The sequence below is a fragment of the Chryseobacterium sp. SIMBA_028 genome (assembly GCF_046535285.1).
Lineage (GTDB): Bacteria > Bacteroidota > Bacteroidia > Flavobacteriales > Weeksellaceae > Chryseobacterium.
Genome location: NZ_JAWRWZ010000001.1, coordinates 288,357 through 403,699, shown reverse-complemented (window position 1 = coordinate 403,699; position 115,343 = coordinate 288,357). Strand labels below are relative to the sequence as shown.

The window sequence follows — 115,343 nt, the reverse complement described above, 5'->3', positions numbered from 1 at the left end:
AATGTTTTAGAAATGTTAATTAAATTTAATTATTTTTTAGTAAATCTTCAAGCCTCCTGTAGTTTTGTTTAGGGTTTTATATTATATTTGATTTTGAAAAGAGTTATTATTAACTGATAAAATGCCAATAGACTATGAAAATCGAAAAGATTCAGGCACTACGTGGTCCTAATATCTGGAGTATCAGAAGAAAGAAGCTGATACAGATGAGGTTAGACCTTGAGGAAATGGAGAATTATCCTACCAATAAAATAGAAGGATTTAGGGAGAGAATTGAAAAATTGCTCCCATCATTGATCACCCATAGGTGTTCAGAAGGAGTGGAGGGTGGTTTTTTCCATAGAGTGGAAACAGGAACCTGGATGGGACATGTCATTGAGCATATCGCCTTAGAAATACAGACCCTTGCGGGAATGGATGTTGGCTTTGGAAGAACCCGGGAAACAAAAACTCCGGGAGTGTATAATGTTGTATTCAATTATCTTGAAGAAAATGTAGGAATTTATGCTGCTGAGGAAGCAGTAAAGATTGCACAATCATTAATTGATGGAACAGATTATGATGTGAATGCCTGTATTCACAAATTAAAGGAAATAAGGGAACGTGTTCGCCTCGGACCCTCTACCGGAAGTATTGTAGAAGAAGCTGTATCCCGAAAAATACCATGGATCAGATTGGGAACAAATTCCCTGGTACAGCTTGGATATGGGGTGAACCAGCAACGCTTTCAGGCTACGATTACCGGAAAAACAAGTTCCATTGCTGTAGATATCGCCTGCAACAAAGAATTAACCAAAAGAATGCTCCATGATGCCGCCATTCCGGTTCCTATCGGGGATCTGGTGGTAGATGAGGATGATTTGACAAATGTTATCAAAAAAATAGGATACCCGATTGTTTTAAAACCTTTGGATGGAAATCATGGAAAAGGTTCCTCCATTAATGTCAACGATTGGGATTCTGCTAAAATAGGATTGGAACATGCTCAAAAATATTCAAGAAAGGTAATTGTTGAAAAATATATTACCGGATATGATTTCAGGGTATTGGTGATTGATAATAAAATGGTTGCTGCGGCAAGAAGAGTTCCTGCTCATATTGTGGGGGATGGAGATCATAATATTCAGAAGCTTATTGAAAAAGAGAATACGGACCCAAGACGTGGTTATGGGCATGAGAATGTTCTTACTGAGATTGAGGTAGATAAAGATACTTTAGAATTGCTTGAAAAACTTCAGTATACTCTTGAGACCATTCCACAAAGAGGAGAAGTGGTTTACTTGAAGTCTACAGCTAATCTCTCCACAGGAGGTACATCAATTGACGTCACCGATATGGTACATCCTGAAAATATTACGATGGCAGAGAGAATTTCCAAGATTATTGGATTGGATGTTTGTGGTATTGATATTATGGCTGAAAACCTGACACAACCTTTAAAGGAAAGTGGTGGGGCTATTATAGAAGTTAATGCAGCACCGGGATTCAGAATGCACCTGGCACCAAGCGAAGGACTTCCGAGAAATGTTGCAGCTCCGGTGGTAGATATGCTTTATCCGCAAGGGAAACCATTCACAATTCCGATCATTGCAGTAACGGGGACGAATGGAAAGACAACAACAACAAGGCTTATTTCACATATTGTAAAGAGTAATGGTTATAGAGTAGGATTTACAACTTCTGACGGCATTTATATCCAGAATACAATGCTGTCAAAGGGAGATACTACCGGACCCATTTCAGCAGAATTCATATTAAAGGATCCTACTGTGGAATTTGCTGTTCTTGAAACCGCAAGAGGAGGAATTCTACGTTCCGGATTAGGGTTTTCACAATGTGATATCGGGGTACTGACCAATATTGAGGAAGATCATTTGGGTATGAATGATATCCATAGCTTGAAAGATCTTGCCAAGGTGAAGAGAGTGGTACTGGACAGTGTAAAGAAAACCGGTTGGAGTGTATTGAATGCAGACAATGTGTATTCCATGAAGATTGTGAATGATCTTGACTGTAACGTTGCTATTTTCAGTATGGATGAAAATAACCCCCATATTGTAAAATTTGCTAAGGAAGGAAGAATAACCTGCGTTTATGAAGAGGGATTTGTAACCATTAAAAAAGGAGACTGGAAGATTAGAATTGGTAAAGCAAAAGATTTCCCAATTACAATGGAAGGAAAAGCCCGATTTATGATCGAAAATGTATTGGCTGCCAGTTTGGCAAGTTATCTTCATGGATTTGGTATTGAAGATATTTCCAATTCACTGAGAACCTTTATTCCAAGTGCACAGCTTACTCCGGGAAGATTAAATGTCTTTAAATTTAAAAACTTTAAAGTTTTGATTGACTTCGCCCATAATCCGTCAGGTTATGAAGCCATTGAAGATTATCTGAAAAACGTTGAATCTACAAAGAAAATAGGTATTATTTCCGGTGTTGGAGACAGACGTGATAGTGATATTAAAGAATGCGGAAAAATTGCCGGCAGAATGTTCGATTATATTATCATCCGAAATGAAAAACACCTTCGTGGAAGAACAGAGGAAGAAATCAACGGATTGATTATCGATGGGATTAATGAAGCTGGTAAAGATGTGAGTTATGAGATTATTCCTAAAGAGATTGAAGCTTTAAAACATGCCATGGGAATGGCAGAGGAGGGAACTTTTATCACAGCTTTAAGTGATGTTATTTCTAATGCGATTGATTTGGTACAGGAATATCAGGCAAGAGAATTGCTGGAAGACAATAAAAATCTTTAAACAACAAAAAGTTTATCATAAAGAAAACGGCTGTACCAGAATGTACGGCCGTTTTTTGTAAGTGAAAATTATTTTAAATCTCTATTTTTTAAATTTTCAACAGAAGTTTAGCCTGCTGTTGCATCTTATCACTCTCCTGTGAAAGCTCCAGAAAATATTGGGTTTGCCATTCCTGTGTTTTTTGAGCCTGTTTACTTTTTACTTCATCCCAGCTCGGGTACACTCTTATGCCTCTTTTTCCCATCTTTTTCTCATCAGATAAAATACCTTTTTCCAACAATATGTTTCTCGGGAAAATAAATATTCCGGAAAAATTATCCTTAAAGGATGCTATGAAGTAAAAATCAATAGCATCACCGGCTTCAAAAGGAGTAGTTTCTCCCTTTTCATTCCGTTTCCAGATGGTTACGAACTGCCCTGTTTTGGTAGGGGTTATTTTTGATATTCGAAATTTTATTTTAAAATGGTTTAGTGTGAAATTAAAACCTGAATACTCTTTACATTCATGGTCTTCTTCAGCATTAGAATACTCCAGTCCAAGCGGCTGAAATACTCTTTCTTCAATGATTTTTATAGACATTGTATTCAAATTATTTTAGAAGGTCCCACTTTTTTCAATTTTAAGCATATCTATTACGTGAAAATATGGAGGAATCACTTCCAGTCTGAATGGTAGTTTATAATCAGTCGAGAAAACAATCATTACCATCATACAGATAATTATTCCTAAAACAGCTTCAATTATTGAGGCTTTTGATGTCCATTGATATTCAACCCAAAGTTCGAACGCAACAAAACCTTTGGAAATGAACCTGCATCGTAAAACAATCCTGAGTAAAGGAAAAATTTATTACCCTTATGGATTAGATTTTTCATCTGGATATTTTTATTTGCAGTAATAATAGGATGCTTTTTTTTGTTATGATCGCTTTATTTTATAGACTTTCTGCAAAAAAAGCATTGGAGCTCCCAATCCAGATAGCATCTTTTTTATTGAAGTCCACATTCACCATCGCTGCTTTTGTCATTCTTCCCAGGTTTTCCAATAGAATAGGGCGTTCATCATTTTCTTTCCATATATACAATAATCGGATTTCTGCTTTTGAAAATTCTCCGTTAATATCTTCAAAAATAGGTTCATAGGTTACTTTTCTCTGCAAAATATAGTTTTCTTTATCCTCAATGGCATCTGTGATTTCTTTGGTGGGATTTAAATTAACCCCGCTTCCTGCAAATGAAAATAATGGTTTCAATACAAAATCTTCAAGATTCTCTGCTTCCGGAAACTCATGCAGAAAATAGCTTTTAGGAACAAATTGATGTTGTAATAAAGGCAAAAGGAACTTTGATATTTTAAAGAACCAGTTTGGATGGGTAATCCATTTTACATCAACCTCTTCACGGAAATCGAATTCAGTGACAAGATTAGGAATTCTGTCCAGTTCATCAAATATTACTCGATTGTATATTCTTTTGATCTCGGTCAGTTGTCCATTGTTTTCATAGTACAGTTTTTTACCCTCTTTTTTTACTTTTGTCAGGCAGACTGTTTTTATCCCTAATAATTTTTCTGTCAAAGCAAAATCAATGGCCGTTTTCTGTCTTTCAGGGAAAATTTCAAGCAGAATTACATGTTCAGGATTTTCGTCACCAACAATTAATTCTTTTAAATGCTGTTGAAAGGTGCTTTGAGACATTGTATTCCGGATGTCTGCGAGAAAAGGATAGACCTCACAGAATGTGTCTTCAAAGGTTTTTTGAAAGGCATATAATGACGGAAAGGCCTGAAGTTCTATCAGCTGAGGTTCTATTTCTCCATTTTCACTTTTGCAGATACCAAAATCAATGGTGAAAAAATGAGGTTGGTTCGTATCATTGGGCACCCTGCAGTTTTCGGGGATTGCTTTTTGAAAGGTTTCAGATGAAATGGCCTTAATTTGGGTAATAATACTTTCACTTGCATTCAGCAATTTATCCTCAAATTCTTTAGTAAGAAAAATTGGACTTTCTGATGTTCTAAAGCCTGGTTCTACACCGCTTTTTTGTTTTAGGATACCCTTGAGGTGGTTGTATTTCTCTCCTGAAAACTCTTGGTTAAACTGTTTTCTATATTTGGGGATCATATTTTTTCTTTTGTGATGTTAAAAAATCGAACAAAAATGCTCGATTTAATATTTTGTAACTATTTAATGTAAACTTGAAATCCAAGATTAAATTTAAATAGAAGTTAACCATAAAAGTCACAAAAACTTAATTGTATTGCTCAAACAGTTTAGTAACTTAAAACGACTAGGGTTTTAAAAAACTTTTTGCAACTTTTATAGTTAATATTAATTCATCTTTTAAGCCAAAGACTCAACTTCTTTCAAAATGTTTTTTTTTGCGAACTGAAGAAATCTTGGAAGAATTTGGTTTCTGGTCAGGATGATTTTATCATCATCATCTATTCTGTCCATGGTTTCAAGATATTTTTCCATTCCGAAATTTTCAATCATGGCTTCTCTGTTTTTGTCATCTTTCAGGTTTTCAATCAATGCCTGTGGGCTTGCTTCCGGATGAAACTGAGTTCCAAATATTTCATCTGAGAAACGGACAGCCATTACCGCTCTTTCCAGATTGATATGAGGACGGAATTTTTCAATAGCCATAACGGTCATTCCCAATTTTTCAAAACGTTCATGATCTGGTTCAATGAATTGATAGGCTCTGGAATCTACTGCATAAAAAGGATCCTGTAGATTTTTAAACAAAAATTCCTCTTTTCCTTCTCTTGTTTTGTGAACAGGCATTACTCCAAATGAATAGGATTTTCTTTTGCAGATGTTTCCCAATTTCCAATGGATGCTTGCCAGTTGGAATGAATGACAAATCAGGAAAAGGTATTTTTTATCTTCGTTGTATTTATTATGTTCAAAAACGGTGTCTAAAAAATGAGCAAATCTTTCCTCCCACTCAAACCCTTCTCGATGTGGAGTTCCCGGTCCGCCTGAAGAAATAAAAATATCAAAGTCTCCAATCTCCGGCATTTCATCTTTAAATCTTACATCAAAGGTTTTGATGATTACATTTTCTTCAGAATTCTGTTGAAATGCTTCGGAAATCTCTTTAATATTTCTAAAACCTTGATTTACATGATTGTTATTCATGTCCAGCAAAGCAATTCGAATATCTTTCATTACATCATATTTTTTGTAAAGTTACCAAAAATATTACGAAGCGGGTTCGCCATGTGTTATCCCATACTCAGTTTCGGAGATCATATAATCTACCACCTTTGTAAGGTCTCCTGTTTCTTTGAAGATCTGGAGCTGCCTGTCTGCACCTGTTCCATTTTCTAGAATTTTCCATGCATATTCTACTTCATGACGACATCCTAGATCATCTACAACATCATCAATAAATTCTAAAAGTTCCTTTAATAAAATAGGGTAAGGAACAGATTCTTCTTTTCCGAAGTCTATCAGGTGGGCTTCAATCCCACTTTTGGAAGCACGCCATTTATTTTCGTTCAACAGCAGTCTTCTGTAGCTTCTGAAACTTAGATTTTGCTGATGCAGCTTATAAATTTTAGCAACCAAACTTTGCATGATAGCAGCAAGACATACGGTTTCATCAATTCTTAATGGCATATCACAAATTCTGAATTCAATGGTAGGGTAGAAAGGATGAACTCTTAAATCCCACCAGATTTTTTTGGCATTGTCTATGGTACCCGTTTTTATCAAAAGATCAACATAGCTGTCAAATTCTCCTAATGAATTGAAGTAGCTTGGAATACCAGTTCTCGGGAATTTTACAAAAATTTCCTGTCTGTAGGATTTAAAGCCTGTATATCTTCCGATCCAAAATGGTGAATTGGTAGAAAGAGCATAGACGTGAGGCAGAAAATAACGCATCACATTTTGAATTCTTACTCCTTCCTCTCGGTTGGGAATTCCAATGTGTACGTGAAGTCCGAAAATAAGGTTTTCTCGGGCTACATCTCCCATATCATCTACAATTTTGATATATCTTTCTCCTTGTGTGATGTTATTGTCAGACCAGTGAGAGAAGGGATGAGTGCCCCCTCCAGAAACACGCAGCCCCTGTTCATGAGCTGTGTTAATCAGGTGTCTTCTTAAATTGGTCAGTTCAGCTCTGGCTTCTTGAATATTCTGACAGATTCCCGTTTCCATTTCAATCATGGATTCGTGCATCTCGTGTTTTAGGTTTTCACTTAATACCGCTTTTCCACCTTCAATGATTTTTGAAACATGGGAAATAAGATCTCTGCTTTCCACATCGATAATCTGATATTCTTCTTCGATTCCAATAGTAAATTGATGCATTTTGTTGTGTTTTTTTTATTCTTTTGAATGTTATTTTATGGAATCTTTCACAAAAGTTCCCCAAGCGATATTGGGTTTTCCCGGAACATATTCCTTGGCTTTTTCAATGGCCAGTTTTGCCGCGTGTTCTACGATCCATGCGAAATTTTCTTCTCCTACAGAGTTTCTGTCTGCATCAGGTGCCGGGTTACAGAAATCGATGGCATAAGGAATGCCGTCTCTTATGGCAAATTCTACCGTATTGAAGTCATATCCCAAGGCTTTATTCATTTTGATGGTATAATCATGAATGGTTTTCAAAAGTTTTTCAAGCGCTTCACCTTGGGTCTGATGTGTTGTTGCATACCTCAGATGATGTGGGTTTCTAGGTTCATATGGCATGATGTGAACATATTTTTGGCCCAAACAATACACTCTGTAATAGTCATCAAAGACAATCTCTTCCTGAACCATCATAACCAGTTGCTCTGTTTCTCCCAGTTTGTTCCAAAGATCATCCGGATTCTCTACTCTGTAAACATTTTTCCAGCCTCCGCCGTCATGAGGTTTCATATAGGCAGGAAATCCAACATAGTCAAAAATATATTCCCAGTCATGCGGGAACTTCAGGTTCCTGAATGAAGTTTCTGAAGTATCTGTTGGTCTTTCATGTGATGGCAGCAATACTGTTTTTGGAAGTGGAATTCCGAGCTTGCTCATCAATGCATTATTGAAAAACTTTTCGTCAGCACTCCACCAGAACGGATTATTGATTACATAAGTACCGTTAAGTGCTGCGTTTTTCAGATAAGCCCTGTAAAAAGGAACATCTTGCGAAATTCTGTCGATGATCACTGCATAACCATAATCTGCCCCTTGTTCCAGTTTATCAATGGTAACAGGTTCAGCTACAATATCTCCGGCACCCAGTTCATTTACCTTATCTATAAATGCCCAGGGAAACGTGTCTTCCATGCCGAATAGAATTCCTACTTTTTTTGTCATAATTTCTGTTTTTAAATGGGTGTATATTTTTTTTCTGTTCTATATTTCCTATAGTGAAGTATCTGAGTGTTTTAGCTTGCTAAATTTAGTTTTTTTCTTTATAACCACCTCGGCAAATTGAAGATTTGCCGCCTTTCTAAATGGAGCGAAATACGATATTTTGGAAAATTGAAAATCATAGATTTTTCAAAAAAACTCAAGTGTATTCTCAAACGGTTCGTTGAAGCTTAAAAACTTTTGTAACTTTTGTGGTTACATGGTATCTAAGAGAAATATGTTCCTATAAATGTTGGAAATACCATTCTCCACAACGGCCAGTCATGACCAATCCATTTTCTTTCATCATACCAAAAATCAATACCTTTTACCCTTAATATTTCAGCCATTTCAACATTTTTATCTTTGCATATGTCCTGATCGGAGGTACTCAATACAATGTGCATGTGCTTGTACTTCCAGGCATCATCATTTCTTACAAATTCCCTTGGGCAGTTGAAATAAACCAGATCATCTGAATAGCCATCCATAAAATTCCTTATACTGAAAGCTCCTGAAAGACAAAACAGGTGGGATACTACATCCGGAAACCTCAACGCAAAGTTGGCGGCATGGTATCCTCCAAAACTGGCTCCGGCCACTGCTACACGATGGGTTTTATGAAGCTTTTGAATATAAGGAACAAACTCATTGATCAGGAATTGTACATACCGTTCATAATTTCTGATTCTCTGTTGTGGCGATATTTTTTCATCATAAAAGCTCCAGCTGTCAATAGTTTGGATATTATAAAGCTTTACTTTTCCCTGTTCTATAAACCAGTTGATACTTCCATTAAGATGAAAATCGTGATTCTGGGTATACTGGCCCTGAGAAGTAGGAAACATAATGATGGGATGCCCGTACTGTCCGGTTACTTCAACCTTAAGGCTCATTCCCAGTATATTTGAATAATACTCTGTATGTTCTATATGAGGCATTGAAATTTCTTTACTTTTAATGGTTATATATTCTAACTTCTCAGTTTGCTGCTTTTGGGAGGTAGGATGTTAAGCATTTCTGCATTGATCATTTCAGCAGCACCATCCAATCTCTGTTCTATTATTGAAGCATCGCTGGATTTGTAAACAATACCGACATGGTAGTCTATGGGAAGAAACCTTACAACTTCTTCACTTTCAAATTTACTATAATCCGGCTCTTTTTCTTTGATTAAAGCAACTATCAATCCTGAATAATATCCTGTAGGAGGTAAGACGCTATAACTTTTGTTTCTTAAAAGTGCATCCTCAATCTTGGCCCATTCTCTCCAGATATTGATATTGCTTGAAGCTTCTACCAAATCGGGAATATGGGCACCACCAACCCTTGAAGAGGTTTCAAGGAAATACCATTTTCCGTCTTCCTTACCTCGGATAAACTCTGTGTGGGTTGCGCCATTGAGAAGTCCAAAGTTGAAAAGTACCCTGGCATTGATTTCTTCCAACGCTTTAAATTCTTCAGAATATCTTCCTAATGTTTTGGATCTGAAAACGCCACCCTCATGAGAAACCTGCATAGGCGGGGCCAGATATTTCGATGCAGAAGTAAATACAATCTCTTTATTGAATGTAAGGCTGTCTACATGATACACATCTCCGGGCTTAAAGCTTTCCAGTAAGAAAAGGTGACGTTCTTCTCCAAGAATTTCCAGAGCTTCATGAAGTTGTTCCTTTGTTGTGATCTTCTTGATTCCTGATGCAGAAGCCTCTGAGCGGGGTTTCAATACCCATGGTGCCGGAACTTTATCAACAAAATCATTAACGATATCGTCATTGAAAATTGCTGTGAATTCCGGAACATTAATTCCTGAATCCTTTGCCTTTTGTCGCATAGCAAGTTTATCCCTGAAGTAGCGGTGGGTAGTTTGCCCCATTCCGGGAATACGGAAAGTCTCCCGGATTAAGGCTGCTTTTTCTACATCGAAGTCATCAAGAGCTACAACGGCGTCTACTTTTCTGGTTTTCATTAGGTGTGAAAACCCCTGAATAAGATGTTCAAGGTTCCATACAGATGGCTTGAGTTCGGGCATATAAAATACCTCGTCAATGGCGTGCCATGGCCAATTTTTTTCTTTAAGATTTTCTGATGTTACTAATATGATTTTATTACCGAGCCTCTTCATTTCATCCATAAAGTCATAGCCCTTGTAATAGCACGAAATACATACTATAATTTTCTCCTCCATATAATGTTTTTTATGTTTTAGTAAATTTTCAAAAATAAAACTATATTTTTATTATTTTATCAATATCAAAAATTGAAATATGGTGCGCTTTTGAAAAACTACTAATCAAGTATACAGAGATTTTTTGTAATAAACTAATTTTTACTGATAATTTTCGATTAAATCCACCAATAATTGAACCCCAAAACCGGTTGCCGCTTTTTCCTTGGCATACCCCACATTTCCAAAGGCTACCCCTGCTATATCCAAATGCGCCCATTTAGGGTGATTCTCAATGAAATGCTCTAAGAACTTTGCGGCAATAATGCAGTCGCCAATAGGTTTCATAGAGAGGTTTTTTAGATCTGCCACATCGGATTGAATATCATCTTTCCAGACGTCCCACAAAGGAAGGTTCCAAAGTCTCTGGTTGGTTTGGTCTCCGGTTTTAATTAGCATATTTTTAAGCTCCTCATCATTGGAAAACAAAGCTCCGCAGGTATCTCCAAACATTCTTACAGAACTTCCTGTTAAGGTAGCAAGATCAATAAGGAAATCTGTTTTGTAATTTTTGGATAGATAAGAAAGGCTGTCGGCAAGAATTAATCTGCCTTCAGCGTCCGTATCAAGGACCTCAATTGTTTTTCCATTGTATGCGGTAATCACATCGCTTGGAAGGAGTGCGTTTTCAGAAATGGCATTATCTGTGACGGGAAGAATAGCGGTGATATTAACCGGAAGTTTCATTTCTGCAGCGTAGATCAATGTTCCAAGAACTGCCGTAGCACCGCCCATATCCGATTTCATGTAATGCAGATTAGCTGAATTTTTTAATGAGATTCCTCCTGTATCAAATAATACACACTTTCCGACCAAACCGAATGTTTTGGCATTTTTAACGGTAGTTTTATATTCTAAAATAGTAAACGCAGCGTCATAGGCGCTTCCCTGATTAACGGCAAGATAAGCTCCCAAGCCAAGTTCTTCACATTTTTTTCTGTTGAAGACGGTGTATTTTAGTTCATGTTTTTTTGCCAGATTCTTAAGATATAAACTGAAGATATCAGGTTTCTTAAAATTGGCAGGCTTGTTTAGCCAATCCTGGCAAGCGATCTGTCCATTACTTAACGATTCAGCTTTTTGACCGATATAATCCAGTTTTTTCTGGCTTAAATTTTCGAAATGAAGCTCGAATTTTGTATTCCAGAAAGGGTGATTCTTTTCAAAAGGATAGTTGTAAGTTCCAATAAGTAGCCCTTTTACAAATTCCTCGAACTGTTTTTCATTAAGGAAATCAGCAAGCATTAAAGTAGGAGCGGACTGTAGTTTTTCTTTTTGGGTTTGCGAAAACTTTAGAGCAACCTTCTGAATCTCAAAATTTTGTAAGGTAGATTTCCCCAGACCAATGAAATAAGTTATTCCCTCTTCATGGGCATTTACAAATATTTCATGTTTTTTTCCTGTGAAGAAAGTGGCAATGTTTTTATTGAAGTTCTTACCCGTTTTTGCCCATTCTTCTTCAGTGAATAAATGGAAAACCTGAGTGTAGTTTTTATTTTTTTTGTTGATTAATTTCATACGTAGATATTATTTTTAGATCAAATGAAATTTCTTCTGTCTGTAAACAAATTTCATTTCTGCGATTGATAAACTTAGTTTTTAATGCTTTGTTGTTGTGGTTTTACCTCCACCGGATTTTCTGTATTGTCATAAAACAGCCACTCAATGGCTCTTGGAAATTCCTGCGACCAGTAAAATTCATTGTGAGTTCCTTCCGGATTGATATTAGTTTTGAATTCGAAGTCAAAAAGATTTTTTTTCTCCCATCTTTTCAGATACTCCTCAAAAATATAGATTCTTTTTACCATTTTGGAACCTTCCTGGGCACCCCCGTATAAATATATTTTGGTTTTAAAAGGAACCCGGAAGTTCATCATTGGAAAGTTATTGTTGGGTTCCACCCAAAGAGAGGGAGAGAATATCAATAATTTTGAATAGACCTCCGGATAAAGAAAACCACTGTAAATACTGATAAGTGCACCTAATGAGCTGCCTCCGATTCCTGTATTGTCACGATCTTTCTTGGTACGATAATTCTCATCTACAAAAGGCTTTAGGGTGTCTGTAATGAACCGGATGTATTTTTTACCCTCAGAACCGTTAGCGATATTATCATTATCGAAAATATATTCCTTGATTCTGTCTTCACTTCCATGTTCTATAGCAATGATGATAACATCTCCTCGTCCATATTCCGCAAGGATAGACAGCTTTTTATCTATTTCCCAGTTTCCGAAGCCACTTCCTTCATTGAACAGGTTCTGGGCATCCTGAAGATATAAGACAGGGTAGTGTTTATCGGACGTATGGTAGTCATACGGAAGTACTGCCCAAATCTTACGATAACGATCAAGCTGTGGGATATAGAATTTTTCAGAAATGACTTCTGCAACAGGAAAGAATTCTTTCTTGAATGGTCCCCAGTTCAATCTCCATTTTTTTACAGTATCGGAGGTCTTTTCTATGGATTTTTTAGCCTTTCTGTTAGGGGTAATGTTTCCGTATTTATCCAGTTCAACGTTTTCCCAGCCTCCTTTGGTGAATTTATACTCAACTTCTTCCGTAAGTGTTTGATTATCAATTTCTATAAAGTAATTGCATGGGTCTGCTTGTGTAAGTTGGTAAGTATAGTCCTTGGGATTCCAATTATTGAAATTTCCCGTAATAAATACTGGTCTGTCGTCTTTTTCATCAGTATAAAGTTCAAACCTCATTATGTGTGTTTAATAATATTAGTTTGCTAAATTTATAAAAAAGATTGTTTTGGAATCATAAAAAAGTGAATTAAAAAATGATATATTTGATAGATAGACGAAAGAAGAAAACTAACTTGATAATTATTTGAAGAATAATTAATCACGGTTGTTAGTATTTTTCGTAGTTTCAGGGAAAATATAAATACAAACTGATCTTGATGAATTCTGTTAAAACCTATACGCTTTTCACTGATCATGATGTGTATCTTTTTAAGGAAGGTAGACACTATAAGCTATATGGTAAATTTGGAGCACATTCTGTAGAAAAGGATGGCGTAAAAGGAGTTTATTTTTCAGTTTGGGCACCTCATGCAAAAAAGGTTTCTGTAATAGGTAATTTCAATAACTGGAATCATAAGGATCATATTTTATTCCCAAGATGGGACGGATCGGGGATTTGGGAAGGGTTCATTGACGGATTAACCTGGGGTACCTTATATAAATATGCTGTTGAAACGGAAAGAGGTGAGATTTTAGAGAAAAGTGACCCTTATGCATTAAGCTGGGAACAAAATATTCAGGCAGCATCATTGGTTTCTACAACCTGGTATGATTGGAATGATAAGGAATGGATGGAAAATCGCCATGAAAGAAATAGTCTGGAAGCTCCAATTTCTGTTTATGAACTGCATTTAGGTTCATGGGTAAGAGAAGAAGATCATCCTGACCGCTTTTTGAATTACCGTGACATAGCAAAAAAACTCGTACCTTATATAACAGAAATGGGTTTCACTCATGTAGAATTTATGCCGATTATGGAGTTTCCATATGATCCAAGTTGGGGATATCAGATTACAGGGTTTTATGCGGCAACTTCGCGTTTTGGATCACCACAGGATCTGATGTTCCTTATTGATGAACTTCATAACAATGATATAGGCGTTATTCTGGATTGGGTACCCGCTCATTTTCCGGGAGATGCCAATGGACTTTATCGTTTTGATGGCTCGTATCTCTATGAACATGAAGACCCTAGAAAAGGCTTTCACCCTGACTGGAAATCACATATTTTCAATTATGGAAGAAATGAAGTCAAATCTTTTCTGATTTCGAATGCAATGTTCTGGTTGGACCGTTATCATGCTGATGGATTGCGTGTAGATGCGGTCACCTCTATGCTTCATCTGGATTATTCAAGGAACGAAGGAGAGTGGGAACCTAATATATATGGTGAAAATGTAAACCTAGAGGCGAAAGCTTTTCTACAAGAATTTAATACAGCTGTTTATAAGGAATTTGGAAATAGTATTATGACTATTGCCGAAGAAAGTTCAGATTTTCCATTGCTTACCAAGCCTGTACATGATGGAGGTGTTGGTTTCGGGATGAAATGGATGATGGGATGGATGCATGATACGTTGGATTATTTTAAGGAAGACTTTACCAACAGGAAGTTTCATCATCATAAGCTTACATTTGCTTCTATGTATATGTATAATGAAAATTATATGATGCCTTTATCACATGATGAAGTGGTACACGGAAAAGCAAGTTTGATCTATAAAATGAAAGGTGATGAATGGCAGAAATTTGCCAATCTTCGTGCCTTGTATGTATATATGTATACCCATCCGGGAGCGAAGCTTCTTTTCATGGGGGATGAGTTTGGACAAACCAGCGAGTGGAACTTTACCCAAAGTTTGGATTGGCATTTATTAAAATATCCTGTTCATAAAGGATTACAGGATCTTGTTAAGGAGCTTAATCATTTATACAGATCAGAATCTGCTCTCTATGAAAATCAGTTTGATAAAACAGGCTTTGAGTGGGTAGAAGCAGATGATCTGGAAAATTCGGTTTATGTATATCTTAGAAAAGGAAAAAAAATAAACGATGTGGTGATGGTAGTTCTGAATTTGTCTCCAAAAGTAATGGATTACAGAATAGGAATTCCTGCAGGCACACATTGGGAGGTTGTTTTAAACTCAGACGATGAACAATATAGTGGAAGCGGAGTTCATCCTGAAATAATGGATGAAAAACATGAAGAAAAGTCCATCATGGTAAGGTTACCTCCATTGGCCGGCATTATCCTTAGGCAGAAGAAAGATAAAAAGTATAAATTACATAGAATTAAACACAAAAGGTAAAAATGGTTGTTTATCACTTAAGTACAGAATGTTATCCTGTAGCAAAAGTCGGTGGTCTGGCGGATGTAGTCGGAGCATTGCCAAAGTATCAGAATAAGATAAAAGGAGTAGACGCTAAGGTGGTGATGCCTTGGTATAACAAAGCCTTTGTCTATGATCATGAATTTGAAAAGGTTTTTGATGGATTTATTCATCAGGGATCCAATATGCTGCAAGTTCAGGTCATGAAAGAAATATCCAATGTTTTGGGGTTCGAGCTCTATATGGTGAAAATTCCAGGATTACTGGATAGAGATAATCCTTATGGTTATCAGGATGAGAGTTTTCAATTTCTCGCTTTTCAGCAGGGAATTCTGCACTGGCTATGTGCTATGGAAATCAGACCGGATGTTTTGCATTGCCATGACTATCACACCGGACTAATCCCTTTTATGGTTGAACATTGTCCTGAATTTGAATTCCTGCAAGGCGTAAAAACCATAGGAACTATTCATAATGGAGAATATCAGGGAATGATGAGCTGGAACATGGCGAACTATATGCCGCCCTTTGATGCTTACAAATGGGGGTTGATGGACTGGAATGGGTTCATGAATCCGCTGGCAAGTATGATTAAATGCTCTCATGCCTTTACGACAGTTTCTGAAGGATATCTGGAAGAACTTTTCATAAGCTTTCGTGGACTTGAAAGCTTGGTTCGCCAGGAATTCGGGAAAGCGTATGGGATTATCAACGGGATTGATACAGAAGTTTGGAATCCCGAAACAGATCCGATGCTGGATTTTAACTTTAATATAAAAAATGCAGTTGCTCAAAAGAAGAAAAATAAAGAAAAACTGTGTAAAGAATATGGCCTGAAGCCCGAACTTCCCTTGTTTGCTTTCATAGGAAGATTTGCTACAGAAAAAGGAGCAGACCTGCTTCCGGATGTGGTATGGCGAAGCATTAAGCAAAACTATGGAGCTTTAAACATGATGATTTTAGGCTCAGGAAATACTTACGTTGAAAATAAATTAAAGGAATACGATTATACCTATACCAATTTTGCTCTGGATTTGGGATATAAAGAGCATCTTTCCCATAAGATCTATGCATCGGCAGACTTCTTACTGATGCCATCAAGGGTAGAGCCATGTGGCCTGAACCAGATGTATTCCATGCGATACGGAACAGTTCCGGTGGTAAGATATACCGGTGGGTTAAAAGATACCGTGGAAGATATTTCAACGGGTGGAGCAGGATTAAACTTTACCTATCCGGGAGTGGACGATATTGTTCATGCAATGAATAGAGCACTTGAAATCTATCATCAAAAAGGAGTAATGAAAGATCTTATTCATGCCAATATGAATTTTGATTTTGCATGGGAGAAATCTGCAGAAAAATATTTAGCTTTATATAATAGCTGATTAGGAACTGATTTCAAAATCAAGCAAAAAATAACACTATTGAAATAAACGATGTAGATTAGGAGCTAAAAGCACTGAATACAAAGTGAAATATGAAAATAATATCTGTTTTTAAAGGAAATGTAGACCCAAAACAGAATAATAAAATTAATAAAAAACGCAAGATAATTATGAATCGAAATGTAATCTCTATTGTATTGGGTGGCGGCAGAGGAACAAGATTATTCCCGTTAACGTTTTCAAGATCCAAACCGGCCGTGCCCATCGCGGGTAAATACAGACTGGTGGATATTCCCATTTCAAACTGTCTGAATTCAGGATTGAATAAAATTTTGGTATTGACCCAGTTTAATTCAGCTTCCCTAAACTCGCATATCAAGAACTCTTACCACTTTGATATCTTCAGTAAGGGTTTTGTTGATATTCTGGCTGCTGAGCAGAATGTAGAAAACGAAAGTTGGTATCAGGGAACAGCAGATGCGGTGCGTCAATCTATGAAGCATCTTGAAAAATATGACTATGACTATATTTTAATTCTGTCAGGAGATCAGTTGTATCAGATGGACTTCAGAGAAATGCTGGATTTTCATATCGAAAACGGAGGAGACCTCACCATTGCAACAATTCCTGTAAATGCTAAAGATGCCACTGGTTTTGGGATCTTAAAATCGGATGATGAAGGAAATATCACCTCTTTTTATGAAAAGCCTGGTTATGATACGCTGGAAGGCTTAAAATCTGAAGTTTCAGATGAAAATAAGCATAAAGGAAAAGAATTTTTAGCGTCTATGGGAATTTATATTTTCACCAAGAATATCCTAAAAAAGATGTTTGAAGAAGGAGCCGGTGATGATTTCGGAAAAGACATTATCCCAAGTTCAATCGGAAAGTATAAAACCTTAAGTTATCAGTACGAAGGATACTGGACAGATATCGGGACGATAGAATCATTCTACGAAGCCAATCTGGATCTTTGTCTGGATCTTCCGCAATTTAACCTGTTTTCTTCCTCACCTATCTATACAAGGGCAAGAATGCTTCCACCATCAAAAATCAATGGATCCTATGTTAGTAAAGCGGTTTTTGGAGATGGATGTATCATCATGGCAGATAAAATTGAAAACTCCGTGATTGGAAACAGAACAAGAATAGATAAAGGAAGTACTATTGTTAATTCCTATGTGATGGGTGCCGATTTCTATCAAAATACAACAGAAATTGTAATGAATGACAGAAGCGGACGCCCGAATATGGGAATAGGGAAATACTGTTATATTGAAAAAGCAATCCTTGATAAAAACTGCTATATTGGTGATAATGTAAAGATCATTGGTGGAAAGCATATTCCGGATGGAGATTATGGAACCCATTCTGTACAGGACGGAATTGTGGTAGTGAAAAAAGGGGCAGTACTTCCTCCGGGAACTCATATAGGTTAATTATTGTTAAACATAAAACAAGAGTGAACAGCATATTGTTCACTTTTTTTATTTGTATTACTTTTGTGCGATGCGTATTTTTAAAATAGTAACTGTAATTCTTCTTCTTTTGGGTGGAGCTTATGCTGCTTCCATGTATTATTTTGTGGATGAAAACAAAAATTTCACCATTGAAAAAGAAATTGATTATCCGGTAGATAAAGTCTTTTCACAGTTTAATAACCTGCAGAGTTTTACGAGGTGGAATAATTTTTTTACCAGTTCACAGTCTATGGATATAGATTATTATATGCCTTATGAAGGGCAGGGAAGTGCCATCAGCTATGTGGATTCTAAAAATGATACCGATGGCGAAATGTTCATCAGATATGAAAATCTCAATAAGACCTTAAAATACCAACTTTTTGAGGATAAAAATGAAAATCCAACGCTGGTTGACGTTAAATTTAAGCCCGTTTCTGCTGAAAAAACGAAAATAACCTGGTACGTACATACTCCAAAGCTATCTGTTTGGAGAAGGGTAGAAAACTTCTGGACTGAGGATCGTTTTGCAGAAAATATCACCAAAAGTATGGTGAATCTTAAAAATGCACTAGGAAATAAGGTTGAAAAGGACAATCAAATGGCTGCCATTAAGTATGACAGTCTGATGGTAGAAAAGGAAGAAGATAAGCTATTGCTGGGAATCAATGTAAGTACTTCCAACAAGAAAGATGCTCTTTACAAAAATATCGTAATGAATTACAACAAGGTCTATAATTTTGTGACAATGGACCTTGGAAAAAGAGACGATGAATTCGGGTATCCAATCCTGATGACCGATGCTGATAATTACAAAGACAAGGAGGTTTCTTACTTCCTGGGAATTCCACTTTCCAAGAAAATTGGGGTGTCTGACAATAACTTCAATTTTAGATCCATAAATCCGTCTCAAAACTACGTGATGTACTACAAAGGAAACTACGAAGGACGAATTAAGGCCATTCAGCAGCTGATTCAGAAAGCCAAAAAAGATGAGATGCGCTTCGGAGATATCCATCAGACCTTTATCGAACGTCCGATGGAAGGGCAGGTGGTGAACATGAAGCTCTCATTATCAGTGTATAAGTAATTTTTTTTCAATAATTTTTTTCTTAATTTTTTTTAACGGTTTCAGACTGTTCTAACTCGGTTTTTTTTATTAAATTTGAAGATTAATTCTACAAATAAATTTTAATAAATAGATAAACTGTAATAATGGACAGATTTTCATTCCTAAACGCAGCTCATTCTCAGTTAATTGAGGATTTATACCAACAGTACTTAAAATTCCCAGATTCTTTAGAACCATCATGGAAAGCTTTCTTTCAAGGCTTCGATTTTGCTTTAGAGAATTATGGAGATGACGATAACATCCAATTTATTCAGGCTCCGGCCAACGCTGCTCCTGCAGTACAACAAATTTCTCAGGCAGTAACAAACGGAGAAGTTCCTGAACATATCAAGAAAGAATTTAAAGTAGTAAACCTTATTGAGGCTTACAGAACAAGAGGGCACTTGTTTACAAAAACAAATCCAGTTAGAGAAAGAAGACACTATACACCTACTTTAGACATTGAGAACTTCGGTCTTTCTAAAGAAGATTTAAATACAAAGTTCAACTGTGCAGTTGAAACAGGAATGAAAGAGCCTGCTACTTTGGCAGACCTTATCAAGCACCTGGAAAATATCTACTGTGATTCTATCGGAGTAGAATATACCTACATCAACAATGTTGAAGAAAAAGATTTCATTAAGAAATGGCTTCAGGTAAACGAAAACCACGCAAGCCTTTCTGCAAATGAAAAAACAGAAATCTTATTGAAATTAAACCAGGCCGTTGCTTTTGAAAACTATCTTCATACAAAATTTGTAGGTCAGAAAAGATTCTCATTAGAAGGAGGAGAATCATTAATTCCAGCTTTAGATCAGTTGATCTCAAGATCTTCTCAATTGGGAGTGGATGAAGTGGTATTAGGAATGGCACACAGAGGAAGATTAAATGTATTATCAAACATCTTCGGAAAATCTTACAAGCAGATCTTCTCAGAATTTGAAGGAAAAGAATTTGAAGAGGATGTATTCTCAGGTGACGTTAAATATCACTTAGGATCGTCTAAAAAGATCAAAACAGCTTCTGGAGAAGAAGTTTGTATTAACCTTACTCCTAACCCGTCTCACCTTGAAACAGTAGCCGCTCTTGTAGAGGGAATCTGCCGTGCAAAAGTAGATGATAAGTACAAAGATTATTCTAAAGTATTACCAATTATCATTCACGGAGATGGAGCTATTGCAGGGCAGGGTATTGCTTACGAAGTAGCGCAGATGATGACTCTTGAAGGATACAAAACAGGAGGTACTGTTCACATCGTTGTCAACAACCAGGTATCTTTCACCACAAACTTCCATGACGCAAGATCTTCAACGTACTGTACAGACATTGCAAAAGTTACAGAATCTCCTGTAATGCACGTAAATGCTGACGATGCTGAAGCTGTAGTTCATGCTATCCATTTTGCTGCTGACTTCAGAGCCAAGTTTGGGAAGGATGTTTACATCGACCTTTTAGGATACAGAAAATATGGACATAACGAAGGAGATGAGCCAAGATTTACACAACCAAATCTATACAAAGCTATTTCCAAGCATCCAAACCCAAGAGAAATCTATAAAGAGAAATTAATCAACGACAGCGTAATTTCTAATGACATCATCAAGAAGATGGAGGTTGACTTCAAGGCTCTTTTAGATAAAGACTTTGATGCTTCCAAGGAGATTGAGAAAAACGTAATGGATTTATTTATGGCTGAAGATTGGGTAAACTATCCAATTGGAAAAAGAGGAGTAGCTCAGTTACCGGTTGATACAAAATATGACTTGGAGAAATTGAAAGAGTTAGCACTTACAATGTCTACCCTTCCTGCAGATAAAAAATTCATCAATAAAATTACAAGACTTTTCGAAAACCGTATCAAGGCTATTAATGGAAATTCATTAGACTGGGCGTTAGGAGAGTGGTTAGCATATGCTACCCTTCTTGTAGAAGGTCATAATGTAAGAATCTCTGGAGAAGATGTAGAAAGAGGTACATTCTCTCACAGACATGCAGTTGTGAAAACAGAAGATACAGAAGAAGAATATATCCCATTAAGACACGTTTCAGAAAGCAGATTTGATGTATTCAATTCTCACCTTTCAGAATATGGTGTTTTAGGTTTCGATTACGGATATGCAATGGCTTCTCCAAATACATTAACAATCTGGGAAGCTCAGTTCGGAGATTTTGTGAACGGTGCTCAGATCATTGTTGACCAGTATTTAGCAGCTGCAGAAGAAAAATGGAAGCTTCAAAATGGTTTGGTAATGTTGTTGCCTCATGGTTCAGAAGGTCAGGGTGCAGAACACTCTTCAGCAAGATTGGAGAGATTCTTAACACTTTGTGCTAATGAAAATATGGTCGTAGCTAACATAACTTCACCGGCGAACTACTTCCACTTATTAAGAAGACAATTGAAGTGGGCATTTAGAAAACCATTGATCGTGATGAGCCCTAAGTCTTTATTGAGACACCCGAAAGTAGTTTCTCCACTTGAAGATTTTGCAACAGGTTCATTCCAGCCAATCTTAGATGATCCAACTGCAGATCCTAAAAAAGTAGAAAAATTAGTTCTTTGTTCAGGTAAATTATACTTCGAATTATTAGCAAAGAAAGAAGAATTGAACTGTGAAAATATTGCATTAGTAAGATTCGAGCAGCTATATCCGCTTCAGGCAGATGCTATTGAAGCCATCTTCAGCAAATATGAGAACAGAACACAATTGGTTTGGGCCCAGGAAGAACCAGAAAATATGGGAGCTTGGTCTTATATCCTAAGAAACTTCAGAGATACAGGAATCCAAGTTGTTTCTCCGGTACCTAGCGGTGCTCCAGCTCCAGGTAGCCACAAAATGTTTGAGAAAAACCAAAATGCAGTGATCAATAGAGTTTTCGACAGAGATGATGCACCTGCAAAAAGACCAGTTACAGCTTAATTAAATAATAATCAATTAAAAAATAAAAAATACTCAATATGTCAGTTTTAGAAATGAAAGTTCCTTCACCGGGAGAATCCATTACGGAAGTTGAAATTGCAACTTGGCTTGTAAAAGATGGTGATTATGTAGAAAAAGATCAACCTATCGCTGAAGTAGATTCAGATAAAGCAACTCTTGAATTGCCTGCAGAACAAAGTGGTATCATTACTTTAAAAGCAGAAGAAGGTGATGTAGTACAAGTAGGTCAGGTAGTTTGTTTAATTGATATGGATGCTGCTAGACCAGAAGGTGGTGCACCTGCTGCTGAAGCTCCAAAGACAGAAGATGCTCCAAAAGCTGCTGAACCAGCTAAGCAGGAAGCTCCAAAACCAGCTGCACCAGTTGCTGCACCACAAACTTATGCAACAGGAGCTCCATCTCCGGCTGCTAAGAAAATCCTTGACGAAAAAGGAATGGCTGCAGGTCAGGTTTCAGGTACTGGAAGAGATGGAAGAATCACTAAGACTGATGCTGAATTAGCTGCTGTTCCTGCATTAGGAGGAAGCCCTATGACAGCTACAGGTGCTAGAACGACTACAACGACTAAACTTTCAGTTTTAAGAAGAAAAATCGCTCAGAGATTAGTTTCTGTAAAGAATGAAACAGCAATGTTAACTACTTTCAACGAAGTTGACATGTCTGAAATCTTCAGATTAAGAAAGTTATATAAAGAAGAATTTGCTCAAAAGCACGGAGTAGGACTTGGTTTCATGTCTTTCTTTACAAAAGCAGTAACAAGAGCATTACAAATGTATCCGGATGTAAACGCATCTATTGACGGAGATTTCAAAATAAACTATGATTTCTGCGATATTTCAATTGCAGTTTCAGGTCCTAAAGGGCTAATGGTTCCTGTATTGAGAAATGCAGAAAACATGTCTTTCAGCGGAGTTGAAGCAAACATTAAGGATCTTGCTACAAAAGTAAGAGACGGTAAGATTACTGTTGACGAAATGACTGGTGGTACTTTCACAATTACAAATGGTGGTACTTTCGGATCTATGTTATCTACACCAATCATCAATCCGCCACAATCTGCAATTCTGGGAATGCACAATATTATCCAGAGACCCGTTGCTGTTGATGGACAGGTTGTAATCAGACCAATGATGTATGTTGCAATGTCTTATGACCACAGAATTATCGATGGTAAAGAGTCCGTAGGATTCCTTGTAGCGGTGAAAGAAGGTATCGACAATCCTGTTGAAATATTAATGGGTGGTGACGAAAGAAAAGGCCTTGGTTTATAGTTTTTAATAAAATTATAATATAAATATATAGTCTCGCCTTAAAAAGGCGAGATTTTTGTATTTAATTAAGAAAATACTACAATGATGTTTTCAAAAATGACTTCCAATATCAAAGTTTCAGTTATACCTGAATATGATAGCAAGAATAGTTATCCATCCGAAAACCGTTATGTTTTTAAATACAATATTACTATAGAAAATGACGGAAGCTTTCCTATAAAAATATTGAAAAGAAAATGGTTAATCTTCGATGTAGGATTTGGATACACAGAGATCATAGGTGATGGAATAATAGGCCTGACCCCGGAGATCGGAACCAGTGAGAATTTCTCTTACTTTTCCAATGTAATGCTTCGTTCCGGAGTAGGAAATATGAGCGGAAAATACCTTGTTAAAAACCTAGAAACACAGGAAACTTTTGAGATTGATATCCCAAAGTTCAACCTGCTGTCTGAAGTTTTAAGTAACTAGTTGTTTTTTGTACAATGTAAAATGTACATTGTATTAATCATGGATTTTGTCGTAAGAAGATTTAGGACAAAAGATAAGTTATAAAATAAGAACCCGGGTTTATTTATATGACTGTTACAACTTTTTGATTTTTGCTTTCATATATTCTTGTACTTCATCATTACTGGTGAGGAAGAGTTTCTCAAATGCCAATAAAGAGATCTTTGCACAAACCTCGGCATCAGCTCCAGCTCTATGATGGTTAAAATCAATTTTATGATATTCAGCAAGAGGTTTTAAGCCATATTTCGGAAGATAATTCCATGATTTTTTAGCAAGTTGAATACTGCAAAGATAGTTTAGATTGGGCGTGAACATTCCGTAATGTTCCAGACACCCTCTTAGTACAGAGGCATCAAAACCTGCGTTATGGGCAATCATTAATGTCCCGTACATCATTTCCTGAGCTTCATGCCATATTTCGTCAAAGGTAGGTGCATCTTTCACATCTTCAGGATGGATGCCGTGTACAGCAATGTTGAATTTGTTAAAGTAAGGAAAACTTGGAGGTTTGATCAGCCAGGTTTTAGTTTCTACAATTTTAGAATCCTGTACGATGCAAATTCCCATTTCACATGCAGAACTTTTCTCATGAGTAGCGGTTTCAAAATCTATAGCACAAAAATCCATTGTTTTAATTATATGTTGTTACTAGTTGCCGGTTCTCTAGTTTAATGTTCAAAGTTTTGGGCTTAAAGTTTAAGGTTAATTGAAGTTATGAATTTTTCTCCTGAAAAGCTCAGTTCTTTTATAGTCTAATATTTATTTTTCCTAATCCCTATTACCTGCAAACTATAACCTGTTATCTTCTATTTTCCTCCCAAAAAATGTTTAAAAATTAACCATTCCGATTGGTAGAATTTGTCTTTCTGATATTTTTGACGAAGTTTCCATGTACCCGGAAGTTGTCCGTAAAAACCAAAATGAGCTCTTACTACAGCCCAAAGGTGAGGGAATCCATTTTTTAAGCCAAAGTAAATCCCAGCAACTCCATCCAGACAAAGCCTGAAAAAAATCAGCCAGATTAGCTTAGGAAAAGGAAGGTTTTTAAGCATCATAGACAGGTTATTCCTGATGTTTAAATAGGTTTTTTGGGCACTTTGTTTGTTTAAAGTTCCACCTCCTACATGATATACCCTAGATTTTCCTGTATAAAAAATCTTTTTCCCTGAATTGATAAGCCTCCAACAAAGGTCAATCTCTTCCTGATGAGCAAAAAATCTTGTATCAAAACCATTCTGGTCCCAAAAATCTTTTGAACGAATAAAAAAACAACATCCCGAAGCCCAGAAAATCTCTGTTTCATCATTGTATTGTCCCTTATCTTCCTCCAGATCATCGAAAATACGACCTCTACAGTATGGATAGCCTAAGTTATCAATCAATCCGCCGGCAGCTCCGGCAAACTCAAAATAATTTTTATTGTTGTAAGATAAAATCTTCGGTTGAACTGCAGAGATTGAGGAGTCTTTTTCCAGGAGTTCCAATACTGGCTCTATCCAGTTTTCTGTAACCTCTACATCGGAATTAAGAAGACAGTAGTACTCGTTCTTAATTTCCTTTAATCCCTCATTATAACCGTCTGCAAAACCGTGATTACTAGTGTTTTTAATGATTTTCACGTCAGGAAATTGACTACTCAGAAATTCTAGTGAATCATCAGTAGAAAGATTATCAATGACATAAATATCTGCATTTTGGGAAAATTGAACTACACTTGGAAGAAATTTCTCAAGCCAGTTTCTTCCGTTCCAGTTTAAGATGGCAACAGCCAGTTTTTTCTGCATGTAAATCTATTTTTTTTCAGAATCATAGGTTTTAATAGAATCCTGATACTTCCACTTTCTGTGTGACCAAAGATAGTTATCCGGATGTTTATGTAAAGTGTTTTCCAGCATTTTGTGGAACTTCTTTACCACTTCATGTTCTGTAAACTTTTCATTGTCCGGATATATTCTATAGTAGTTGACCTGATAATAGCCACGTTTTACTTTCTTCATTTCGCAGTAGATAAAGGCAAGGTCCATTCTTGTTGCCAGTTTATCATAGCCTATGAAAACAGGAGTTCTTTGATTAAGAAATTCCAGCCCGTAATTGACATGGGAAGAGTGTGGAGTTTGATCTGCCACAAACATATAAATAGAATCTCCGTCATTTTTATTCCTGAATATGTTAAGAATCACTTCGTTAGCTTCCAAAGCCTCATTTCCGAATTTATTACGGACCTTCTTCATTTGATTCTCCCAAAAATCACTGTTTACTTTTCTGTAGACTGGGTGGCAGTGCTTTTGAGGGACAATTCTTGCCAGGGCATTAATCCATTCCCAATTAAAAACATGTCCTGCCAGCAAAATAATATTTTTACCTTCCTTTTGAATATCATGAAATACATCCTGGTTGATGTGCTGCATTCTTACCCTGGATTCAGTTTCAGAAATACTGAATGATTTTATTGTTTCTACCAGATAATCAGAAAAATTACGATAGAATGCCTTTCGTATTTTTCGGATTTCCTCCTCAGACTTTTCAGGAAAGGAGTTTCTCAGGTTTTGGGTAATAACTGTCTTTCTGTAACCTACCAGATAGTAGTTTAGAAAGAACATAACGTCCGAGAAAATATATAATATTCTAAGCGGAAGTTTTGAGATGAAATACAATATTTTAATTAAGAAGCTCATAAAACAGGCAAATTTAGTAATAATAAAATTATGGTTCTATTTTTGCAGAGGGATAAGTATTATTTTTTTATTTTTATGTTATGAAAAAATTGACATTGATCGCTTTTCTGGGACTAAGTACTTTTGCTTTTTCACAGGATGTAAAGAATTCACCGGATAAAGGAAAGCAAAAAACAGCTCTTATTGTTCCAACTGAACAGAAAGAATTAGATGCAAAGAAGAAAGCAGCTGAAGAAAAAGCTAAACTTCCTAAGCCTTATAATCCAAAAGCAGATGCTCAGGCAGATATTAAGAAATTAGTTGCCCAAGCTAAGAAAGAGGGAAAAAATATTATCATTCAGGCTGGAGGAAACTGGTGTATCTGGTGTCTTCGTTTTAATAATTTTGTGCAGGAAACCCCTGAATTAAAAGAATTTGTAGATAAAAACTTTTTATACTATCATCTAAATTATTCTCCGGATAATAAAAATGAAAAAGTTTTTGCTCAATATGATAACCCTGGTGAAAAATATGGGTACCCTGTATTTATCGTGTTGGACCAAAATGGTAAAATGATAAAGGTTCAGCAGAGTGATGTATTTGAAGAAGGAAAAGGATACAGTTCGGAAAAGGTAAAAGAGTTCTTTAATACTTGGAAACCTAAAGGATAAATAAAAAAGGTTGTTTCAAATAGAGACAACCTTTTTTTATTACTTGAAACCCCGATTGATTTAAATGAGGTATATAATATCAGTAAAATCTATTATTCTTGTCAGAAAATTAGGATTATCATAGCAGCTTTTTGATCCAGTTTAGTTTTTTCTCAGAATAAGGCGGGTATTTAATACTCGGTTCTCCCCATGTTGCTTTTTCCAGAATAGATTTTTGATGAGAAAAGGCTTCAAAACCGTATTTTCCATGATAATTTCCAATTCCTGAACTTCCTACACCTCCGAATGGGAGGTTATCATTGCTTAAGTGCATCACTGTATCATTAATACACCCGCCGCCAAAGGAAAGCTTTTTGGTAAACTGTTCTTTTTCTTCGTTGTTATTGGTGAAAAGATAGGCTGCAAGAGGTTTTTCCAACTCTAAAACAGCATTCAGGGCAATGTTGTAATTTTTAAAACTGATCACAGGGAGGATCGGTCCAAAGATTTCTTCCTGCATGACGTTATCACTCCAATCAACATTACTGAGGATTGTAGGTTCTATATATCGTTTTTCTTCATTGAGATTCCCTCCAAAATATATTTTATCTTTATCAATAAGATTCACCAATCTCTGAAAATTTCTTTGATTGATGATTTTGGTGTACTGCTCTGAATCAGCATTATATTTAAACTCCTGAATATATTTCCTCAGCATCTCCAGAAACTGTTCCTGAACGGTTTCTTCAATCAGCAGGTAATCGGGGGCTACACAAGTTTGTCCGGCATTTAAAAACTTTCCCCAAACAATTCTTTTGGCTGCAATATCTAGATTGGCATTCTTGGTTACGATGACAGGAGACTTCCCACCCAGCTCAAGAATAACAGGGGTTAAATTTTCTGCAGCTGCTTTGTATATGATCTTTCCGACTTTGGTACTTCCGGTAAAGAATATTTTATCAAACTTCAATTTTAGCAATTCTGTAGTTTCATCAATACCGCCCTCATATACGTATAGATATTCGGATGGGAAGTTTTCATTGATGATGTTAGCCATTGCTTTCATGGTATTCTCTGCAATTTCACTGGGCTTCAGAATGCAGCAGTTTCCAGCAGTAATGGCAGCAATAATGGGAGATAGGGACAATTGATAAGGATAATTCCAGGCTCCTATAACCAGAACACAGCCTAGCGGTTCCGCATAGATTTTACTGCTTCCCAATTGATTGACCAGATTGGTGCTTACTTTTTTTGGTTTTGAAAGAGATTTTAAATTCTTCAGATAATAATCAATATCATTTAAAATAAAGGAAATTTCTGTAGTGAAGGTGTCAAATTTTGACTTGCCAAAATCCTTGTAGATAGCTTCATAGAGAAGATGTTCATTGGAAATGATAAGATTTCGGAGTTTTTCTAGGTACATTTTTCTGAATGCGAGACTTTTGGTTTGTTGTGTTTTAAAAAAATCCCTTTGATCCTGTACTATTCTTTCAATTTCCATACGTAAGTTTTTCTGTATTAAACGAAGATGCCTTGTGCGATATTGTCGTTTAAAGTTACATAATATTTCTCACTGCAATTTTTACAGGATGATAAAGGAGTAACAGAAAGGCCGTAATTAATGCCAGCCAAAATAATCCTGTAAAGATCTCCATATTGGAAAGTAATATGGATTGGGCTGTTATTTTCGCTTTAAAAGCTCCTGCAGTCATAGAAAGAGATTCGTTGACCGGTAGTTTTGAAATATTGGATCCAAAAATCTGATTCCATTGGCTGTAGAAGATTGGATTGGTATCTGTAAGATTGAAGCTTAGGGTATCAGCGTGTTTTAATGTTAGGAAGAGCATCAGATTTTGCATTAAAGCATATCCAATTGCTGTGGTCCAGAAACGGGTAGTAGTTCCGAGGGCCGTGGCATTGGCAACATATTCTTCCGGCATTCCTGAAATTAAGAAAAATACAAGTGGAGTAAACAATAATCCCTGTGCTACTCCTTGTAAGAATAAGGGAGGACAAATAGTGGAAAGGGTGGTGTCCGGATAAAAAGTATAGGTAAACCAAGCACAATCCACTGCCAGTAAAAGAAATCCTGTAAAGAATACAATTCTTGATGAAACTCCCTTAATAAGACATATTCCTGATAAAAGAACACCTAAAAGTGTTCCTGCAACATTCCAATATTGAATGTTTACAATATAATCCCAAGGCCATTTCCAGACTGTTGCCATAATACTGTAGACGTTATTAAGCCCTGATCGAATCAAGTAAAAGATGAAAAATAGGATCATTCCTGCGATTACATTTTTAGAACTGAAAACTTCAAAATGGAACAATGGTCTTTTTGAGTTTCTCTGTTTAAGCATGAATAATCCTCCGGAAAGTAAAAATATGAAGAGACACATGATGATGGTATCAGATTCAAACCACATCAGTCTTTTTCCGTAAATAATAGCATAACCACCGGCCTGCAGACATACCCAAAGCAAGAACCAGCTGGAAATATCCAATTGATACAACGGCTTTTTAGGGAAAAATCTGTTCGTATTAAAAATGGCTATCCCTATGATAAGTACAAAAACATGAAAATAAACCATCATCAGAACCATATGCTGGAAGTCATAGTTTTCAATACTGGATTTCAGTAAAGAGGTCGTTACTGTACCTCCCGTCAGCATAATGGAATACATGAATAAGTAGGCAAGTACTTTGGCGTGTCTTGTTTTTAGTTCTGCAATAATCAAAGGAAGGAAAATAGCTCCTTCAAGCAATCCGAAAATCCCTTCCAGAAACCTGATGACTAAAATAACGTGATAATCATTGGTGACGGATAAGACATAAAGAATGATTACTGATATGGAAGACATGAGCAGAACGTAGTATTTCACACTGAAATAAGCCATAAATCGTTGTAAAACTAAAAGGGTAACCACAAATGTCCCATACATCAAAATCATTAAGTATTGGATGTCGTCTGAATCTACATCCATAAAGGAAGATGTGAAAGCACTGTTGGAGTGTAGCAGTGACAATAACATCAGGTGGGGGAATAAAGCCAGCACAAGAAGTGGCAGTTTTAACCATTGTGGTACCCATTTATGATAGACAGTATTATGTTGCATAGTTCTTAAAAGATGAGAAAAGAGGGACTCTAACGAATTATAAAATTGTGAACAGAGAATTAGTCTTCTCTTTTCTGAATATAAAATGCGAAAAGACAAAAGGGCAAAGGTGTAAAAGTAAAAGGTAAAATGGCAAATATGCTAAAAGAAAAAATTTGCAGATTCGCTATTTTGCGGTTTTGCCTTTTCGCTAAAAAAAATAATTTAATTATTAAGTCTGAAACGTGTTGGGTTGGAGATAATTTTGCACTCTAATACTCTCCCGCACTCAAACTCATATCTTCTTCGCGCTTACCAGAACATTCATTCCAGAAAGCAGTTTTTCGTTTTCTTTATTGTTATCAAGAATAATTTTTACAGGAAACCTTTGTTCAATCTTTACGAAGTTTCCGGTTGCATTATCCGGTTTTACCAGAGAAAACTGTGATCCTGATGCCGGGGAAACAGAAAGTATCTTTCCCTTGAATTCAATGCCGGGATAAGCGTCTGCTGTAATGATAACTTCTTGTTTTTGGTCGATTTGTCCAAGCTGTGTTTCCTTGTAGTTGGCAATGATCCATTTTTCCTTGCTCACCATTTGTACCAAGGCCTGTCCTTCTTTAATCAGTTGTCCTTCCTGAATCGTTTTTTTACCCACCCAGCCATCATAAGGAGCCGTGATTACAGTGTATGAAAGGAAGAGTTTGGCATTATTCAGACTGGCAGAACTTTGTTGAATCTGGCTTTTCGCAGGAGCAACTTTTGTTTGTTGTTCGCTGGCTCCGGCTCTTATTGCATTTTTTTGTTGTTCCAATGCTAGCATGTTGGCTTTTGATTGTTCATAGGATGCTTTTACATTTTCAAAATCCTGCTCTGTAGCAGCATCTTCAGCCAGTAGATTTTTATATCTTTTATAGTCCTGTTCAGTTCTCCAGATGTCAATTTTTGCAGAGGCAATCTTCGCATCAATTATTTTGGTATCACTCTCCTTGGTATTCACACCACTTTGAATGGTTGTAATATTTTCAGTGTTCGCATGAAGATTGGCTTCAGCCATATGCACCTGATTCACAAATTCTCTGTTGTCTATGATCAATAAGGTATCTCCCTTATGCACAAATTGATTTTCATTAAACTTTATGTTTTTGATAAATCCTGAAACCTTACTGGATACAGGAGTGATATATTGTTCTATCTGTGCATCATTGGTTGTAATATTCTTCCTTGTAAAAAGATAAAAACTTACCATTCCTGTAACTCCACTGATGATTAGGATCCAGGCCAGTAAAGTAATCGTCTTGTTGATTCTTTTCTCCTTTTGTGTCAGTTGTTTCTGTGCCATAGTTTTTATAAGTTTCCAATCGTATATTGGAGTTGATAGTATTTTAGTTGTCTGTTAATTTTTACGGAGATAAGGTTAGATTCAGCTTCCAGATAGGTGTTGTCTGCGTCGATAAGTTCAGTGATAAGGCTTAATTTGTTCGCATATTTTGTTCTTACAATACGATAATTTTCTTTGGCCTGATCAATGGCTTCTTCAGCAATTTTTACCTTTTGATCCGTTTCTTCAAACTTTTTGTAAGCTTCATACACATTATGTCTTATTTTTTCCTCATTCTCTTCAATTTGAAGTTTTGCCAGGTCAATATTTTCTCTTGCTTCCTGCATTTTATATTTATTTTTATACAGGTTTTCGATAGGATAGGTCAAGTTCACCCCAAGCATTCCTAAACGATAGGCATAAGGTTCAGGCGGGAAAAACATCATATTCGGATACTTTAAGAAATATTCTCCGCCAGCAGTTATCTTGGGTAAATAATTTGCCTTAGTGATTTTTTGGTCAAGTTCCTTTAACGAAAGGTTTTTGTGGGTGATTTCGACGGATTCGTTTTTGTTTAATGCCGTTTCTGTAAGATCATTGATGTAAGGAATTGCTACATTATCTGAGATTAAATCCTCTGTATCTACATGCATCTCCTGAGGTTCCGGAAGAGAAAGAATAGTCTTCAGTTTATGCTCTGCAATCTGTATATCGTTATTCAGTTCTGTCCAGCTCATTTTGTGATTAGAAAGCTGCAGGGATGTTCTTAAAACTTCATTTACTGTTACCACACCGTTTGCTTTCAGAGCCTTTACCTGCTTGATGTTTACTGAATCTTCCTTCATCTTGTCATTAATAAGAATCTGTTGTTCCTTTAGGTGATGAATTTGTAAAAAGGCAGTAATGATCTCCATTTTTAGAAGCCTTTCATCAAGATGAGTTCTTAAGGTTGAAATTTCAGTGTCAATAGCCGCTTTTTTCTCTGTGTTTTTAATCTTTCCACCCATGTATACCGGAATGGAGGCGGATAAGGTGAAATCATACATCCCGTTGATGGCATCATATTTTGTAGGTTTACTAAATACGCCATCCTGATACTGAAAAAGATTGGTAACTTGTGTATAGCTCGTATGAAACTCAATGTCCGGAAGCTTTTCCATTGTAAGGTCTTTCTCTTTGGTTGCAGACATTTCTTGCTTTAGATGGCTGATCTGAATATTCTTGTTATTCTTTAGACCAATCTCTATAGCCTGTTGTAGGCCGAGGTGTTGGTAGTCTATCATCTGTGCGTTAAAAAAATTGCTTAATAGTAGGCACAACGCTATGCACTGATATCGGCACGCGTTAAATATCATATTCATAAATTAATTAAAGGATTTTTGCTAAAATGATTTTGATAGGGCAAAGGTACGACGGACACTATCAGACAGTATTTGTGAAACAAGAAAAAGATTTGTTCATTTACGCCATTTTGAAATTTATTCATACCTTTATTTCATGAATAACAGCCATTTTAAAGAAGTAGAAGAGGAAGATGCTGAATTTTATGTCTATCATGTTCTTACCGGTAACATTACAACAGATATTCATTATCACAGTTCTGCGCAGTTAGTCTATGCAGAGGGGGGAATTGTGCATGTTTTTACAGATCTGAAGCATTGGTATCTTCCGGCAAGGTGCTTTATGTGGATTCCTGCAGGAACACCGCATTATCTTTTCTCAACCAGTCCTAAAGTAGATTTATATAATTTTTACTTTAAAAAAGAGGAAGAAGAAAGTGGCTTTTTTGATGAAATTAATATTTATTCAGTCAATGAACTACTTCGGGAGATGATTTTATATACTAAAGACTGGGATGGAAAAATCACAAAAAATGATGGTTCAAAATATTATTTCCTTAAAGCCTTAAAAGGTATTTTACCTGAAAAAAGAGATAAAAAACTGGCATTTCCTGTTCAACATCCCTTTCCAAAGGATGAGACCTTATTGAAGATTGCAAGATATATTCATGCTAACCTGGAAAAGCCTCTTACCATTGAGTCTACGGCCAAGGAATTCGGAATGAGTACAAGGACCCTTTCCAGAAAATTCAAGGAAATTTTGGGGATGAATTACGTTCGTTTTTTAAGAGCCTTGAGAATTACCCGTTCCCTTGAGCTGATGCTTGAAAGTAAATATAATATGTACGAGATCGCCATGATGGTCGGCTACAATAGCCTGTCTTCATTTAGCAATATTTTTAAAAAGGTAATTGGAGTAGCACCTACAGAATATCAACAGAAATTAAGAGGGGATAGGTGATTGATTCAGGCGGTCGTGTTGGAGGGTTTTTAGAGTAGGAGATTGATTTATAAGTAATAAGGAGGTATTGGTAGGCTTGAGTGCGGGAGAGCTAGAGTATTTATTGGCTCTCCAATCTTCTTTCTTTCCATATTAAACAAAAAACCACTTCAAATTGAATTGAAGTGGCCTTGTATTGTGAAAAATTTTCAGTCGCTTAATTAAGCTTCCTCAGATTTAACTTCTTCTTTCTTAGCAGCAGGAGCAGCTACAACTGGAGCGTCAGATACGATATCGAATTCGAAATTGTACTCAACGTTTCTGTGTAATCTAATGTTTGCTGTTACTTTACCAGTTCTCTTAATAGTGTTCCCTGGAATTTTGATGTATTTCTTCTCTACAGAAACTCCAGCTTTAGCAAGAGCAGCAGAAAGATCTGCATTGTTGATAGATCCGAATAATTTATCACCAGAACCTACTTTTGCAGGAATAGTGATAGAAGTTTTCTTTAATTGCTCAACTACAGCGTTAGCAGCAGCGATTAATTTAGCTTCTTCTTCTTTTCTAGCTTCTAAAGTAGCTTCTAGAGCAGCTTTGTTTTTAGGGGTAGCTAAAAGTGCAATTCCTTGAGGTAGTAAGAAGTTTCTTGCATAACCTGGCTTTACACTTACTGTATCAAACTCAAGTCCTAAGTTTTCTACGTCTTGTTTTAGGATGATATCCATTGTTGTTGTCCTTTTTTGAGATTTTAGAGTGATCTAAAATCAAGTTAGAATTAATTATTTATTCAGCAACAAAAGAAGAGAGTAATCTCTTCTTTTATTTATTTTTTTGTCTTATTTCAATAAGTCAGCTACGTAAGGTAGTAAAGAAAGGTGTCTTGCTCTTTTGATAGCAGCAGAAACTTTTCTTTGGTATTTTAAAGAAGTTCCAGTGTATCTTCTTGGTAAGATTTTACCTTGCTCGTTTACAAATTGTAATAAGAAATCAGCATCTTTGTAATCAACGTGCTTAATTCCGTATTTTTTGAATCTACAATATTTCTTTTCAGATTTTGTATTGATATCAAGTGGAGTAAGGAATTTTACTTCTGATTCTCCTCCTGCAGAGGCTTGTTTAGCCATTTCATCTATTGCCATGTCTTGTCTTTTTTAAAAAATAGGGTTAATAATTAAGCTTTAGCTGCTTTTACTTTAGCTCTTCTTGTTACAGCGTATTCAACAGCGTGTTTGTCAAGTTTTGTAGTAAGGTAACGGATTACTCTCTCGTCACGCTTAAATGCTAATTCTAAATCAGCAACTACAGTACCTTCACCTTTAAACTCGATTAAAGTGTAGAACCCATTCTTTTTCAATTGGATAGGGTAAGCTAGCTTTTTCAAGCCCCAATTTTCTTTAGCAACGATTTCGCAGTTCTTTTCTTTGATAAGATCTACATACTTGTTCACTGCTTCCTCTACCTGTGCCTCAGATAGAACGGGAGTTAAAATGAAAACAGTTTCGTAATTGTTCATAATGTTAAATGAATTTGTTAATTATTTCGAGGTGCAAAATTAGAGAATATATTTGTAATATACAATACTATTGGTGAAATAGTTGAAAGTTATATAGTGATGAGATTGAAGATTTAATGGCATTGTAGGAGTAAGTCTTCTTTTATTTCCAATTAATCCTTTGACCTGATTTCCGTTAAAAAGTTCACTTTCAATACGTCATATAAAGAATGTCTGCTTACTAATAGGGACGCAATGGAAGAGACCATTCCGGCAAGCATCAGATGGAATATTAATGAATGCCTGTCGGTCATTTCCAATACAATAATGGCTGATGTGAATGGCGCACGGGTAATTCCTGTAAGAAAAGCAACCATTCCGCCAAGGATTACTACATTGGTTTCATTGGGGGTTAAATGAATGACTCCTGAAATAACAGACCCGATGCTTGCCCCCGCAGTAAGAGCCGGAGCAAAGATGCCTCCCGCACCTCCGGAAGTAAAGGATAGGGCAGGACCCAGCATTCTTAAGATAGGAACATACCAATCTTCATGTTTATCCTTCGTAAAAAGAACCCGTTCCATAATTTCTTTTCCAGAACCAAGAACTTCCCGATTGATAAAATAGGCAATGGAAGCAATAATTAAAGCACAGATCACTAAAAATATAACATTGGCTTTATCTGTTTTCAGTTTTTTCTTTTTCCATCCATTGATCTTAAGCATAATAACAGAGAGCTGGCTTGCAAGAATGCCTGCTGTAGCCGCTACAAGAACAATGGGAAACATCACCATTAAAGAAACATCATTTGTTTTAGGGTAACCAAGGTATAAATAAGACCCTGCTAATGTCTGAGCTGTTAAACCGGCAATAATGACGGCTGTAAATAAAGCTGTTTTAAAGTAATTAATATGCGTTTTTGATAATTCTTCTACGGCAAATACAATTCCTCCTAAAGGAGTGTTGAAAGCGGCTGCAAGTCCGGCTGCTGCTCCGGTCATGATCATGTTTTTCTTGGAAATCTTGGGCCACCATTCAGGTAAATATTCATTCACCTTTCTGAAAACGGAACCCGCAATCTGAATGGTGGGACCTTCACGACCCACTGCACCACCTCCAATAACCAATACAACAGAGGAAATGATTTTAAAAATGATGATTTTAAGGCTTAAAAGACTTCTGATCTTTGTGTGTTCTTTCGGATTAGCCAATTCTACTGCTGCCATAACCTGTGGAATGCCACTTCCTTTAGCGTTGGGAGCAAATTCCTTTACCAGCCACCACGAAAGAACAAAGCCAATGGGAGCAATAATAAAGATCATCCATGCATGCCAGTCAAAAATGAAGTTCATGAGATGCTCCCCCCACGCAAATACCTGCGCATATAACACGGCAAAAAAACCTGTAATAACAGACCCTATCCAGAAAGGAATTGCCTGAAGAAGGTTGTACTTCAGTTGTTCGTTCCGAATATTATCAAAGGATTTTTTTAGGGATTTCTGTATAAGGGAGAAGATTTTCAGCATTTATGGTTTTGGAATTTATATTTGAAAAATAGGAAAATTAGATGGGATTTGAAAATATCTTTTGTGAAAATTGCTTGTTTTGTATGCTAAACAAGCATAGTAAAAAGAAAGATAACTATACTTGATTATAGTTAAACGATATGAATCATCTGCCATCCATAGATTTGTATTATCAATTAAAAATTATAAAAATGAATGAAAATATTTTAGTCATTGGAGGAGAGGGTAAAAACGGCCGTCGAGTTGTAGAAAAATTCAGAAATATAGGGTTTAGCGTATTTTCTACAACCAGAACAAAAGAGGAAGTGAAAACAGGTTTAGTTTTTTTTGACTGGAATGATGGGTCAACCTACGAGCCGGCTGTCAGTAATATTGATAAAGTATATATTGTACATCCTGATACTTCTGTTCCTGATGCCTATGAACAAATTAATTTACTGATGAGCTGTATGGAGAAGAAAGGAGTTTCGAAAGCTGTATTGCTTTCCGGGAGAGGGCAGGAATCAGTCCGGAAATGTGAAGGTATTCTCATAAATTCACCATTAAAATGGACGATTATCCGTTCCGCATGGTTTAATCAAAATTTTAGTGAAGGTCATTTTCTGCATGGGATACAGTCGGGATCTGTCACTTTTATGGCGGGTTCTGCGAAAGAACCATTTGTAGATTTGGATGACTTGTCTGATGCTGTGGTAGAATGCTTACTTCATGAAAAGTATAATGGAAAAATCTATGAAGTTACAGGAGATGAACTATTCACTTTTGAGGAAGCTGTTAAAACTATTGGAAATAGACTGGGGCGTGATATAAAGTATCATTTTCTTAATAAAAAAGAATATTCAGATCTGTTGAAAAATATAGGTTTGCCCCATTTCGTTGCAGAGCATATGGCTGTTGCATTTGATGAAATTTTAGATGGAAGAAATGAAAATACAGGCAGTGGTATTCAAGAAATTTTAGGAAGAAGCCCTAAAAAATTCAAAGAGTTTGTGAAATTAAACGCATTTAACTAATTATATTTTTATAGTCAGAGAGGTTTCTTAATTTTATAGATATTTAAAAGACCAATGTATGAAAGAAAAAGTAATTGGAAATACTGAATGTCCATTATATTCCTCAAAAATAATGTTATCTATTGGTGATGCTCTTGAAGCAGTAAACGGTAAATGGAGAATTAAGATCATTGCTGCTCTTCTTGATGAGCCTAAGAGATTTAAGCAAATTTCGATGTTAATTGATGGGATTACAGACAGAATGCTTTCTATTGAACTTAAAAAGCTGGAAATTAACCTTCTGGTACAGAGGACTTCGAAGTATTCCGCTCAGGCAGAATATGAGATTACAGAGCATGGAAGATCATTAAAACCATTAATTGTAGAACTTATGAACTGGGGAGAAATGCATAGAGAAAAAGTCATTGGAAAAGAAGGTAATTGATGAAAATATCTTGTAAATACAGTGCCTAATTCTAAAGAGTCTGCTTCCGTTGAATATTTTAAAGATAAAAACGCTTCCAATTCTGGAAGCGTTTTATGATTTATATTTAAGATTTCTATTAATCCAGGAATATCATAATAGCTGCTATGCCGTAGATTAATAAAAGAATTCCACTGAGAATTAGATTAGCATTCCTGAGTTTCAATTTTTCATTGCTTTGAAGAACTATTGCTTCAATAAGAATGAAAAGAAACCAGACTGAATGAAAAATAACAATATAGATTGCAATACCTAAAATCGCCCATCCACTTGCCAGGCTCATTGCAATAGAAAATGCAATGGTTCCCAAAATAAGCACAGCAAGACGTATTAAAACATGGGTTCCTACGTTTTGACGGGCTGGTGGATTATTTTTTTTCTTCTCTTCTTTTATTTCAAAAAGCGTTCTTAGTTCAGGACTCATTCTTTCTGTTTGCTGTATAATTTAACAAAAAACTGCAGAATTCCTACAAAACCTAAAAGGTTTAAAACTCCAAAAACACGATACATTCCCATGGAATAGACCTCAAAAAAGCTGAGAATAAACTGAATAAGATCAATAAGAATAACTACACTTAATGAAATTATCGCGATTAAGGTTGCATTTTTCATATCTCAGCTTTTTTGGTTATTGGGTAGACTTCCTTTTTGAATTCAATTTAAGAGGAGTAGTCTTCTATTTTATATTTCTGTGTTCAGATCCCAGTTTTCAAGATAATCGTGAACATGCTTCAGCATCATTCCTCCTAAAGAACCGTCTACTACTCTGTGATCGTAAGAGTGAGACATGAACATTAAGTTTCTGATAGCAATTACATCACCATCTGCAGTTTCAAGAACAGCTGGCTTCTTAACAATAGCTCCTATTGCCAGAATAGCAACCTGAGGCTGAGGAATGATTGGAGTTCCCATAAGGTTTCCAAAGCTTCCTACGTTAGAGATGGTATAAGTTGCTCCCTGAGTATCTTCAGGTCTTAATTTCTTGTTTCTTGCTCTGTAAGCTAAGTCATTGATTGCTTTTGCAAGACCGGAAAGTGATAACTGATCAGCATTTTTGATTACAGGAACAATAAGGTTTCCGTCTGGAAGAGCGGTCGCCATACCAATGTTGATGTTTTTCTTTTTGATGATGTTCTCACCACTTATAGAAACATTGATCATTGGGAAATCCTGAATCGCTTTTACAATCGCTTTTACAAAGATTGGCATGAAAGTAAGTTTCTCACCTTCACGTTTTTCGAAGATCGCCTTGTTTTTGTTTCTCCATTTTACAACGTTAGTAACGTCTGTTTCAATGAAAGAAGTTACGTGTGGAGCAATGTGTTTTGCTTTCACCATGTTTTCAGCGATGATCTTTCTCATTCTGTCCATTGGAATGATTTCATCACCAGCGCTTACCGGAATAGTAGCTGTAGGCGCAGAAACTGCCGGTTTTGGCGTAGTTGCTGCCTGTACCGGAGCAGCCTGTTGAGCAGGTTGGCTTCCTCTGTTGACAACATACGCTAATATATCTTCCTTAGTAATTCTTCCTTCTAAACCGTTTCCTTTAATAGTCTTAAGTTCAGTTTCAGAAATATTTTCCTGTTGTGCAATTGATTTTACAAGTGGAGATAAGTAAAGATCTCCTGAGAATTCTACATTTGAAGCAGCAGCAGTTTGTAAAGGCTGTTCAATTGTTGTTAATGTTTCAGTATCCGGAGTAGCAGCCGGAGTTTCAGTTTTTACTTCCTCTGTTGCAGTGCCTTCTCTTTCAATTTCTAAAATAGCAATGGCCTCACCTACTTTTGCAACTTCGTCTTTTTGTTTTAAAATTTTTACGATTTTCCCCGAAACCGGTGTCGGAACGTCTGAATCTACTTTATCTGTTGCAATTTCTACTACAGAGTCATCTTCTTTTACGTTATCACCTTCATTGAATAACCAAGTGATAATTGTCGCTTCCATAACCCCTTCTCCCATGGAAGGAAGCAATAATTTGTATTCTGCCATTTTTGATTTTTAGATTTTGACAAATATATAAAAAAAATCGGTTTTTTTATGAAATATATAATCTTAGCTGAATTCAATGTAGATATTTTCCCCTACATTCAATCCAAACAGGCTTTTCGCGCCGTTTTTCTTACTCCCTTTATAGATCGTAAGCTCCAATAACTGACTGTCATTGAAAATAGCGGCTGACTGCCCGTGAAATTCAGTCTCTCTTTCCCAGTCTGAAACTACTTCCGTATGGCTGGAAAATATCCTCGAAAGACTCAAGTTTCTGAATTTTATGGTGAAACCGTTGTATCCTTTGCTGATATTTTCAAAGAAATCTTTGTTGATATTTGAGATTATATTTCCGAAATTATCAATATAGGTAACCTCGCCAATGATCATTCCCTCAGACTCATTATAAACAGCCCTTGGAAACATTAATTGTTTGGCAGTATCTATTTTTCTTCCGATAACCTCCGGAAGGCCTCCGTTAGCCAGATGTACGGCTGCCGGAACAAAGATATCTGTAGAAGTGAAGTCGATAATATCATCAAAACGATTGTTCAGCGTGAGTTCATAAATCGCTTCAGGTTTAATATCAAAAAATATAAGGCTCAAAAGCCCATTGTCTGATGCCAGAAAGTAAGAACCGTCTGCTTTGTAAATAATGTTCTTTCTTGATTTATGATAAAAACTATCGACAGAAAGAATATGAATGCTTCCCTTTGGAAAGTATTTGTAAGCATTTCTTACAATGTATGAGGTCTGTATAAGGTTGAATGCCTGGATGTCGTGGGTTATATCAATAATATTAACCTCAGGATTTAGAGACAGGATCTTGCCTTTCACAGCAGCAACTCTGTAATCTAAATTTCCGAAATCCGAAGTAAGGGTAATAATTGACATGAGCAATTTATAGAATAGTGTAGTATTGCAAAGTTATTTAAAATAAAAAGAAAGCCCGAAAGATTGTTGAAAAGAATTTAATATAAATTTGAAAAAAAGCTTTAATTTTAAAATCTAAAAATAAAAATACTGCATGTTTGAATTAAAATATGATTTGGAAGATATTGATGCGAAAATCTTCTATGGAGTTAGTAACCAATATTTCAACGTAATAAAATCAAGCTTTCCAACCCTTAAGATTACAGGAAGAGATCACGTTATCTTTGCCATGGGAAATCAGGAAGTTTTAGATATATTAAAACAAAAACTTGATGATATTGTCAAATTTATCTCTAAAAATAATTCAATAGGGCTGAAAGACGTTGAAAATATTCTCAATATTAAAGATGAAAATGAGAAGCAACTCATCTTCGATCAGGATATTATTGTAAAAGGAGTTAACGGGAAAATTATTAAGGCAAAGACGACCAATCTTAAGAAACTGGTAAAGGAAACAGAGAAAAAGGATATGGTTTTTGCCATTGGTCCTGCCGGAACCGGAAAAACCTATACCAGTGTAGCATTGGCTGCAAGAGCTTTGAGGGATAAAGAGGTAAAAAGAATCATCCTCACAAGACCGGCTGTAGAAGCAGGGGAGAGTCTTGGGTTCTTACCTGGAGACCTTAAAGAGAAGCTGGATCCGTATTTACAGCCTTTATATGATGCTCTTCGTGATATGATTCCTCATGAAAAGCTGGAGGGATTCATGGAGAAAAAAGTAATTGAGGTTGCTCCATTGGCTTTTATGAGAGGACGTACCCTTGATGATGCCTTTGTGATTCTTGATGAAGCACAAAATACTACCCATGCACAAATGAAAATGTTCCTGACAAGGATGGGAATGAATGCCAAGTTTATCATTACAGGAGATCCTAGTCAGATTGACCTTCCGAAGAATCAACAGTCCGGATTGAAAGAAGCAATGAGAATTCTGAACGGAGTAAATGAGATTGGTTTTGTACATCTTACAGAGGAAGATGTAGTAAGACACCCTGTTGTTAGAAAGATTATCCTTGCTTATAATGATGAGGATAAAAGAGTAAGAAATGAATAGTTTCAAATGAGTAAAAATTTCCGTTAACCTTTCATTAACCTTTAGTTTATTTTAAAAAGTTTGTTAATTTCGAAAAAATAATTAGCTTTGCTGTCCTTAAAATATAACTAATAACAATGAAAAAACTTTTACTTACTGCAGCAGTCGCTGTATTGGGAATCTCTGCAAACGCACAGGAATTTAAATTTGGGCCTAAAGCAGGTTACTCTTTATCAATGCTTAAAGCAAGTGGAGAGGGAATTACTTACAATTTCGATGCAAAGTCTACTTTCTACGCTGGAGCAATGGCCGAGTATAAATTCAATGAAAAGTTTGCTGTACAGGGAGAAGTTTTATACTCTCCAATAGGTGGTAAACAAGAAGAAGCGGTTTCTTATAACTTAATGGGTGTTGACGTTACAGGTACTGAAAAGTCTGATTGGAAATTAGGAACAGTACAGGTTCCTGTGAGTGCGAAATATTATGCAACAGAAAACCTGGCTTTCGGAGTAGGTCTTAATGTGGGTGTTATCATTTCTGCCAAAATAAAAACGACAGCAACATTATCAGGAACAGCGCTAGGCGAAGCTTTTTCTGAATCAAAAACTGAAACTGAAGATGTGAAAAACCATATGAATAAGTTAAATTTGGCTCCGTTTGCCGGTGCTGAATACACTCTTGAAAACGGATTATTCTTTGATGCAAGATATAACTTAGGTGTTTCTAATCTTATGAAGAAAGAAGACGGGGAAAATGGAACATTGAAAAATAGCTTCGTTCAAGTGGGTGTTGGTTTCAAATTTGGAGGAAACTAATTCTGAGATTCAAGAAATAAAAATCATCATATAAAGCAGGACAAAATTTGTCCTGCTTTTTTTATAAAGATAGGGTACGTAAAATATATGCTATCATAATAAAAATAATTAGTATTTTTGCCCAAAATTTAAGCTAAAAAATGAAAAAGATATTGTTAATAGGTGCTTTTGCACTTTTAGGAGGCGCTGCTCAAGCACAGGAAGGTTTAAAATTAGGTGGACATATTGGAGTTCCTGTGTCTGATGCAAGCGATGTGTCTTCATTTACATTAGGGGTAGATGCTGCTTATATGTGGAATATCGCTAAAGGTTTTGACCTTGGGGTGACAACAGGGTACTCTCATTTCTTTGGAAAGGATCACTTTGACGATTTCGGATTTATCCCAGTAGCTGTTTCCGGTAAATATAAATTTAAAGGAGCGCCTATCTTTGTGGGATTAGATTTAGGATACGGAATTTCTACAAAAGACGGAATTGATGGTGGGTTCTATGCTCAGCCAAAATTTGGATATCAAATGTCTAAAGGTGAACTTTATCTAGGATATCAATCAGTAAGCAACAGACGTGACCACGGTTGGTATAGAGACAGCTGGAATATTGGAGCTATTAACCTAGGATATAACTTCTTCATCAAATAAGAAGTTTATACCAATACCATATGAAACTCTGGTCGAAAGGCTGGAGTTTTCTATTTATATGAATGTCTTAATACCATAAAGCTCTAGCTTATATTCTCAATATCTTGTGATGGTGTCCTTTTGAAACGGTAAAAATAAGTTGAAATCATAAACATTTGTTTAAATTTTAAGAGTTAATATCCTAAATGTTAATATTTTAAGAAGAGTTTTGTAGCTGTATTACGTGAATTTGAGGGGATTTCACTAAAATTGATAAATTTGAAAAACCAAATATATTAGGCTCTGATTGATAAATTGAAGTTTATTTATTCATAATATTGTGAAAAACTCAAGAGCCTCTATTGAATACGATTTATCTTTACAAAACACTAAATTTTAACAATGATATTAATCACATTAACAAATTTTAATATTAATGGAGACCACTGTAAATTTGCCTCAAGAAAGTATTAAAATTTTTTAAAATGAAAAAAATATTATTAGCGGGTGCTGTTGCACTTTTCGGTTTATCAAATGCTCAGATTGCTAAAGGTACTACATATGTTTCAGGACAATTAGGGTATTCTCAGAATGAAAATAACAATAACGATACTAAAGTTGAGAGCTTCAAAGTTCTTCCTACAGTAGGTTATTTCGTAAACACTAACTTAGCAGTAGGTTTAGGTGTAGGTTACAAAAACGATAACACAAAAACTGTTTCTACAATTGGTACAACTACAGTAGATGGAAAAGAAACTGTTTCTGGATTTGTTGTAGCTCCTTTCGTAAGAAAATACTGGACTTTAGCTGACAAATTATACATCTTCGGTCAATTAGAAGTTCCAATGGTATTTGGTCAAAATAAAGACGAAGGTACTTCTACAACTACAGTTGGAGGAACTACTGTTACTTCATCTACTTCTACTAAAAATAACTTCACTTCTATCGGAGTTAACGTTAAGCCAGGTTTAGATTATTTCTTAAACAAAAACTGGTCTATCGAAGCTACTTTTGGTGAGTTTGGTTACAACACAAACAAAGTAAATGTTGACGGAGCTAAGAGAGTAAACGATTATAAATTCGGATTGAATTTATCTTCTGTAACTTTCGGAGTTAAATATGTATTTGCTAAGTAATTAACAAAACATTATAAAATAGAGCCCTAAGATTTTCTTGGGGCTTTTTTTGATTAAAAAACTATATAATATCTCATGAAAAAAATCTTATTGGCATCTGCAATTTCTTTATTTGCAGGGTTAAATGCACAGACAAATTTTGGGGTAAAAGGAGGGTATGCCTTATCAACATTAAATTCTAATGAAAACGGTTTCGAGCTTGATGAAGCCGGAGGTAGCCTAAAATCAAAGTCCGGATTTTATATTGGAGCATTGGTTGAACATAAGATCAATAATAAATTTGCCTTTCAGGGAGAGGTTGAGTATGCTAATCTTGGAGGAAAGATGGAGGTTTCAGTACCTGGATTACCAGGGGTTAAAGTAACTGAAAAAATGAACTTTAACAGAGTTGTGATTCCTGTCTCTGCAAGATATTATGCAACACCTGAATTGGCTGTTTATGGAGGTCCTTATGTGAGCTTTAACGCAAGTAATACAGTTAAGATTGATGTAAGTGGTGCGATGGTGACTAATCAGGCTGCACTTGATGAAGGAGAAAGAAGAATAGAGAACTTTCTTGATGATTCTCTAAAGTCTACAGACTTTGGTTTATTCTTCGGTGCCGATTATAAAGTCTACAAAGGTCTGTTTGTAGATGCACGCTATAGCTTTGGGTTAACTAATATGATTAAAAATCCCGTTAACGACGAAAAACTAAAGATGAATTTCTTTCAGCTTGGAGTAGGGTATAAGTTTAAATAGCCTAGCTTAGATAAAAAACAAAAAACTCTCAGAAATTCTGAGAGTTTTTTTATGAAAATATAATTCGTTTTTAAATTATTTTCCAAACATTCCGCCCATTCCAGGCATGTTTGGCATTTTGCTCATCATCTGCATCATTTGCTTTCCTTGAGGTCCTTGCATCATCTTCATCATTTTACCCATTTGCTCGAATTGCTTCATCAGTTGATTTACATCTTCAATCTTTCTTCCTGCACCTTTTGCAATTCTATTCTTTCTCTGAGTATTGATAATGGATGGTCTTCTTCTTTCGTCAGGAGTCATAGAGTAGATGATTGCTTCAATGTGTTTAAAGGCATCATCACTGATCTCTACATCCTTAATTGCTTTTCCAACCCCAGGAATCATTCCCATAAGGTCTTTCATGTTACCCATTTTCTTGATTTGGTTGATCTGCTTAAGGAAATCATCAAAACCAAACTCGTTTTTAGCAATTTTTTTGTGAAGTTTCTTAGCTTCTTCTTCATCAAACTGCTCCTGTGCTCTTTCTACTAAGGAAACAACGTCCCCCATTCCCAGGATTCTGTCCGCCATCCTTTCCGGATAGAAAAGATCCAAGGCTTCCATTTTTTCTCCTGTAGATATAAATTTGATTGGTTTTTCAACAACAGAACGAATCGTTAATGCGGCACCTCCTCTTGTATCACCATCTAGTTTGGTAAGAACAACCCCGTCAAAGTTTAAGGCTTCATTGAACGCCTTAGCGGTATTTACAGCATCCTGACCCGTCATGGAATCCACTACAAAAAGTGTTTCCTGTGGTTTGATGAAGTAATGCACTGACTTGATCTCGTTCATCATCTGCTCATCAATTGCTAAACGACCGGCAGTATCCACAATTACTACATCATGATTGTTGGCCTTTGCAAAGTTGATGGCATTTTCAGCGATGGTAGAAGGGTTAGTAGCTCCATCTTCTGTATACACGGGAACGTTGATCTGTCCTCCTAATACCTTAAGCTGGTCAATTGCAGCAGGACGATAAACGTCACAAGCTACCAATAAGGGCTTTTTATTTCTTTTTGTTTGTAAATAATGAGCAAGTTTTCCGGAGAAAGTGGTCTTACCGGAACCTTGAAGACCTGCAATAAGGATCACAGATGGTTTTCCTGAAAGATTAATTCCTTCGTGAGAACCTCCCATGAGATCTACTAGTTCATCATGAACAATTTTCGTCATCAATTGTCCTGGAGTAAGCGATGTAAGAACGTTTTCTCCTAATGCTTTATCCTGAACTCTTTTAGTAAGATCCTTTGCTACTTTATAGTTAACGTCGGCATCCACCAATGCTCTACGGATTTCCTTTACGGTTTCCGCTACATTGATTTCAGTAATTTTTCCACGTCCGGAAATATTATGTAATGCCTTGTCTAATTTATCCTGTAAACTATTAAACATATTTATTGTAAATTATAGGTTTGCAAAAATAAGGAATTTTTAAGAAACCTGAGTATTATAGACTTAATATTATAAGGATTCGGGTAAGATTTAGAGAAAGATGGGGAGAAAGAAGATGGAAGCAGGGGTTTTTTATGGTTGATCATGATGTCTCAATCTATTATTTTAACCTTACTTCTGATTTTTTTCCTTATTTATATAATATAGAAGAACTTTAGTTTTGTTTTGTTTGAAAAATTATAATCTTATTTTTGCAGCATGAATTTTCTAGATTGTTTCATTGTTATATTATTGGCCGTATTTCTTAATATAATAATATATATGATATTTAAAAAATATTTTTTTGGTAAAGCTGATGCAGGAATGAAGTTTCTTGTGGTCAATATCGCTAAAGATATTGTTTGGGTGGCTGTTTCTTTATTAATTATAGAAAAGACCAAGTCTAATTTTCTCTTTATAGTGATCTGCTTTATAGTGGCGTCATTCCTCATTTATTTACCTATAATAAAACTCATTAATAAGTCTTGAATTTTTTGATGATAAAAATCAATTTTTAATATTGGTAAAGTTTAATAAAATCGATATATTTGCACACGATTAAAAAAGAGATATGAACAGAAAAATTTCTTCATTATTTTTCGCATTTTTATTTGTGTTTATTAGTAGTTTAGCTTCTGCGCAACACGAATCTGAAGGAGAAAAGTTAGCTGAAAAAGTAGAGAACAAAGAAGCAAAGGATAGCTTCAATGCGACCAAGATGATCATGGAGCACATTGGTGATTCGAATGAATGGCATTTATGGACTACAAAAGATGATAGTGGTGAAGAACATCACGTTTCTATCCCTTTGCCTATTATCATTAAAGATAATGAAGGATGGCATACTTTTCTTTCAAGCAGTATCGCTCACGGACACGAACACGATGGGTATACTTTAGAGCACGGACAAGTAGTTTCTACTAAAGGTGTTGAAAAAGCAACTTTATTTTCAATCATCAGTGGAAAACAAAAATCAAACGAAGTATTTTTTGACCTTTCAATAACAAAAAATGCAGCTTCAATGTTCTTGTCAGTAATTTTTATGGCAGTAGTGTTTATAGGAATGGCGAGAAATTACAAGAAGTCACAACTTCCAAAAGGGATTGGAAAATTAATGGAGCCTGTAATTGTGTTTATCAGAGATGAAGTGGCTATTCCAAACATCGGGTCAGTAAAGTATAAAAGATATATGCCTTATCTATTAACGGCTTTCTTCTTTATCTGGTTCAATAACCTTTTCGGATTGGTGCCGTTCTTCCCTGGAGGAGCTAACCTTACCGGTAATATTGCTATCACAGCTGTATTAGGTATCATTACATTATTAATTACATTATTCAGTGCGAATAAAGATTATTGGAAACACATCTTTATGCCACCAGTTCCAATCTTGTTGTATCCAATCATGGTTCCAATCGAGATTATCGGAATCTTTACAAAGCCTTTCGCTTTGATGATGCGACTTTTCGCTAACATTACAGCAGGACACATTATGATCTTGGCGATCATTTCATTGATCTTCATTTTCAAATCTCCATTCTTAGGGTTTGCATCAGTTCCATTAGCATTATTTGTTTCTGTATTGGAATTATTGGTTGCTGCATTGCAAGCTTATATCTTCACTGTATTATCCGCTTTATTTATCGGTATTGCAGTTGCAGAACACGACCATGAGCACGGTCACGAAGAACACGCTCACTAATTAAAATTAAAATAATTTTTTAACTAATATAATTTATTTATCATGGATTTATCAACAGGAGCAGGATTAATTTACGTAGGTATCGGTTTAGCAGTACTAGGTGTAGGTCTAGGTATCGGTAAAATCGGTGGTCACGCAATGGATGCTATCGCTAGACAACCAGAACAAGCTGGTAAGATTCAAGGAGCAATGCTTATTGCTGCTGGTCTTATTGAAGGTGCTGGTCTTATCGCGATCATCTTTGGTGCTTTCATCAAGTAATCTATCCTCAAAAAACATTCTTAGCAGTAAAGCGGTTGGCTGCTGCTAAGAATTTTAAAAAACAATCCATAAATAACACTTAAAAAAAGAATTTACAGATATGGGAATTATTGAACCTGGAATTGGACTTTTGTTTTGGATGACCCTTACTTTTGTTATCCTATTGTTTCTTCTAGCTAAATTCGCTTGGAAACCAATTGTTAGTGCTGTTAATGAAAGAGAAACTTCTATCGTTGATGCATTAAACCAAGCTAAATTGGCTAAAAAAGAAATGGAAGATCTTAAAGCTGACAACGAAAGAATCATTCGTGAAGCTAAAATTGAAAGAGATTCCATCCTTAAAGAAGCTAGAGAAATTAAAGACAGAATCGTAGGTGAAGCTAAAGATGCTGCTAAAGCTGAAGGAGATAAATTAATCGAAGCGGCTAAGCAAACTATCAATGCTGAGAAAAATGCTGCTATGGCAGACATCAAAAATCAAATCGGTGCTTTATCTGTAAACATTGCAGAATCTATCTTGAAACAAAAGCTAGATAACACTGAGGCTCAAAATGAATTAGTTCAAAATTATATCAACAAATCTAACCTTAACTAAGAATGCTTACATCTAAAGTAGCGAAAAGATACGCACAGGGTTTACTTGATTTCACTAATGAATCAGGTCAGACAGCTGCCGTATTTTCTGAAATGAAAGATGTAGTGAAGATCATGATTGAATCTAAGGATTTGAACAAATTCTTCCTTACGCCTTACATTGATGCAAAAAAGAAAATAGAGGTAGCAAACGAAATTTTCAAAGGTTTCTCAACATCTTCCCAGAATTTGATCACATTGGTTATTAAGCACGGACGTGAAAGCCAATTAAAAAATATCGCTCAGGAATTCATCAACAAAGTTGAAGATATCAACGGAGTACAAAGAGTAACGCTTACTACAGCAACACCTCTTTCCAAAGAGAATATTGATCAAATCCTAAGATCTACAAACTTGGTAAATGCTAATTCAAGTTTTGATTTGAAAGTAAATATCAACCAGGATATTTTAGGAGGATATATCCTAAGAGTAGGTGATCAGCAGGTAGATGCGTCTGTGAAGACAAAATTGAACCAAGTTAAAAAAGATTTTCAATTAAATTAAGAAAAACAACCATACAATGGCAGAAATAAATCCGGCAGAAGTATCTGCGATCTTAAAACAGCAATTGGCCAACTTCGATACTCAATCAAACGTTGAGGAAGTAGGTACAGTTTTAACCATCGGTGATGGTATTGCTCGTGTATACGGGTTAGAAAACGTACAATACGGAGAGTTGGTGAAATTTTCTAGTGATGTAGAAGGTATTGTACTTAACCTTGAAGAAGACAACGTAGGTGTTGCTTTACTTGGTGAAAGTAAATTAGTAAAAGAAGGAGATACCGTAAGAAGAACAAACAGAATCTCTTCTATCAAAGTAGGAGAAGGAATGTTAGGAAGAGTAGTGGATACTCTTGGTAACCCTATCGATGGTAAAGGTCCTATTTCAGGGGATTTATATGAAATGCCATTGGAAAGAAAAGCTCCTGGAGTTATCTACAGACAACCGGTAACTGAACCTTTACAGTCAGGTATCGTTGCGATTGATGCGATGATTCCTGTAGGAAGAGGGCAGAGAGAGCTTATCATTGGTGACAGACAGACAGGTAAAACTACTGTTGCGATTGATACGATCATCAACCAAAGAGAATTTTTTGATGCAGGTAAACCTGTATATTGTATATATGTTGCGATCGGTCAGAAAGCTTCTACAGTAGCACAAATCGTTAAAACTCTTTCTGATAAAGGAGCTTTAGCATATACTGTAATTGTTGCGGCTAACGCATCAGATCCAGTTCCTATGCAGGTATATTCTGCAATGGCAGGTGCTTCTATCGGGGAGTTCTTCAGAGACACTGGTAGACCAGCTTTGATTGTTTATGATGATTTATCTAAACAAGCAGTTGCTTACCGTGAGCTTTCTCTACTATTAAGAAGACCACCGGGCCGTGAAGCTTACCCTGGAGACGTTTTCTATCTTCACTCAAGATTATTGGAAAGAGCTGCGAAAGTTATCGCTGATGACAATATTGCTCGCCAGATGAATGACTTACCAGAGTCTCTTAAGCCAATCGTAAAAGGTGGTGGTTCATTAACTGCACTTCCAATTATCGAAACTCAGGCGGGTGACGTTTCTGCATATATCCCTACAAACGTAATCTCTATTACAGACGGACAGATCTTCTTGGAGTCTGATCTATTCAACTCAGGGGTTCGTCCAGCGATTAACGTTGGTATCTCTGTATCGAGAGTAGGAGGTAATGCTCAGATCAAATCAATGAAAAAAGTATCTGGTACATTAAAGCTAGACCAGGCTCAATATAAAGAACTTGAAGCATTTGCTAAATTCGGTTCTGACCTTGATGCTTCTACTTTAGCGGTTATCTCTAAAGGAGAAAGAAACGTAGAGATCCTTAAGCAGCCGGTAAATGCTCCGCTTCCTGTAGACAGTCAGGTAGCAATCGTATATGCTGGAACAGAAAACTTAATGAGAAACGTTCCTATCAGAAAGATTAAAGAATTCCAACACGAATATATCGAATTCCTAAGATCTAAGCACCCAGAAACAATGGCTGCAATTAAGGCTGGGAAAATCGATAACGATATTACAAGCGTTCTTAAGCAGGCAGCTAATGATTTAGCTTCTAAATACAACTAAAAAAATTCAATGTTTAAGGTTTAAAATATAACGTTTTAAGCCTTAAACTTTAGACCTTAAACTTTGAACCCAAATTAATGGCAAACTTAAAAGAAATACGAGGCAGAATTACGTCAATTTCATCTACGATGCAAATCACCCGTGCTATGAAGATGGTTTCCGCTGCGAAACTTAAAAAAGCACAGGATGCAATTGTAATGTTAAGACCTTATTCTGAAAAATTACAGGAACTTATCCAGAATGTGAATTCTAGCTCTGATCCTGACCAGGTTTCTGTATATGCTCAGAAAAGAGAGGTTAAAAGAATACTTTTCATCGCTGTTACTTCAAACAGAGGTCTTGCGGGAGCTTTTAACTCTTCTATCGTTAAAGAACTTAACCATCAGTTTCAGAACAATTCTCAGTATGAGATTGAAGTTCTTCCTGTAGGTAAAAAAGTATATGATGCTGTAAGAAGAAACCGTGCAGTATATGCTAACGGAAGTTCTGTTTATGATAACTTGAACTTTGATGTGGTTGCTAATGTTACAGAAGGGGTAATGACCAGCTTCAAGGAAGGTAAATTTGACGAAGTTTATGTTATTTATAACAAATTCGTAAATGCTGCCACTCAGGAAGTAACTACAGAACAGCTTCTTCCAATCTCAATGCCTGAAAATACAGAGCCACAAGTTGAAACAGATTATATCTTTGAACCTAACAGAGCTGAGATCTTGGATAATTTGATTCCAAAATCTATCAAAACTCAGGTCTTCAAAGCAATCTTAGACTCAGTAGCATCTGAACATGGAGCGAGAATGACGGCAATGCACAAAGCTACAGACAATGCAGAAGCGCTTAGAAATGATCTTAAGATCTTCTACAACAAAGCAAGACAAGCGGCAATTACCAATGAAATTTTGGAAATTGTTTCTGGAGCAGAAGCTTTGAAAAATTCGTAAGAATTATTTTAACATACTATCAAAAGCATCGATACTATCGATGCTTTTTTTGTATAATAAAAGGTAAAAACCTTTATTTAGTGCTCAAAAACCTATCCTTGATACAAGGAATGAATACAGTGTCCAATTATTTTTTTTAATATAAAATAAGCACGTTCTAAAGTGTCGTTTTTCATCCCAAAAATTACAGACTAAAATAACTTATCCCAGGTTATTTATATTTTGCATATCTTTGTACCTAATAAAATTTATACAACTTCTAAATGGACTCGGACATAGTCAGGCTTTTGCTGGCCTTATTTCTTGTATTACTAAATGGCTTTTTCGTAGCCGCAGAATTTTCAATTGTTAAAGTTCGTTACTCACAAATTCAATTAAAAGCCGCAGAAGGGGATTCTATGGCAAAGCAGGCAGAACATATCATCAAGCATTTGGATGAATATCTTTCTGCTACACAACTAGGAATTACGTTGGCATCCCTTGCCCTGGGTTGGGTAGGAGAAAGTGCCCTGCATCATATTGTTGAAAATATCTTCCACTCTTTAAATATAGATTTAACCCAAACTACAATTACCACGATTTCAGTGGTGACTAGTTTTGTATTAATTACCATTATGCACATCGTGTTTGGTGAGCTTATTCCAAAGTCAATTGCGATAAGAAAGGCAGAGGCAACTACAATGGCAACAGCAGTTCCATTGAGGGTTTTTTATACCGTTTTTAAACCATTTATTTGGTTGATGAATTTAATGTCCAATACATTTTTGAGATTGGTGAAGATTCACCCGGCATCAGAGCAGGAAATTCACTCTACAGAAGAGCTTCAGCTTTTGGTAAAACAAAGTGCAGACAGTGGTGAGATTGAAGAAGAGAACTATGAGATCATTAAGAATGCATTTGATTTTACAGATCATTCTGCCAAGCAAATCATGGTTCCGAGACAGAATATTACATCAATCGATTTCGAAGAAGACGTTAACGATATCATCAATACGATAATGGATAGCGGGTATTCTCGTATTCCCGTATATCTTGATTCCATAGATAATGTGATCGGTATTTTCTATACCAAGGAAATTATCAGGGAATTTGTGAAAAGAAAAGGAGATCTGGATCACGAAGATCTTAAAGATTTAATGCGTGATGCCTTTTTTGTGGTGGAAAGTAAAAAAGTTTCAGATTTGTTGAAGACTTTCCAACAGAAAAAACAGCACTTAGCAATCGTTATTGATGAATTTGGTGGAACTGAGGGAATTATTACTCTGGAAGATATTCTTGAAGAACTTGTAGGGGAAATTCAGGATGAAGAAGATGATGAAGAAAAAATAGTAGATAAAATAGCTGATAATACCTATTGGGTACAAGCTACACAACCTTTGGATGAAATCAATGAGCACTTGCCTAAAAAGTTATCGCTCTCCGAAGAAAGTGAATACAACTCATTGGCGGGCTTTATTCTGCACGCATTGGAAGAGATTCCTGAAGAAAATCAGGAGTTTGATCTTGAGAACTATCATTTCAAGATATTGAAAATGAACAATAAAAGTGTTGAACTTGTGGAATTGGTCTATCAGGAACCCAATGCCATTGATAATTTAGCAGATAAAATTGGCGAAGTTTAAAACAACTTAGAATGAATTTTTATAATAGCATAAAAGACTACGAAAACCCGAAACGTCAATATGAAGAAGAAGTCCTTGTATTGGATGATACGGATGATATCTATAAATTAGTGTTGCATAATGATGATATCCACACATTTGATTATGTGATTGATTCTTTAATAGAGATATGCAAGCATACCATGGAACAGGCAGAACAATGTACGATGCTTGTTCATTATAAAGGTAAATGCACCGTAAAAACAGGCTCATTAGATGTTTTGAAGCCTATGCACGAAAAATTAATTTCACGCGAATTAACAAGCGAAATAGTATAAAATAAAATCCGACAAATTTATTGTCGGATTTTTTTATTGAATTCGCAGATGAAACATTGATGGCAGCGCTAGATAATAACAGATAATAGCCTCTCCGAAAAATCGTTCAACCTTTTAATTATTTAATCTTTTAATTTCTCAATAGTCTTACATTGCCATATTTTATCTAAAATAGTATATTTGTACCAACTATAAAGAAACAAAAAAATAATGCTTGTAATAGGAATTGCCGGAGGTACAGGATCTGGCAAAACTACAGTTGTTGATAAAATACTTCAGCAGCTTGATATTGAAGGAATGAATATCCTTTCTCAGGATAATTATTATCACGACAATCAGAATCTAACGTTGACGGAAAGAGAAGCCCTAAACTATGATCATCCGAAGTCCATCGATTTTGAATTACTGATAAAACACGTTAAAGCTTTAAAAAATAATGAGTCGATTGAACAGCCCATTTACAGCTTTGTAACGCATTCCAGAACAGGAGATCATGTGACTGTAGAACCTAAAAACGTATTGGTAGTAGAGGGAATTCTGGTTCTTACCAATAAAGAATTACTCAAAGAATTTGATCTGAAGGTATTTGTTCATGCAGATTCTGACGAAAGACTGATCAGGCGTATCAGAAGAGATACCCAGGAAAGAGGAAGAGATCTGAGTGAAGTATTACACCGTTATCAGACCACCTTAAAACCAATGCATCAGGAATTCATCGAGCCATCTAAAAATGATGCCGATCTTATTATCCCTAATATGAAACAGAATTCCGTAGCGATTGATTTTTTAACCACTGTTATTAAAAACTCGTTGAGAAAACATTAAAAAAATGGAAGAAAACAAACTTATCAAAGACATTCAGCCAAAGTCTGAAACGTTTAAACTTATCCAGACCTACATTCTGAATAAGTATACCATTACGATCTGTCTGTTTTTGGTATGGATGATTTTCTTTGACAAAACCTCATTTCTTGTAATTAATGAACTGAATGGTGAGATTCATAAGTATGAAGAGCAATTGGAGTATTATAAAAAAGAATACGAAAAAAATGATGCTTTTTATAAAAAACTGATGAACAACAAATCAGAAAAGGAAAAATATGCAAGAGAAAATTATTTTATGAAAAAACCGAATGAAGAGATCTTTATTTTGGTAGTAGACAGTACAAAAGTCGCGAAAAAATAATACAATTGAATAGAATATGTCAATAGTGAATTTCGCTTTACTTACAAAGAAAAATTCACTATTGACAATTCATAAATTAAATAAAACTAATGTCAAATACAGCTACACTTCCAACCTGGGAAAATTTAGTAAAAAAGCAACTTAAAACAGAGGATATTTACCCTATTTTAGAAAAGAAAAATCTGGAAGGAATAGAGGTGAGGCCTTTTTATACAGATGTTCAGAAACCTTTGACAAATCTGCCTAGAGTTGAAGAAAGTACTCATTTGGTGGCTAAATACCATGAAAGCCTGGAAGATGAAGTATTTGCATTTATGCTGGATCAAAACGTAGAAAATCTTGATGAGAAGACCATTTTTGTCAATAATAAAGATCTTGCAGGACATATTAGTCCTAAAGAAGAAGATCAGTATTTCTCCCTTATTGATGTTTTTAATGAAAAAGAGGGAAGTATTGATGATCAATTATCGAAAGAATTACTCGCAAAAGGTTTTAAAAGAAGTATTTGTGTAGATATTTCCTTACATCAGAATGCAGGAGCTGCAATATACCAACAACTTGGTATTGCATTGGCAAAAACTAAAGAGCTTGTAGAAGCATATGGACCCGAAATTTTGAATAAACTTATCTTCAAAATCGCTGTAGGAGGTAATTACTTCTTCGAAATGGCAAAGTTGAGGGCATTTAAAATGGTTTTTAACCAGCTTTCCAAGGAGTATGACTTAGATGAAGTTCCTTATATCTTCGCTGAAACTTCCTTTAGAAATAAGGCTGTTTCTGACAATGAAAATAACCTGATTCGTTCTACTTTAGAGCTTGCCGCAGCCATGATTGGCGGGGCAGATGCAGTGTACACCAATAATTATCTGGTAAGCAGAAGTACCGATAATTCTGAAGAGATTTCTTTCAAACAACAGATTGTTTTAGCGTACGAAAGTATCATCAATGTATTCGAAGATGCCTCCAACGGAAGTTATTATGTTGAAGATGTCACTCAGCAAATAGCAGATAAATCTTGGGCTTTATTGGTGGAAATGGAAGAAGCAGGCGGGTATCTTGAACTCTTAAAACAAGGAATTGTCCAGAAAAATATTTATGAACACGCCGTTCAGGAACAACAATGGATTGAAGAGGGTAAGATAAAGCTGATTGGAGTTAATTTATACCCAAAATTAGACGTTAAAAAGTCAATTGAAGAACTTTATAACGAAAAAGAAATAAGAGCGGTTCGTTGGGCCGAAATGTTTGAATAAAACAGAGAAAGATTTATATGGAAAATGGATTGGAACAGATACTGGTAGCTATGGTTCATTTACATTTTTTCCCGATGGGTATGTAAAAGTAGAACTTGATGGATTGAATATTGATGGTAGAAATCATATAATTCCTGACGGACCCAATAAAGGCAAAGCTGCACATGTAAAATATACCACTGATTTTTCAAAAAAAGTTGTTACATTTAGCTTAATTGCAACATACTATGATTTCAACAATAAATTTGAAGAAAGTAAATTTTAAGCGGACTTATTAAATTTGTTAACAAGGATGAATTTCTATTGTTCTTTGATTTTGAAAATAAAAAACCGAAAGATATTGATCCCACGTCTCTAAATGTATTGACATTGCATAAAGATAAAAGCTAATAGTTTTTAGTAATGAAGGAAAAACTGATAGATTTATTTGAATATACCAATCATTTCAACATTGAAATGATTAAAGTGGTCTCTGAAAATAGAGAAATTATAGATGATAAAACGATCAGTCTAATTAACCATACCCTTAATGCACAACAGATCTGGAATGCCCGGATATTGAGGGAGATCACCTTTGAAGTCTGGCAAATTAATCCCTTTGAATCTCTGGTAGAAATCAATCACGAGAATTTTCTTAAAAGCATTGATATTATCACCAATTTTGATCTCGAAAAGAGAATAGAATATCAGAATTCGAGAGGAACGAAATTTGAGAATAGTATTTTTGAAATGCTTTTTCATGCAGTGAATCACTCTACCTATCACAGAGGGCAAATCAATTCTTTGCTCAAACAGAATGGGATAACCCCTGTATTGACTGACTATATTTTTTATAAGAGAAACCTTTAATATAATGATGCTTCGATACCATTTAGTATGACATTGTTACAAATTAATTGTAAGAATAAAACAATTAGTATTAGAAACGTCATGCTAAGCGGAGTCAAGGTATTCATATTATTATTTACAATCTGGAATAAATCTGTGGAAAATAAAATATTAAACAAAGAAATTCAGAGCTATATCAATGCAAATCTAAAGACAGATCTGCATTCATTATTATTAAAAAAATCGCCATTTCCTGAGGTTTCTATACAGGAGATTGTACAGCAGATCAAAGGAAGACAGGTTGCAGAGAAAAAGTTCCCCTTTTTATTGAAAGATGGAATTATTTTTCCCCCACAACTTAGTTTAGAGCAGTCATCATCTGAAAAGACCGCCCTTTATAAGTCTGATATTTTAAAAGGAAAAAAATTCATTGATCTCACAAGTGGTTTCGGAATAGATGCCTATTACCTGTCTCAAAATTTTGATGATATTACCTTAATAGAGCAAAATACAGAGCTTTTAGAAATTGTAGAGCACAATTGGAATACACTAGGAAAGCAGGCAAGATTTATTAATCAGAAATTAGAGGATTTTTTAAATGAAAATCAGGAAAATTTTAATACCATTTATTTAGATCCGGCACGCAGAGATCAAAATAAAAATAAAGTCTTTCTTCTGGAGGATCTTTCTCCAAATATCCTTGAGATCCAGGAAAAGTTACTATCAATATCGGATCAGGTTATCATTAAGCTTTCTCCATTAATTGATCTTAAATATCTTGTCTCAGCTTTGCCCAGTATTTTCAGGATTGATAGTATTGCCCTGAAAAATGATGTAAAAGAAGTGGTGATCTTTTTATCCAAAGAAAATAAGAAAGATATTATTTGCAATTGTGTGAACCTTGAGAGCGGTGAATCTACCTTTAGCTTTACTTTTGGGGAAGAGGAAAATACCAAATCAGAGTATTCCGAACCTGAAAAGTTCATTTATATCCCAAATAATTCCATTTTAAAGGCTGGAATCTTTAATTTAATATCAGAAAAATTTGGATTGAAAAAACTTCACCCTAATACTCATCTTTATACATCTGTTGAAAAAAAAGAAGAATTTCCCGGGCGTATTTTTGAAATGGAAGTTGTTGATTCTAAAAATGTTAAAAAGAAAAGTCAGTTTAATATTATCTCAAAAAATTACCCTCTAAAGCCTGAAGAAATCAAGAAGAAATATGGATTAAAAGATGGCGGAAATGACTACCTTATTTTTACACAATCCAAAAAAGGGAAAATAATTTTAAAATCAGTATAAAAATGTTGCCGAAAAAAGCAGGATTTCTTAATTTTGGGCAATCTAAAATTTAAGCATGAGAAAATTAATTATATGTTTAGCGATTGCAACGGTAGCTGTAAGCTGTAAAAAAATACCTGCTGGAGGAAATAAGAACACTCTGAAACTAGAAGAAGGAGTAGAAAGATATTCTGATGATGTACAGGGAGGAGGAGAAGCTCACGGACATGAAGCTGCTGCTGAACACAAAGAAGAGGCGGTAAAGCCTGAAGCTGCGGCTCCTAAAAAAGATAGTACTGCTGCTGCAAAGCCTGCTGAAACTACAGAAAAAGCTCCAGAAGCTAAACACTAATTATAAGTATACAATATACAATTGCCCTGTTTCTTTACAGGGCATTTTTATTTAAGAAAATTGGTTCATGGGTTAATTACAGTAGAATATTCTAATTGTTTAGAAAATCCTCTGTTTTTACTTGGTCCTGCGGGGCTTTTTTTTTAATTTTAACCAAACAAATTTTTACAATGCAAGAGACATTAAATTACATTAACGAAAACAAGCAGCGTTTCGTGGATGAATTATTTGAGTTATTGAGAATTCCTTCTATTTCTGCAGATCCGGCTTATAAAAATGACGTATTGAAGTGTGCAGATGTATGTGCAGAACACCTTAGAAATGCAGGAGCTGATCATGTTGAAATATGCGAAACAAAAGGGTGTCCTATTGTTTTTGGAGAAAAAATTATAGATACAAACCTGCCAACGGTATTGGTATACGGGCATTATGATGTGCAGCCAGCAGATCCATTGGAACTATGGAGAAAACCTCCTTTTGAACCCTATATTGAAAAAACTGAACTTCATCCGGAGGGGGCTATCTTTGCAAGAGGTTCAGCAGATGATAAAGGACAGTTCTTTATGCATGTGAAGGCTTTTGAAGCGATGATGAAAACCAATACACTTCCTTGTAACGTTAAGTTTATCTTAGAAGGAGAAGAAGAAGTAGGTTCTGTAAGCTTAGGAGACTTTGTGAATGAAAATAAGGAGAAATTATCTTGTGATTGTATCCTGATCTCAGATACTCACATCTACAGCAACGAGCAACCTACTGTTACTACAGGTTTAAGAGGGTTAAGCTATGTAGAAGTAGAGGTGGAAGGGCCAAACAGAGACCTTCACTCAGGGCTTTATGGTGGAGCAGTTCCAAACCCGATTCATGTACTTTCCAGAATGATTGCAAACCTGATTGATGAAAACGGACATATTACCATTGATGGCTTCTATGACAATGTAGAAGTAGTATCCGATTCTGACAGAACTGAAATGAATAAACTAAAGGATAATCCTGAAGAATTCAAAAAGTCAATAGGATTAAGCGGAGTAGAAGGTGAAAAAGGGTATACGACGTTAGAAAGAGCTTCTATTCGTCCTACTTTAGACTGTAATGGTATTTGGGGAGGATATACAGGAGAAGGTGCCAAGACGGTTATTCCATCAAAGGCTTTTGCGAAAATTTCAATGCGTCTGGTTCCTTATCAGACTCCGGAAGAAATTACAGAGAAGTTCACAAAGTATTTTGAGAAAATTGCACCAGATACAGTAAAAGTAAAAGTAACTCCTCATCATGGAGGTATGCCTTATGTTCTACAAAGCGATACCAAAGAGTTCTTGGCAGCTAAGGAAGCTATGGAAACTGCATTTGGTAAAGAAGTATTGCCTTACAGAAGTGGAGGAAGTATTCCTATTACTTCTATGTTTGAAAAGGTCTTGGGAGCTAAGTCTGTATTGATGGGCTTCGGGCTGGATTCTGATGCGATCCATTCTCCAAACGAACATTATGGATTATTTAATTTCTATAAAGGAATTGAGAGTATTCCGTTGTTCTTTGAAAATTATTCAAAGTAATTAAATATACTTACCATATAAATAAGGTGTTTCTACAAAGAAATGCCTTATTTTTTTTGTCTTATTTTGAGTGTGATTATATAGTTTAGATCGTATTTTTAAGGGTGCTTTGAAATTAAATTCATTGAGATTAAAAGCTTTAGTTATTATTTGATTAAAGATATTTCACTTTGTGTGGAAAGTCCCTATTTTTATTCCAAACTTGAAACCATATGAAAACTTACTACTCAATCGCACTTACCCTCTTTACAGTGCTTTCCTTTGCGCAAACTATTTCCTTTGAAAACAATGAAGGATTTATAAATGGAAATATTCACGGACAAGGAGCATGGATTAGTACTCCAACAGGAGGTGTCCCTGAAAATGTAACCCATCAGACCATCAGTGTGGATTATGCTACGGATGGAAACAGCTCCCTGAAAATCGTTAGAGAATCTACTTTCGGAATTCAATCAGAACCTATTATTGGTGGTTTCTATAATCTGTCAATACCATTGGATTTTGCCAACTTTTCAGTTTCTTTTGATATCAATATGTCTCAGATGAATGGGGCAGTCTTCGGATTTCAAGCAGTAAATAGCCTTGAAGAAAAATATGTTGTAAGAGTAGATTTTGATAAAACAGGAAAGATGAAGGTGTTAAATTCCGTTTCAGCTATTCCGGGACTGATAGCCACTTCCGGAATTTGGAATCCTAATACCTGGTATAGAATCAAGGTAGTAGGAACAGCTGCTGATATTAGATATTACCTTAATGATATCTTGATTTATACAGGAACGGTGGCTTCCACTTTTAATATTGATCAATTACGATTTGTTCATAATAATGGATTGGGAATAGGATATATTGATAATATTAAGATAAATAGTGAAACGGTGATGTCTTTGAAAGAAACGGTTGTAAATAAAAAGAAAGTAATACTGTATCCTAATCCTGTGGTCGACTTTATTCACATTAATTCGTCAAATAAAATCAAAAATGTTAGAGTTTACGATCTGGTTGGGAAAAAGATTGATGTTACATTAAACGATGGAAAAGTAGATGTAAGAAATTTAGTTGCTGGAGAGTATTTATTAAATATAGAAACAGAAAGAGGGGACTTTACCGAAAAAATTATAAAAAAATAATTGTCATAACTTTTAATAATAATGAAACGCTCCATATGGAGCGTTTTTGCGTTCTATTTTTAGTAGGTTGATAATGAGTGTGTAAGTGTTGAATTCCGAAGTGGAGTGTCTTATTGGCTATAGGGGAGTGAATTTAAAAAAGATGATTTATTATTTTGTATTTATATTATTAATGTAAATTAAAATATTAATTAATTTTATATTTTTAATTTCTACTCATCATATATTGTTCGTCTGTAATGTTTCCTTTAAATTGGAGTGTATAATTTATTTTATTTCTTATTTTAATGAAATTTTAATGGTTTATTTGGCTGTATGATTGGAATTTTATATATTTACAATAATTAAAAAATAATTTATCATGAAGAAAATTTTACTATTTGGATCCTTTTTAGGATTATGCTCTTTAAATGCTCAAACTACAATCTTTGAAGATAGTTTTGAAACTTACAATGATTTCGCTTATACAACAGGTACGGTAGGGAACTGGACATTGACCGATTTAGATGGAAAACAATCGTATACTATTGATCAAGCGACTTTTCCAAATCAACAAATAGCTAAAGCTTTTATAGTCTTTAATAAAGCTGGAGTTGTACCTGCGCCAGCAGCTACGGCAACTCAGTTTAATGCAAGAACAGGAAATAAAGTTATGGCTTGTTTTGATGTATCTAATCCAGCTCCTTTAGTGAATAATGACTGGTTAATAAGCCCTAAGATTGTTTTAGGTTCCACTGGAAATAATGTAAGTTTTTGGGCTAAATCAATAAATGAGTTATATGGTGCTGAAAAATTTAATGTTTATGTTTCAACAACAAATACACAGACAACCAGTTTTACAAAGATTAACACAAGCACAATAGTAACACCTTCTGTTGTAGCGTGGAATCAACATACTTTTAATCTAGATGCTTATTCTGGGCAAGGCGTTTATATCGCTATACAATGTGTGTCGGACGACCAGTTTGCTTTATTGATAGATGATTTCAAAGTTACAACAACAGGAACGTTGGCAACTTCTGAAGTTTCTAAAGCATCTGCTTCTACTGTTTCTGTTTACCCTAATCCTGCAGCTGATGTTCTTAACATTAAGTCTAAGGAAAAAGTAAATGCTATTGAAATCTACGACATTAGTGGAAGAAAAGTTCCTGCAGAATTGAATGGAGATAAGGTAAATGTAAGAAACCTAAATCCAGGAAGCTATATCATTAATATTGAAACGAAAGCCGGTAAAACTACCGATAAATTCATCAAAAAATAATACCTGATAAATCTTAGTATTAGTAAAACGCTCCAATTGGAGCGTTTTTGTTATTTTAGAGAATTAAATTTTGAACAATGTCAGAAAATAAAACAGCGTATATCACGGGAGGAACAAAAGGAGTAGGTTTTGGAATCGCCAGAATCTTACTCGAAAATGGAATCTCAGTGGCATTTTCAGGACGAAAAAAAGAGGACGTACTGAAGGCCGAAGAAGAGCTAAAGCAGTACTCAGAAAATGTACTGGGAATAGTATCTGATGTACGAAGCCTAGAAAGTGAAGAAGAAACAGTAAAATACATTACTGAAAAATTCGGACGACTGGACTATGTAATAGCGAATGCAGGATTGGGGATATTTAAGCCTGTAGACGAGCTGTCTGCAGAAGAATGGAATGATATGATAGAAACCAATCTTACCGGTGTTTTTTATACTTTAAAAGCTGCTGTAGAAGAATTGAAAAAAACAGAAGGCTATTATATTACCATTTCAAGTTTAGCAGGAGTCAACTTCTTTGAAAACGGAGCAGGCTACAACGCTTCAAAATTTGGGGTAGTAGGGTTTACTCAGGCAGCCATGATTGATCTAAGAAAATATAATATCAAATCTACAGTAATTATGCCCGGATCAGTAGCCACTCATTTTAATGGAAATATTCCTTCAGAAAAAGACAGTTGGAAGATTCAGCCGGAAGATATGGGGAACTTGGTATTAGATATTTTAAAGATGAATTCAAGGGTTTTGCCTAGTAAAATAGAGTTTAGAGCAACCCAGCCAGCGAAGTAAATACATCTAATGTATTGAATAATAATTTAGTAAGTATTATGCATGCATAATATATTTTTTATTTATATTAGCAAAAATTAATTGAAACAAAATCTCTGCATAAACTGTCATGATTTTATGCCCAAAAGAGAAAAAATAAAATAGTACACATGAAAATATTAGTTTGTATTAGTAGTGTTCCGGATACTACTTCCAAAATTAACTTTACAGCAGATAAATCTGCATTTGACAAAAATGGAATTCAGTGGGTAATCAACCCGCTAGATGAGTTTGCGTTGACAAAAGCGGTTAAACTTCAGGAATCTCAGGGAGCCACTGTAACAGTAATCAACGTAGGAGATGCTGCTACAGAGCCTGTAATCAGAAAAGCTTTAGCAATCGGTGCAAATGATGCAGTAAGAGTAAACCTTGATCCAAAGGATAGTTATTCTACAGCAAAAGAAATTGTTGCTGTAGCTCAAAACGGAGGATATGATCTTATCCTTTGTGGTAAAGAATCAATTGATTATAACGGAGGTTCTGTTCCGGGAATGGTCGCTCAATTGCTAAACCAACCTTTCGTAAATGCATCTGTAGGATTAGATGTAAACGGAAGCGAAGCTACTGCAGTAAGAGAAATCGAAGGAGGAAAAGAAACTATTTCTGTTAAATTACCAGCAATTATTGCAGGTCAGAAAGGGTTGGTAGACGAAAAAGACCTTATCATTCCAAACATGAGAGGAATTATGTCTGCAAGAACAAAACCTTTACAGGTAGTAGAGCCTACTTCATCTGAAGTAAAAGTTCAGGGAGTGTCTTATGATAGCGTTCCACCTAGAGCTGCTGTGAAAATGGTTTCTCCAGACAATTTAGATGAATTGGTAAGACTACTTCACGAAGAAGCTAAAGTGATCTAATCTTTTAATCCTTTAATTTTTTAATCTTTAAATTTAAGAAAATGGCAGTATTCGTATACGCAGAAAATATAAATGGAGTTTACAAAAAAGCAGCTTTTGAAGCAGTTTCTTATGCTAAAGCTGTTGCAGATAAAGCTGGTGACACTGTTACAGCGATCTCTGTAAACCCTACCGATTCTTCAGATTTATTATACAAATATGGAGCATCAAATGTTATCAATATTAAGGACGAAGGTCTTAAAAACTTTTCAGCTAAGGCATTTGCACAAGCTGTAAATGAAGTAGTAGATGGAAATATTATTGTTTTCCCTCACACTACAGATGCTTCTTCAGTAGCACCAATGTTGGCAATTATGAAGAATTATTCTTTAATTACCAATGTTTTGGAAGCTCCGGAAAGTCTTTCTCCTTTCCAGGTAAAGAGAAGAGCATTCTCAGGAAAAGGATTCATGCATGCAAAAGCGGAAGGAAACGGAGTAATTATTACGGTATCTCAGAATGCTTTTGGAGTTAAAGAAAATGCAGTGTCTGGTTCTGAGGAAGTTAAAAACTTATCAGTAGTCAATGAAGATACTAAAGTGATTTCTCACGAACAAAGTTCAGGTAAATTAGACCTTAAAGAAGCCGAAGTTGTTGTTTCTGCTGGTAGAGGAATGAAAGGACCTGAAAACTGGGGAATGATTGAAGATTTAGCAAACGTTTTAGGAGCTGCTACAGCATGTTCTAAGCCTGTTTCTGACATCGGATGGAGACCTCACACAGAACACGTAGGACAAACTGGTAAAGCCATTGCACCAAATCTTTACATTGCAGTAGGAATTTCAGGAGCAATTCAGCACCTTGCCGGAGTAAACTCTTCAAAAACTATCGTAGTAATCAATAGTGACGCTGAAGCACCATTCTTCAAGTCTGCAGATTACGGAGTAGTAGGAGATGCTTTCCAGATTATTCCTGCATTAACAGAGAAAATCAAAGCAATAAAAGGATAGATGAGAAATGGTGAATAGTCAATTCATTTTGCTTGTAAATTTTAATAATTCACCGGCGAATTAGAATTCACGATTGACCATTGACAATCATATACAATACAATAAAAGCTCGGCTTTCCGGGCTTTTATTTTTGTGTAAAAAAGTGAAATCACAATAAAAAATTAATCTATATTTGTAGCTATGGATTATAAACAGCTAATTATTCGCGGAATATCGTACAGCCAGACACAATCAGGGGCGTACGCATTGTTACTGGAGCATGAAGAAACACACATAAAATTACCTGTTGTTATAGGAAACTTCGAAGCCCAATCTATCTCTCTTGGACTGGAAAAAGATATCCATCCACCGCGTCCTCTTACCCATGACTTATTCACAAAATTTATAGTTTCTGCCAATTATGAGCTGGTTTCTGTTATTATTTACCAGATTGTAGATGGCGTATTCTTTTCAAATATTAACTTTAAAAACAAGGTTAACGAAGAAGAATTAATCCTTGATGCAAGAACTTCAGATGCTGTTGCTATGGCTGTGAGATTTGATGCACCAATCTTTACAACACAACAAGTGCTAAACGAGGCTGGGATTTTATTGGAATTGGAAGATACTTCGAAAGAAGAACAGACTTTTTCAGAAACAATACAAACTGAAGATGCATTAACATCTCTTTCTATGGAAGAACTTCAGAAATTATTGGACGATGCCGTTAAAGAAGAAGATTATGATACCGCCCTTGAGATCCAGGAAGAAATCAAGAGGAGGAAAAAGAAAATTGACTAAAAGAGATACTTTATATAAACTATGAATTTAAAATTACGACTGACCATCCTCAGTTTTCTCCAGTTTTTTGTCTGGGGAGCATGGCTGATTACGATGGCAAACTTCTGGTTTGGCACAAAACATTGGGAAGGAACACAGTTTGGAGCTGTTTTCGGAACAATGGGAATTGCTTCCATATTTATGCCTACCATTACTGGAATTATCGCTGACCGTTGGATAAATGCCGAACGTATATTTTCAGTACTGCATATCCTTTATGGGGTTATACTTTTCATATTGCCGCACTCTGCAGATCCGAATTCTTTTTTCTCGGTAATGCTTGTTGCAATGTGTTTTTATATGCCTACCATTGCCTTAGCTAATTCAATTTCTTACACGATTTTGAAGAATAATAATTTTGATGTAGTAAAAGATTTTCCGCCAATTCGTGTATGGGGAACCATTGGCTTTATTGTAGCCATGTGGATTACCAACCTTAGCGGAAATAAAGCGACGGAAGGACAGTTTTATATTGGAGGAGCTGTTGCTATATTTCTAGGGATTTATGCCCTTACTTTGCCGAAATGTCCACCACAAAAATTAATCGATAAAAATTCACCATTATCAGAGCAATTAGGATTAAATGCATTTAAGCTTTTTGGAGACTATAAAATGGCATTATTCTTTTTATTTTCTATGCTTTTGGGAGCGGCACTTCAGCTAACGAATGCTTATGGAGATGTATTTCTAAGTGAATTTGCTCACTTTCCGAAATATGCAGATTCATTTGTAGTACAGAGATCGACAATCATTATGTCAATTTCTCAGGTTTCAGAGACACTATTTATCTTGGCAATTCCTTTTTTTCTGAAAAAATTCGGGATCAAAAAAGTAATGTTGATGTCTATGCTGGCATGGGTGCTAAGATTTGGATTCTTTGCTTATGGAGTTCCGGACGGGTTTGGATTATCTTTAATTATCCTTTCATGTATTGTATACGGAATGGCGTTCGATTTCTTTAATATCTCCGGATCCCTTTTCGTAGAGACTACAACAGACAGGAAAATTCGTTCATCAGCACAAGGATTATTTATGATGATGACCAATGGTTTTGGAGCTGTTTTTGGCAGTTATATTGCAGGTTGGGCTATCGATAAATTCTTTACTCATAAATTTACAACGGTTTCAGATCTGTCTACTTATTTAGAAACCACTCCAGATAATCCTACGTTCCTGGAAATTCTGAAAAATAGCTTTAATGCAGTGGTGAACTCTGATGGTACACTTTCTTCTGTTGTTATGGTAAAAGATTGGCACCAGATATGGCTTTCATTTGCAATCTATTCATTGGTTCTTGCTATATTCTTCGCTGTTTTATTTAAACACAAGCATAAGCCTGAAGACGTATCTTCAGTGAAGCATTAATTCAATTAAATAATAAAATATAAAATTGTACTTTCGTAAGAGAGTGCAATTTTTTTATTTAAAAACTACTTCATAATTAAGTTTAACCTCTGATTAGCATAAAAAGTGATTTAGCAATTATCGTATCAATAAATCTTGTTTTTGAATTATTTAATAAAGTGTATTTATTATTGTTAAATTTTTAAATCTAAATGTGTTTTATTGTAACTAATGGTTGTTAGGGAAGTGAAATGTATGTTTAGAAACAGATGATTTAAAAATGTGTTTTTTTTTGTATTTTGGCACTTTAGTAAATATGAAAAATATTCAATTATTAGGATTGTTATTAGTGGTGGTAGGGAGTTTTTTGCCTTTGGTGCATGTTCCTATCATGGGTAACTGGAACTATTGGAAGCTCGATCACTATTTGGCTATTGCATGTTGGATCTTTGCCGCATGTGCCATTTTTGGAGTTGTAAATAACAGCGCAAAAATCGTAAGGTTTTTTGGTGTTCTGCTTATTGTTTTATTTGCATTCACCTTGGTAGCTGTCAAAATGCAGTCTTTAGAATACTTTAGCTTTTTACCCTTTAAATCCTGGAGAGAGACCTTTGCAGGAGTTGTTAAACTAAAGTGGGGTTGGGCCGTAGAATTTTTAGGCGCTTTTATGATGGTTTTAGCCGGAAATAGTAAAAAAGTAAATCAACGGACACAAATATAAGTATGAGTCTTTTTAAAGTATTTTCAGTTGGGATTTTGCTGTTGGCAGGAACACAAGCCCAATCTCAGAAAACTGAGCAGAAAAAACCAGATAACCCGGCTAAATGTTTTAATATCAAGGAGGGAAAGTTTTTACGGGCTAATTATCCGGAAAGTATCTGGTATATGACCATTAAGGATAATGTTCAAACCGAATATTTAAACAATGGTAAAGATTATATAAAATCCACATTGGTTTTTGTGGATGATTGCAACTATAAAGCAATTGTAATGGAAAAAACTGATAAAACTGATCCTGTTCAGATAGGGGGTGTTTTTAATAATCAAGTGGTTGCCACTCAGGACAATCTTCTTAAAGTCAATATTAAGATTGAAAAATCTGAATTTAACGCAGTTTATATAAAAGTAAAATAAATTTAATTATTAAAATGAAACAACTGTTTCATTTTAGCTAAAAATAAAAATTATATACATGAAAGAAGTATTCATTGTTTCCGCAGTAAGAACACCTATGGGGAGTTTTATGGGAAGTTTGTCAACAGTTCCAGCTACAAAACTAGGAGCTACTGCCGTAAAAGGAGCATTAGATAAAATCGGTTTAGATCCTGCTAATGTTCAGGAGATTTATATGGGAAATGTTTTGCAGGCAGGAGAGGGACAAGCGCCAGCTCGTCAGGTTGCTTTAGGAGCAGGTCTTTCAATCAATACCCCATCTACTACCGTAAATAAAGTTTGTGCTTCAGGAATGAAGGCTGTAACAATGGCAGCACAGGCTATCAAGGCTGGTGATGCAGAAGTAATTGTTGCCGGAGGTATGGAAAACATGTCTTTAGTTCCTCACTACTATAATGCAAGAGTGGCTACAAAACTAGGCGATATCAAAATGTTGGATGGTATGGTATTGGATGGTCTTACAGATGTTTATAACAAAGTACATATGGGGGTATGCGCAGAGAAATGTGCAGAGGATTACAGCATCACAAGAGAAGATCAGGATAACTTTGCTATAGAATCTTATAAAAGATCTGCAAAAGCTTGGAGCGAAGGTAAATTCAATGAAGAAATTGTTCCGGTTTCTATTCCTCAAAGAAAAGGAGAGCCTGTAATCTTTGCTGAAGATGAAGAATATAAAGCAGTAAACTTTGACAGAATTACAACGCTTCCTACCGTTTTCAAAAAAGAAGGAGGAACAGTAACGGCAGCTAATGCTTCTACATTAAATGACGGAGCTTCTGCATTAATTCTTGTTTCTAAAGAGAAAATGGAAGAACTAGGACTTAAACCATTGGCGAAAATCGTTTCTTATGCTGATGCAGCACAAGAGCCTGAAAACTTTACAACGGCACCAGCTAAGGCATTACCTATTGCTCTTAAAAAAGCAGGGTTGGAAGTGTCAGACATCGACTTCTTCGAGTTTAATGAAGCTTTCTCTGTAGTAGGATTGGCAAACAACCAAATCCTTAAACTAGATGCTTCAAAAGTTAACGTAAATGGAGGAGCTGTAGCATTAGGACACCCACTGGGAAGTTCAGGTTCAAGAATCATCGTTACATTAATCAATGTATTGAAGCAAAATAACGCGAAATATGGTGCCGCTGCTATCTGCAACGGAGGTGGTGGAGCTTCTGCTATCGTGATTGAAAATATCTAATATTCTATTTCATAATATATTACCATTAAGAAATGTATAATTTTTTTAAAAAATAACCCATTTCTTAATGGTTTTTCTATTTTTGTGCTACTAATATTTAATTGAAATGTCTGAAACTGAGAATCGACAGCCTAAAAACATAAAGAATAATCCAAAGATTATGAAGGCTTGGGCTGTATATGACTGGGCAAACTCCGTGTATTCCCTGGTTATTACCTCTACCATTTTCCCTATTTATTACTCTATCCTTACCACAGCGTATGAGAAAAAGGAATATGTAGCAGAAACAAAAAAGTGGATTGATGTCCCGGTGAGGCACATGATCAAGATCTTTGGAAATGAATACCAACCGGATGCGGTATATGGTTATTCATTAACAATATCATTCTTTATCGTTGTATTGCTGTCACCGTTTTTATCTTCCCTGGCAGATACCATCGGAAATAAAAAATCATTCCTACAGTTCTTCTGTTATCTGGGAGCAACATCATGTATGGGATTGGCCATGTTCACGGGAATGCATAACGTATTTCTCGGGCTTCTTTTCAGTATCACGGCGAGTGTCGGGTTTTGGGGAAGTTTGGTTTTCTACAACTCGTTTCTTCCCGATATTGCAACACCCGATAGGCAGGATGCACTTTCTGCAAGAGGATATGTTTATGGGTACCTTGGCTCAGTAGTTTTAGTGGTGATTTGTCTAATATTGATCCAGGTTTTTGCTAAAGGAGCAGCACAACAGCTGTTATTTACAAGAATCAGCTTCCTGTTGACCGGGGCATGGTGGTTTGGGTTTTCACAATATACTTTCAAGCACCTTCCACAATTTGGAGATGTAAAAGATAAGCTACCTAAGGATCTTGTATTACTGAATTATAAGAATATCTTTAAAAGACATGAAGAGCAAGGGGGCTTTTTTGAAGTATTAAAAGATAACATGAGCTTTTATAAAGATATTGCAAAGGAGAGTTTTCATGAATTGTATAAAGTGGGTGGAGAACTTTTCAAGGACAGGAACCTAAAATTCTTCCTATCTAGTTTCTTCTTCTATAGTGTGGGAATGCAGACGATTTTCCTTATGGCAACCTTATTTGGGAAAAGTGAAATTAACCTTGCACAGGATAAACTGATCGGAACCCTTTTAGTGATTCAGATTGAAGCTATTATCGGTGCTGTTATTTTCTCCAGATTGTCCAAAAGAATAGGAAACAGAAATGTAATCTCAATAGCGATTTTCCTATGGATTATAGCGTGTTTATGGGCTTATTTCTTAAATAAGGAAAACCCTACAGTAGAATATCAGTTCTATGGAGTGGCTGCAGTTGTAGGATTGGTAATGGGAGGTCTTCAGGCCATGTCCAGATCTACTTACTCAAAGTTGCTTCCGGAAAATTCTATGGAAAATACCACCTATTTCAGTTTCTATGATGTATTGGAAAAAATTGCCATCATTATTGGTACATTTATCTTTGCAACGTTAATTGAGCACTTTAATAACATGCGTATTGCAGCTTTATCTATGACCTTGTTTTTCGGGGCAGGATTAATATTGATCCGATTCCTGAAAGTGACGATGCGAAAAGAAAGAGAAACATTATAAAAAATTAAAAGACGTTATTTTTAACGTCTTTTTTTTGTATGATTAGATATTTCTAACAAATAAATCTTGAAATATGAAGCTTTTTTCGTATTTTTAATTGGTAATTGAATGAAATAAAAGCAAAACGGTTGATAATTCGGCCTGGGTTTTGCATATATTCAGCGGAATAATTTTTAACTTTGCAAAAAGATTTATTGTCAAGATGACCAACCCTCTATTTTATGCAAAAATAATCCTGTTTGGAGAATATGGAATGATTGAAGATTCCCAGGGGCTTGTAGTACCTTACAGCTTCTATAAAGGAACTTTGAAATTCTCAGATTTAAGTTCTGAATTTGAACTTAATTCGAACAGGCATCTGCAGAAATATTCAGACTTTCTTACAACGCTTGATCTTTCTGATGATTTTACATTGGATATTGAAAGCTTCAAAAGTGATATTTCAAACGGACTTTTCTTCGATTCTAATATTCCTCAGGGATATGGAGTAGGAAGTTCAGGAGCCTTGGTTGCTGCTATCTTTGAAAAATATTCAGTCAGTAAACTGAATCCTGAAAATATCTCAAAGGAAAATCTAAAAAAATTAAAAGCAATTTTCGGTGAAATGGAAAGTTATTTCCATGGTAAAAGTTCCGGAATGGATCCATTGATCTGTTATATGAACCTGCCTATTCTTATCGAAAACAAAGAAAACCTGGACAGGGTTTCTATTCCTGAAGGGCAAGAGGGAAAAGGAGCAATCTTCCTTATCGATTCTGGAATAACTGGAGAAACCGGTCCAATGATCCAAATCTTCTTTGAAAAAATGAAGACAGAAGGATTCCGTAAAACATTGAAGGAAGAATTTATCCGTTACAACAACGCTTGTATTGAGGCTTTTCTGAAAAAAGATATGAATCCTTTCTTTAGAAACCTTAAAAAACTTTCTCACTGGGCTTATGAACATTTCCGTCCTATGATTCCTGAAAGTATTTTTAAGATCTGGAAAAAAGGTCTGGATTCGAATGCCTATTACTTAAAACTCTGCGGAAGCGGAGGTGGAGGCTATATTCTGGGCTTTACTCAAGATTACGAAAAAGCAGAAAAAATGCTTGACGGCTTCCAAAAAGAAGTGATTTACAGATTTTAAATAGGTTGGAATGAATTCTGAAAAAGAAACTTTCCAATCTAAGAACTATATTTCAAAATCTCTATCCTATAGATTTTCACAATTCGTGGGCTTTCTCCTTGGAGCGCGTTTTTTTGTAGCAGCCCTGTTGACGTTTGCCCTTTATGTTTCCACTTTTTTCCTGTTCAATCAGGATGAATCTTTCAAAAGCTTTGTCTTTGACTTTAAGGTACACGGCATTATTTTCTGTACCGTTCTTACTATTTTAGCTGGTGGAATTATCAATCAGTTTTATGATCTTGAAAAAGATTCTGTAGTAAAACCTTTCAGGACCCGTGTACAGAGTTTTATCAAACAAAAGTATTTTTTATATGCCTATTTGGGACTTAGTGCGATTTCCTTGGGAGTAGCATGGATAATTTCCCATAATGTGTTCATTTTTTTTGTGGTTTACCAGTTCTTTATGTGGTTTTACAGCCATAAATTAAGTAGGGTACTGATCGTCAATAATCTTACTTTTGTAAGCCTTACTCTCTATCCGTTCTTTGGAATGATGGTGTATTATGAGACCTTTTCCAAAAAAGTTTTTCTGATGGCTGTCTTTCTTTTTCTTATCCTTTTATGCATTGATATTGTAAAGGATACCCTTACAAGAAGTGTAGATAAAACCTTTGGCTACACTACTATTCCCAATTACTTCAAGGGAAGAAATACAAAAATTATTCTGATTTCCTTACTGATTGTAACGATGACCGTTTCTATGAAGATTATTACCAAAACCGGGGTGGCAGGTATTATGGCTTATTACTTCGCTGGTGGATTATTTGTAATGATTTTTTGTGTTTTTCTTCTTTTGAAAGCTTCCAGAAGAAATAACTTTCTTATACTAAGCGTATTACGTCTTTGGGTTTTCGTAGGAATCATTGCAATGCTCTTAAATGGAATTGAACATAAATTGTAAAAAAAATCTTTAAATAAACTGAGGTTATTATTACCTTTGCATAACTAAATTTAATAAATAGGAATGCCCATTTTTAATGATACAAAAGTTGCATTTGCAGATAAGTCGGATGCACAATTGAGAAAGGCTTACTGGATGTTTAAAATGATTGAACAGCCCGCTCTTACAAGCCTAGGAACATCTGTTCTTAATTTCACAGTACATAATAACTTTCCGTTCGTTACAGGAATTGTAAAAAAGACCTTATTTGAGCAGTTCTGCGGAGGAGAAACCCGTGAGGAAAGTATGAAGGTGGTGAAGCAGCTTTTCAAGAGAGGAGTTGGAAGTATTTTTGATTATTCCATAGAGGGTAAGGAAGATGAGGAAACCTTTGATGCAGTATGCAAGGAGATTAAGGACATTGTAAGATTCTCAGTAGGAAATCCGGCAATTCCTTTTATCGTATTTAAGCCTACAGCATTCGGAAGAATTGACCTTTATGAAGCTGTTGGAAAAGGAGCAGAACTTACTACAAGCCAAAAAGAAGAATGGGAAAGAGTAGTAAAAAGGTTTGATGAAGTGTGCAGTCTTTGTCATGAAAATGATAAAAAAGTAATGGTAGACGCTGAAGAAACCTGGATGCAGGACGCAGCAGATCACCTTTGCGAAGAGATGATGGAGAAATATAACCAGGAAAAACCTATCGTTTGGAATACCATTCAAATGTACAGAACAGGAAGACTGGAATATATGGAAGCTAATCTTCAGAGAGCAAGAGAAAAGAATTATTTTATCGGATATAAGATTGTTCGTGGTGCTTATATGGAAAAAGAAAGAGCCAGAGCTGCAGAAAAAGGGTATCCGGATCCGATACAGCCTAGCAAAGATGCTTCAGATAAAAACTATAATGCAGGAATTGACTTTGTCATGAACCATTTGGATAAAGTATCTGCATTCTTTGGAACCCATAACGAGATCTCTTCAGAATTGATTATGGATAAAATGAAAACCAAGTCTCTGGAAAACGGAAACCCGCACGTTTATTTTGGACAACTTTACGGGATGAGTGATAATATCACTTTCTACTTGTCAAATAAAGGCTATAATGTGGCTAAATATCTCCCTTATGGACCTGTAAAGGATGTTGTACCCTATCTTACGAGAAGAGCTCAGGAAAACACTTCTGTAGCCGGACAGACCGGAAGGGAGCTTGGGTTGATCAAGAAAGAACTAGAAAGAAGAAAAAAACAATAAGATTGTTATTAAATAAAGAAAAAAGCCTGCAAAATTTGCAGGCTTTTTTTAATTGAGGCAATCAAAAAAATAAACTCTTTATTATAATTCTTGTGAACTTTAAATGATACTTCGAATTCATGATTCCGAACTTATTCATTTATAGTATTAATTATTTGTTAAAATAATTTAATTTTTATTGTCAATTTAGTTTTAAATTTTTATATTTGATAAAACTATAAAAACTGATACATGAGAAATATCTTCACTAACTCTTCTCTTATACAACGTGACAAAAATTTCCATATCTGATTGTGAATAGCTGTCCCTATGAAACCAAAAACATAGATCCCATTAAATTTTCAGATGCTTATATTGATAAGTACAAAGGGTAGGACTCTATGGGTGGATTTATATCAATTTTAAAAAACAAATAAAGCAAATAGCTTTAGTTTTCTTCTTCAAATATTTTTTAGCCCGGCCATTTTCTTTGACCGGGTTTTTGCCGTTTTAAGGTTCAAAACTCTCAAATTTTCCGTTTTCATAGAACAGAACAATGCGTTTTATTTTATTTGTCTGATTTCCAATTACTTGACTAAGTATTTCTTCAGGCGAATTTCCTAATCGCTGAGAATCCGATATTTTTTCCGAAGCTTTATCTTGGGATGATATAAAAGATTCTCCAGAACCAGATTGAGGGAATTCCGTTTCTGCTTCTTCTGCCCCAAAATCGTCGTCATTATTCATCATGGTAAAAAGATCTGGCAGAGGGGTAGTCCCTACCTTATCTTCTTCCGTTGGGCTCTCTAAAATCTGTACTTCCGGTAATTCTGATTTCAGCATTTCACCTTCACCAGTAACCAACCAATCCCAAAGAAGTTCAGGGAAACGAGATTTTATTTTTATGATAAACTCCAGAGAGGGTTTGTTTCTTCCGGACGTAATATGCGAAATTGAGGAACGCTGTACATCAATCTCATCTGCAAACTCAGATGGAGTAAGATTAGAATACTCTATAACCTTTGAAATTCTTTCGTTTAAACTCATAAAATAAGCCTTTAATTATTTTACAAATGTAAATAATATAATTTACAAAAGCAAAATACAAATGTAAACAAATTGAAATCTAATTAAAATACATTTGTAAACAGACAATAATGGTATAATATTCAGTTAATTACCTATTAATTACAATTGTATTTACCTTATTCAATCTATATGATTTACTAAATTTAAAATCATCATTATATCTTTTTTTGGCATTATAAAACTGATTATAAATGTAAATTCAGACAAATATGAGCTCTATTTTACCCTTAAATTTCCCTATTCTATCTGTTTACATAGTTAATTGACTATAAAAATAAAAAAGAGTGTAAAATTCACTTAAATCAGGCTATAACTACACTATAAGCCCATAATTGAGTTATGTATAAATGTAAATTACGTTTGTAAATCACCTTTTATATCTACTTATCTTAATTTTTATAGATAAATATCTTTTCTAAGCCAGATTAACTTTTTGTAAACTTTAGAAATTAACGGAAAAGAAGTATTTAGGATTAATGTATAAGTAAATTTCAAAATTTTCGACTATTTACAAATGTGTAAATAGGTAAACTTCTAGGTTTTCCACATTATTTTTGTTTAAAAAAAATATGCTCATTTAGCTTAAAACAGGTTTTTTATGACTTAAAGTATCCTTACAAATAGTATTGAGATAAATTTTATAACTAATTGAATTTATGTTATTTAAGTATATCAAATTAAATTATTCGCAATCCACATTTTTATCAACAGACAACTTGTCAACTCAGTCTGTTTAGCAATGTTACGCATGTTAATAGTATCCTTATAAGGATAACCGCTTCATTTAACTTATGTAAATTACAATCTTAAACATAAAATTGATGCTGTTTACATAGTTTTGGTTCTATTTACATTTGTTAATGCTTATTTTTTGGCTTAAAATGGTTAAATTTGATTCTTGTAAATTATTTCCAACAATGAATTTTGAACAGATCTATTCTCCAAGCCCCGATTTCTCTAATCGCTATATTTCCCCTGAAAAATTATTTTCCTACCTACAGACGAATCTCGGCGATTATATTAAGGAGATCGGAAAATCATATTTAGATAAACCTATTTATCAGCTAAGTATCGGAACCGGAAACATTCAGGTATTGGCATGGTCGCAAATGCACGGTAATGAATCCAACGCTACTCATGCAATGATCGATCTTTTGACAAGTCTTGATAAGGCTCCTGAAATGAAAGAAGACTTATTCAGTAAAATAAGGTTAGATTTTATCTTTATGCTAAACCCTGACGGATCCGAAAGATGGACAAGGCTAAATGCTGCTGATATAGATCTGAACAGAGATTTCCACAATGAGGCAAGCAAGGAGATTAAATTTCTAAAGAATGCAGCGTCCTCTAAGAAGTATGACTATGCCTTAAACCTCCATGAGCAGAGAACCATTTTTACTACTGATGGTATTCATCCTGCTACCCTTTCTTTTCTGGCTCCTTCTGAAAATGTAGAAAGAACGGTAACTGAAAACAGGAAAAAGTGTATGGCGGTAATCGGAAGTGTTTATAATCATCTTAAAGAAATGATCCCTGATCAGATTGGAAGATATTCTGATGAGTTCTACCCAACTTCTACAGGGGATAATTTCATTAAGGCAGGAATGCCTACTATATTATTTGAAGGTGGACATTTTATAGATGATTATACCAGAAAAGGAACAAGAAAGTATTATACAATTGCTCTTTATTATGCATTAAAGTCTATCAGTGAACTGAATTCTGATAGTACAGGATGGGAAACGTATCTTGAAATTCCGGAAAATAAGGAAACCCATTATGATATTATCTACAGAAATGTAAAGCTGAATACCGAGCATGAATGCATTCTGGACATTGCGGTTCAATACAGGGAAATGAAAGAGGCCGGGAAAAATGAAATTTCCTTTATCCCTTTTGTAATGGAAGCAGGGGATGTTAAAAAAAGAAAAGGCTGGCTGGAAGTAGATTGTACAGGAAAGAAGTTTGTTTCTGCTAATAGATACCCAAAGCTTGACGCAGTAGTGGACTTTACAATAGAAGATTAAAAATTTCGGCAATCCTTTGGATTGCCGAAATTTGTTTTTTAGGTCTGTATTACCAACATCATCTGTGATAAGCCTATATTCAATAGGATTTGAATTTTAGTTTACGACTTTAATTCCGCTTGCTAAGAATCTGATTTCTTCTTTAGGTTGTGTAATGGCATCAATTTCAACTTGAGGCTTTTTCCCATCTTCTGCATAATGCTTTTGTTCATCTACAGAAATAATTTTTCTTTCTGCATTTCCTTCCAGTACTACATTTTTTCCTTTCAAAGCAGTCGGAACAAAGAATGCATAATCTTTCATTTTTACGAAAAACTGCGAATTATCTTCAGTCTGAATGGTAAGCCAACATCCTTTTTTCTCACATACATCCGTTACTTTTCCCTTAATAGCAACATTTTCCAGCTTCTTATTCTCTTTTTTAAGCTTTTTCCCAAGTTTTTCTACGGTAATGGCCTTGGATTCTGTATTGGAGGTAATACCTGCTCCATAAGTCTCACCTACTAAGGCATTTCCGGCTGGTGGTGAGAATTTCTTTTGAGATGTTTCCTGGGCAAAAGCAAGTGTGGAAGCACTTACAGCAACTGCAAATAATATAGCTTTAAATTTCATTGTTAATATTTTTTCCAAAAATAGCAATTAATATCGAATCATAAATCGATAAAAATTAATAATAAACGGCTACTTCTGTAAATTTTTAATAAAATTCAAAATGAAAGGTAGATTTGTTTATATTTGACGCCTATACTTGACTATGCAAAAAAAACTGAAACTATGGGATGCCATTATGCTTGTAATGGGGTCTATGATTGGAAGTGGGATCTTTATTGTAAGTGCCGATATGATGCGCAATCTGGGCTCCGGATACTGGATGATTGTGGTATGGATAATAACAGGTGTAATGACAGTGGCCGCTGCAATAAGCTATGGAGAACTTTCTGCATTGTTTCCCAAAGCTGGCGGACAATATACTTATCTAAAAGAGATCTTTGGACGAAGAATGGGATTTCTTTATGGCTGGGGACTCTTTACAGTAATACAGACCGGAACTATTGCTGCCGTGGCAATGGCTTTTGGGAAATTTACAGCGTATCTAATCCCTTCTCTTAATGATGCGGCTCCTATTTTTCAAAGTGGAGAATTTAAAATTACATGGATCCAAGTTTTGGCTATCGCAGTAATTCTACTGCTTACTTATATTAATACACGAGGAGTACAAAGTGGTAAAATTCTTCAGAATGTATTCACGGGATCTAAAATCATAGCTTTAGTAGGTTTAATTGCATTAGGTTTTATACTGGTTGATTTCTCTCATTTATCGGAAAATTTCAGCTTAGGAACAGAGGCTTTTAGTAATCTTAAAAAGGATCTGACCGGAAACTTTCTGAAAGAAGGATGGGAACCCATTGGAGGAATGACCTTATTGGGAGGTATTGCAGCAGCAATGGTAGGATCTGTTTTTAGCTCTGTAGCATGGGAAAGTGTAACGTTTGTATCCGGAGAAATTGACAATCCGAAGAGGAACGTTGTAAAATCAATGATCTATGGTACTTCCGCCGTAATGATCCTTTATATAGCAGTTAACTTTGTCTATTTAAATGCTTTAGATAGAGATGGAATTGCATTTGCTGCCAATGACAGGGTAGCAGTAGCAGCCTCACAAAATATTTTTGGAAGTGCAGGAACAATTATTATTGCTTTATTGGTAATGGTTTCTACTTTCGGATGTGATAATGGATTGATTTTAGCAGGAGCAAGGGTTTTTCAGACTATGGCAAAAGATGGAATGTTCTTTAAATCTGCCGTAAAAAACAATAAAAATGAAGTGCCGGAAAATGCCTTGTGGATGCAGGGAGTCTGGGCTTCCTTATTATGTTTGAGCGGACAATACGGAAACCTGTTGGATATGATCTCCTTTGTAATTGTTCTATTCTATATGATTACCGTTTTTGGAGTTATTTATTTAAGAATTAAACAACCTGCACTGGAAAGACCATACAAAACGTGGCTATATCCGGTAACTCCGATTATTTATCTGGTAATAGGAGCCTGTTTTTGTATTTTACTGTTAATATATAAACAACAATATACTTGGCCCGGATTCTTATTGGTTCTACTGGGACTTCCGGTATACTATTTTATTAACCGAAAAAATGCAGACAGTTAAAATAATGAATATAATATAGATAATGGTTTCAGGGCTATCAATTCAGTTTGGTAGCCCTGATCTTTGAATAATATTTTAATTTATTATGACAATTATTTAGTGAAAATGTGTATTTTGGTATTTCGTTTTTAAGTAAACGGAACCATGAAGTAAAAACTATAAGTTATGGATACACCAAATTACAGAATGCCTTTCGTGCCATCTACTCTAATGACCGAAGGAGGAAGTATCGATACCTGCGATATGGGGGAAAGTATTGCCCACAATATTATGCTGCTGATCACCACCAAAAAAGGAGAGAACAGATATGATGAAAACTATGGAAACGACGTTTGGAACTTGGAATTCGATAATGGAGTAACAAGTGCCATCTGGGAAAACGTTTTTGTCAAAAGTCTTAAAAGACAGATCCAGGAGTATGAACCTCGCATTGTACAACCGCAGATCGATGCCAACATACAATTTGTAGAACACAGCTACGATACAAAAGAACACACCGAAATCAAAAAGAAAGTAAGAATTGCCATCAATGCCAAGATGGAGGAAACAGGAGAACGTTTCAGTTTTTCAACAGAACTGTTCCTGAGTCCGATGTCTATTGATTAATATTTTTAACAGCAAAAGAAATTATGAATTTAGATCAGAATATTTATTCTAAAGAATCTGTAAAAGCAAGAATGCTGCAAAATGCAACTAAAGTCTGGGGATTGAAAAGCCCACAGTCTTTGGATCCGTTTGTAAAACTGTTGATAGATGCATTCAGTACAGAAGTTTTTAAAGCGAATAATGAAATACAGACAGTGAATGCCCGAATTTTGGAAAAACTGGCAAAACTGTTGACTCCGTCCATTTATACTCATCCTATTCCTGCTCATGCTGTTGCCTTTACGCAGCCTTATGAATCTACCGAAGTATTATTGGAACATACGGAGTTTTTCTTCCGTAAGCAAATGACCTCTACCGTAAAGTCAGAGTCGGATAAACAAGTGAATATTCCTTTCACTCCTGTTGGAAATGTAAGAATTAATAAAGTTCATACTTCAGTAATGTTTGTAGGAAATACCTGCTACAGTATTGATGACAGATTTAATAAAATTCCTATTGCAAGATTTAACGGTAGACCAGAAGACTATAGGAAGATCACGGTAGGAGTTGATGTAAGTAAATATGCAAGTGAGAACTTTCCTAAATACATGAGTATATTCTGTTCCAACCCTGCTTTTGAACATTTGGATTTTGTATACAAATTATTGCCTTACATTAACGTCTCAAGTAATGGAAATCCTTTATTTGTAAGAGAGGGATTAAGTTATCTTACAGAAAGTAATCCGGACGGATATGAGCAGATGTTCAAGGAACAATCTATCCGAAACAAGGTTATTGAAGATATCAAAAGTATCTACCGTCATAAATTTATTGAAATTACTGGGCTTTCCAGCAGTTTGTTTTCAGAACCCGGACAGCTTCCACAGAATCTTGATTTCCTTGTAGGAAAAGAAGAGATTGTAAAATATCTTGATAACAAGCGCTATCTATGGCTTACCTTTGAATTTCCACCACAGTTCTCAGCAGAAATTCTTGATAATTTCTCATTTGTACTTAACGCTTTCCCAGTCTATAACAGAGGTTGGAAAAAAACAGAGTACAGCCTTGATATTATGGGGAATAATATTCCTTTAGTAACCGACGAGGGAGAACATTTTCTATATGTAGATGAGGTACAAGATGGAGATGGAAGAAGATATACCGAAATCCCATTTACTCCAGCCGATGATCTTAAAAAAGGATTGTACACCGTAAGAAAAGGAGGAATGGAACGTTTCACCAACAGAAATGCGGTAGATATGATCGCCAATGTTTTGGAGCTGACAAGGGACGAAATTGCGGCATTCTCTCTTTTAAACAGGGATAATGTAAAAGGCGTTCTTAGTGAAATGTCTGATAAGATGAAATCTATGGTACAGAAAGTGAACAATGCCAAAAGAAACATTAGACAGGAACTGAACTACGTAATTATGGAACCTGTAGAAAAAACAGACCATACCTACGCTGCTTTCTGGATTACTCATTGTACGCTGGCCAATCATATGCGTCCCGGAACAGAGCTTTCCAATCAGTTGAAGTCGCAGACCGTTGTTCTACTTACCGAAACCTTGGGGGGAGCTGAAGAACAGAAAGGCACAGACAGTATACAGGCCTATAAATATGCTTTAACGACAAGAGATAAAATTATTTCCCTTGAAGACGTTAAAAATTATTGCCGAATGGTACTGAAAGATGAGTTAAGAGAAGTACGAGTAAGAAGAGGAACCATGATCAGCAATAGACCTAAGGAAGGTTTTGTAAGAACCGTTGAAGTAGAGATTATTCCGCAGAACTATTCTTTCTACGGAAGAGCTTACTGGGAAAACATGGCGAATATTACAAGAAATCAGATTATCGCCAAGGCTATTGATGGTATTGAATACCTTGTGAAAGTAAGTAACGAGGATATCGAATTTCAGGATATGTAGACTTAATTGATTTAAAATATAAAATGCCGTAGGAAATACGGCATTTTTAGTATTTCATAACTAAACAATCTATTCTTTCCGTTTATTTGAAGAACATCAACGAAGAAATGGCAAGCACAGAAAAGCTCATTGTAGATATTAGTAATGCAGTTTGGGAATATTTTATGTAAACAAAAAATAAAATAAATAGAAACGGGCTTTAGTCCGTTTTTTTATATATAGAGAATTCATGGGCTTAAGCTAAAACCTAATAACAGAGCCCATAGATAACCCTTTATCAAAATTAGGAGTAAGAAAACTTTTCCTTGGGAAAAGTAAAGTCTTTTTTATGAAATTTTTATACCTCTTATAATAAAAAAAATTCCATAAAATTCCGTAATTTTGCACGTTGTGATTTTCAGGCAAAGTCACTCCAAATTATGAGCAAATCAACAGAATATATAGAAGTTTACGGAGCACGTGAACACAATCTAAAGAATATTAATGTTAAAATTCCGCGTAACGAACTGGTTGTAATTACCGGGCTTTCCGGAAGTGGAAAGTCTTCACTGGCATTCGACACTATTTTTGCCGAAGGTCAGCGCCGTTATATAGAAACTTTTTCTGCCTATGCACGACAGTTCCTGGGTGGATTGGAACGTCCTGATGTAGATAAAATTGAAGGACTTTCACCCGTTATTGCCATCGAGCAGAAGACAACCAATAAAAATCCTCGTTCTACTGTAGGAACTGTTACAGAGTTGTATGATTTCTTACGTCTTTTATATGCTAGAGTTTCAGATGCTTACTCTTTGTCTACCGGACAGAAACTGGTAAGCTATACAGAAGATCAGATCCTTGATACCATTAAGGGAAACTATAAGGGAGAAAAGATCATGCTGTTGGCTCCTGTTGTACGTTCCAGAAAAGGGCATTATCATGAACTTTTCGTACAGATGGCCAAAAAAGGGTACGGACAGGCAAGAATTGATGGAGAGCTTCAGGATATTGAATATGATTTAAAACTTGACCGTTACAAAACCCACGATATTGACATTGTTATCGATCGTTGGATTATCGGAGAAAGCGCTTCTGAGGGAAGAATGGAAAAATCATTGCGAACCGCTATGGAAATGGGAGAAGGAATCATCGGAATTCAGAAGTTGGGAAGTACAGATATTGAATATTTCTCCAAAAACCTGATGGATGCGGAAACAGGACATTCATTGGCATTACCGGAACCTAATACATTCTCTTTCAATTCGCCAAAAGGAAGCTGCCCGAACTGTAAGGGATTGGGAACCATCAAAAAGATCAATACAGACTACTTTATCGACAATCCAAAACTATCAATCAATCAGGGAGGATTATTGCCGTTGGAAGATATCAAGTCCAATAAATGGATCCTTGCACAGATAAAAAATATTCTGGAGATCTTCGGACTGGGAATGACAACACCATTGCAGGATATTCCTGAAGAAGCTTTGGATTACATCTATAACGGATGTCACAAAGAATTCAATAAAGACCTGAAATACGCAGGAATCACCAAGAAAATAAAAATTAGTTTCGATGGTTTAATTGCTTTCATGGAGGAAATTATTGATGAAAAAGAATCCTACGAAGCTATTTTGCTGGAAAGACACTTTACAACAGAAGAAACATGCCCCGAATGTAATGGAACCCGTCTTCAGCCATCAAGCTTAAGTTTTAAAATCGATGGAAAAAATATTGCTGAGGTTAACGGACTAAGCTTGGCCGATTTAAAAGACTGGCTGGCTGATGTTAAAGATAAATTTTCAGAGAAAAATAAGATCATTGCCCACGAAATATTAAAGGAAATTGAAACAAGACTTCAGTTCCTATTGGATGTTGGTTTAGATTATCTGAGTTTGAGCAGAAGTTCAAAAACCCTTTCAGGAGGAGAATCTCAAAGGATTCGTTTAGCAACGCAGATCGGATCTCAGTTGGTAAACGTATTGTACATTCTGGATGAACCAAGTATCGGGCTTCACCAAAGAGATAACGAAAGACTGATTCATTCATTGAAGAATCTTAGAGATATCGGAAACTCAGTATTGGTGGTAGAACACGATAAAGATATGATTATGGAAGCCGATGAGGTTCTGGATATCGGCCCAAGAGCTGGAAAATTTGGAGGCGAGATACTTTGGCAGGGAAAACCGAAAGACCTTTTAAAAGCTGATACCATTACAGCCCAATATATTAACGGAAAAAGGAAAATTGAAGTTCCTGCCGAAAGAAGAGTCGGTAGCGGAAAAAATATTCTTTTAAAGGGAGCTACAGGAAACAACCTTAAAAATGTTACGCTGGATATTCCTTTGGGAAAACTGGTTGTAGTAACCGGAATTTCAGGAAGCGGAAAATCATCCCTGATTAACGGAACCTTATATCCAATCCTTAACAAGCATTTCTATAGAGCAGTTCAGGAGCCTTTACCTTATAAAAAGATTGAAGGACTTGATAATATAGATAAAATTGTAGACGTTGACCAGACTCCGATCGGAAGAACACCACGTTCAAATCCGGCAACCTATACAGGTATGTTTACAGACATTAGAAACCTTTTTGCAGAACTACCGGAAAGTAAAATCCGTGGATACAAACCTGGAAGATTCTCTTTTAACGTAAAAGGAGGAAGATGTGAAACCTGTCAGGGTGGAGGATTAAAGGTTATCGAGATGAACTTCCTGCCGGATGTATACGTTCATTGTGAAACCTGCAACGGAAAACGTTTCAACAGAGAAACTCTGGAAGTACGTTACAAAGGAAAATCCATTTCCGATGTATTGGATATGACCATTGATGAAGCGGTGGATTTCTTCCAGCCTATTCCTAAGATTTTTGCAAAGGTAAAAACATTGCAGGATGTAGGATTAGGGTACATTACATTGGGACAGCAGTCGACAACGCTTTCAGGAGGAGAAGCGCAGCGTATTAAGCTGGCAACAGAATTATCAAAAAGACAAACAGGAAACACCTTATATATTCTGGATGAACCTACCACAGGACTTCACTTTGAAGATGTGAAAATTCTGATGGACGCCATCAATCAATTGGTAGAGCTAGGAAACTCATTCATTATTATTGAACATAATATGGATGTCATCAAGCTGGCAGATCATATCATTGATGTAGGTCCTGAAGGAGGAAAATACGGTGGACAGATCGTAGCACAAGGAACTCCTGAGGAAATTATAAAATCTAAGAAAAGCTTAACAGGGAAGTTTTTGAAGAGAGAATTGGGGTAAATTAAAATATTTCGGAGAATCTTCTTTAAGTAATACCAGATATAAGGGCTAAACTCATACAGTTTAGCCCCTTTTTATGCTATAATAATAGCTTCCAATATTAAATTTTCAATTATTTTTAAAATATATTATATTGATTATCAGTATTTTATATTTTAATGTTAACTCAATGTTAACTGAAAGTGAATTTAATATGAATTATTTTTAATAACTTTGGGTAAGAGATACAAAATAAGGTTAGTATAATATTTAAAACCAAGTAGTTATGAAAAATAAAATTCAAATAATAATGGCTTCACTTTTTGTTGTTGGATTTACTACTGTAATGAATACAACTCAGGCACAAACTACAGATCATAATACCATTCAGGAAATTCAACTGAATAAAAGCGAGACTTTTAACGATATCAGAAGCCGATTGATGTCAAATTTTGATCTGGATAATCCTGAATATAGACAAGGGACAGTGAATTCCGTGGTAAAATTTGATATCGCTAAAAACGGAAAAATTGTGAATGTTCATTCAACAGGTGATTGCAAAACAGTAAGTAAGGAAATCGAAACTGTTTTAAGCGAACTTGATTATAGAGTAGATCATAGAAAAATGAGTGATAATATGGTTGCTTATACCTATGTAATGCCTGTAACCGTTGAAATTCACAACAGATAAGCCTCAAAAAAAGCTTAAAAAAATCATATCTGACTTTAATTGATTGAATTACATAGTAGAATCTGTTTTAATTTTATATTATAGATGAAAATTCTGTAAAATTAATAGGCAAATTTGTAATATGTCAGAAAATAATTCGTTTTAATTTTATCAAACCATAAATTAAAACTATATGAAAAATTTAAAGAAGCTGACTAAGACAGATTTGAAGTCAGTGTACGGAGGGCAGCCAAAACAATATTGTACGTATTGCGAATGGGCAGACAAAGTTTTTTGCAGCGAAATTCCAATTGTTCAATGTCCATAAAAAAAATGAAGACCACTTATTGTAAGCGGTCTTTTTTTTTATTCATGTGTACTTTTCGCAAATTCAGCCAGGCTTGCTTTAAGATCCTTGGAACTCCCTATAGAATCAAAGGTGATATTATCTATTTTCCATCCTTTATCAGAGTTAATAAGATGTACTGTATCTACCCATGATACTTTTGGAGAAGCCATATTGTATTCAAACTGAACTCTTGCATCTGCAGTTTTTCCATTCACAACAATAGATTGAACTTTATAACTTGTATATCCTTCATATAAACTTGAAAAAATAGCTCCTTCAAATATCAAAGGCTTTTCATCAGGATGATCACTGTTTTTTACCTTTTCAATATCTTCTTTTGATGCATTGATGGCATTTTCTAAAACCTTTTTAAGGTCTTGGGAAAATAAGTCGTCTGGAATAGGTTGGTTATAAACAGCATCATTAGACTTGCCATATTTTGTGTAAAGTTCATTTACTTTGCTTTCAACAGTTGTATTGGAGTCTGCAGTACTCTGTGATTTATTTTTTTCACAGGAAACAAAAAATAGTAGAATGCCAAGATATAAGAATAGTTGCTTTTTCATTAACATTTTTTTAGGGATACGTGGCAAATCTTATACCAAGGATCGGGATGTATTAATGCATGATATGGTCATTATACATTTTGTATGAATACCTCTATACAATAACAAAAAATCAATACATTTGAATTAGATAAAAAAAATTGTGGATTCTATTCTTAATGTTGCAATTCGTTCCCTTTGCGTCTACATTTTTATGGTGATCGCAATTCGTTTGTTTGGCAAAAATCAGCTTTCTCAGCTTAACGCCGGGGATGTGGTTTTGTTGCTGCTTATTTCCAATGCTGTTCAGAATGCCATGGTAGGTCCTGATACTTCACTGCAGGGGGGAATCGTAGCGGCACTAGTTTTGTTCGCAGCTAACTTTATCTTAAAGAGATTAATGTTTTCCAATCGTTCCTTTGGATCATTTTTGGAGGATGATCCTGTAGTTTTAATAAGGGATGGGGTTCCGGACCAGGCAGCATTGAATAGAGTAAAGATTACACAGGGCGAGCTGGAAGAAGCAATCAGAGAGCATGGGATAGAACAAATTAAGAATGTAAAACTATCCGTTCTGGAGGTAGATGGGAATATCAGTGTGGTGTCTGAAGATGAAAAAAGTAAGCAGACCCATTATTCAAGAATTAAAAGAAAAAGTAAAAGAAAATACCATTAAATACAATGAATTACGAATTAAGAGAAATGCTTCCCAACGACGAAGCAAAGGTACTGGAGATCTTCAGACAGGGAGTAGACGGCGGTATTGCCACTTTAGAAACTGAAGTTCCTACTGTTGAGGCCTGGAGTATGGCTTATTTCAATGACTGCCGTTGGGTGCTTGAAAATGAAAGTAATGAAGTAGTAGGGTGGTGTGCTCTAAAACCAGTAAGTAAAAGAGAATGTTTCAAAGGAGTGGCAGAAGTAAGTATTTATTTTGATAATGAATACCAAGGCAAGGGTTTGGGTTCAGTTCTGCTTAAAAAGCTGATTTTGGATAGCGAGGATCATGGATTCTGGACGTTACAGACCCATATTTTTCCGGAAAATGAAATTGCTATCAAGGCTCATCAGAAAAACGGTTTCAAAATCGTAGGGGTCCGCAAAAAAATCGGAAAACTCAAAGATGGATGGAAAGACTTGGTTATGATGGAAAGGAGAAGCGAAATCATCTGAGTAGGAACAAACAGGAATAATGAATTTCCAAAAGAAGTTTATGATAAACTACCAACTTCAACCTTTCAACCTTGAGCTTTGAATTATTTGGCATCAACATTGTTCTATTCTATACCTAAGTTTGAAAAAGAGAAAATAATGAAAAGTATGGTTAAAATTACAGGAGCCCTTATTGTGGTGTTTATGTTGGCATCATGTGTGGTTCATGATCATGGACATGGGAATAGAGCAAAGCCGCTTCCGCCAGGACAGGCAAAGAAAATATATGGAGGCAGTGCTAAGGACTATGCGCCAGGACAGGTAAAGAAAAGACATAGATATTAACAGTGCATCATGTATTGTCATAAAAATAAAAACCCCTGAATTTTCAGGGGTTTTCTATTTTAAAGTCTGGTTTTCTTAGGATTTAAAAAAGTATTGAAGATCATTACTTCCTGCCCAAATTTATTCTCAACATGTTCAGCTATATTTTTTAACTCACTCTCCATAAAATCATTTCTCAGCTCATCATTATCAAACATAAGAAGGAGGTTGTAATTTTTACCCTCATCAATATAATCACTGTGTACTTCAGAGAGAATATACTTGCTGACATCCATTAAGTTTTCGGTCATTAAAACCAATGTTTCATCAATATAATTTTCCCATTCTTCCAGATTATTTTTCGTGCAGTGGAAAGTTATACTTAATAGGCTCATATTTTAAGAATTTTTAAGATTTTGTGGATAAATTCTAACGCAAAAATCGGCATTTTTTTCGTAAATTAGCCCGTTAATAAAAATTCAAAATAAATAATTTTCAGACTTTCAGCTAAGGGTCTGACTATCATTATAATAAAATTTGTTTATGCAAAAAGAAGGAGAAAGACTAATTCCTATCAACATTGTTGATGAAATGAAGTCGTCTTATATCGATTATTCGATGTCGGTTATCGTTTCAAGAGCGTTACCTGATGTAAGAGACGGCTTGAAGCCCGTTCATAGAAGAGTACTTTATGGTATGTATGGACTAGGGGTTTTTTCGAATAGAAAATATTTAAAATCTGCGAGAATTGTTGGGGATGTTTTGGGTAAATATCACCCGCACGGAGACTCCTCTGTATATGATGCAATGGTGAGAATGGCTCAGGACTGGAGTTTACGTTATCCTCAGGTAGACGGACAAGGTAACTTCGGATCTATGGATGGTGACCCACCAGCAGCAATGCGTTACACCGAAGCAAGATTGAAAAAAATCTCAGATGAGATTCTTTCTGATTTAGACAAAGAAACAGTTGATTTCCAGAATAACTTTGACGACAGCTTACAGGAGCCAACCGTGATGCCTACTAAGGTTCCAAACCTTTTGGTAAACGGTACTTCTGGTATTGCGGTAGGTATGGCAACCAATATGGCGCCTCACAACCTGTCAGAGTCTGTGGATGCAATCTGCGCTTATATCGATAATAAAGATATTACGATTGATGAGCTAATGCAGCACATTATAGCACCAGATTTCCCTACAGGAGGTATTATTTATGGTTACGACGGAGTAAGAGATGCTTTCCATACCGGTAGAGGTAGAGTAGTCTTAAGAGCTAAGGTTAACTTTGATGAAATCGGAAACAGAAACGCAATTATCGTTACTGAAATCCCTTATCAGGTAAACAAGGCAGAAATGATTGCCAGAACAGCAGAGCTTGTTAAAGATGAGAAAATCCCTGGTATCCACGAGATCAGAGACGAATCGGATAGAAAAGGACTTCGTGTTGTTTACGAATTGAAAAACGACGCCATTCCAAATGTTGTTCTAAACCTTTTATACAAATATACATCACTTCAGACTTCTTTCAGCGTTAATAATATTGCGTTGGTACATGGAAGACCGGAACAGTTGAATCTAAAGGATATCATTCACCACTTTGTAGAGCACAGACATGAGGTCATCGTAAGAAGAACTCAGTATGAGCTTAAAAAAGCAAAAGAAAGAGCGCATATCCTTGAAGGATTCATGAAAGTGATTGGAACTCAGGATTCATTAGATAGAGCAATTTCTATTATCCGTCACAGTGCTAACCCTCAGGCTGCAAAAGAAGGCTTGATTGAAGCATTTGAACTTTCAGAAATTCAGGCTCAGGCGATTCTAGATCTTAGATTAGCTCGTTTGACAGGAATGGAGCTTGATAAGATCCGTGATGAGTATGATGCTATTATGAGAGAGATTGGTGATTTAGAAGATATCTTGGCTAATGAACCAAGAAGATTCCAGATCATTAAGGATGAATTAATTGAAATCAAAGAAAAATACGGTGACGAAAGAAGAACTGAAATTGACTATTCAGGAGGAGAAATGTCTATCGAAGACATTATTCCGAACGAAGCAGTAGTTCTTACCATTTCTCATGCAGGATACGTAAAGAGAACTTCACTTTCAGAATATAAGATTCAAAGTAGAGGGGGGGTAGGAAATAAAGCAGCAACTACAAGGGACTCTGACTTCCTTGAGTATATTGTTTCTGCAACCAACCACCAATATATGTTGTTCTTTACAGAAAAAGGAAGATGTTATTGGTTAAGAGTATTTGAAATCCCTGAAGGTTCGAGAACAGCCAAAGGAAGAGCAGTACAAAACCTTATCAATATCGAACCGGATGATAAAATTAAGGCGTATATCAGAACCAATAACCTTAAGGATTCTGAATATGTAAATCAAATGAGCGTAGTGATGGTGACCAAGAATGGTACCATCAAGAAAACATCATTGGAAGCCTATTCAAGACCAAGGGTAAACGGGGTAAATGCAATTGAAATTAGAGATAATGACCAATTATTAGGAGCTTACCTTACCAATGGTACTTCTGAGATCATGATCGCTACTAAAAACGGTAAATGTATCCGTTTCCCTGAAGAAAAAGTAAGAGAAGTAGGTAGAGGTTCTATCGGAGTTCGTGGTATTGCCATGGAAGACAATGATGAGGCTATTGGTATGATTGTTGTGAATGATGTAGAAAATGAAACCGTTCTTGTAGTATCTGAAAAAGGATACGGGAAGAGAACAGCAGTAGAAGACTACAGAATTACGAACAGAGGAGGAAAAGGTGTTATCACTCTAAACATTACCGAAAAAACAGGAAATCTGATTGCTATTCAAAATGTAACAGACGAAGATGGATTGATGATTATCAATAAATCTGGTGTTGCCATCAGAATGGGAATGGATGAAATGAGGGTAATGGGAAGAAATACACAAGGTGTAAAACTGATCAACCTTAAGAAAAATGATGAGATTGCAGCCATTGCAAAAGTAGCAATGGATAAAGATGTAGAAGAAGATTCTGAAGAAAATGAAGACGGAACAGAAGTAACAACTGATAACGAGGAAAACACTGCACTACCTCAGGCTGAAAATGAAAATACAGCAGAGGAAAATGAGAATTCTGATTCTGAAGAATAAATGTACAATTAATATAAAATAGTTATTATGAAGAAACTAATTTTAGGTATGGCTATCGTAGCCTCCGCTTTTGCTTTCGGACAAAAAGGAGATGTAAACGCTCAGCTTCAGGCTACAAACAAAGCTGCTATGGATGCGTACAATGCAAAAAACTATGCAGCAGCGGCACCTAAGTTTATAGAAATCTATGACTTACTAAAGGCAAACGGTCAGGATAATAAAATGTATATGTATTATGCAGGTCTTAGCCATGCATTGGCAAACAACAGCGATGCAGCAATCAAAATATATACAGATTTAATAAACTCGGGATATACTGGAGTAGAAACAACTTATACTGCAAAAGAAAAAAAATCCGGACAGGTAGTAAACCTTGATAAGGCTACTTGGGATCTTATGAAAAAAAATGCAGATTATTCTGATTTCAAAACTGAGCAGACGCCAAGTGTAGAGCCTGATTTGTATGAAACCTTAACTACTTTGCTTATTAACGCGAAGAAAGGAAATGAAGCTCTTGTGATCATTGAAAAAGGATTGGCTAAGTTCCCTAACAATAATAAATTGAAGGAAGCCCAAACCAATGCATATCTTCAGTCTGGAAACATGGATAAATTTGTTACAGGTTTGAAAGAGCAATTAGCTAAGAATCCTAACGATGCTACAAACTGGTATAATCTTGGAGTAATGCAGGCTAAAACTCCCGCTACTGTTGAAGAGGCTATAGCTTCTTTCAAAAAAGCAATAGAGCTTAAACCTGACTTTGCCAATGCTTATCAGAATATAGTGTATACAACAATTGGAGATGATCCTAAAGTAGTAGCAGAAATCAACGCAACCAGAAAAGATAAGCCGGATGCAGCTTCAAAATTAATTGATGCGAGAAGAGAAAGATTTGCAAAAGCTTTACCATTTGCAGAAAGCTGGTATAAAGTAGATCCAAAGAACATTGATGCAGTTACTACACTTAAAGAAATCTATGTTGTAACAAAAAACATAGATAAAGTGAAGGAAATGAAAGCTAAAGAAGCTGAGCTTAGCGCTGGAGCAAAATAAGCATTTTGTAACTCAATAATAATAAAAACCGAAGCAGTAATGCTTCGGTTTTTTGCTTTTAACAAATGAAATCTTTCTGCATTTTTGTGAAGTGGATCCATAAATTTAACCCCGGAAATTCTCTGTAATTCCGTATCTTTGAGAAAAATTTTAATAAGATGATCGAGTGGAAAACCGCCAAGGAATACGAAGATATTACCTATAAAAAATGTAATGGTGTAGCAAGAATCGCTTTCAACAGACCGGAAATACGTAACGCTTTCAGACCTAAAACAACTTCAGAATTGTATGATGCTTTTTATGACGCATCCGAAGACCCTTCAATAGGGGTAGTTTTGCTTTCAGGTGAAGGACCAAGTCCTAAAGATGGAGGTTGGGCTTTCTGTAGTGGAGGAGATCAAAAGGCAAGAGGTCATCAGGGGTATGTAGGAGAAGATGGAAGACACCGTTTAAACATTCTGGAAGTTCAGCGTCTGATCCGTTTTATGCCTAAAGTAGTGATTGCGGTTGTTCCAGGGTGGGCAGTTGGTGGCGGACACTCCCTTCATGTAGTTTGTGATCTTACTTTAGCCAGTAAAGAACATGCTATTTTCAAGCAAACAGATGCGGATGTTACAAGTTTTGACGGGGGGTACGGATCTGCTTACCTTGCCAAAATGGTGGGACAGAAAAAAGCCCGTGAAATATTCTTTTTAGGAAGAAATTATTCCGCTCAGGAAGCTTTCGAAATGGGAATGGTAAACAAAGTAGTTCCTCACGCAGAATTAGAAGATACAGCCTATGAATGGGCGCAAGAAATATTAGGAAAATCTCCAATGTCCATCAGAATGTTGAAGTTCGCCATGAATCTTACCGATGATGGTATGGTAGGTCAGCAGGTTTTCGCAGGAGAAGCAACCCGTTTGGCTTATATGACAGAAGAAGCCCAAGAGGGAAGAAACGCATTCCTTGAAAAAAGAAAGCCCAACTTCGGAGAAGATAAATGGATATCGTAAATATTGTATGGATGTATTCATGTAAAAAGTATTAATGACATAAGTGTCATTTTTTATCATTTTACATGATTACATTGTACATGAATACATGAAAATAATATGACTGATTGGATAAAAGCCGCAAGGCTAAGAACCTTACCGCTTTCCCTTAGCGGAATTATAATGGGAGCATTCATTGCAAAGTGGAGGTTATACAGAGAAGGAGGAATCTGGGACTGGAAAATCTTTGCCCTGGCACTTTTGGTAACCCTATTATATCAAATTTTATCAAACTATGCCAACGATTATGGGGATGGAGTAAAAGGAACCGATGCCAAAAGAATCAATGAAGCTGAAGCAAGAGCGGTAGCATCAGGAAAAATCACAGCCAAGCAAATGAAAAATGCGGTGATTTTGTTCTCTGTACTATCTTTCATGGCTACCATAGCGTTATTGTACGTTGCTTTCATTCCAAACTATATGAATGAATTCTATATTTTCATAGGATTGGGAGTAGCAAGTATTTTAGCGGCAATTGGATATACAGTAGGGAAGAAGCCTTATGGATATATGGGACTGGGAGATATCTTCGTATTTATCTTCTTTGGACTTGTTTCTGTATGTGGCAGCTATTTCCTTTTTACAAAAACGTTCAGCTGGGATATGCTGTTACCGGGAACTGCAGTAGGGATGATGAGTATGGCGGTTTTAAACCTTAATAACATGAGGGATATTGAAAGTGATAAACTATCAGGGAAAAATAGTTTTGCATTAAGAATTGGATTCAAAAATGCAATGATCTACGAAATGATTCTGTTACAGCTTCCATTGGTATTGATCCTTATCTTTTTAGGGGTGAATGGGTTTATACAGATGCAAAATTATTATGCTTTCATCGTAATGATTCTGTTGTTTCCATTGGCAAAACTGAGAAGAAGTATCATGTCAGTAAAAGAGCCGAAAGAATTAGATCAATATTTAAAGCAGGTTGGGATCATGACGTTTATAATGGCAATTCTTACCGCAGCCGGACTTAATTTATTTAACTAAATCTAAAAATAGTATATCATGAGTTCCAATGTCTATGTTGAGGCGCAAATGCTTATCAGAAAGCCGATTGAAGATGTTTTTGAAGCATTCATCAATCCTGAAGTAACCACTAATTTTTGGTTTACAAAATCTACCGGAAAATTAGAAGAAAGTAAAATGGTAACCTGGGAATGGGAAATGTATGGCGTAAAATCTGAAGTAAAAGTTCAGCAGATTATTCCCAATGAGCTGATCAGAACAGAATGGGGATTGCCTTCAACAAATGTAGACTATGAGTTTAAAATCATGGAAAAAGGAACCCTTGTTGTTATTAAAAGCTATGGATTCAGCCAGACTGGTGAAGATCTTTTAAGACAGGTTAATGATAATACAGGCGGTTTTACAACAGTTTTGGATGGTTGCAAAGCCTATCTGGAACATGGAATTAAACTGAACTTAATTGAAGATAAATTTCCACAGAAATAACCTGTTTCGGGGATATTTAAAATAGGCTACGCAGTTGCGTTTAATTAAAACACAAATAACACAAATACTTTTACAGATCTCATTGTGAAACGAGTTGAGTTATTTGTGTTTAAAAATTTTAAAATTAAATTTAAAATGAAAATACAATTCTTAGGGCAAAATTGTTTCTTGTTTACGTATAAGAACAAGACCATTTTGAGTGACCCTTTTTACAATTACAAAAAAGCGGAATCAGGTTTTGATATTACCGCTCAAAAAATCGATTACATCCTGTTGACCCACGCACATGGCGATCATATTGCGGATGTAGGGGAAGTATTACAGCATTACCCTGAAGCAACCATCATTGGAGTGCCTGAAGTATGCAGATATTTCAAATCAGCAAAGAATACAGATGATGTGAACCTAGGAGGATCGGCAAAAATCGACGATCTTAAGATTTCAATGGTTCCGGCTCACCACACGAGTTCTTTTCCTGATGGGAGCTATGGAGGCGTTCCTGTAGGGTATATTTTCAGACTTCCTGAAGGGAAGAATGCTTATTTAGCTGGAGATACAGGAGTAATGGCAGATATGGAACTATTCCCAAGATTGTATGGGAACATCGATCTTTCTATTCTTCCTATCGGTAGCCACTACACAATGTGTCCGAGAAAAGCATCTTTTGCAGCAGCAGAACTATTGAAAACTCCAAAGGTAATTGGATGCCACTTTGATACTTTCCCTGCCATTGAGATCAATCATGAAAGTGCAGTAAAGCATTTCGCAGATAAAAATGTAGAACTTGTTTTACCAAAACTGGGAGAGACGTTCGAATTTTAATAGAGAATTAAGACTAAGGTAATCTAAAATTAGAAAAATGAAAATGATGCGTAAGGTATTAAAAACAAAAAAAGATAATTATCAAATTACCTCTCTTCTCACTTTAAACCAAAAAAAAATGGCAAGCTACCTAAATCACACCGCTACGACCAATTACCTTTGCTGCGTTCCCACCCTGGAGGATTCTCAGGAGCTGGTTGTTTAGGACTTGCCGTTGCAAAGGTAGGAAATATTTGTAAACTTCAAAACTTTATTAAAGAAAATTAGTCGAAAAAATGCAGTGGTAAAGCTAAACAGCTGACATTTAGAGGAATAATTTTTCAACTTTTTTCTAAAAATTTAAATATGACGAAAAGTCCATCAACACTAGGAATTATACTTTTTATTGCTACAATGATCGTTTTCTTTGTAGTATATACTTTTTTTTCAGGTATCAATTATTTTGATATATCACTGAAAGCCAATGCATTTGTTTTACCTCTCTTGTATGCAGGAGCCGCATTCTGGTCTGTAAAACTATACTGGAACAACCATAGAGTGGTAAGTTTTAAAGAAGCCTTCAAGAGAGCTTTCGTTCCGATGTTCATCGGAGGAATTCTTTCTATTTTCAGTATTTATGCTTTTTTAAACTTTGCAGATACAGATGCCAAGAAGCTTTTGAACTACCAGTATGTTCAAAGACAGAAGTCTGAATTGGATACGGAATATACTTCCGCAAGAAAGATTATGAAACATCAAAAGGATATTGATGAGCTGGATCAGAAGTATAAGGAGAGGCTGCAAAGCTTTACTCCAGAGGCTGTAAAAGGAAAAGATATGCTTACCGCAAGTCATTTTTCAGGATATTTTGCAGCAATTCTTATATTTTACGTAGTTTTGTCAGTGTTTTTCGGAGCATTTTTCAGAACAAGAACGATATATCAGCCCGAAGAAACAGAACAAGCCTAATTTTTATTAAAATTAAATGAATTTATCTATAGTTATTCCGTTACTCAACGAGGAAGATTCTCTGGAAGAACTTTTTTCAAGAATTGATAACGTCTGCAGAACCAGTAGTTTGTCTTACGAAATTTGGTTTGTAGATGATGGTAGTACGGATTTATCGTGGAGCATTATTGAGAACTTAAAAGTACAGCATCCTCAGATCCACGGTATTAAATTTTCCAGAAATTATGGAAAATCTCAGGCACTTCATGCTGCCTTTTCAAGAACAAACGGAGATGTGGTAATTACCATGGATGCTGACTTACAAGACTTTCCGGAAGAAATTCCTGAATTGTACAATATGGTAGTTAATGATAATTACGATATTGTTTCTGGTTGGAAAAAGAAACGTTTTGATAATGTAATGACGAAGAATGTTCCGTCAAAACTATTCAATGCAGCTGCCAGAAAAGTTTCAGGAGTTGAGCTTCATGATTTCAATTGTGGTCTGAAAGCTTACAAAAAGCAGGTTGTAAAATCGGTGGATGTATATGGTGATATGCACCGATATATTCCGGTGTTGGCAGCTAATGCAGGATTCAGAAGAATTACTGAGAAAGAAGTTCAGCATCAGGCAAGACCTTACGGAACCTCAAAATTCGGAACAGAAAGATTCATTAGAGGATTTCTGGATTTGGTAACCCTTTGGTTTGTAAGTCGTTTTGGAGGAAGACCTATGCACTTCTTCGGAGCAGTAGGAACACTGATGTTTATCTTCGGTTTCCTTTCAGCCCTTTGGTTGGGGATTTCCAAACTGATTGATGTAGCAAGAGGAATTTATGGACATTTAATCACGAATAACCCTTGGTTCTTTATTGCTTTAACAATGATGATTATGGGAACGTTACTGTTTGTAGCAGGATTCCTTGGAGAAATGATTATCAGAACCAACCGAGAGCATAAAAATTATAATATTGACGAGGTGATATAAGGTTTTAAACCCTATTAACTAAGTTTAAATCAAATAAATACCTCAGGAAGTACATCTTTCTGAGGTATTTTTATTTCATCCTTTTTCCAATATTATTTTATACTAGCTGCTAAACAAAATCAGACAATTTTAACAACATAATTAATTAAATCACTACATGAACTTGATGATTTTAAAGGGTATTAATTGACTTTAATTTTATTTGAGCTGTTATTGTTTTCTTAGATCTACTAAAAAAAGCAAGAAATTGAAAATTATCAGGTTTTTTATTGTCAAATGACAAAGTTTTTTAGAAATTTTAATCCTATTTTTGTTAAAAGATATTGTTGAAAGTTTCATGACGGATGCATAAAAGATTCCGGAAATTTTCAATAGAGTAGATCCCTATGATCATTAGTAGAATATTTAAAATTAAATATGAAAAAAGTATTATACACATTAATGCTGGTTGCGGTAGTTTCCTGTGGAAAAGTTTCTCCAAAAGGAAATATTGAAAAGAAAGATGTGGAAGTTCCGGAGTTTGTTAATCTGGATCTTACCGGAAAATTTCGTGTATTCTATGCCAGAGGTCCAAAAAACTTTGTGGAAATAGAAACCTATCCCAATGTGGCGAGTAACCTTGATGTAGATGTAAAAGACAAAACGCTTTTCATTAAGGAAAAAAGAGGAACAAAGGGGGTGGATTTTTATAATGTAACCATTTATTCAAAATATAATCTTGAAAAAGTAGCCGTTGCAGACTCCGTGGAAATGAATATTTCAAGCGAAATTAAAACGGATAACTTCAAGCTTAATATGAAAAACTATGCTACATTTATGGGATCTGTTAATACGAGAAGAGCTGAGGTAGAAATGCAGAATAGAAGCCGCGCCAACTTTTTAGGATTATCCAAGGATGCTGTTATAAAGATTTCAGATACAGCGAGTTTAATTGCTCCGTACTGGAAAATTACCAACCTGAATATCGATTCCAAAAACGGAAATTATGCTGAAGTAAATGTAAAAGATTCTTTAAAAGGGAATATTCAGAATACAGCAAAATTTATCTATTATAACGACCCAATCCGAGCGTTTAAAGTAGATAAAACAACGAGAGTAGAGAATAAGAAATTAAATTAAAAAAACCATCAGCTGAATGTTGAAAATAGCGACAAAAGTATGTTCATCTTCAAGCTTTCAGCTTCCAAATTAGATATAAATATGACAACATTAGAAAAAGCGAAACTTTGGTTAAGTGATACATTCGATAAAGAAACGAGAGATGCCGTACAATCTTTGATTGACAGCAATTCCCCAGATCTGGAAGATTCTTTCTACAGAGAACTGGAATTCGGGACAGGAGGAATGCGTGGGATTATGGGAGTAGGAACCAACCGCTTAAATAAATATACATTAGGACAGGCTACGCAGGGATTGGCAAACTATATGCTGGAGCAGTTCAAGGGAGAGGAAATTAAAGTGGCCATTGCTTATGACGTTCGTCATAACTCAAAAGAATTCGGAAAATTGGTTGCAGATGTTTTAACTGCCAATGGAATTAAAGTATTGCTTTTCAAAGATCACAGACCTACCCCTGAATTGTCTTTCACGGTTCGTGATAAAAAATGTAACGGAGGAATCGTATTAACGGCTTCTCACAACCCTCCGGAATATAACGGTTATAAAGTATACTGGAATGACGGAGCGCAGATTGTTCCGCCAAATGATGAAGCCATCATCAATGAAGTATATTCTGTAAAATTTGAAGAAATTAAATTCAACGGAAATGATGATCTGATCGAGTGGATCGGAGAAGAGCAGGACGATGTTTATATCGATACTTGTATTGAAAACTCTACTTATCAGAACGTTGGAAAAGAAAACCTAAATATTGTCTTTACATCCATCCACGGAACAACATATACAACAATTCCGAAAGCTTTAGCAAAAGCAGGATTTAAAAAAGTAGATCTTGTAAAAGAGCAAATGATCCCAAGCGGAAACTTCCCGACGGTAGATTCACCGAACCCGGAAGAGCCTGCGGCATTGGAAATGGCAATGGATCTTGCAAAAATTACCAACGCTGATATTGTTATTGGAACAGATCCGGATGGTGACAGACTGGGAATTGCTGTAAGAAACCTTGACGGTGAAATGCAGTTATTGAACGGAAACCAGACCAATACCATCCTTACTTACTATATTCTGCACGAATGGCAAAAACAAGGAAGAATTACAGGAAAAGAATTTATCGGTTCTACGATTGTAACTTCAGATGTTTTCTATGATATTGCACAAAAATTCGGTGTTGAATGTAAAGTAGGCCTTACAGGATTCAAATGGATCGGAAAAATGATCCGTGAAGCAGAAGGAACCCAAAAATTTGTATGTGGTGGTGAAGAGAGTTTCGGTTTCATGACTGGAGACTTTGTTCGTGATAAAGACTCTTGTGGGAGTATCGTTCTGGCTTGTGAAATTGCTGCTTGGTGTAAAGCCAACGGAAAAACAATGTATCAGTACATGATTGAGATCTATGAAGATCTTGGAATGTATTACGAAGGGCTGGTAAACATCGTAAGAAAAGGAAAAGAAGGGGCTGAAGAAATTCAGAATATGATGAAGAACTTCCGTGAAAATCCTCCAAAAGAATTGGCAGGTTCATTAGTGGAAGAAGTTAAAGACTTTAAAGAGCAAACCAGTCTTACTGTTTCAACAGGTGAGAAAAAAGTAATGAACGATATTCCGAAATCCAATGTATTAATTTACTATACACAGGACGGAACCAAAGTTTGTGTAAGACCTTCCGGAACAGAACCGAAAATTAAATTCTATGTTTCAGTAAAAGACGTTATTAAGTCTGAAGCAGATTTTAAAGATAAATTAAAATCATTGGAAGCTAAAATCGAGGCAGTTAAAACAGATCTAAAACTGGATTAATTCTAAGGTAATCGTAAATGATAAAAAAAATTGTAGCAGTTTGCCTGCTTTCTGCAGCCGTAGTTTCCTGTAAAAAGGAAACTGCCGTTTCGGATGTAAAGCCGGCAAATGATTCGATTGCTAAAAACGAAATCAAGGAAGATCAGTATAAACCCATTGATACGGCTTGTTCTCCTAATCATAAGACGGAAGATTACATCACAGCTCTTCAATGGTATCGTACCAAAATTGATAAGGAAATTGCAGGAAATAGCCCGGAACAGAATGATAAGGTATATGAAGAGTATGTGAAAATCAGAAATAAGTATACCAGTTGTCTGAATGATTTGCATATTGATATATTGGATAAATATGTTGATTATCATACAAGAGAAGCAGATACTTACAATCTACCGGAGAATGTAAAGAAAATTGCTGCCGAACTGAACAAGGCAGGTCTTGAATTCCGTGTAATGGGAGAGGGCCTTACTGAAATCCACTCATTGCCAGAATATTATGTGTCTGTTTTTAAGAATAAGGTAACTCCTGATTATGATGCCTATATTTCACAGATCGCAAAAGACAATAAGGAAAACTATGCTGTGAACGGAGGTCTTTTGATTACCTGGGAAGAATTAGGTGACAGATTAATAGTCTGGGAAGATTTTATGAATAAATATCCCAAAAGCCCGTTGATAAAAGTGGTAAAACAGGATTATCATAATTATTTGTTGGATTATCTTCTGGGAATGGACAGTGATCGGATTTATGACAGCGAAGAAGGCAAGATTTATGATGATAAGAGAGAAGAATATAACAGAATCATCAAAAAATATCCAAATTCTATTACTGCGAAAAAAACTAAAGAACTAATAGCCGCTTATGATGCCCATATACCTGTGGATCAGATAGAAGACAGAATCAATTTGAGAAGATAATATTAGTAAATTTTAAATAAGAAAAAAGTGAAAGTTTCAAAATTAGCAGCGAACCTGATCGGTTCTGAAATTGTAAAAATTGGTAACGAGGTAAATGATCTAAAAGCAAAGGGAGCAGAAATTGCCAATCTTACTATTGGTGACCTGAATTCTAATATCTATCCTATTCCGGCATTGCTGAAGGAAGAGATTCAGAAAGCCTATCAGAATAATCTGACAAACTATCCACCTGCAAACGGACTTTTATCTTTAAGAAAAGAAGTTTCCAAGGATCTGAAAAATAGATGGAATCTGGATTATTCACCTAACGATATCCTGATTACAGCAGGTTCAAGACCTTTGATCTATGCCGTATACAAAACAATTGTAGATGAGGGAGATAAGGTAATATATCCTACACCGTCTTGGAACAATAATCATTATGCCTACCTTACTTCAGCTGATGCTGTAGAAGTAAAAACGAAGCCTGAAACCAACTTCCTTCCAACAGCAGATGATCTAAGACCTCATTTGGATGGAGCTGTTTTACTGGCACTTTGTTCACCATTGAACCCTACCGGAACAATGTTTACAAGAGAGCAGCTTTCAGAGATTTGTGAATTGGTTATTGCTGAGAACAAAAAAAGAGGGGCAGATGAAAAGCCGTTATACCTAATGTATGACCAGATTTATTCTAACCTTACCTTTGGAGCAGAACACGTAGATCCGGTTTCTCTTTTTCCTGAAATGAAAGAATATACCATTTATATCGATGGGATTTCTAAATGTCTTGCTGCAACAGGAGTGCGTGTAGGATGGGGATTTGGCCCTGCTCATATCATAGACAAGATGAAGGCTCTTCTTACCCATGTGGGAGCTTGGGCACCAAAACCTGAGCAGGAAGCAACTGCAAAATTCTATGAAACCCCTGAAAACGTAAATGTGTTCGTAGAAGATTTCAAAGGAAAACTGGAAGAAAGCCTAAAAGTTCTTCATGGAGGAGTTCAGGATTTAAAAGTAAAAGGACTTTCTGTAGACAGTATAGAGCCTATGGGGGCACTTTATCTTACTATTAAGTTAGATTATATCGGAAAAACAAAACCAGATGGGGCTGCCATTGAAAACTCTTCTGACTTGGTATTCTATTTAATTAATGAAGCTGGAGTAGCTTTAGTACCATTCTCAGCATTCGGGGAAGATAAATCTGAACCTTGGTTCCGTGCTTCCGTTGGAGGATTAGCTGTGGATGAGATCAAAGGAATGCTTCCAAAATTGGAGAGCGCTTTGAACAAATTAAAGTAATCTTTACATAAAATATAGGCTTCGACTCTGTTCAGCATGACATCGTTAAAATATTATCATTAGCAGTGTCATACCGGGTGGAGTCGAAGTTTTTTCATTTAAAATGTCTATCCATGAAACTTCCCCGAAGATCTTTTCTTGAAACAAAATATTTATTTTATTCTACATTAGCAATAATCGCTATAGTGATTGTAAGTGTTTGGATTTCCGGAAAGGGAGATCACCGGTCATTATTTCAAAATTCTATTCTATCAACATCCATTTTAGCTGGGGGATTTTTTCTGTTTATCAGCTTAGGATTGTATTATGGTTTGAAATTAAAAGACAATATTGGGAGTATTTTAAATAAAGAAAGATTCAAAAAATATCCTGATAATGCTCCTGCAATTGATAGTTTAGATTTTGATTCACCGATTGCCGTAGATGGAATAGGAGGAGCGATCCTCTCTATTGTTTTATGGATTGTATTTTCTGTCGTACTTATCTATCTTTCCTATTTTCTCGGACTTTTCTTTTGGTCTGCCATATTATTTTTAGGAGCCATTTTATACTGGATTTTTTTCAGAGCGCTACGTTTTGTTTTTAAAAACTCTGGAAAATGCAAAGGAGACTTATTAAAAAGCTTCGGATTCGGTTTTTTCTATTCTTTTCTATATGTTTCCTGGATGTACGGAATTATTTTTCTGATTAAGTTTATCAATCAATAAAAGATTATTACTTTATGAAAAAAATTAAATAAACATTAAAAATCAGATAAACATTTTGTACTAACATGAACTAGGGATTACCTTTGGAACCTTTATAAACTAAGAATAAACAGGGTTGAAAATAAAATGATGAAAAAATTGAAATTTCTGCTATTACCAATGTCTATATTGGTATCCTCACAAGAGGTAGATACTTTGAAAGTAAAGGAACTACCAAAGGAACTTGAGCTGCCAAAAGTGCAAACCTATATCTTAAAAGACGGTTCCGTAAGAACCTATCCCAAACCTAAACTATTAGATTTTGTAACCAAACTACCCCGAAATTTTATTGATACCAACAAAGATTTTGTAGCAAAAGATCATGCTTACTATTTAGGAGGAGCAGTTGCCTCAACGTTGATTCTTATACCATTTGATCAGAAATTAATAGACAATTCACGAGAGCTGGGAGAAAGATGGGGAATGGATAAAGATAATAACTACCATAAAGTGGGAGGTGTTTTTAAAATACCTAAAGATATTGGATCAACCCTTTACCTGATTGGAAATGGATCTACATTAGTCCTGCTGGGAATCGGTTTTGGAACTTATGGTTTAATTAAAAATGATTACAGAGCACAAGCCACAGCAAGTGGATTAATGGAAAGTTTAATTCTTTCCGGAGTTTTCACCCAGACTATTAAAAGAATTACCGGAAGAGAAAGCCCGTTTATTGCAGAGATAAATGGCAATAAAGGAGGTGCATGGAATCCTTTTCCAAGTTTTTCAGAATTTGGAAAAAATACTTCGAATTATGATGCAATGCCGTCCGGACACTTAACCACGTTTATGGCAGGGATCACTGTAATTGCAGATAATTACCCGGATGCAAAATGGATAAAACCGGTAGGCTATACCTTAGCAGGAGCGCTATGCTTTCAAATGATGCAAAGTAAAGTTCACTGGGCTTCAGATTATCCTTTAGCCTTATTAATGGGATACTTTATAGGAAAAACCATTTCAAAAAGCAGATATACTTCATCAGAGGGCACCATCGGAAAAACAAAATATAACCTAAACTTTATTGCATCTCGTCAATGGGAATATAATATGGTAGGGGTAAAACTCTCTTTTTAAACCCCTGAAATCTTTGTTTTGTGTAGTAAATAAGATAGTTTTCACTACATTTGATCTAAATATAAAAGGATCATTACCGCCTTTTTAAATGCCGGAATGAAAACCTATTGAATTAAAAAGACTTAATTAATATTTTTATTAAATGAAAATAATCGCTGTCATCCCTGCTCGTTACGAAGCAAGCCGTTTTCCAGGGAAACTCATGCAGACTTTAGGAGAAAAAACCGTTATTACCACCACGTATCAGAATGTTGTGGAAACAGGACTTTTTGATGAGGTTTTTGTAGCAACGGATTCTGAAACTATCCTTGATGAAATTGTAAAAAATGGCGGAAAAGCTGTAATGACAGGACAGCATGAAACAGGCAGTGACCGTATTGCTGAAGCTGTACAGAATATAGATTGCGATATCGTTATCAATGTTCAGGGAGATGAACCTTTCCTTAAGTTGGAACCTTTACAACAGCTAATCGAGGTGTTTAAAAAAGATGATCATAAAGAAATTTCATTGGCTTCCCTTAAAATAAAATTATCTGAAAAAGAAGAAGTTGAAAATCCTAATAACGTAAAAGTAATTACTGATAACAATGGTTTTGCACTTTATTTCAGTCGTTCTGTAATCCCTTTTCATAGAGAAGTTTCTTATGATATAAGTTATTTTAAGCATATCGGGGTATACGCATTCCGAAAAGAAGCACTATTGCAATTCTCGAAACTGGAAATGAAACCATTGGAAATCTCTGAAAAAATTGAATGTATCCGCTACCTTGAATATGGTATGAAGATCAAAATGATAGAAACCAACTTCATTGGTGTAGGCATTGATACTCCGGAAGATTTGGAAAAAGCAAGGAAGCTGATTTAAAATAGGATAAAGCAATCAACAGGTTCGGAATTTTACCTTTTCGCCTTTTTGCATTCCTTTCCTTTTTGCTATTTCGCTCAAATCCCCTTATATTTGAATTTATAAATAAAATTAATGAAGAGATTATTTTTAGTATTTGCCCTGATATTTTCACACTTAACCTTTGCTCAGACAGCCAAAGAAATTATAGATAAAAATATTGAGTTATCCGGAGGCTTAACCAGTTGGAAGCTTTTAAACTCAGTGTTGCTGCAAGGAAAAGTAGTGTTGGGAATAAAGGATGAATATCCTATAAAAATATACCAGCAACGCCCAAACCTTACCAAAACGATTATTACAATCAGTGGAAAGGAAACGGCTATTGAAGGCTTTGACGGAACCAAGGGATATGCCATGAACTATGCAGCCAATAAACTTCAGGAATATCCTGAATACGTTTCAGAAAGCTTTGATAATGACTTCATTGATTGGGAAAGCAAAGGTTTTGCTGCCAAATATCTTGGAAAAGAAAAAGTAGGAGAGATTTATTGTCATAAAGTAGAGCTTACCAAGAATGTCAATAAGAATATGTATTATTTTGATACAAAAACTTATATGCTTTTAAAGGAGGTTAAAAAAGATGAAACAGTGGTATATTCTGACTATAAAAAAGTAGGAAACCTTACCATGCCTTTCAGAATTGAATCTTCAAGCTCAAAGAAAGACGGGGATTATGTAATGCTGCTTAACAGAATTGACATCAACAAAGTTTTTCCTGCCAATATTTTTAAGTTTTAATTCAACTGCAGCTTATCCTGCATAAAATTTATAAGAAATGAAAAATATTTTTTTACTGCTGTTTTCATTCGTTGCCGTTTTGCAAAGCTGCACCAATCAAAAAAGCGAAATTTCTAAAGCCAAAACCAAAGAACTTATGGGAAAAACAATATATGACTTTAAAGTAGAAGGCCTTGACGGAAAGGAAATCAACTTTGCCGATTTTAAGGGAAAGAAAATTCTTATTGTCAATACTGCTTCAGAATGCGGATTTACTCCTCAGTATGCTGATCTTGAAAAAGTATATGAAGAATATAAGGATAAACTGGTTGTGGTAGGTTTCCCAGCCAATAACTTCGGAGGACAGGAACCGGGAACCAATACTGAAATTGGAACATTCTGCCAGAAAAATTATGGGGTAACATTCCCAATGGCTGCTAAAGTTTCTGTAAAAGGTGATGATATTGCACCCATCTTTAAATACTTAACAGAACAAGAATTAAACGGAGTAAAAAATACAAGCATTCTTTGGAACTTCACTAAATTCTTAATTGACGAAAACGGAAAATTAATTGATACTTATGTAAGTACTACAAAACCAACAAGTGAGTCAATTACAAAGCATTTAAAATAAACAATAAAGAAAATTTATATAGTAAAGTGGGTAGTAAGAGCCCACTTTTTTTATGTCTAAGAAATAAGGAATGGCTTTTATTCTGATTCTTTCTATCAAATGATTCAGGCTACTATAAGCATTAATGATCAAATACTTTCTCTGCAAAACAAAAAATATTACCAAGTTTGATACTGGAGTAGCCGTTGCTTTTTATTTTGGAAGAATTTATCATTGCTTTTGCTAAAATATCAGTAGGCAAAGGCTTTTGACTTTCCAATAACCCAAGTTTATTGGCAAACTTTATAATTCTGCTGCCCAACACTTCACCTGTTCTTCCAGAGTCTTTTCTTTCAAGCATTCCGGGTTTAAAAATGGTGATTTTATTGAAATGTAATTGCTTTACAGCTTCTTCCAGTTCCCCTTTCATTTTGGAATAGAAGATCTTAGACTTAGGACTTGCACCGTAAGCAGAAACCAAAATATAATCTTCTACGTTATTTTCCTTGGCGGCCTTGGCAAACTCATATTGATAATCAAAATCTACCTTTTTCTGAGCTTCCTTGCTTCCGGCATCCTTTAAAGTGGTTCCCAGACAGGAAAATGCAACATCTCCCCTTACCATTTCTTTCCATTCTTCAGGTTTTTCAAAATTCACAATATGAACTTTAAGTCTTTCATTTTCTATGTCAACTGGTTTTCTTACAAAAATATCTACTTCCTCAAAATCCTTGTCATTGAGTAATTGATTGACTAAATCTTTTCCTGTAGCGCCTGTAGCACCGATTACTAAAGCTTTCATAACAATGTATTTTGAAGTGATGATATTTTCCTTTCTTAAATTTACTAAATTTGATTTAAAGTTTATATATTTTTTATGGGATTAAATAGTATAACAATTACCTCTCAGAACATCATATTTTTGAACTCCATTCAATCATCATTTTTACTATATTGCTTACCTACAAACGATAAACATGGATGCTAACGAAATTTTAGACTATTGTCTTGCTAAAAAAGCAGTTACAGAAAATTTCCCCTTTGATAATGAAACTCTTGTGATGAAAGTGGATACTAAAATGTTTCTGCTGATGAGCCTCGAAAGGCAGCCATTGTCCATTAATGTAAAGACGGATCCGGAGTGGAGTGCAGAACTGCGTGAGCAATATCCTCAGATTACAGGAGCTTATCATATGAATAAAACCCATTGGAACTCGGTTTCAATAGATGGTTTAAGAAGAGAACTCATCTTAAAATTAATTGATCATTCCTATGAACTGGTATTTCAATCCCTAACCAAAAAAATTCAAAACACAATATATAATTCTTAAAAAAACGAAACTAATAGCATGAAAAAAATATTGATTTCGGCTGTCTACTTCTTGTCAGTCGGAGCATTTGCCCAGTCAAAGGATCACTCTAAAACCTGGGAGCTTTTGCTGAATAACAAAAGAGATGAAGCAAGAACTTTTTACGATAAAACACTACAGTCCCAAAAACTTAAAAATTTTGAAAGCCTTTTTCTGGATGCAATGATAGATCAGGAAATGGGTCAATTTATATTTGATGAAACCTTTGTCAATAATTTTGTCAATATTACGGATGAAGAAGCTTATTTATATCCTGTTTTCAAGGAAAAATTTATGCTGAATGATATTGAGGAAAGCGGAATTGATGATTACACCTATAAAAAAGTAGATGTTTTATACGGTAGTAAAAACTTTGGCCATTTAAATGGAATAATAGAATTTAAAACCTATTTTGACTATCTGAGAGGTAATTTTACTGGATCTGCGGAGGCGCTTTCAAAGCTCGGAAAAATTGATAAATGGCAATATGCCGGAGTATTTGAAAATCTGAACGGGAGTGGTATGGACAATGAATATGAGCCGGAAACCTATGCTAAAAATGATAAGCTCTTCAATACTGGAAATTTTGGTAATATCGGTTGGTACAACAAAAAATATAAAGATAATGACGGATTCAACTTTTTCTTTAATGAACTGGAATATGGAAGAGGAATTGTTTATGCACAGTCATTCATAAACAATCCGGAAGAAAGAAAAGTGTGGTTTGAAGTGAATGCAAACAGTGAAATCAAGGTGTTTTTAAATGATACAGAGATATTGTCAAGTACAAAAGACGGCTATACTTCTACAGGATCACACCTTGTGGAGGTCGTATTACCCAAAGGGATGAACCGCTTACTTGTTAAAAGTGACTCTCAGGTTGATAAGATGGCTGGATTTATGATTGTGCCTTTTGATACAAACTACCAGAAGATCAGTAACCTGACTTATTTTGACACCTACCATGATTATAAAAAAAATACTCTTGCTCAGCTTCAGCCCAAAGAATTAGAGTTGAAATTTGAACAGAAACTTAAAGAGAAAATTGTACAGTCTCCCAATGATTTTATTTATGATTACCTTTTAACATTAGGCTATCTGAATAATCAACAGAATGACAAAGCAAAGGAAAAAATAGACGTTCTCGCTCAGAAATATCCTAAATCCTCACTTATTCAGATCCTTCTTTCCAGATATTATGCCAATATGGAAGATCAGGGAAAGATTACTGAGATTCTTAAAAACATAGAAATAAACGACCCTGAATATTATCAGGTTCCGGTAATGAAAATTGCTGATGACAACGTCACCAAAAGCATGAGTATTCAGGAACTTGAAAAATACAAAGCAATTCTGAATAAAACAAAGGCCAGGGCAATGGTAGATCTCTTTGATGTGATCATATCCGCCAGAAATCATGATATCGAAAAGATGAAATCCCATGTAGCCAATATTAAAAAAACCTTTGCCAATAATGAAAAATATACTGTTCTTTTAACTTCACTTGAAGAAGCTGATAAAAAAGATCAGAGCGGTATCATAAAAAAACTTGAAGAGTTTATTGCCACAAGAAATAATCTGGAGATCATGTCCTCGTTATTTGACTACTATGAAAAAGCCAATAGGATAGAGGATGAAAAAAAACTTTTTAAAAAATTTATTGAACTATATCCGTCTTTAAATGTTCTGAAAACCAAATATGTATCTCTTTTACAGGAAGATCCCAAAGATCCGGAAATTATGAAGCAGATTAATGAAGGGCTTGAAAACTTTCCTTATTCCTATTCTCTGATGGCATTAAAGGCTGAAATCTTAGCGCTACAAAAAAATAAGGATGAAGCGGTAAAGTACGCAAAAGAATCCCTTTCTCATTTTGCAGAGAATGAACGGATGTATAAACTGATCAGAGATTTGGGGCAAACCGAGGATGAAATTAATCAGGTTTCTGTAAAGGATTTGAAAAAATTGGTTTCAGAAAGAAGAAATAAGGGAACAAAAGGTAAAAAAGGAGTTACTACATTATTGGATGAATATATTGTAAATGTCTATCCTGAAGGAGGATTCAAAAAAAGAACCACTTATGCCTATGAAATTACTTCAGAAAGCGGAATTGAAGAGCTTAAAGAATATTATATTAATTATTATGACGACGTTTTAAAGTCTGAAATAGTAAAACCAAGCGGCAGCATCGTTCCTGGTGAAAAATCTGAGGATCAGATCGTCTTCACGAATCTTGAAGTGGGAGATGTAGTTCTTATCCAAAAAGAAAGTGTGGAAAGGAGAGGTGGACGTTTCTATAAGGACTTTAACCTCAGTTCCTATTTTAATTCTGAATATCCTGTAGTAGAATCTGTTTTTACAGTAATTACTCCTGAAAATATACCGTATCAGGTAAAAAGCAACAATGCAGAGGTGGCTTCTACAAAGAAAAAAGTAGGGAATAAGCTTTTTCAGACATGGAAACTTAATGATCTTCCGGAAGTAAATATGGATGAAAACTATGGTCCAACATATTATGATACAACCATTTCAGTAACAGCTAATTCTATAAAAACATGGCAGGAAATTTCCAATTGGTATTCTGATCTTACAAGAAAGAGCCTGGTTTCGGACAGAGTTGTAGAAAAAGCATTCAAGGAAATATTCCCCAACGGAACTTCAGGAATGAGTGATACTGCAAAAGCTGAAAAAATATATAATTATATTGAAAAAAATGTAACCTACAGCTCCGTGGATTTCCGCCAAAGTGGCTTTATTCCTCAAAAACCATCCAAAACATTGGTAACAAAGCTGGGAGACTGCAAAGATTTGTCAACTTTATTTTTAATTCTTGGAAATCAGGCAGGATTAAAATCTAATCTTGTGTTGGTGCAAACCAATGACAACTCTCCGCAGCGTCTTCTTTTGCCAAATTTAAGTTTCAATCACTGTATTGTAAAGGTAAACCTTGATGGGAAAGAAACTTTCCTTGAAATGACAGACAAATATTTACCCTTTAATGCAATTGTGAAAGGAAATTATAAAGCAAAAGGTCTGGTAATTTTTACAGATAAAAATAACGGAAGTACTGCTCAGCTCATTGATATATTAGCAGATAATAATACAAAGAATCTGTTCAAATCAGTAAGTGAGGTTCAGATTAACGGTGATGAGCAAAACTTTGTAACCAGACAATATACAATGGGGGAGACCAAAAGCTACTATAATACTTTTTTCCAGAATTCACAGACGGAAGAAAACCGTAAAAAAAGTATGGAAAAAGAGTATGGTGGTATTTTAGACAAAGTAATCAATGTAAAATCAGTGAAATTATTGGATGGAAAGGACCTTACTATCAATCCTTTATCCTATGAAGTTCAGTTCAATATCAATGATAAGCCTCAATCTGTTGGCAGCCTGAAAATTATGAAGATTCCTTTTATCACAAAACCATTTACAAAAGATATAGTGGCTACTGAAAATAGGAATATGGATATTCTGTATACACAATATGAGCGACAGAATGAGTATTTTGAGGAAGTATATCTTAACATTCCTGAGGGAATGAAATTTATTGAAATCCCTGAAAATAAAACCCTTGCGTATAATAATTTTAATTATTCAATCCATTATGAGCTTGAAAAGAATAATAGATTAAAAATAACCAGAAAATCTAAAACTCCTTGGGATAATATTAAAAAAGAGCAATATCCAGAGTTTAAAAAATTTGTAGAAGATGCCATTAATGCAGAAAACCAGATTTTAGGATATAAATAAAGACTATTAAACTTAAAACCAGATTATAAGATCTGGTTTTATTTTTACTCCAAATAGAAATCAATATTAAAATTATTCATCATAAAATAATAACCGAATCATCTGGGTATGGATTTTGTTATCCATTATGAGTGAAATAAGTCAATTAATATTAACATAATAAAGAACACATGAGAAATCACCTTTTATTATTCATGGCAGCGGGTACATTAATGTTATCAAGCTGTAATAAGGCAGATCAGAAAACGACGCCTGCTTCTACTTCGGTAGCAGATAGCAGTTCTTCTGACAACCTTAAAATAGAATTCTCCGGAACAGAAAACTTTACGATTAAGAACCCTAAGCTTAAGGTAAGTTTATATGGAGCCGATGAAAGATTGGCAGATGCTCCGGCCACTCTCATTACTGAAAAAGAGTACGAGCAAAAATCTGTGCCATTTACCATAGATTTGCCTGTACCCAAAGATGCTGATACTAAAATTACACCTAAACCTATGGGGCCTGTCAAATTTTATATTACTGTGAGTTGGGATTCTGACGGTAACGGAAAAGCAGATCAAAAAGGAGATATATTCATTGATTATGACAAGCAATTTCCTAAAGTGAAACTGAACAATGAAACACAGAAAATCTATTTAAAGGTATTAAAATAAACACAAAAAGGGCTACTCATCAATGAATAGCCCTTTTTTTATATCTTAAAAATTAAACTCCTTTGTGAGTCTTTTATCTTCGTCCAGCCTTTCAATAAGCTTTTCCAATCCTTCAAACTTAATTTCATCATGAAGAAAATCTCTGAATTTTACAGTAATTTTTTCATCATAGATATCGCTTTCAAAATCAAGGATATATACTTCAATAGTTAGTTTTTCTCCGTTTACCGTAGGATTGGTTCCAATGCTCAGCATTCCTTTATATTGTTGTCCTTTTACTTCAACTTCAACAATATAGGCTCCTTTTTTAGGTAAAAGTTTGATAGATTCTGTATCAATATTAGCCGTTGGATAACCAATTGTTCTTCCTATTTTCTTGCCATGAACAACCGTTCCGGAAACAGGATAGGAATATCCCAACATTTCATTAGCTTCTTTAATATTTCCGGTCAAAAGAGCATTACGAACCTTGGTAGAGCTGATGTTATTTTCATGAATATTAATGGCTTCCATTTGTTCAACCTCAAATTCAAGTTCCTTAGATAGTTTTTGGAGAAGCTCAAAATTTCCACTTTTATTTTTTCCAAAAGAGTGATCGTAGCCTATAATAAGGTATTTTACATTAAGCTTGTCAATTAAAATCTGGCGAACAAATTCTTCTCCGGTTAAATTTCTGAATTCTTCATCAAATTCTTTCAGGAATAAGTTATCAATATTATATTTTTCAACCAGTTCTTTCTTTTCCTCTATGGTATTCAGAAGTTTTAAATCTTCATTGGGATTAAAAACAAACCTTGGATGGGGCCAAAAAGTAAGAATGGCAGTTTCCAGATTGTTTTCTGTGCCTACCTTAATGAGTTCATCTATAATACTTTTATGCCCAAGATGTACCCCGTCAAACATACCTAAAGACAATGCTAGAGGCTTTTGAGAAGAATAATCTTTAAAATTCTTGAAAACTTTCAAAACGGAAAAATTTTGACTGCAAATATAAAGCCTTTATTTTGAATGTGAGGGAGGGAATCCGAAAATTTGAAAATGAAATATATTAAAATGAAAAGCCCATTATATAATATAGTATATAGACTAATCCCTTAATATACAAATTTGCTTCTTAATAACGCAAAAAACATTGAATTTTACATATTAAAATATGAAGTTAATATTATCTCTAAAAGCATGATAAAAATCTTTTTTTTATCAATTGTGAGTTTATGAAGAATCACTATATTTGCACCAAGAAAAAATTTAGCAATGGCAAACCAAATTAAAGGTAAAATTTCTCAAATTATTGGTCCGGTAATCGACGTTGTCTTTAATGA

110 protein-coding genes and 1 other RNA gene (1 of these 111 only partly in view) are annotated in these 115,343 nt (G+C 35.3%); 78 read left to right on the top strand and 33 right to left on the bottom strand.

The genetic code is table 11. The features are described from left to right. Positions 1-134 precede the first annotated feature (134 nt). Complete coding sequence (gene cphA / locus SCA31_RS01885; RefSeq protein ID WP_410695116.1) at positions 135-2,765, top strand: cyanophycin synthetase; 2,631 nt, start codon at positions 135-137, stop codon at positions 2,763-2,765. Between the two features lie 88 nt (positions 2,766-2,853). On the opposite strand, the gene SCA31_RS01880 is transcribed toward cphA, so the two are convergent. The 10 genes from SCA31_RS01880 to SCA31_RS01835 form a co-directional block, all read right to left on the bottom strand. Beyond that, complete coding sequence (locus SCA31_RS01880; RefSeq protein WP_410695115.1) at positions 2,854-3,345, bottom strand: MepB family protein; 492 nt, start codon at positions 3,343-3,345, stop codon at positions 2,854-2,856. 161 nt (positions 3,346-3,506) lie between these two features. Further along, a complete protein-coding gene (locus tag SCA31_RS01875) occupies positions 3,507-3,641 on the bottom strand; it encodes a hypothetical protein (protein WP_410695114.1) in 135 nt (44 codons plus the stop codon). Positions 3,642-3,700: 59 nt separating this feature from the next. Next, on the bottom strand, positions 3,701-4,888 hold the full coding sequence (locus SCA31_RS01870; protein WP_410695113.1) for a hypothetical protein: 1,188 nt from the start codon (positions 4,886-4,888) through the stop codon (positions 3,701-3,703). Between the two features lie 219 nt (positions 4,889-5,107). Beyond that, positions 5,108-5,941 (bottom strand): type 1 glutamine amidotransferase, encoded by an 834-nt coding sequence (locus tag SCA31_RS01865; protein ID WP_410695112.1) that lies wholly within the window; start codon positions 5,939-5,941, stop codon positions 5,108-5,110. Positions 5,942-5,974: 33 nt separating this feature from the next. Next, positions 5,975-7,093, bottom strand: a complete 1,119-nt coding sequence (locus SCA31_RS01860) for a carboxylate-amine ligase (RefSeq protein ID WP_076351627.1) — start codon at positions 7,091-7,093, stop codon at positions 5,975-5,977. A gap of 30 nt (positions 7,094-7,123) precedes the next feature. Beyond that, positions 7,124-8,077, bottom strand: a complete 954-nt coding sequence (locus tag SCA31_RS01855) for a RimK family alpha-L-glutamate ligase (RefSeq protein WP_410695111.1) — start codon at positions 8,075-8,077, stop codon at positions 7,124-7,126. Between the two features lie 263 nt (positions 8,078-8,340). After that, the gene (locus SCA31_RS01850; protein ID WP_410695110.1) at positions 8,341-9,054 is read right to left on the bottom strand and encodes an alpha/beta fold hydrolase; all 714 of its coding nucleotides are present in this window, start codon (positions 9,052-9,054) and stop codon (positions 8,341-8,343) included. Between the two features lie 32 nt (positions 9,055-9,086). Continuing rightward, positions 9,087-10,301 (bottom strand): acetyl-CoA carboxylase biotin carboxylase subunit family protein, encoded by a 1,215-nt coding sequence (locus SCA31_RS01845; protein ID WP_410695109.1) that lies wholly within the window; start codon positions 10,299-10,301, stop codon positions 9,087-9,089. Positions 10,302-10,442: 141 nt separating this feature from the next. Beyond that, positions 10,443-11,858, bottom strand: coding sequence for a leucyl aminopeptidase family protein (locus tag SCA31_RS01840; protein ID WP_410695108.1), 1,416 nt, complete (start codon positions 11,856-11,858; stop codon positions 10,443-10,445). A gap of 74 nt (positions 11,859-11,932) precedes the next feature. After that, complete coding sequence (locus SCA31_RS01835) at positions 11,933-13,054, bottom strand: alpha/beta hydrolase-fold protein (protein ID WP_410695107.1); 1,122 nt, start codon at positions 13,052-13,054, stop codon at positions 11,933-11,935. Between the two features lie 200 nt (positions 13,055-13,254). On the opposite strand from SCA31_RS01835, the gene glgB reads away from it, so the two are divergent. The 7 genes from glgB (at position 13,255) to apaG (ending at position 23,847) form a co-directional block, all read left to right on the top strand. Next, positions 13,255-15,186: a 1,4-alpha-glucan branching protein GlgB gene (gene glgB / locus SCA31_RS01830; protein WP_410695106.1), complete on the top strand. Its 1,932-nt coding sequence runs from the start codon at positions 13,255-13,257 to the stop codon at positions 15,184-15,186. A 2-nt stretch (positions 15,187-15,188) separates the two neighbouring features. Further along, positions 15,189-16,595, top strand: a complete 1,407-nt coding sequence (locus SCA31_RS01825) for a glycogen synthase (protein WP_410695105.1) — start codon at positions 15,189-15,191, stop codon at positions 16,593-16,595. A gap of 170 nt (positions 16,596-16,765) precedes the next feature. After that, positions 16,766-18,034, top strand: a complete 1,269-nt coding sequence (locus SCA31_RS01820; protein ID WP_410695103.1) for a glucose-1-phosphate adenylyltransferase — start codon at positions 16,766-16,768, stop codon at positions 18,032-18,034. A 70-nt stretch (positions 18,035-18,104) separates the two neighbouring features. After that, positions 18,105-19,145, top strand: a complete 1,041-nt coding sequence (locus SCA31_RS01815) for an SRPBCC domain-containing protein (RefSeq protein ID WP_410695102.1) — start codon at positions 18,105-18,107, stop codon at positions 19,143-19,145. A 125-nt stretch (positions 19,146-19,270) separates the two neighbouring features. After that, positions 19,271-22,084 carry a 2-oxoglutarate dehydrogenase E1 component gene (locus SCA31_RS01810; protein WP_410695101.1) on the top strand — a complete coding sequence of 938 codons (2,814 nt, stop codon included), beginning with the start codon at positions 19,271-19,273 and terminating at the stop codon, positions 22,082-22,084. 38 nt (positions 22,085-22,122) lie between these two features. Continuing rightward, entirely contained in the window at positions 22,123-23,376 is a 1,254-nt protein-coding gene (gene odhB / locus SCA31_RS01805) for a 2-oxoglutarate dehydrogenase complex dihydrolipoyllysine-residue succinyltransferase (RefSeq protein ID WP_410695099.1), read from the top strand. Between the two features lie 81 nt (positions 23,377-23,457). Next, entirely contained in the window at positions 23,458-23,847 is a 390-nt protein-coding gene (gene apaG, locus SCA31_RS01800) for a Co2+/Mg2+ efflux protein ApaG (protein WP_410695097.1), read from the top strand. 114 nt (positions 23,848-23,961) lie between these two features. Here apaG and SCA31_RS01795 read toward each other — a convergent pair whose 3' ends face one another. The 3 genes from SCA31_RS01795 to SCA31_RS01785 all read right to left on the bottom strand — a co-directional run bounded on the left by SCA31_RS01795 (position 23,962) and on the right by SCA31_RS01785 (position 26,564). After that, complete coding sequence (locus tag SCA31_RS01795; protein ID WP_410695096.1) at positions 23,962-24,516, bottom strand: 3'-5' exonuclease; 555 nt, start codon at positions 24,514-24,516, stop codon at positions 23,962-23,964. A 179-nt stretch (positions 24,517-24,695) separates the two neighbouring features. Beyond that, positions 24,696-25,673, bottom strand: coding sequence for a glycosyltransferase family 2 protein (locus SCA31_RS01790; protein ID WP_410695095.1), 978 nt, complete (start codon positions 25,671-25,673; stop codon positions 24,696-24,698). 6 nt (positions 25,674-25,679) lie between these two features. Continuing rightward, positions 25,680-26,564: a lysophospholipid acyltransferase family protein gene (locus SCA31_RS01785; RefSeq protein WP_410695094.1), complete on the bottom strand. Its 885-nt coding sequence runs from the start codon at positions 26,562-26,564 to the stop codon at positions 25,680-25,682. Between the two features lie 80 nt (positions 26,565-26,644). Here SCA31_RS01785 and SCA31_RS01780 point away from each other — a divergent pair, with 80 nt between their 5' ends. Beyond that, on the top strand, positions 26,645-27,214 hold the full coding sequence (locus SCA31_RS01780) for a thioredoxin family protein (protein ID WP_410695093.1): 570 nt from the start codon (positions 26,645-26,647) through the stop codon (positions 27,212-27,214). Between the two features lie 118 nt (positions 27,215-27,332). Here SCA31_RS01780 and SCA31_RS01775 read toward each other — a convergent pair whose 3' ends face one another. The 4 genes from SCA31_RS01775 to SCA31_RS01760 all read right to left on the bottom strand — a co-directional run bounded on the left by SCA31_RS01775 (position 27,333) and on the right by SCA31_RS01760 (position 32,895). Beyond that, complete coding sequence (locus tag SCA31_RS01775; RefSeq protein WP_410695192.1) at positions 27,333-28,712, bottom strand: aldehyde dehydrogenase; 1,380 nt, start codon at positions 28,710-28,712, stop codon at positions 27,333-27,335. Positions 28,713-28,749: 37 nt separating this feature from the next. Further along, positions 28,750-30,312, bottom strand: coding sequence for a hypothetical protein (locus SCA31_RS01770; protein ID WP_410695092.1), 1,563 nt, complete (start codon positions 30,310-30,312; stop codon positions 28,750-28,752). 274 nt (positions 30,313-30,586) lie between these two features. Next, on the bottom strand, positions 30,587-31,633 hold the full coding sequence (locus SCA31_RS01765) for an HlyD family secretion protein (RefSeq protein WP_410695091.1): 1,047 nt from the start codon (positions 31,631-31,633) through the stop codon (positions 30,587-30,589). Positions 31,634-31,638: 5 nt separating this feature from the next. After that, positions 31,639-32,895: a TolC family protein gene (locus SCA31_RS01760; RefSeq protein WP_410695090.1), complete on the bottom strand. Its 1,257-nt coding sequence runs from the start codon at positions 32,893-32,895 to the stop codon at positions 31,639-31,641. Positions 32,896-33,109: 214 nt separating this feature from the next. Between SCA31_RS01760 and SCA31_RS01755 the strand changes: the two genes are divergently transcribed. Further along, entirely contained in the window at positions 33,110-33,913 is an 804-nt protein-coding gene (locus tag SCA31_RS01755; protein WP_410695089.1) for a helix-turn-helix domain-containing protein, read from the top strand. 200 nt (positions 33,914-34,113) lie between these two features. Here SCA31_RS01755 and rplI read toward each other — a convergent pair whose 3' ends face one another. The 4 genes from rplI to SCA31_RS01735 form a co-directional block, all read right to left on the bottom strand. After that, a complete protein-coding gene (gene rplI / locus SCA31_RS01750; protein ID WP_105701384.1) occupies positions 34,114-34,617 on the bottom strand; it encodes a 50S ribosomal protein L9 in 504 nt (167 codons plus the stop codon). Between the two features lie 111 nt (positions 34,618-34,728). Then, positions 34,729-35,031, bottom strand: coding sequence for a 30S ribosomal protein S18 (rpsR, locus tag SCA31_RS01745; RefSeq protein WP_034706728.1), 303 nt, complete (start codon positions 35,029-35,031; stop codon positions 34,729-34,731). A 32-nt stretch (positions 35,032-35,063) separates the two neighbouring features. Continuing rightward, the gene (rpsF, locus tag SCA31_RS01740; RefSeq protein ID WP_034695444.1) at positions 35,064-35,405 is read right to left on the bottom strand and encodes a 30S ribosomal protein S6; all 342 of its coding nucleotides are present in this window, start codon (positions 35,403-35,405) and stop codon (positions 35,064-35,066) included. Positions 35,406-35,557: 152 nt separating this feature from the next. After that, positions 35,558-36,910, bottom strand: coding sequence for a chloride channel protein (locus SCA31_RS01735; RefSeq protein ID WP_410695087.1), 1,353 nt, complete (start codon positions 36,908-36,910; stop codon positions 35,558-35,560). 191 nt (positions 36,911-37,101) lie between these two features. On the opposite strand from SCA31_RS01735, the gene SCA31_RS01730 reads away from it, so the two are divergent. Then, positions 37,102-37,923 carry an NAD(P)H-binding protein gene (locus SCA31_RS01730; protein ID WP_410695086.1) on the top strand — a complete coding sequence of 274 codons (822 nt, stop codon included), beginning with the start codon at positions 37,102-37,104 and terminating at the stop codon, positions 37,921-37,923. A gap of 58 nt (positions 37,924-37,981) precedes the next feature. After that, positions 37,982-38,347 carry a winged helix-turn-helix transcriptional regulator gene (locus tag SCA31_RS01725; RefSeq protein ID WP_410695085.1) on the top strand — a complete coding sequence of 122 codons (366 nt, stop codon included), beginning with the start codon at positions 37,982-37,984 and terminating at the stop codon, positions 38,345-38,347. 118 nt (positions 38,348-38,465) lie between these two features. Here the strand turns inward: SCA31_RS01725 and SCA31_RS01720 are convergent, their stop codons facing one another. The 4 genes from SCA31_RS01720 to SCA31_RS01705 all read right to left on the bottom strand — a co-directional run bounded on the left by SCA31_RS01720 (position 38,466) and on the right by SCA31_RS01705 (position 41,266). Next, complete coding sequence (locus tag SCA31_RS01720; RefSeq protein ID WP_410695084.1) at positions 38,466-38,810, bottom strand: hypothetical protein; 345 nt, start codon at positions 38,808-38,810, stop codon at positions 38,466-38,468. Further along, positions 38,807-38,998: a hypothetical protein gene (locus tag SCA31_RS01715; protein ID WP_410695082.1), complete on the bottom strand. Its 192-nt coding sequence runs from the start codon at positions 38,996-38,998 to the stop codon at positions 38,807-38,809. The genes SCA31_RS01720 and SCA31_RS01715 overlap by 4 nt, the downstream gene beginning before the upstream one ends. 69 nt (positions 38,999-39,067) lie before the next feature. After that, entirely contained in the window at positions 39,068-40,375 is a 1,308-nt protein-coding gene (locus SCA31_RS01710; protein WP_410695081.1) for a dihydrolipoamide acetyltransferase family protein, read from the bottom strand. 63 nt (positions 40,376-40,438) lie between these two features. Next, the gene (locus tag SCA31_RS01705) at positions 40,439-41,266 is read right to left on the bottom strand and encodes an S-adenosyl-l-methionine hydroxide adenosyltransferase family protein (RefSeq protein WP_284463476.1); all 828 of its coding nucleotides are present in this window, start codon (positions 41,264-41,266) and stop codon (positions 40,439-40,441) included. 133 nt (positions 41,267-41,399) lie between these two features. Here SCA31_RS01705 and SCA31_RS01700 point away from each other — a divergent pair, with 133 nt between their 5' ends. From SCA31_RS01700 to SCA31_RS01680, 5 genes are all read left to right on the top strand, one after another. After that, entirely contained in the window at positions 41,400-42,359 is a 960-nt protein-coding gene (locus tag SCA31_RS01700; RefSeq protein ID WP_410695079.1) for a PhoH family protein, read from the top strand. Between the two features lie 116 nt (positions 42,360-42,475). Then, positions 42,476-43,153, top strand: coding sequence for a porin family protein (locus SCA31_RS01695; RefSeq protein WP_410695078.1), 678 nt, complete (start codon positions 42,476-42,478; stop codon positions 43,151-43,153). Between the two features lie 140 nt (positions 43,154-43,293). Beyond that, complete coding sequence (locus SCA31_RS01690) at positions 43,294-43,791, top strand: hypothetical protein (protein ID WP_410695077.1); 498 nt, start codon at positions 43,294-43,296, stop codon at positions 43,789-43,791. A 464-nt stretch (positions 43,792-44,255) separates the two neighbouring features. After that, a complete protein-coding gene (locus tag SCA31_RS01685) occupies positions 44,256-44,906 on the top strand; it encodes an outer membrane beta-barrel protein (protein ID WP_410695076.1) in 651 nt (216 codons plus the stop codon). 75 nt (positions 44,907-44,981) lie between these two features. Beyond that, positions 44,982-45,647 carry a porin family protein gene (locus SCA31_RS01680; protein ID WP_410695075.1) on the top strand — a complete coding sequence of 222 codons (666 nt, stop codon included), beginning with the start codon at positions 44,982-44,984 and terminating at the stop codon, positions 45,645-45,647. A gap of 75 nt (positions 45,648-45,722) precedes the next feature. Here SCA31_RS01680 and ffh read toward each other — a convergent pair whose 3' ends face one another. Then, positions 45,723-47,084, bottom strand: coding sequence for a signal recognition particle protein (ffh, locus tag SCA31_RS01675; protein WP_076351689.1), 1,362 nt, complete (start codon positions 47,082-47,084; stop codon positions 45,723-45,725). 610 nt (positions 47,085-47,694) lie between these two features. Here ffh and atpB point away from each other — a divergent pair. The 30 genes from atpB to SCA31_RS01525 all read left to right on the top strand — a co-directional run bounded on the left by atpB (position 47,695) and on the right by SCA31_RS01525 (position 75,639). Then, positions 47,695-48,822, top strand: coding sequence for a F0F1 ATP synthase subunit A (atpB, locus tag SCA31_RS01670; RefSeq protein WP_410695074.1), 1,128 nt, complete (start codon positions 47,695-47,697; stop codon positions 48,820-48,822). A gap of 42 nt (positions 48,823-48,864) precedes the next feature. After that, positions 48,865-49,083, top strand: coding sequence for an ATP synthase F0 subunit C (locus SCA31_RS01665; protein WP_007844726.1), 219 nt, complete (start codon positions 48,865-48,867; stop codon positions 49,081-49,083). 100 nt (positions 49,084-49,183) lie between these two features. Further along, a complete protein-coding gene (locus SCA31_RS01660) occupies positions 49,184-49,678 on the top strand; it encodes a F0F1 ATP synthase subunit B (protein ID WP_076351695.1) in 495 nt (164 codons plus the stop codon). 2 nt (positions 49,679-49,680) lie between these two features. Continuing rightward, positions 49,681-50,220 (top strand): ATP synthase F1 subunit delta, encoded by a 540-nt coding sequence (gene atpH / locus SCA31_RS01655; protein ID WP_410695073.1) that lies wholly within the window; start codon positions 49,681-49,683, stop codon positions 50,218-50,220. A gap of 16 nt (positions 50,221-50,236) precedes the next feature. Then, entirely contained in the window at positions 50,237-51,814 is a 1,578-nt protein-coding gene (gene atpA, locus SCA31_RS01650) for a F0F1 ATP synthase subunit alpha (protein ID WP_410695071.1), read from the top strand. Between the two features lie 77 nt (positions 51,815-51,891). Continuing rightward, positions 51,892-52,755, top strand: coding sequence for an ATP synthase F1 subunit gamma (gene atpG, locus SCA31_RS01645; protein ID WP_410695070.1), 864 nt, complete (start codon positions 51,892-51,894; stop codon positions 52,753-52,755). 263 nt (positions 52,756-53,018) lie between these two features. Beyond that, the gene (locus tag SCA31_RS01640) at positions 53,019-54,377 is read left to right on the top strand and encodes a hemolysin family protein (RefSeq protein WP_410695069.1); all 1,359 of its coding nucleotides are present in this window, start codon (positions 53,019-53,021) and stop codon (positions 54,375-54,377) included. A gap of 11 nt (positions 54,378-54,388) precedes the next feature. Next, complete coding sequence (locus SCA31_RS01635) at positions 54,389-54,694, top strand: ATP-dependent Clp protease adaptor ClpS (protein WP_410695068.1); 306 nt, start codon at positions 54,389-54,391, stop codon at positions 54,692-54,694. Positions 54,695-54,904: 210 nt separating this feature from the next. Continuing rightward, positions 54,905-55,519: a uridine kinase gene (udk, locus tag SCA31_RS01630; RefSeq protein ID WP_076351707.1), complete on the top strand. Its 615-nt coding sequence runs from the start codon at positions 54,905-54,907 to the stop codon at positions 55,517-55,519. 4 nt (positions 55,520-55,523) lie between these two features. Next, a complete protein-coding gene (locus tag SCA31_RS01625) occupies positions 55,524-55,880 on the top strand; it encodes an FtsB family cell division protein (RefSeq protein ID WP_106917545.1) in 357 nt (118 codons plus the stop codon). Positions 55,881-55,969: 89 nt separating this feature from the next. Then, complete coding sequence (locus SCA31_RS01620) at positions 55,970-57,133, top strand: methylmalonyl-CoA mutase family protein (RefSeq protein WP_410695067.1); 1,164 nt, start codon at positions 55,970-55,972, stop codon at positions 57,131-57,133. Further along, a complete protein-coding gene (locus tag SCA31_RS01615) occupies positions 57,126-57,398 on the top strand; it encodes a hypothetical protein (RefSeq protein WP_410695066.1) in 273 nt (90 codons plus the stop codon). The genes SCA31_RS01620 and SCA31_RS01615 overlap by 8 nt, the downstream gene beginning before the upstream one ends. A 137-nt stretch (positions 57,399-57,535) precedes the next feature. Then, positions 57,536-57,982, top strand: a complete 447-nt coding sequence (locus SCA31_RS01610; protein WP_410695065.1) for a DinB family protein — start codon at positions 57,536-57,538, stop codon at positions 57,980-57,982. A gap of 135 nt (positions 57,983-58,117) precedes the next feature. Next, positions 58,118-59,266, top strand: a complete 1,149-nt coding sequence (locus SCA31_RS01605) for a class I SAM-dependent methyltransferase (RefSeq protein ID WP_410695064.1) — start codon at positions 58,118-58,120, stop codon at positions 59,264-59,266. 55 nt (positions 59,267-59,321) lie between these two features. Continuing rightward, entirely contained in the window at positions 59,322-59,597 is a 276-nt protein-coding gene (locus SCA31_RS01600) for a hypothetical protein (RefSeq protein WP_410695063.1), read from the top strand. 170 nt (positions 59,598-59,767) lie between these two features. Then, positions 59,768-61,147, top strand: coding sequence for a dipeptidase (locus SCA31_RS01595; protein WP_410695062.1), 1,380 nt, complete (start codon positions 59,768-59,770; stop codon positions 61,145-61,147). 212 nt (positions 61,148-61,359) lie between these two features. Further along, on the top strand, positions 61,360-62,274 hold the full coding sequence (locus tag SCA31_RS01590; protein ID WP_410695060.1) for a T9SS type A sorting domain-containing protein: 915 nt from the start codon (positions 61,360-61,362) through the stop codon (positions 62,272-62,274). Positions 62,275-62,635: 361 nt separating this feature from the next. Next, complete coding sequence (locus tag SCA31_RS01585; protein WP_410695059.1) at positions 62,636-63,535, top strand: choice-of-anchor J domain-containing protein; 900 nt, start codon at positions 62,636-62,638, stop codon at positions 63,533-63,535. 77 nt (positions 63,536-63,612) lie between these two features. Further along, the gene (locus tag SCA31_RS01580) at positions 63,613-64,320 is read left to right on the top strand and encodes an SDR family oxidoreductase (RefSeq protein ID WP_410695058.1); all 708 of its coding nucleotides are present in this window, start codon (positions 63,613-63,615) and stop codon (positions 64,318-64,320) included. Positions 64,321-64,469: 149 nt separating this feature from the next. Then, positions 64,470-65,216, top strand: a complete 747-nt coding sequence (locus SCA31_RS01575; protein ID WP_410695057.1) for an electron transfer flavoprotein subunit beta/FixA family protein — start codon at positions 64,470-64,472, stop codon at positions 65,214-65,216. A 41-nt stretch (positions 65,217-65,257) separates the two neighbouring features. Then, positions 65,258-66,205, top strand: coding sequence for an electron transfer flavoprotein subunit alpha/FixB family protein (locus SCA31_RS01570; protein ID WP_410695056.1), 948 nt, complete (start codon positions 65,258-65,260; stop codon positions 66,203-66,205). A 181-nt stretch (positions 66,206-66,386) separates the two neighbouring features. Next, the gene (locus SCA31_RS01565) at positions 66,387-66,986 is read left to right on the top strand and encodes a bifunctional nuclease family protein (RefSeq protein ID WP_410695055.1); all 600 of its coding nucleotides are present in this window, start codon (positions 66,387-66,389) and stop codon (positions 66,984-66,986) included. A 21-nt stretch (positions 66,987-67,007) separates the two neighbouring features. Next, positions 67,008-68,390 carry a nucleoside permease gene (locus SCA31_RS01560; RefSeq protein ID WP_410695054.1) on the top strand — a complete coding sequence of 461 codons (1,383 nt, stop codon included), beginning with the start codon at positions 67,008-67,010 and terminating at the stop codon, positions 68,388-68,390. 295 nt (positions 68,391-68,685) lie between these two features. Next, complete coding sequence (locus SCA31_RS01555; protein ID WP_410695053.1) at positions 68,686-69,090, top strand: hypothetical protein; 405 nt, start codon at positions 68,686-68,688, stop codon at positions 69,088-69,090. A 2-nt stretch (positions 69,091-69,092) separates the two neighbouring features. Continuing rightward, the gene (locus SCA31_RS01550; RefSeq protein ID WP_410695052.1) at positions 69,093-69,503 is read left to right on the top strand and encodes a hypothetical protein; all 411 of its coding nucleotides are present in this window, start codon (positions 69,093-69,095) and stop codon (positions 69,501-69,503) included. A gap of 58 nt (positions 69,504-69,561) precedes the next feature. Continuing rightward, positions 69,562-70,740 carry an acetyl-CoA C-acyltransferase gene (locus SCA31_RS01545; protein ID WP_076351735.1) on the top strand — a complete coding sequence of 393 codons (1,179 nt, stop codon included), beginning with the start codon at positions 69,562-69,564 and terminating at the stop codon, positions 70,738-70,740. 106 nt (positions 70,741-70,846) lie between these two features. Beyond that, entirely contained in the window at positions 70,847-72,337 is a 1,491-nt protein-coding gene (locus tag SCA31_RS01540) for an MFS transporter (protein ID WP_410695051.1), read from the top strand. A gap of 202 nt (positions 72,338-72,539) precedes the next feature. Further along, positions 72,540-73,466 (top strand): mevalonate kinase, encoded by a 927-nt coding sequence (locus tag SCA31_RS01535; RefSeq protein WP_410695050.1) that lies wholly within the window; start codon positions 72,540-72,542, stop codon positions 73,464-73,466. A 10-nt stretch (positions 73,467-73,476) separates the two neighbouring features. After that, complete coding sequence (locus SCA31_RS01530; protein ID WP_410695049.1) at positions 73,477-74,406, top strand: UbiA family prenyltransferase; 930 nt, start codon at positions 73,477-73,479, stop codon at positions 74,404-74,406. 63 nt (positions 74,407-74,469) lie between these two features. Next, positions 74,470-75,639 (top strand): proline dehydrogenase family protein, encoded by a 1,170-nt coding sequence (locus tag SCA31_RS01525; RefSeq protein ID WP_410695048.1) that lies wholly within the window; start codon positions 74,470-74,472, stop codon positions 75,637-75,639. A 489-nt stretch (positions 75,640-76,128) separates the two neighbouring features. On the opposite strand, the gene SCA31_RS01520 is transcribed toward SCA31_RS01525, so the two are convergent. Beyond that, entirely contained in the window at positions 76,129-76,665 is a 537-nt protein-coding gene (locus SCA31_RS01520; RefSeq protein ID WP_410695047.1) for a helix-turn-helix transcriptional regulator, read from the bottom strand. Between the two features lie 959 nt (positions 76,666-77,624). On the opposite strand from SCA31_RS01520, the gene SCA31_RS01515 reads away from it, so the two are divergent. Then, positions 77,625-78,734, top strand: coding sequence for a M14 family zinc carboxypeptidase (locus SCA31_RS01515; RefSeq protein WP_410695046.1), 1,110 nt, complete (start codon positions 77,625-77,627; stop codon positions 78,732-78,734). A 96-nt stretch (positions 78,735-78,830) separates the two neighbouring features. On the opposite strand, the gene SCA31_RS01510 is transcribed toward SCA31_RS01515, so the two are convergent. Continuing rightward, on the bottom strand, positions 78,831-79,346 hold the full coding sequence (locus SCA31_RS01510; protein ID WP_410695045.1) for a DUF4920 domain-containing protein: 516 nt from the start codon (positions 79,344-79,346) through the stop codon (positions 78,831-78,833). Between the two features lie 142 nt (positions 79,347-79,488). Here SCA31_RS01510 and SCA31_RS01505 point away from each other — a divergent pair, with 142 nt between their 5' ends. From SCA31_RS01505 to SCA31_RS01480, 6 genes are all read left to right on the top strand, one after another. Beyond that, positions 79,489-80,901, top strand: a complete 1,413-nt coding sequence (locus SCA31_RS01505) for an APC family permease (protein WP_410695044.1) — start codon at positions 79,489-79,491, stop codon at positions 80,899-80,901. A gap of 165 nt (positions 80,902-81,066) precedes the next feature. Next, the gene (locus SCA31_RS01500; RefSeq protein ID WP_076351749.1) at positions 81,067-81,507 is read left to right on the top strand and encodes a GPW/gp25 family protein; all 441 of its coding nucleotides are present in this window, start codon (positions 81,067-81,069) and stop codon (positions 81,505-81,507) included. A 23-nt stretch (positions 81,508-81,530) separates the two neighbouring features. Further along, entirely contained in the window at positions 81,531-83,414 is a 1,884-nt protein-coding gene (locus SCA31_RS01495) for a type VI secretion system baseplate subunit TssF (protein WP_410695043.1), read from the top strand. Positions 83,415-83,833: 419 nt separating this feature from the next. After that, a complete protein-coding gene (gene uvrA, locus SCA31_RS01490) occupies positions 83,834-86,665 on the top strand; it encodes an excinuclease ABC subunit UvrA (RefSeq protein WP_410695042.1) in 2,832 nt (943 codons plus the stop codon). 265 nt (positions 86,666-86,930) lie between these two features. Beyond that, positions 86,931-87,335: a hypothetical protein gene (locus tag SCA31_RS01485; protein ID WP_410695041.1), complete on the top strand. Its 405-nt coding sequence runs from the start codon at positions 86,931-86,933 to the stop codon at positions 87,333-87,335. 172 nt (positions 87,336-87,507) lie between these two features. Further along, entirely contained in the window at positions 87,508-87,642 is a 135-nt protein-coding gene (locus tag SCA31_RS01480) for a bacteriocin-like protein (protein ID WP_076351761.1), read from the top strand. Between the two features lie 38 nt (positions 87,643-87,680). Here SCA31_RS01480 and SCA31_RS01475 read toward each other — a convergent pair whose 3' ends face one another. Further along, entirely contained in the window at positions 87,681-88,229 is a 549-nt protein-coding gene (locus SCA31_RS01475; RefSeq protein WP_410695040.1) for a hypothetical protein, read from the bottom strand. Between the two features lie 142 nt (positions 88,230-88,371). Here SCA31_RS01475 and SCA31_RS01470 point away from each other — a divergent pair, with 142 nt between their 5' ends. From SCA31_RS01470 to SCA31_RS01460, 3 genes are all read left to right on the top strand, one after another. Then, complete coding sequence (locus SCA31_RS01470) at positions 88,372-88,884, top strand: DUF421 domain-containing protein (protein WP_410695039.1); 513 nt, start codon at positions 88,372-88,374, stop codon at positions 88,882-88,884. Positions 88,885-88,889: 5 nt separating this feature from the next. After that, positions 88,890-89,381 carry a GNAT family N-acetyltransferase gene (locus SCA31_RS01465; RefSeq protein WP_410695038.1) on the top strand — a complete coding sequence of 164 codons (492 nt, stop codon included), beginning with the start codon at positions 88,890-88,892 and terminating at the stop codon, positions 89,379-89,381. A 138-nt stretch (positions 89,382-89,519) separates the two neighbouring features. Then, a complete protein-coding gene (locus SCA31_RS01460) occupies positions 89,520-89,705 on the top strand; it encodes a quinol oxidase subunit 4 (RefSeq protein WP_410695037.1) in 186 nt (61 codons plus the stop codon). A 59-nt stretch (positions 89,706-89,764) separates the two neighbouring features. Here SCA31_RS01460 and SCA31_RS01455 read toward each other — a convergent pair whose 3' ends face one another. Beyond that, positions 89,765-90,079: a DUF4286 family protein gene (locus SCA31_RS01455; protein ID WP_410695036.1), complete on the bottom strand. Its 315-nt coding sequence runs from the start codon at positions 90,077-90,079 to the stop codon at positions 89,765-89,767. Between the two features lie 148 nt (positions 90,080-90,227). Here SCA31_RS01455 and gyrA point away from each other — a divergent pair, with 148 nt between their 5' ends. From gyrA to SCA31_RS01425, 6 genes are all read left to right on the top strand, one after another. Next, positions 90,228-92,813 (top strand): DNA gyrase subunit A, encoded by a 2,586-nt coding sequence (gene gyrA / locus SCA31_RS01450; RefSeq protein WP_410695035.1) that lies wholly within the window; start codon positions 90,228-90,230, stop codon positions 92,811-92,813. Positions 92,814-92,840: 27 nt separating this feature from the next. Then, positions 92,841-93,866 carry a tetratricopeptide repeat protein gene (locus SCA31_RS01445; protein WP_410695034.1) on the top strand — a complete coding sequence of 342 codons (1,026 nt, stop codon included), beginning with the start codon at positions 92,841-92,843 and terminating at the stop codon, positions 93,864-93,866. A gap of 158 nt (positions 93,867-94,024) precedes the next feature. Further along, on the top strand, positions 94,025-94,861 hold the full coding sequence (locus SCA31_RS01440) for a 1,4-dihydroxy-2-naphthoyl-CoA synthase (protein WP_410695033.1): 837 nt from the start codon (positions 94,025-94,027) through the stop codon (positions 94,859-94,861). Positions 94,862-94,960: 99 nt separating this feature from the next. After that, positions 94,961-95,890 carry a 1,4-dihydroxy-2-naphthoate octaprenyltransferase gene (gene menA, locus SCA31_RS01435; RefSeq protein ID WP_410695032.1) on the top strand — a complete coding sequence of 310 codons (930 nt, stop codon included), beginning with the start codon at positions 94,961-94,963 and terminating at the stop codon, positions 95,888-95,890. 18 nt (positions 95,891-95,908) lie between these two features. Continuing rightward, positions 95,909-96,355, top strand: coding sequence for an SRPBCC family protein (locus SCA31_RS01430; RefSeq protein WP_410695031.1), 447 nt, complete (start codon positions 95,909-95,911; stop codon positions 96,353-96,355). Between the two features lie 135 nt (positions 96,356-96,490). Then, complete coding sequence (locus SCA31_RS01425; RefSeq protein ID WP_410695030.1) at positions 96,491-97,177, top strand: metal-dependent hydrolase; 687 nt, start codon at positions 96,491-96,493, stop codon at positions 97,175-97,177. 116 nt (positions 97,178-97,293) lie between these two features. On the opposite strand, the gene ffs is transcribed toward SCA31_RS01425, so the two are convergent. Then, an RNA gene (gene ffs, locus SCA31_RS01420) (signal recognition particle sRNA small type) lies at positions 97,294-97,391 on the bottom strand. Positions 97,392-97,522: 131 nt separating this feature from the next. Between ffs and SCA31_RS01415 the strand changes: the two genes are divergently transcribed. The 11 genes from SCA31_RS01415 (at position 97,523) to SCA31_RS01365 (ending at position 108,284) form a co-directional block, all read left to right on the top strand. Next, positions 97,523-98,125: a DUF4199 domain-containing protein gene (locus SCA31_RS01415; protein ID WP_076351784.1), complete on the top strand. Its 603-nt coding sequence runs from the start codon at positions 97,523-97,525 to the stop codon at positions 98,123-98,125. 16 nt (positions 98,126-98,141) lie between these two features. Then, a complete protein-coding gene (locus SCA31_RS01410) occupies positions 98,142-99,092 on the top strand; it encodes a glycosyltransferase family 2 protein (protein WP_410695028.1) in 951 nt (316 codons plus the stop codon). 417 nt (positions 99,093-99,509) lie between these two features. Then, positions 99,510-100,211 (top strand): GIN domain-containing protein, encoded by a 702-nt coding sequence (locus SCA31_RS01405; protein ID WP_076351788.1) that lies wholly within the window; start codon positions 99,510-99,512, stop codon positions 100,209-100,211. Positions 100,212-100,292: 81 nt separating this feature from the next. Next, positions 100,293-102,008 (top strand): phospho-sugar mutase, encoded by a 1,716-nt coding sequence (locus SCA31_RS01400; protein ID WP_410695027.1) that lies wholly within the window; start codon positions 100,293-100,295, stop codon positions 102,006-102,008. Positions 102,009-102,025: 17 nt separating this feature from the next. Further along, positions 102,026-102,925: a hypothetical protein gene (locus SCA31_RS01395; protein WP_410695026.1), complete on the top strand. Its 900-nt coding sequence runs from the start codon at positions 102,026-102,028 to the stop codon at positions 102,923-102,925. 27 nt (positions 102,926-102,952) lie between these two features. Next, entirely contained in the window at positions 102,953-104,206 is a 1,254-nt protein-coding gene (locus tag SCA31_RS01390) for a pyridoxal phosphate-dependent aminotransferase (RefSeq protein ID WP_410695025.1), read from the top strand. A 113-nt stretch (positions 104,207-104,319) separates the two neighbouring features. Next, a complete protein-coding gene (locus SCA31_RS01385; RefSeq protein ID WP_410695024.1) occupies positions 104,320-104,913 on the top strand; it encodes a hypothetical protein in 594 nt (197 codons plus the stop codon). Between the two features lie 129 nt (positions 104,914-105,042). After that, complete coding sequence (locus SCA31_RS01380) at positions 105,043-106,029, top strand: phosphatase PAP2 family protein (protein ID WP_410695023.1); 987 nt, start codon at positions 105,043-105,045, stop codon at positions 106,027-106,029. A 142-nt stretch (positions 106,030-106,171) separates the two neighbouring features. Next, the gene (kdsB, locus tag SCA31_RS01375; RefSeq protein WP_410695021.1) at positions 106,172-106,894 is read left to right on the top strand and encodes a 3-deoxy-manno-octulosonate cytidylyltransferase; all 723 of its coding nucleotides are present in this window, start codon (positions 106,172-106,174) and stop codon (positions 106,892-106,894) included. A gap of 114 nt (positions 106,895-107,008) precedes the next feature. Beyond that, positions 107,009-107,671 carry a histidine kinase gene (locus SCA31_RS01370; RefSeq protein WP_410695020.1) on the top strand — a complete coding sequence of 221 codons (663 nt, stop codon included), beginning with the start codon at positions 107,009-107,011 and terminating at the stop codon, positions 107,669-107,671. 37 nt (positions 107,672-107,708) lie between these two features. Continuing rightward, complete coding sequence (locus SCA31_RS01365; RefSeq protein WP_106917502.1) at positions 107,709-108,284, top strand: glutathione peroxidase; 576 nt, start codon at positions 107,709-107,711, stop codon at positions 108,282-108,284. Between the two features lie 121 nt (positions 108,285-108,405). On the opposite strand, the gene SCA31_RS01360 is transcribed toward SCA31_RS01365, so the two are convergent. Further along, positions 108,406-109,065, bottom strand: a complete 660-nt coding sequence (locus SCA31_RS01360) for an NAD(P)H-binding protein (protein WP_410695019.1) — start codon at positions 109,063-109,065, stop codon at positions 108,406-108,408. A 175-nt stretch (positions 109,066-109,240) separates the two neighbouring features. Between SCA31_RS01360 and SCA31_RS01355 the strand changes: the two genes are divergently transcribed. The 3 genes from SCA31_RS01355 (at position 109,241) to SCA31_RS01345 (ending at position 114,021) form a co-directional block, all read left to right on the top strand. Continuing rightward, positions 109,241-109,594: an MmcQ/YjbR family DNA-binding protein gene (locus SCA31_RS01355; protein WP_410695018.1), complete on the top strand. Its 354-nt coding sequence runs from the start codon at positions 109,241-109,243 to the stop codon at positions 109,592-109,594. Positions 109,595-109,612: 18 nt separating this feature from the next. After that, on the top strand, positions 109,613-113,368 hold the full coding sequence (locus SCA31_RS01350; RefSeq protein WP_410695017.1) for a DUF3857 domain-containing protein: 3,756 nt from the start codon (positions 109,613-109,615) through the stop codon (positions 113,366-113,368). Positions 113,369-113,538: 170 nt separating this feature from the next. Then, a complete protein-coding gene (locus tag SCA31_RS01345) occupies positions 113,539-114,021 on the top strand; it encodes a hypothetical protein (protein WP_410695016.1) in 483 nt (160 codons plus the stop codon). A 45-nt stretch (positions 114,022-114,066) separates the two neighbouring features. On the opposite strand, the gene SCA31_RS01340 is transcribed toward SCA31_RS01345, so the two are convergent. Further along, entirely contained in the window at positions 114,067-114,987 is a 921-nt protein-coding gene (locus SCA31_RS01340) for a bifunctional riboflavin kinase/FAD synthetase (RefSeq protein ID WP_410695015.1), read from the bottom strand. 288 nt (positions 114,988-115,275) lie between these two features. Here SCA31_RS01340 and atpD point away from each other — a divergent pair, with 288 nt between their 5' ends. Then, positions 115,276-115,343: the beginning of a F0F1 ATP synthase subunit beta gene (atpD, locus tag SCA31_RS01335; RefSeq protein WP_076351809.1), read on the top strand. 1,441 nt of this gene lie beyond the right edge of the window; the window shows 68 of its 1,509 coding nt (coding positions 1-68); the start codon lies at positions 115,276-115,278; its stop codon lies beyond the right edge, outside the window.

What these genes read in the sequence shown, in the direction of transcription:
- cphA (WP_410695116.1), top strand. Translation starts at nt 135, where the DNA reads ATGAAAATCGAAAAGATTCAGGCACTACGTGGTCCTAATATCTGGAGT.
- SCA31_RS01880 (WP_410695115.1), bottom strand. Translation starts at nt 3,345, where the DNA reads ATGTCTATAAAAATCATTGAAGAAAGAGTATTTCAGCCGCTTGGACTG.
- SCA31_RS01875 (WP_410695114.1), bottom strand. Translation starts at nt 3,641, where the DNA reads ATGAAAAATCTAATCCATAAGGGTAATAAATTTTTCCTTTACTCAGGA.
- SCA31_RS01870 (WP_410695113.1), bottom strand. Translation starts at nt 4,888, where the DNA reads ATGATCCCCAAATATAGAAAACAGTTTAACCAAGAGTTTTCAGGAGAG.
- SCA31_RS01865 (WP_410695112.1), bottom strand. Translation starts at nt 5,941, where the DNA reads ATGAAAGATATTCGAATTGCTTTGCTGGACATGAATAACAATCATGTA.
- SCA31_RS01860 (WP_076351627.1), bottom strand. Translation starts at nt 7,093, where the DNA reads ATGCATCAATTTACTATTGGAATCGAAGAAGAATATCAGATTATCGAT.
- SCA31_RS01855 (WP_410695111.1), bottom strand. Translation starts at nt 8,077, where the DNA reads ATGACAAAAAAAGTAGGAATTCTATTCGGCATGGAAGACACGTTTCCC.
- SCA31_RS01850 (WP_410695110.1), bottom strand. Translation starts at nt 9,054, where the DNA reads ATGCCTCATATAGAACATACAGAGTATTATTCAAATATACTGGGAATG.
- SCA31_RS01845 (WP_410695109.1), bottom strand. Translation starts at nt 10,301, where the DNA reads ATGGAGGAGAAAATTATAGTATGTATTTCGTGCTATTACAAGGGCTAT.
- SCA31_RS01840 (WP_410695108.1), bottom strand. Translation starts at nt 11,858, where the DNA reads ATGAAATTAATCAACAAAAAAAATAAAAACTACACTCAGGTTTTCCAT.
- SCA31_RS01835 (WP_410695107.1), bottom strand. Translation starts at nt 13,054, where the DNA reads ATGAGGTTTGAACTTTATACTGATGAAAAAGACGACAGACCAGTATTT.
- glgB (WP_410695106.1), top strand. Translation starts at nt 13,255, where the DNA reads ATGAATTCTGTTAAAACCTATACGCTTTTCACTGATCATGATGTGTAT.
- SCA31_RS01825 (WP_410695105.1), top strand. Translation starts at nt 15,189, where the DNA reads ATGGTTGTTTATCACTTAAGTACAGAATGTTATCCTGTAGCAAAAGTC.
- SCA31_RS01820 (WP_410695103.1), top strand. Translation starts at nt 16,766, where the DNA reads ATGAATCGAAATGTAATCTCTATTGTATTGGGTGGCGGCAGAGGAACA.
- SCA31_RS01815 (WP_410695102.1), top strand. Translation starts at nt 18,105, where the DNA reads ATGCGTATTTTTAAAATAGTAACTGTAATTCTTCTTCTTTTGGGTGGA.
- SCA31_RS01810 (WP_410695101.1), top strand. Translation starts at nt 19,271, where the DNA reads ATGGACAGATTTTCATTCCTAAACGCAGCTCATTCTCAGTTAATTGAG.
- odhB (WP_410695099.1), top strand. Translation starts at nt 22,123, where the DNA reads ATGTCAGTTTTAGAAATGAAAGTTCCTTCACCGGGAGAATCCATTACG.
- apaG (WP_410695097.1), top strand. Translation starts at nt 23,458, where the DNA reads ATGATGTTTTCAAAAATGACTTCCAATATCAAAGTTTCAGTTATACCT.
- SCA31_RS01795 (WP_410695096.1), bottom strand. Translation starts at nt 24,516, where the DNA reads ATGGATTTTTGTGCTATAGATTTTGAAACCGCTACTCATGAGAAAAGT.
- SCA31_RS01790 (WP_410695095.1), bottom strand. Translation starts at nt 25,673, where the DNA reads ATGCAGAAAAAACTGGCTGTTGCCATCTTAAACTGGAACGGAAGAAAC.
- SCA31_RS01785 (WP_410695094.1), bottom strand. Translation starts at nt 26,564, where the DNA reads ATGAGCTTCTTAATTAAAATATTGTATTTCATCTCAAAACTTCCGCTT.
- SCA31_RS01780 (WP_410695093.1), top strand. Translation starts at nt 26,645, where the DNA reads ATGAAAAAATTGACATTGATCGCTTTTCTGGGACTAAGTACTTTTGCT.
- SCA31_RS01770 (WP_410695092.1), bottom strand. Translation starts at nt 30,312, where the DNA reads ATGCAACATAATACTGTCTATCATAAATGGGTACCACAATGGTTAAAA.
- SCA31_RS01765 (WP_410695091.1), bottom strand. Translation starts at nt 31,633, where the DNA reads ATGGCACAGAAACAACTGACACAAAAGGAGAAAAGAATCAACAAGACG.
- SCA31_RS01760 (WP_410695090.1), bottom strand. Translation starts at nt 32,895, where the DNA reads ATGATAGACTACCAACACCTCGGCCTACAACAGGCTATAGAGATTGGT.
- SCA31_RS01755 (WP_410695089.1), top strand. Translation starts at nt 33,110, where the DNA reads ATGAATAACAGCCATTTTAAAGAAGTAGAAGAGGAAGATGCTGAATTT.
- rplI (WP_105701384.1), bottom strand. Translation starts at nt 34,617, where the DNA reads ATGGATATCATCCTAAAACAAGACGTAGAAAACTTAGGACTTGAGTTT.
- rpsR (WP_034706728.1), bottom strand. Translation starts at nt 35,031, where the DNA reads ATGGCAATAGATGAAATGGCTAAACAAGCCTCTGCAGGAGGAGAATCA.
- rpsF (WP_034695444.1), bottom strand. Translation starts at nt 35,405, where the DNA reads ATGAACAATTACGAAACTGTTTTCATTTTAACTCCCGTTCTATCTGAG.
- SCA31_RS01735 (WP_410695087.1), bottom strand. Translation starts at nt 36,910, where the DNA reads ATGCTGAAAATCTTCTCCCTTATACAGAAATCCCTAAAAAAATCCTTT.
- SCA31_RS01730 (WP_410695086.1), top strand. Translation starts at nt 37,102, where the DNA reads ATGAATGAAAATATTTTAGTCATTGGAGGAGAGGGTAAAAACGGCCGT.
- SCA31_RS01725 (WP_410695085.1), top strand. Translation starts at nt 37,982, where the DNA reads ATGAAAGAAAAAGTAATTGGAAATACTGAATGTCCATTATATTCCTCA.
- SCA31_RS01720 (WP_410695084.1), bottom strand. Translation starts at nt 38,810, where the DNA reads ATGAGTCCTGAACTAAGAACGCTTTTTGAAATAAAAGAAGAGAAGAAA.
- SCA31_RS01715 (WP_410695082.1), bottom strand. Translation starts at nt 38,998, where the DNA reads ATGAAAAATGCAACCTTAATCGCGATAATTTCATTAAGTGTAGTTATT.
- SCA31_RS01710 (WP_410695081.1), bottom strand. Translation starts at nt 40,375, where the DNA reads ATGGCAGAATACAAATTATTGCTTCCTTCCATGGGAGAAGGGGTTATG.
- SCA31_RS01705 (WP_284463476.1), bottom strand. Translation starts at nt 41,266, where the DNA reads ATGTCAATTATTACCCTTACTTCGGATTTCGGAAATTTAGATTACAGA.
- SCA31_RS01700 (WP_410695079.1), top strand. Translation starts at nt 41,400, where the DNA reads ATGTTTGAATTAAAATATGATTTGGAAGATATTGATGCGAAAATCTTC.
- SCA31_RS01695 (WP_410695078.1), top strand. Translation starts at nt 42,476, where the DNA reads ATGAAAAAACTTTTACTTACTGCAGCAGTCGCTGTATTGGGAATCTCT.
- SCA31_RS01690 (WP_410695077.1), top strand. Translation starts at nt 43,294, where the DNA reads ATGAAAAAGATATTGTTAATAGGTGCTTTTGCACTTTTAGGAGGCGCT.
- SCA31_RS01685 (WP_410695076.1), top strand. Translation starts at nt 44,256, where the DNA reads ATGAAAAAAATATTATTAGCGGGTGCTGTTGCACTTTTCGGTTTATCA.
- SCA31_RS01680 (WP_410695075.1), top strand. Translation starts at nt 44,982, where the DNA reads ATGAAAAAAATCTTATTGGCATCTGCAATTTCTTTATTTGCAGGGTTA.
- ffh (WP_076351689.1), bottom strand. Translation starts at nt 47,084, where the DNA reads ATGTTTAATAGTTTACAGGATAAATTAGACAAGGCATTACATAATATT.
- atpB (WP_410695074.1), top strand. Translation starts at nt 47,695, where the DNA reads ATGAACAGAAAAATTTCTTCATTATTTTTCGCATTTTTATTTGTGTTT.
- SCA31_RS01665 (WP_007844726.1), top strand. Translation starts at nt 48,865, where the DNA reads ATGGATTTATCAACAGGAGCAGGATTAATTTACGTAGGTATCGGTTTA.
- SCA31_RS01660 (WP_076351695.1), top strand. Translation starts at nt 49,184, where the DNA reads ATGGGAATTATTGAACCTGGAATTGGACTTTTGTTTTGGATGACCCTT.
- atpH (WP_410695073.1), top strand. Translation starts at nt 49,681, where the DNA reads ATGCTTACATCTAAAGTAGCGAAAAGATACGCACAGGGTTTACTTGAT.
- atpA (WP_410695071.1), top strand. Translation starts at nt 50,237, where the DNA reads ATGGCAGAAATAAATCCGGCAGAAGTATCTGCGATCTTAAAACAGCAA.
- atpG (WP_410695070.1), top strand. Translation starts at nt 51,892, where the DNA reads ATGGCAAACTTAAAAGAAATACGAGGCAGAATTACGTCAATTTCATCT.
- SCA31_RS01640 (WP_410695069.1), top strand. Translation starts at nt 53,019, where the DNA reads ATGGACTCGGACATAGTCAGGCTTTTGCTGGCCTTATTTCTTGTATTA.
- SCA31_RS01635 (WP_410695068.1), top strand. Translation starts at nt 54,389, where the DNA reads ATGAATTTTTATAATAGCATAAAAGACTACGAAAACCCGAAACGTCAA.
- udk (WP_076351707.1), top strand. Translation starts at nt 54,905, where the DNA reads ATGCTTGTAATAGGAATTGCCGGAGGTACAGGATCTGGCAAAACTACA.
- SCA31_RS01625 (WP_106917545.1), top strand. Translation starts at nt 55,524, where the DNA reads ATGGAAGAAAACAAACTTATCAAAGACATTCAGCCAAAGTCTGAAACG.
- SCA31_RS01620 (WP_410695067.1), top strand. Translation starts at nt 55,970, where the DNA reads ATGTCAAATACAGCTACACTTCCAACCTGGGAAAATTTAGTAAAAAAG.
- SCA31_RS01610 (WP_410695065.1), top strand. Translation starts at nt 57,536, where the DNA reads ATGAAGGAAAAACTGATAGATTTATTTGAATATACCAATCATTTCAAC.
- SCA31_RS01600 (WP_410695063.1), top strand. Translation starts at nt 59,322, where the DNA reads ATGAGAAAATTAATTATATGTTTAGCGATTGCAACGGTAGCTGTAAGC.
- SCA31_RS01595 (WP_410695062.1), top strand. Translation starts at nt 59,768, where the DNA reads ATGCAAGAGACATTAAATTACATTAACGAAAACAAGCAGCGTTTCGTG.
- SCA31_RS01590 (WP_410695060.1), top strand. Translation starts at nt 61,360, where the DNA reads ATGAAAACTTACTACTCAATCGCACTTACCCTCTTTACAGTGCTTTCC.
- SCA31_RS01585 (WP_410695059.1), top strand. Translation starts at nt 62,636, where the DNA reads ATGAAGAAAATTTTACTATTTGGATCCTTTTTAGGATTATGCTCTTTA.
- SCA31_RS01580 (WP_410695058.1), top strand. Translation starts at nt 63,613, where the DNA reads ATGTCAGAAAATAAAACAGCGTATATCACGGGAGGAACAAAAGGAGTA.
- SCA31_RS01575 (WP_410695057.1), top strand. Translation starts at nt 64,470, where the DNA reads ATGAAAATATTAGTTTGTATTAGTAGTGTTCCGGATACTACTTCCAAA.
- SCA31_RS01570 (WP_410695056.1), top strand. Translation starts at nt 65,258, where the DNA reads ATGGCAGTATTCGTATACGCAGAAAATATAAATGGAGTTTACAAAAAA.
- SCA31_RS01565 (WP_410695055.1), top strand. Translation starts at nt 66,387, where the DNA reads ATGGATTATAAACAGCTAATTATTCGCGGAATATCGTACAGCCAGACA.
- SCA31_RS01560 (WP_410695054.1), top strand. Translation starts at nt 67,008, where the DNA reads ATGAATTTAAAATTACGACTGACCATCCTCAGTTTTCTCCAGTTTTTT.
- SCA31_RS01555 (WP_410695053.1), top strand. Translation starts at nt 68,686, where the DNA reads ATGAAAAATATTCAATTATTAGGATTGTTATTAGTGGTGGTAGGGAGT.
- SCA31_RS01550 (WP_410695052.1), top strand. Translation starts at nt 69,093, where the DNA reads ATGAGTCTTTTTAAAGTATTTTCAGTTGGGATTTTGCTGTTGGCAGGA.
- SCA31_RS01545 (WP_076351735.1), top strand. Translation starts at nt 69,562, where the DNA reads ATGAAAGAAGTATTCATTGTTTCCGCAGTAAGAACACCTATGGGGAGT.
- SCA31_RS01540 (WP_410695051.1), top strand. Translation starts at nt 70,847, where the DNA reads ATGTCTGAAACTGAGAATCGACAGCCTAAAAACATAAAGAATAATCCA.
- SCA31_RS01535 (WP_410695050.1), top strand. Translation starts at nt 72,540, where the DNA reads ATGACCAACCCTCTATTTTATGCAAAAATAATCCTGTTTGGAGAATAT.
- SCA31_RS01530 (WP_410695049.1), top strand. Translation starts at nt 73,477, where the DNA reads ATGAATTCTGAAAAAGAAACTTTCCAATCTAAGAACTATATTTCAAAA.
- SCA31_RS01525 (WP_410695048.1), top strand. Translation starts at nt 74,470, where the DNA reads ATGCCCATTTTTAATGATACAAAAGTTGCATTTGCAGATAAGTCGGAT.
- SCA31_RS01520 (WP_410695047.1), bottom strand. Translation starts at nt 76,665, where the DNA reads ATGAGTTTAAACGAAAGAATTTCAAAGGTTATAGAGTATTCTAATCTT.
- SCA31_RS01515 (WP_410695046.1), top strand. Translation starts at nt 77,625, where the DNA reads ATGAATTTTGAACAGATCTATTCTCCAAGCCCCGATTTCTCTAATCGC.
- SCA31_RS01510 (WP_410695045.1), bottom strand. Translation starts at nt 79,346, where the DNA reads ATGAAATTTAAAGCTATATTATTTGCAGTTGCTGTAAGTGCTTCCACA.
- SCA31_RS01505 (WP_410695044.1), top strand. Translation starts at nt 79,489, where the DNA reads ATGCAAAAAAAACTGAAACTATGGGATGCCATTATGCTTGTAATGGGG.
- SCA31_RS01500 (WP_076351749.1), top strand. Translation starts at nt 81,067, where the DNA reads ATGGATACACCAAATTACAGAATGCCTTTCGTGCCATCTACTCTAATG.
- SCA31_RS01495 (WP_410695043.1), top strand. Translation starts at nt 81,531, where the DNA reads ATGAATTTAGATCAGAATATTTATTCTAAAGAATCTGTAAAAGCAAGA.
- uvrA (WP_410695042.1), top strand. Translation starts at nt 83,834, where the DNA reads ATGAGCAAATCAACAGAATATATAGAAGTTTACGGAGCACGTGAACAC.
- SCA31_RS01485 (WP_410695041.1), top strand. Translation starts at nt 86,931, where the DNA reads ATGAAAAATAAAATTCAAATAATAATGGCTTCACTTTTTGTTGTTGGA.
- SCA31_RS01480 (WP_076351761.1), top strand. Translation starts at nt 87,508, where the DNA reads ATGAAAAATTTAAAGAAGCTGACTAAGACAGATTTGAAGTCAGTGTAC.
- SCA31_RS01475 (WP_410695040.1), bottom strand. Translation starts at nt 88,229, where the DNA reads ATGAAAAAGCAACTATTCTTATATCTTGGCATTCTACTATTTTTTGTT.
- SCA31_RS01465 (WP_410695038.1), top strand. Translation starts at nt 88,890, where the DNA reads ATGAATTACGAATTAAGAGAAATGCTTCCCAACGACGAAGCAAAGGTA.
- SCA31_RS01460 (WP_410695037.1), top strand. Translation starts at nt 89,520, where the DNA reads ATGAAAAGTATGGTTAAAATTACAGGAGCCCTTATTGTGGTGTTTATG.
- SCA31_RS01455 (WP_410695036.1), bottom strand. Translation starts at nt 90,079, where the DNA reads ATGAGCCTATTAAGTATAACTTTCCACTGCACGAAAAATAATCTGGAA.
- gyrA (WP_410695035.1), top strand. Translation starts at nt 90,228, where the DNA reads ATGCAAAAAGAAGGAGAAAGACTAATTCCTATCAACATTGTTGATGAA.
- SCA31_RS01445 (WP_410695034.1), top strand. Translation starts at nt 92,841, where the DNA reads ATGAAGAAACTAATTTTAGGTATGGCTATCGTAGCCTCCGCTTTTGCT.
- SCA31_RS01440 (WP_410695033.1), top strand. Translation starts at nt 94,025, where the DNA reads ATGATCGAGTGGAAAACCGCCAAGGAATACGAAGATATTACCTATAAA.
- menA (WP_410695032.1), top strand. Translation starts at nt 94,961, where the DNA reads ATGACTGATTGGATAAAAGCCGCAAGGCTAAGAACCTTACCGCTTTCC.
- SCA31_RS01430 (WP_410695031.1), top strand. Translation starts at nt 95,909, where the DNA reads ATGAGTTCCAATGTCTATGTTGAGGCGCAAATGCTTATCAGAAAGCCG.
- SCA31_RS01425 (WP_410695030.1), top strand. Translation starts at nt 96,491, where the DNA reads ATGAAAATACAATTCTTAGGGCAAAATTGTTTCTTGTTTACGTATAAG.
- SCA31_RS01415 (WP_076351784.1), top strand. Translation starts at nt 97,523, where the DNA reads ATGACGAAAAGTCCATCAACACTAGGAATTATACTTTTTATTGCTACA.
- SCA31_RS01410 (WP_410695028.1), top strand. Translation starts at nt 98,142, where the DNA reads ATGAATTTATCTATAGTTATTCCGTTACTCAACGAGGAAGATTCTCTG.
- SCA31_RS01405 (WP_076351788.1), top strand. Translation starts at nt 99,510, where the DNA reads ATGAAAAAAGTATTATACACATTAATGCTGGTTGCGGTAGTTTCCTGT.
- SCA31_RS01400 (WP_410695027.1), top strand. Translation starts at nt 100,293, where the DNA reads ATGACAACATTAGAAAAAGCGAAACTTTGGTTAAGTGATACATTCGAT.
- SCA31_RS01395 (WP_410695026.1), top strand. Translation starts at nt 102,026, where the DNA reads ATGATAAAAAAAATTGTAGCAGTTTGCCTGCTTTCTGCAGCCGTAGTT.
- SCA31_RS01385 (WP_410695024.1), top strand. Translation starts at nt 104,320, where the DNA reads ATGAAACTTCCCCGAAGATCTTTTCTTGAAACAAAATATTTATTTTAT.
- SCA31_RS01380 (WP_410695023.1), top strand. Translation starts at nt 105,043, where the DNA reads ATGAAAAAATTGAAATTTCTGCTATTACCAATGTCTATATTGGTATCC.
- kdsB (WP_410695021.1), top strand. Translation starts at nt 106,172, where the DNA reads ATGAAAATAATCGCTGTCATCCCTGCTCGTTACGAAGCAAGCCGTTTT.
- SCA31_RS01370 (WP_410695020.1), top strand. Translation starts at nt 107,009, where the DNA reads ATGAAGAGATTATTTTTAGTATTTGCCCTGATATTTTCACACTTAACC.
- SCA31_RS01365 (WP_106917502.1), top strand. Translation starts at nt 107,709, where the DNA reads ATGAAAAATATTTTTTTACTGCTGTTTTCATTCGTTGCCGTTTTGCAA.
- SCA31_RS01360 (WP_410695019.1), bottom strand. Translation starts at nt 109,065, where the DNA reads ATGAAAGCTTTAGTAATCGGTGCTACAGGCGCTACAGGAAAAGATTTA.
- SCA31_RS01355 (WP_410695018.1), top strand. Translation starts at nt 109,241, where the DNA reads ATGGATGCTAACGAAATTTTAGACTATTGTCTTGCTAAAAAAGCAGTT.
- SCA31_RS01350 (WP_410695017.1), top strand. Translation starts at nt 109,613, where the DNA reads ATGAAAAAAATATTGATTTCGGCTGTCTACTTCTTGTCAGTCGGAGCA.
- SCA31_RS01345 (WP_410695016.1), top strand. Translation starts at nt 113,539, where the DNA reads ATGAGAAATCACCTTTTATTATTCATGGCAGCGGGTACATTAATGTTA.